Source organism: Pseudomonas cichorii, from assembly GCF_015471405.1.
Lineage (GTDB): Bacteria > Pseudomonadota > Gammaproteobacteria > Pseudomonadales > Pseudomonadaceae > Aquipseudomonas > Aquipseudomonas serbiensis.
The window spans coordinates 1-112,752 of the sequence record NZ_BLVZ01000011.1; the positions used below are offsets into that span (position 1 = coordinate 1).

The window sequence follows — 112,752 nt, forward strand, 5'->3', positions numbered from 1 at the left end:
TGACGGTTTGCAGGTACAGCAGGGTTTTCGGGTTGGCTGTGTCAATGAACAGCCTGAGCGGGTCGTTGCCCAGGTGCTCGGCCCATGTCTGGAAATCCGCCTGGGTGTCGCGGACCTGTTGCAGCAGGGCTTCGCTGATGGGCAGGTTGTCTTGCAGATAGGTACGTGCGCCCTTGAGGTCGACTTCACGGCGCCATTTCTCGCGGTCCTTCCAGGCTTGCAGCTCTTCCTGGGACGGGTATCGGCCATAACGGGTATGCAGCATCTGGCGCATGTCTGCGCTCTTGAACAGGTCCATCGTGCCCAGCGAACCGCCCGGCCCGTTGCCGTGCATGGTCAGCATCTCCTCCAGGTCCATCTGATCGAAATAAGCTTCTCTGTCGCTCAGAAACTGTTGGGTGCTGGCGCTGTTGCCACGTATCCAGGAGGGCTGGTATTTGGGGTCGCCATTGGCCCCGCAAAGCGCGGTTACGGTCTGAGCCATTTGCAGCTTATGTTCGTGTTCCTGTTGCCAGTTCTGATACGCGGCCTGATCCCCCGCCAGTTGCATGCCCAGGTCGTTGAACACGCCCAGCGGATCGTCGAGGGCGACCAGCAGCGAGCTGCATCTGTCCGGGACATTGCCCAGCCAGTACACATCGGCCCCGAGCGGGGTAAAGACCGACTTCGCCGCTTGATCGGGCTCGGCTGTCGGAATGGATGAGTCAGCGAAGCGTTTGTCCTCGACCACGTAATTCTTGTCGATATCGGCGACGGCCGTGGCGAGCGTCATCAGTGGCAACGTACCCGGCTCGTTCAGGGTGGCGCAGAAGTTGGCCAGGTCCAGGGGCTTCATCCACAGTGCGCGGCTGTCGGCGTGTGAGCGCATGTGTTCGCAGATTCGCCAGGTCCATTGCACCGGGGAAAAAGCCAGATGCAGGCGGTTCCTGCGAGGGTAAAGCAGGTAAGGGTTGCCCTCTCCATCGCCGCTGCGAACGTCACGCCCCAGATGGGCCTCCGTCCAGACGATGCGCGTCAGGCAGGCATCGGACGCCGAAACGCTGTACTCATGAAACGTCCCTGCCGTTTCGTCGAACACATAGACATACCCGTCGTAGAGCTGACGCAAGGTGTAGCTGCGGGTCTTGAGTCGTGGCAGTGGGCTCCACTGGCCACGGGCGGGCAAGGGCTTGAGCTGTGCGGGTTCGACATCGTAGCGCGAACGGTCCAGGGCATAGCGCACCGGGACAATGGCGATATCCGCCGTCTTGAGCGAACAGGCACAGGTGGCAGAAGACGGAGACTTGTCGAAGCGCGCCCCACGCCGTTCTTGCAGGGTGCCGTGTTTCTTAGTCATAGGACGCACCGTTGCGTGCGTCTTCAGCGGATACCTGAAAATGAAGAGTAATGAAGCGAGGAGCCTGGTAAACGAGCATGAACATCCCTTGTTCCCTGATGGTTGCCGAGCGACTTCGCTCGGACGTGGGAACGGTCTGTATCAAGAGTCATGCCTGTTAATTTTTCTATATAACAATCAATAACTTAAAATTAAAACCCTTAAAAACTGGTTGTTTTTCATACAAAAATCCCGAAAAAGTGCGCAAGCCCGTGCGCACCTGCGCAATATCTTGCGCAGCTGGTCGAAAAGCCCTGTTCATAAGGCTTGGAGGGGGTTTCAGGGGTGTTTTATCAAGGATGGGGTGCGCAAAAATTTGCGCACATAAAAAAGGGCCGATAAATCGGCCCGAATAACCCCACTCGATAAATCTGAAAATCAGCGGTTCGGTTGTGGCGTCAGGCGCAGGTAAGGCGTGACGGCCTTGTAGCCTTTAGGAAAGCGTTCCTTGATCTCGGCTTCGTCCTTGATGGACGGCACGATCACTACATCATCACCATCGACCCAGTTGGCTGGTGTAGCGACCTTGTAGTTGTCGGTCAGTTGCAGGGAGTCAATGACCCGCAGGATCTCGTGGAAATTACGCCCGGTGCTGGCCGGATAGGTAATGGTCAGGCGTACTTTCTTGTTCGGATCGATCACGAACAGGGAGCGCACGGTCAGCGTGTCGCTGGCATTGGGGTGGATCAGGTCGTACAGATCGGAAACCTTGCGATCGGCATCGGCCAGGATCGGGAAATTGACCAGCGTGTTTTGCGTGGTGTTGATGTCGTCGATCCATTTGATATGGGAATCGACCGGGTCCACCGACAAGGCAATTGCCTTGACACCGCGCTTGGCAAACTCGTCTTTCAATTTGGCAGTGAAACCCAACTCGGTGGTGCAGACCGGCGTGAAATCGGCCGGGTGAGAGAACAACACGCCCCAGCTATTGCCCAGCCATTCATGGAAACGGATACGGCCTTCACTGGAATCCTGTTCAAAGTCAGGGGCGATATCGCCAAGTCGCAGTGTCATGGTGTTGCTCCTTGTTCGGTCGGGTGTTCATTGAGTTATGGCCCTACTGTGCACCGCCTGCTAAAAAATTAAAAAGAATGGATATCGATTTGGTTAGACCTGAAAGGAATATTAAATTTCAGGCAAAAAGAACCCCGCCGAAGCGGGGTTCCTTTTCAACTGACCGGGCTTATTTGAAAGCGTAGGTGTAGTTGAAGATCAGACGAGTCTGGTCGGCATCACTTGCACCGTTCAGGCCTTCATCCGCACGGTAGGTACCGTGGCGCACGGTAGTACCGAAGCCTTTCAACGGACCGCTCTGGATCACGTAGTCGATACGCATGTCGCGTTCCCACTCCGAGTACTCATGGCCAAAGGAAGAGGTATTGCGAGCACCTTTGACGTCCTCACCACGAAGGTAGGCAACAGCAGCTTTCAGACCAGGAATACCCACTTTGGCGAAGTCATACGAGTATTGACCGAAAGTGGTGTTCTCACCGGCACGGTTGAACTGGTTAATCATCGAGTCAGTGAACAGGTAGAAGCTGGAGCCACCGTTACCTTCTGGACGACCACGACCATCCACAACGTTGCCTTGGTTCAGGTTGACAAAACCACCGTCGTCACCGACTTGTTGGTGACCGACCAGGAACGCATGACCACCCAAGGTGTAGGTGAACATTGCAGACCAGGTCTTGTTGTCGACTTCGCCAACGTTCTTGGCATAACCGTTGTTGTTGTTGAAGGCATAACCCGCTACGTTCTTGCTGTTATTGCCATCAGCGCTGCTGTTGAAATAACGCAGGTCAGTCTTGAAGGACTGGTCAGGAGCGATTTGGTAAACATGTACCAGACCCAGGAAATGCTGCTTGTAGAAGTTTTCCAGGTTAGCGAAGTAGTACTGCAGGGTCAGGTCTTTGGTGGCTTTCCAGTCGCCACCGGCGAAACGGAACTCGTTGCTGTCACGAGTAGCGCCAAATACTGACAAACCGGTGGAGTTGCTGGAAGCACGACCAGCGGAACCGGTCAGTTGACCGCCAGTCAAGGTGAAGTTGTCCAGATCCTTGGAAGTAACGATACCGCCTTCAAAGGTCTGAGGCAGCAAACGACCGTCGTTGGAAACCAGGATTGGCAGGTTTGGTGCCAGAGCATTACCGACTTTCAGTTCGGTTTTCGAGAAGCGGACCTTGGCGTTGGCACCACCGCGACTCCAGGAACTGACCGAATCACCGTCAGTATCCATGGGGAAGAAGCTGTTCTGGGTAGTAGCGGTCTTGTTCTGGATACCGCCACCCAGATGCACACCCACCAGAGCCTGAACGTCCAGACCGAAACCAACGGTGCCTTCGGTGTAACCCGAGATGAAATCGAACTTCAGACCGGTAGCGGTTTCACGCTGGTCAGTAACGTTACGGCCTTCACGCAGGTCGTTGTTGAAGTACATGGTACGAGAACTAACGGACGCCTTGCTGTCTTCAATGAAACCTGCTGCGCCGGCCTGCTGAGCCAATACACCAAAGGTTACGGCCAGGGCCAGTGTGGACTTCTTCATTGCTACGCTCCTCGTGAATCTAATTTTTTTAATCCATGGTGCCGAGCAAGGCTCTGACCCATGTATTCGCGTTAAGCGACAGGCCCGACCAGAGGTCAATGGTGACTGTGCGCCTCGAGACTCAAATGACTAGACCGCGTTGTCACTGGTGCAAGGTAGTGAAAATCCGATAAATCCAAAAGCAATTATTCGTAACGCTTTTAGACTGATTTGATATATGTCACAACGCATTTCAACCAGGACGCACAGGAGTGTATCCATCAAATAAGCTAATTCCCAAAAAATATTTTTCGACCATTCGTCAGATCGTTTAGTTTTCAGCTACCGGACAACCGGATCTCGACTCTCCAGTCACGAAATCCCAACCGGAAAACCCGCACAATGAAGATAAAATCCCTTACAAAACGGTTACTTGCGAATCAACTAGCAGTAATTATGACAATTGCCACCACCTTGACACTTTCTGTGCCAGCACACGCAAAAGAAACTTTGCGAATCGGCTTTCAGAAGTCCTCAACGCTCATTTCGGTGCTCAAAAGCCAGGGTACGCTGGAGCGTGAACTGAACAAAAAGGGCATTTCGGTGTCATGGCATGAGTTTCCCAGTGGCTTGCCTTTGCTCGAATCACTGAACGTGGGGAATGTCGACTTGAGCGCCGATGTCGCCGATACGGTCCCGGTCTTTGCTCAGGCGGCGGGAGCGCGGCTGACGTATTTCGCTCAGGAAGCCTCTTCTCCATCAGCCCAGGCGATTGTCGTGCGCAGCGATTCGACGTTCAAAACCCTGGCCGATCTCAAGGGCAAGAAAATCGCGGTCACCAAAGCCGCTGGCAGCCATTACCTGTTGATTGCCGCCTTGAACAAGGCCGGCCTGAAGTTCACCGATATTGATCCCGCCTACCTCACACCAGCCGATGGCCGCGCCGCCTTCGAGAACGGCAAGGTGGACGCCTGGGTCACCTGGGAACCCTTCCTCAGCAGCGTACAGCGCCAGTTGCCTACCCGCACCCTGGCCGACGGCACTGACCTGGCCAGCTACAAACGCTATTACCTGACCACCACGCCCTATGCCAATAGCAACCCGGAAGTCCTGAAGGTGGTGTTCGCCGAACTCAAGAAAACCGGCGAATGGGTCAAAGCCCACCCGAACGAAGCCGCAAGGATTCTGAGCCCGCTGTGGGGCAGCCTGGATATCGCGACCGTAGAAGCAGCCAATAAGCGGCGCAGCTATGAGGTGCAAGCGGTACAAGCCGACCAGCTCGATGAGCAACAGAGCATTGCCGATGCATTCCTGGCAGCGGGGCTGCTGCCCAAGGCCGTGGACGCCAAGGATGTGCAGGTGTGGAAGCCTTGAAGCCGTAATGCGCAATCTGTGTAAAAGATCGCCGCCTGCGTAGGAGCGAATTTATTCGCGATGCATTTCGCGAATGAATTCGCTCCTACGGTCGGGAACAGTCTCGTTTTCGGCTCATAAGCTAATTCAAAAAAGTTATTTATTTCTAAATTCTTAGATCATTTACGCTCCGCAATCAGCCAGTACCCGGCCCGCCTGATTCGGAGCTTCACCATGAAACTGCACTTCTCCCTGCGCCTTTTGGCGGCCTTGTCTCTGACAGGCGCGTCTTTCCTCACCCAGGCTGCCGACTTCACTGTGGCTTACCAGACCACCGTCGATCCCGCCAAGGTCGCTCAGGCAGATAACGCCTATGAGAAAGCCACCAACTCGAAGATCGAATGGCGCAAGTTCGAGAACGGTGCAGACGTCATCACCGCCATCGCGTCGGGCGATGTACAGATCGGCTATCTCGGTTCAAGCCCCCTGACCGCCGCAGCCACTCGCAAACTGCCGGTTGAAACCTTCCTGATCGCCACCCAGATCGGCGCGGCGGAAGCGCTGGTGGCCCGCAATGGCTCGGGCATCAATACGCCACAAGACCTGATCGGCAAGAAAGTCGCCGTGCCGTTCGTTTCCACAGGCCACTACAGCCTGCTGGCAGCGCTCAAGCACTGGAACATCGACCCGGCCAAGGTCACCATCCTGAACCTGGCGCCACCCGCCATTGCCGCTGCCTGGAAACGTGGGGATATCGACGCGACTTACGTCTGGGACCCGGCACTGGGCGTTGCCAAGGAAACCGGCAAGGTGCTGATCACCTCCGGCGAGCTGGCCCAGGCCGGTGCTCCGACCTTCGACGCCTGGATCGTGCGCAAGGACTTCGCGGCCAAGAACCCGCAACTGGTCAGTGCCTTTGCCAAAGTGACGCTCGATGCCTACGCCAGCTACCGTCAGGACCCGAGTGCCTGGATCGCCAATACCGGCAATATCGAAAAACTGAGCAAGCTGTCCGGTGCCAAGACAACTGATATTCCTGCGCTGCTGCAAGGCAACGTTTATCCATTGGCCGTCGACCAGAAAGCTCTGCTGGGCGCACCGACCATCGAGGCTATCACCAAGACCGCTGCCTTCCTGAAAGAACAAGGCAAGGTCGATGCGGTACTGCCTGATTACTCGGCCTACACCAGCGCCAAGTTCATTCCCCAATAATCCACCTGATCGAGAATGAGGCAACAGCCATGGCTCTATTGCAACTGGAGCGTATAAGCGCACAGTACCCCGGCGCGGCAGAGCCTGTGCTGGCGGATATCAACCTGAGCCTGGGGCCGCAGCAATTGCTGGTTGCCCTTGGCCCGTCCGGCAGTGGCAAGACCTCATTGCTCAATCTGATCGCAGGCTTCGTCCAGCCCAGTGCCGGGCGCATCACGCTCGACGGCATTGCTGTAGAAGGCCCGAGTGCAGAGCGCGGCGTGGTGTTTCAGGACGATGCATTGCTGCCTTGGCAGAATGTGCTGGCCAACGTTGCGTTCGGACTTGAGCTGGCAGGTGTCTCCCGAACCGAACGCGAAGCGAAAGCACGGGAAATGCTGGCACTGGTGGATCTGGCCGGTTTCGAGCAACGCCGCATCTGGCAATTGTCGGGCGGCCAGAAACAACGTGTCGGCCTGGCCCGAGCGCTGGCAGCCAACCCTCGGGTGCTGCTGATGGACGAACCCTTCGGTGCCCTCGATGCTTTCACCCGCGAACAGATGCAAGAACTGTTGCTGCAAGTCTGGAGACGCACCGCCAAACCGGTGTTCCTGATTACCCACGACATCGAAGAAGCCGTCTTCCTGGCAACCGACCTGATCCTGCTGGCCCCCAATCCCGGCCATATTGCCGAACGCCTGCAACTGGACTTCGGACAACGCTACAGCGCCGGTGAGTCCGCACGAGCGATCAAGTCCGATCCACGCTTTATCGAAACCCGCGAACACGTACTGGCCAGCGTCTTTTCCCAGCGCAACCTCGCACGGGAGCAGCGCGCATGAGCAGCTATGAACTAGAGAGTCCGGCCAAGACCGGCACAAAGAAAACACCGCGTACGCCACTGCAATTGAAGTTGAGCACCCGCACCATCAGTGTTCTGACGCTGTCGATCCTGTTGGGTCTGTGGTGGGTAGTGACCGCAGCGCAATGGATCGAGCCGTTGTTCCTGCCACCGCCCTCTGACGTTCTCCAGAAAGGCTGGCTGCTGTTGACCACAGGCTATATGGACTCAAACCTCTGGCAGCATCTGGGCGCCAGCCTGCAACGTATCGGCCTGGCATTGGGAGCAGCCATCCTCAGCGCTATCCCGGTAGGCATCGCCATTGGACATAACAGGATCGCCCGAGGCATCTTCGATCCGCTGATCGAGTTCTATCGCCCTATTCCACCACTGGCTTATCTGCCGCTGATCGTTATCTGGTGCGGCATCGGCGAGTTCTCCAAGGTCCTGCTGATCTATCTGGCCATTTTCGCGCCCATCGCCATTGCCACGGCAACCGGCGTACGCACCGTGGACCCGGCCAAACTGCGAGCCGCACAATCTCTGGGAGCCACACGCTGGCAGTTGATCCGCCATGTGATCTTGCCCAGCGCCTTGCCGGACATTCTGACCGGCATACGGATCGGGCTCGGTGTGGGCTGGTCGACGCTGGTCGCGGCCGAACTTATCGCAGCCACCAGCGGGCTTGGCTTCATGGTGCAGTCGGCCGCGCAGTTTCTGGTGACGGATATTGTGATCCTGGGGATTCTGGTGATTGCCGTCATCGCCTTTGCCATGGAACTGGGCCTGCGTGCGCTGCAACGCAAACTGGTGCCCTGGCATGGGCAGAATCACTGACCTGCGCAGCAATACGGCATCGCCTTCGCTTTTCGCACTATTTCGGTGCGCAATTAGCCTGCAAAGAAAGGAAAGGACACTGCTAATGAAGAGGCCTGCAAGACCTGGAAAAATTTCCTGCACCCTCTGGAGCCCATTCTCAAAAGGGTTTCAGACGAAAAAAACTGTTTTTTAAAGTTTCGGCTCAAAGTCTCTCAAAACTGGCACGCACTCTGCATTAGGTTATACATCACCAGTTTTGGGGACCTTGGTACAGGCAGGCCGGGGATTCCCCTCTTTTATTCCTCCCGGAGACTGACCTCCAGTCTCCAGCGCCCGTCCACCTCTGCAGTGCGCCAGTCGCCATGCAGTGGACGGGCCGCCAGGAGAGTCAGCACCAAATCCTTCCCGTTTCGCTCAAGCTTCCAGCGCGCAACCTTGTTGTCGATGCGCAACTGACCATTCCATGGCCGCCCCCAGGACTCGAAACGCAGGACGACTGTTCCGTCGACATGATCGCCCTGAATCTGCGGCTGTTCGTTGAACCAGAGCGCCAGCCCCGTGGGCAACTCCTCGATCTGCTCCAGTTCCAGAGGCGCAGGTTGCTGCAGACGACCGATTATCATCCCGATGGTAAAGCCGACAATCGCCATCGAACCAAGAACTCTTGGCCATAGCTTCGGCCTGGGGTCCTCTTCGGGGGTAGAATGCATCCCGTCCCTTCGTTCGGAGCCGTGCATGTTTCACGTCATCCTTTTTCAACCAGAAATTCCGCCGAATACCGGCAATGTGATCAGGCTATGCGCCAACAGTGGCTGCACCCTGCATTTGATCGAGCCCCTGGGCTTTGAGCTGGACGACAAGCGCCTGCGCAGGGCCGGCCTCGATTATCACGAGTATGCCACGCTGCAAACCCATGCCGACCTGTCCACATGCCTGGAAAAGATCGGTAACCCGCGGCTGTTCGCTTTTACGACCAAAGGCTCGCGCCCGTTCCACGACGTCAGTTTTGAAAAGGGCGATGCCTTCCTGTTCGGCCCGGAAAGTCGTGGCCTGCCAGCCGATATTCTCGACTCACTGACCACAGAGCAAAGATTGCGCCTTCCCATGCGCGAAGGGTGCCGCAGCCTGAACCTGTCAAACACCGTCGCCGTCGCCGTTTATGAGGCCTGGCGCCAGCACGGGTTTGCCTGAGAATTCATACGGGTAGGAGCGAATTCATTCGCGAGAGGCCTGTACATCCGAAGAAAATGTATCGGCCTCAATGACGTCTCGCGAATAAATTCGCTCCTACAACAAATCAGACCGCATCCCTCGGCAGCATCAACCCCAGCGGCAAACGCACTCTTGCTTCAAGCCCGCCACCGGAACGGTTTCTCAGTTCGACATTACCGCCATGCATCGCGGCGATCCGCTTGACGATTGCCAGCCCAAGGCCAGTGCCTTTGCCACTGCGCGCCCGGTCACCACGAATGAACGGATTGAAGATGATGTCCAGCTCCGAAGGATCGATACCTGCCCCCCGGTCCAGCACACTCAGCACGACATAAGGAGCACTCGTATCGCCGGAAACATAAGCGGCGACTTCGATTCCGTTGCCAGCGTGGTGCATGGCGTTGCCGATAAGGTTGGTCAACAGGCGCTTCATTGAAACCCGGCGCAGCGGGAAAGGCGGAATCGGTTCAAGACACAGGCGGATGTGCTCATCCGGATGATTGAACGGCGCGACCACTTCACGCACCAGATCACTGAGGTCGACCTCTTCGATTTCCTCGTCGCGCCCATCGCGGATAAAGGCCAGGAACTGATCGAGAATGGCGTCCATGTCCTCGATATCGCGCACCATGCCTTCGGTGAATTCATTCTCGTCGCTCATCAGTTCCAGCGACAGACGCAGGCGGGTCAGAGGCGTGCGCAAGTCATGGGAAACCCCCGCCAGCATCAACTCACGCTCCTGTCCGGCCTGTTCGACATCCTCGGCCATCTGGTTGAAGGCTCGATAAACCTCGGTCATTTCACTGGGCGTATCGCTGACCGGCAACCGCACACTGCGCCCCTGCCCCAACTGGCGGGCTGCAAAAACCAGCCGTTTGAGCGGCTGATTGAGCTGTCGTACGAAAATCCAGGCCGATGCGGTGGACAACAGCCCGATGGCCAGGAACCAGCCCAACACGTTCCAGATCTTCTGCCCGCGCAGTGGATGCGGGTAAAGCGGCACTTTCAGCCAGCCATCCCCGAGGCTCGGCGCCCGAACCCAGAGAGCAGGAGGTGCATGAACCCGCAAACGCACTTCGGTATCGGCCCCAAGCTCTGCCTGCATCTGGCGCTGATAGATTTCGCTATAAGGCCAATGCTGCTCGCCTTCAGGTACGCCGCCACCAACCACACGAATCAGGCCGGCAGCTTCGGCAATCGCTTCACGGTCGTTTTCATTCGCGGCCCAATAGGCGCGCAAGGTCAAGGCGACGCCATGGCTGTACTGCCTGTCGACCAGCACGTCTTCGTTCATCAGCAGGTAGACCAGCGTCAGCGCCTTGGAAAACAGCACGACAATAAGCACCAGCCAGAGGGTGCGTGAGAAAAAGCTTTGCGGAAACCAGAGCGGAGTCTTCATAACTGCAGCTATACACTTTGCAGGGCGAGCCGGGCTCGCAAGTTTGCGGATCGTGGTCCAGGCCATGGTACGAACGCGAAAACCAAAACGTCGATAGCCCGTTCAGGCTATCGACGCAAGTGGCAAGGACTTCAGTGCTCTGCGCTGGCAATCGACCTGTCAGCGGTTCCCGGCTCCATCCGGAACGAACACATAACCCACGCCCCAGACAGTCTGGATATAGCGTGGCTTGGACGGGTCCGGCTCGATCAGGCGACGCAGACGGGAAATCTGCACATCGATGGAGCGCTCCAGAGCATCCCATTCGCGGCCACGGGCCAGATTCATCAGTTTGTCGCGGGTCAGCGGCTCGCGAGCATGCATGACCAGCGCCTTGAGTACGGCAAACTCACCGGTGGTGAGCATATGCACTTCATCGCCGCGCTTGAGTTCACGGGTTGCCAGGGAAAGCACGTAGTCACCGAAGCTGACAGACTCGTCTTCGCTGCCTGGTGCGCCGGGCACAGGTGCTGCCTGACGACGCAGGACCGCCTTGACGCGGGCCATCAGTTCGTCCGGGTTGAAAGGCTTGGCCAGATAATCGTCTGCGCCCAGCTCCAGCCCCTTGATACGGCTCTGCTCATCGCCTTTGGCAGTGAGCATGATGATCGGCACCTGATTGTTGGCTGCACGCAAACGACGGCAAGCAGACAGGCCGTCTTCTCCGGGCAACATCAAGTCCAGAACCACAAGGTTGAAAACCTCGCGGGACAATAAACGGTCCATTTGTTCGACGTTTGCCACCGCACGGGCACGATAGCCCTTGCTGGTGAAAAAACGCTCTAACAGGCTGCTCAACCCCGGATCGTCATCGACGATCAGGATTTTTTCGCCTTCAGCATTTTGTGCAGTGCTGCTCATCGGATGCTCCTTTGATCTCGGGGCGCATTATGGCGTAGCTGCGGTGATGCGCACCGTGTGCATTGTTAGCAGATTTTACTGGGGCCGACATGAATGAGTGATTCTGCTGAGCAAAACTGCTCGCATGGACCGGCCAATCCCCTAATTGGAGTTCGCCGGGTATAATGCGCGGCCCTCAAAGTCAGGCTGTGCCGGACTATGGCGGTTCGCCGGTATTGTTACAAGGCCGGCGAGCGAAGGGCAGGCAAGACAGTTTTTTGTAAAGAATCCAGTTTTTTGCTCACAACTCCAGGTGGTCTTATGGACAGCATCAACAGCCGCATCGCCGAAGAACTGGGCGTGCGCCCTCAACAGGTCGCAGCGGCCGTAGCACTATTGGATGAAGGCTCGACCGTGCCTTTCATCTCACGCTACCGCAAGGAAGTGACCGGCAGCCTTGATGACACGCAATTGCGCCATCTGGAAGAGCGTCTGCGTTATCTGCGCGAGCTCGACGAGCGTCGCGTCAGCATCCTTGCCAGTATCGAAGAGCAAGGCAAGCTGACCCCGGAGCTGGCCCGCGACATCAATCTTGCCGACACCAAGACACGCCTCGAAGACTTGTACCTGCCTTATAAGCAGAAGCGCCGCACCAAAGGCCAGATCGCACTTGAGGCGGGCCTGGGCGAGTTGGCGGACGGTCTTTTCAACGACCCGTCCCTGACACCGGAAACCGAAGCCGCACGTTTCGTCGATGCCGAGAAAGGCGTGGCCGACGTGAAGGCTGCGCTGGAAGGCGCCAAGTACATCCTGATGGAGCGCTTCGCCGAAGACGCCACGCTGCTGGACAAACTGCGCAGCTTCCTCATGCAGGAAGCCGTGATCAGTGCCCGCGTAGTGCCCGGCAAGGAAGAGGAAGGCGCCAAGTTCCGCGACTACTTCGAGCACGACGAGCCGCTCAAGAGCATGCCGTCGCACCGCGCCCTGGCGATTTTCCGTGGCCGCAACGAAGGTTTCCTCAGCTCTGCGCTGAAAGTCGGTGAAGAGTTGCCAGGCACCCTGCACCCGTGCGAACTGATGATCGGCGAACGTTTCGGCCTGCAGAACCAGAACCGCCCTGCCGACAAGTGGCTGGCCGAAGTCGTGCGCTGGACCTGGAAGGTCAAGCTCTACAGCCATCTGGAAACCGACCTGCTGGGCGAACTGCGCGACAGCGCAGAAACCGAAGCGATCAACGTATTCGCCCACAACCTGCACGACCTGCTGCTGGCCGCTCCGGCCGGCCCGCGCGCCACACTGGGTCTCGACCCGGGCCTGCGCACCGGTTGCAAGGTGGCGGTGGTCGATGCCACCGGCAAGCTGCTCGACTACGCCACCGTCTACCCTCACGTGCCTAAAAACCAGTGGGATCAGACCATCGCTGTGCTGGCCGCGCTCTGCGCCAAGCATTCGGTAGACCTGATCGCCATCGGCAACGGCACTGCCAGCCGCGAAACCGACAAGCTGGCTGCCGAGCTGATCAAAAAATATCCAGCAATGAAAATGACCAAGGTCATGGTGTCCGAGGCTGGCGCTTCGGTGTACTCGGCTTCCGAGCTTGCAGCCAAGGAGTTCCCGGATCTGGACGTTTCGATCCGTGGTGCCGTCTCCATTGCCCGTCGCCTGCAAGACCCGCTGGCCGAACTGGTGAAGATCGACCCGAAATCCATCGGTGTCGGCCAGTACCAGCACGACGTCTCGCAACTGAAACTGGCCCGTGGCCTGGATGCAGTGGTCGAAGACTGCGTGAACGCCGTCGGCGTCGACGTGAACACCGCTTCGGTAGCCTTGCTGGCGCGTATTTCGGGCCTGAACACCACGCTGGCGCAAAATATCGTTGCCCACCGTGATGCAAATGGTGCCTTCAAGACCCGTGCATCGCTGAAAAAAGTAAGCCGTCTGGGTGAAAAGACCTACGAACAGGCTGCCGGCTTCCTGCGCGTCATGAATGGCGAAAACCCGCTGGACTCGTCTGCCGTTCACCCGGAAGCCTACCCGCTGGTACAGCGTATTGCGGCTGAAACCGATCGTGATATTCGCTCGCTGATCGGCGATGCCAGCTTCCTGAAACGCCTGGACCCGAAGAAATTCACCGACGAAACCTTCGGTCTGCCCACCGTAACCGACATTCTGCAAGAGCTGGAAAAACCGGGCCGCGACCCGCGTCCGGAGTTCAAGACTGCCGAGTTCCAGGACGGCGTCGAAGACCTCAAGGACCTGCAACTGGGCATGATCCTCGAAGGCGTGGTCACCAACGTCACCAACTTCGGTGCTTTCGTCGATATCGGCGTGCATCAGGATGGTCTGGTGCATATCTCGGCGCTGTCCGAGAAGTTCATCAAGGACCCGCGTGAAGCCGTCAAGGCTGGCGACGTCGTGAAGGTCAAGGTCATGGAAGTCGACATTCCGCGCAAACGTGTCGGTCTGTCGATGCGCATGAGCGATACGCCAGGGGAGAAAATCGACGGTGCCCGTGGCCCGCGTCCGGGTTCTGCGCCGCGCCAGCAAAGCAGTGCGCCACGCAAGGAAACCGCAACGGCGGCTCCGGCCAATAACGCCATGGCATCACTGTTCGCCAATGCCAAACAGTTGAAGAAGCGTTGATGGATATCCCTGAAGATCTGACCCATAGCGCCTACTTCAAGATGCTCGGCTGCGAGCTGCGGCGTCTGGATAAAGGTGTCGCCGAGGTCGCGTTGCCACTGGAGGCGCACCTGCGCAACCGTGGCAACGTGATGCACGGCGGGGCGATTTTCAGCCTGGTGGATATCGGCATGGGGCTGGCGTGTTCCAGCTCCCATGGTTTCGACCAGCGCAGCGTCACCATCGAATGCAAGATCAACTATGTACGCGGCGTATCCGAAGGCGAGGTGTTGTGCATCGCCAAGGTCCTGCATGCAGGCCGCCGCACGCTGGTCGTCGAAGCCGAAGTGGTCCAGGACGACAAACTGGTCGCCAAGGCGCAAGGCACCTTTGCGGTCATCTAAACTTTTACGAAAGTGTGATGAAAGCAATCACTTGCTAGCTCTATAGAGCCGATTTGGGGTAATTTCGGCACCATTAGCGTGGTGTCGGACCCATTTTGACGGTACGACAAAGAGCCGTGATCGTGAGCAGGCGTCAAAGACCCAACCAGGCGACAACGCCAGTTCCTTTCTTCACCCTTGTAGACCGTTCTGTCCACCCCCATATTGGGGCGACCGATGCGTGAAGGAATCCACCTTGAGCGAATTTCTCAACCGCCGCCTGGCTCTTCTTGGCGAGCGTAACAACCTCTCTCTGCTGGAGCAGTGCCTGCACGGTATCGAGCGCGAATGCCTGCGCGTTACCGGCCAGGCACGCCTGGCACAGACACCCCACCCGCAATCGCTGGGTGCAGCACTGACCAATGGCCTGATCACGACCGACTATTCCGAATCGCTCCTGGAGTTCATCACTCCAGCCCTGACGGACCCGGCACAGACCCTCGACAGCCTGGACAAGATTCATCGCTTCGCCTACAGCAAGCTGAACGACGAATTCCTCTGGAGCCCGTCGATGCCGTGCCCGCTGCCGGCCGAAGAAGAGATTCCGATTGCCTATTACGGCACGTCGAACATCGGCAAGCTCAAGTACGTGTATCGCAAGGGTCTGGCGCTGCGTTATGGCAAGACCATGCAGTGCATTGCAGGGATTCATTACAACTTCTCGCTGCCGGAAGATGTCTGGGCACTGCTCAAGCAGACCGAAGACTTCGCAGGCGACGCACGGGACTATCAGTCGCACTCCTACATTGCGCTGATCCGTAACTTCCGTCGTTACAGCTGGTTGCTGATGTACCTGTTCGGAGCCTCGCCGGCACTCGACGCCGGTTTCCTGCGGGGCCGCGCTCACCAGCTGGAACATTTCGACGCCGATACGCTGTATCTGCCGTATGCAACCAGCCTGCGCATGAGCGACCTGGGTTATCAGAGCAAGGCCCAAGCCGACCTGACGCCGTGCTACAACGATCTGGTGAGCTACACCGACAGCCTGCGCAAAGCGGTGGCAACACCTTACGCGCCGTATGTAGAAACCGGCACCCATGATCAGAATGGCGAGTGGGTACAGCTCAACACCAACGTGTTGCAGATCGAAAACGAGTACTACTCCAATATTCGCCCCAAGCGCGTGACATATTCGGGCGAACGCCCTATCCAGGCGCTGGTGGCCCGTGGCGTGCAGTACGTCGAGGTTCGTTGCCTGGACATCAACCCGTTCCTGCCGACCGGCATCAACCTGGAGCAGGCTCGCTTCATCGATGCGTTCATTCTGTTCTGCGCCCTTGAAGAAAGCCCGCAACTGGCCAGCCACGAATGCTCCAACGCAGGCTCGAACTTCCTGTCCGTGGTCAAGGAAGGTCGTCGTCCGGGCCTGACGCTGCAACGCAACAATTCGAGCATCGAGCTGAAAGCCTGGGCGACCGAGCTTCTGGAGAAAATCACTCCATTGGCTCAACTGCTGGACAAGGCGCAGGGCAACGACGAGCACATCAGATCGATTGCGGCCCAACAGGCCAAGGTCGACGATTCGTCTCTGACACCATCTGCACAAGTACTAGCCAGCATGAGAGCCCATGAAGAAGGCTTCACGGCTTTCTCGTTCCGCCAGAGCCAGAAACATGCCGACTACTTCCGCAACTATCCGCTGAGCGCTGAAGATCAGGCGCAGTTCGAGTCGCTGGCGAAAGCTTCGATTGCGGAACAGGCAGAGCTGGAAGAAACCGAAGAAGTCGTGGACTTCGACACCTTCGTGGGCGCGTATCAGGCGAGCATTCTGTCGATCAGCAACTGATGACAGGAACATCACAACACCGTAGGAGCGGATTTATCCGCGAGACATCACCGAAGGCGATGGATAGTCTTCAGACCTCTCGCGAATGAATTCGCTCCTACGCAGGTGGGGTTAAATCGCCTTCTCGAAGATTTTCGAGTTGCGCTGATAGTTATAGAGCGACGCCCGTGCGCTGGGCAGACGATCAACGCTGCTCGGCTCAAAGCCTCGCTCGCGGAACCAGTGTGCGGTGCGGGTGGTGAGTACGAACAAGGTCTTCAGGCCCAACGCCCTGGCACGGTTCTCGATGCGTTCCAGCAACTCATCCCCGCGCCCGCCATGGCGATACTCGGGATTGACCGCCAGACACGCCAGCTCACCGGCCTCGGAGTCCGCAATCGGGTAAAGCGCCGCACAGGCAATGATCAAACCTTCGCGCTCGACCACACTGAACTGCTGGATCTCGCGCTCCAGCACTTCCCGTGAACGACGAACCAGAATCCCCTGCTCTTCCAGCGGCGTGATCAGGTCCATCAGGCCGCCTACGTCTTCGATCGCCGCCTCACGCACCAGCTCGAACTGCTCTTGCGCAACCAGCGTACCGCCACCATCACGGGTGAACAGCTCGTTCAACAGCGCGCCATCTTCGGCATAGCTGACGATATGGCTGCGGCCTACACCGCCACGACAAGCCTCGGCGGCGGCATCCAGCAATTCAGCCTGATAGTTGCTGCCCAAACGCAACAGATGCGCAGGCACCTGCTGTGGACGCAGTTCACGTACCAGACGGCCCTGCTCATCCAGCAAGCCTGTTTCGGCACCGAACAGCAGCAGTTTGTCGGCTCCAAGGTCGATGGCAGCACGGGTCGCGACGTCTTCGCAGGCCAGATTGAAGATCTCGCCCGTCGGTGAATAACCCAGTGGCGACAGCAGTACGATATGGCGCTCATCCAGCAGGCGATTGATACCTTTGCGGTCAACGCGGCGAACTTCGCCGGTGTGCTGATAATCGACGCCTTCAAGCACGCCGATAGGCCGTGCAGTGACAACGTTGCCGCTGGTCACCCGCAACCGCGAGCCCTGCATCGGCGAAGCCGCCATGTCCATGGACAGACGCGCTTCGATGGAAATACGAAGTTGACCCACCGCATCGATCACGCATTCCAGCGTTTCGGCATCCGTGATGCGCATGTCGCGGTGGAAGCGCGGTGTCAGGCCGCGCTGGGCCAGGCGACTTTCGATCTGCGGACGCGAGCCATGGACCAGCACCAGCCGCACGCCCAGGCTGTGCAACAGCACCAGGTCGTGGACGATATTGCCGAAATTGGGGTGCGCAACACCATCGCCGGGCAGCATGACGACAAAAGTGCAATCGCGGTGAGCATTGATATAAGGAGATGCGTGACGAAGCCAGTTAACGTAATCGGGCATAACCGAAAGAGCCTGTAAAAGAATGGACGAAAGACAGAAACACGCACAACGCTGTGGTGGTTATCGTCGGAACAGGCTTGGCAACACGCGCAATCTCCTTCTCTATCGGGTTCTGTCTGGCCCGTTTATTGGGGGCTCAGGCAATAATGCTGGATCAACTGACGTAACAGAAGCACTGTAGGCTCCAGGCGTGACATTTCAAGGTATTCGCCCGGCTGATGCGCACAAGCGATGTCGCCCGGGCCTAGAACCAGTGTTTCGCAGCCAAGGCGCTGAAGATAAGGCGCTTCGGTGCCAAATGCTACTGCTGCCGCCGTATGACCTGTCAGACGTTCTGCAATGCGCACCAGTTCCGCATCCGCCGCCTGCTCGAACGGCGCACACTCCGGGAACAGGGGCGCGTAATCGATCTGCACCTGATGCAGTTCGGCCAGCGGTTGCAGCTTTTGCCGGATAGCGGCCCGCAGGGCGTCCGGGTCCATGCCGGGCAAAGGACGAAGATCGAACTCCAGCGAGCATTGCCCGCAAATCCGGTTCGGATTATCGCCACCATGGATGCAGCCGAAGTTCATCGTCGGTTGCGGCACGCTGAACTGCGGGTTGCGGAATTCACTCTGCCATTGCTGACGCAGGCCCTTGAGTTCGCTGATCGCATCATGCATGGCTTCCAGCGCGCTGTGCCCAAGGCTTGGGTCCGAAGAGTGGCCGCTGCGCCCGAGAATCTCGATACGCTCCATCATCACGCCCTTGTGCAGGCGAATCGGCTTGAGCCCGGTCGGCTCGCCAATGACCGCTGCACGCCCCAATGGACGACCGGCCTCAGCCAGAGCTCGCGCTCCAGCCATGGAGCTTTCTTCATCGCAGGTGGCGAGAATCAACAGCGGCTGCTTGAACGGCTGATCGAGCAAACCGCGTACGGCTTCGATAACCAGCGCGAAAAAACCTTTCATGTCGCAACTGCCCAGCCCGACCCAGCGGCCATCGACCTCGGTCAGTTTCAGCGGGTCGGTTTTCCACAGCGCCTCATCGAACGGCACGGTATCACTGTGCCCGGCCAGCACCAGTCCGCCAGGACCTGAGCCATAAGTCGCCAGAAGATTGAATTTGCCCGGCGAGACTTGCTGGATATCACAGGCAAAACCCAGATCGCCCAGCCAACCCGCCAGCAGATCGATCACCGCACGGTTGGATTGGTCCAGAGATGGCTGGGTGCAACTCACCGAAGGCACGGCAATCAACGCAGCGAACTGATCTTTCATGGACGGCAAGGGCATGTATGCTTCCTGTAATCGGGACGGAACACGGACCATCATAGGGCCATAACACCTGCGGAATAAACCGTTGCAGGCCATGTCCTGTACACTGCCGCCCTCAGCAGCCGTCAATCATTGGCTGCGCTCCCGTTATCAGCATCAGCGTTTGGACTCCCCGGCCATGCAAAAAGAAACAGAAATCAAACTCCGCGTCAGCCGCGAGACCCTCGTTGCACTGCGCGAGCACCCCTTGTTGAAGAAGCGCAACAAAAGTGGCTGGGAGCGTATCGATCTGTCGAACCAGTATTTCGACACACCGGAGCGTGATCTGGCCAAGGCCAAGGTCGCGCTGCGCATTCGTCGCGATGGTGACCGGATCATCCAGACCTTGAAGACTCGTGGGCAAAGCGTGGCAGGCCTGTCGGAGCGCAACGAATTCAACTGGGACCTGCCCAAGGCCAAGCTGGATCTGAAGAAGCTCGAAGGCGACTGCTGGCCCGAGCAACTGGCGGATCTGGACAAGAAAACCATCAAACCACTGTTCACCACTGATTTCGTTCGTGAAAAAGCGGAAATTTCCTGGGGCCGCGGCAAGAGCAAGGTCGTGATCGAGGCGGCTCTGGATCTGGGTCAAGTGGTGCTCGGAAAGCAAAAGGAAGAAATCTGCGAGCTGGAGCTGGAATTGCGCGAAGGCGAATCTGCCGCGCTGCTGGAGCTGGCCGCAGAACTGGCCGCCACTCTGCCGCTGATGCCCTGTGATATCAGCAAGGCCGAACGCGGCGAACGCCTGTTCAATGCCGACAGCTATTCCCTGAGCCTGCCTGCGCCAAAGCTGGGCGCCGAAACGCCACTGGACGACGCCTATGCGGCACTGGCCTGGTATCTGCTGGGCAGCAGCCAGCGTCTGGCCGAGCAATATCGTTTCAATGGTCATTGGCGCCTGCTGCAAGAGTGGGTCGACCTGCTGGCCGAGTTGCGTTCACTGACCAGCAGCCTCGGACAAGCCGCACCACGCGCCTCGACCGCTCAATTGCGTACCGCACTGGATGCCCTGCTGGAAGACTGGCGCCCGCTGGTGCAAGCCGGCCAGGAAGATGAAGACGTACGCGGCGCGGCTCACGAGCAGTTCCTCGAAGAGCTGCAGGACACCCGTTGGGGCGAGTTCTCGCTGAATACTTCGCGCTGGCTGCTGAACCGCAGCTGGACTGTCGAGCGTAACAACCGCGGCAACCGCCAGGGCGCGGCGCTATTGGCAAGCTGGCTGCCACGCCTGCTCGCCGACGAGGCGACTGCCCTGCAACTGGGCCGCTACCAGCAGCAACCCGAAGACCTGGCCGAGCAATTGCCACGTATCGAACGCATCCAGGCCTGGCTGCACTGGGCACGCGGCGCGCTGGACCTGCCGGAGCTGGATCGTCTGTATGGCGAGTTGAACAAGCTGGAGCAACTGGCTCACCAGAACATCAGTGATGAAGTCCTCGATGCTCGCGTGCAACAGGCGCTGACCGTATTCCAGAGCCGCGCCTGGAAACTCCTGCTGCGTATGTAATGCATCATTTTCGCGAATGAATTCGCTCCTACGGGTGTAGGAGCGGATTTATCCGCGAATGCCTCTACCGTAAAAGCGGCAGGCTGGTCGTGGACTTGATCTCGGATAACGCCACGGTCGAGTTCACTTCCTGAATCCCCGGCACCATCGACAGTTTTTCAAAGAAAAACCGCTCATACGCCTCGATATCCGGCGTCACGATACGCAGCAGGAAATCCACCGACCCCATCAGCACGTAGCACTCCAGCACCTCCGGGAAACCGCGAATCGAATCGGTGAACTCGGTGAAATTGGAGCGCCCGTGGGCATTGAGTTTGACCTCGGCAAATATCTGCGTATCAAGGCCGATCTTTTTGCGATCCAGCAATGTCACCTGACGCCGTATCACACCTTCATCCTTCAGCCGCTGAATACGTCGCCAGCAGGGCGACTGCGACAAACCCACCTGCTCCGCAACCTGGGCACTGGAGAGCGAGGCATCCTCTTGCAGCAATGCCAGTATCTTGCGGTCGTAAGCATCCAGCTCAACTTGCATAAACAATCCCTTTAAAATCCATATTACGCATTAACAATTCCAAAAAATCGTAAACCTATTGATCATAGACCAGAAATTTCCGTTTCGGCGTGCAAGAATTTCTCCACTCAATACAGGAGAGGCCAGTATGCCCAACCTTGAAGCCGTTGCAGCCCCCGAAATGCGTCCGGACACATGGTCACCCGCCAATTTTTCCTGCTGCGCGCGCTATCAGGTTCTGGCCGAAGCCGAACCGGCTTTGCTGTGTCAGGTCCTGAATCTGTTTGCGATGCAATACCTGACGCCGCAGAACATCATTGTTTCACGCCAGGATCAAATGCTGGCCATTGATCTGCTGGTCGACGGGTTAAGCTGGCATCGGGCTCAGGTGATTGGCGAAAAAATGCGCAATCTGATCGATGTATATTCGGTCGAACTGGAGCAAATACACGCCACAGAGGCCTCTCATCAGCGTGTAGCACTGGCCGCAGGCTGAATTGTCTCGCAAAGATTCGCAATTCCCGGTCGCATAGAGGGCTCAACACTGGCACGCTTGAGGACTATTCTTGCTCATCGTCTGATGATGAATTGCCCCAAGGAGCGCGCATGGCAGTCCTCGCCCCATCGTCACAGGATCGCTGGCTCGATCTGAACGATCTTCTACGTGATCTGGTCGCCCAAGGCGTCCTCACCCAGATCGACGCAGAAACAGCACTCACCCAGCGCCGTAGCGCGGCGAATATCCAGCTCCATCCGCTGGAGTTCATTGCGTCCCAACAGTTCGATGACCTCAAGCGTCCCGGCAAGAAACTCGATCTGGAAACCCTGACCCACTGGCTGGCGCAGCAATGCGATCAGCCGTACATGCGTATCGATCCACTGAAAATCAATGTCGCGGCGGTTACGCCCCTGATGTCTTACGCCTTTGCCCAGCGCCACAAGATCCTGGCAGTGGCCGTGGATCGCGAGTCCGTAACCATCGCCAGCGCGCAGCCTTATGTTCGCGCCTGGGAAGAGGACCTGGCCCATGTACTGAAACTCTCAATCAAGCGCGTGGTGGCCAACCCGGTCGATATCCAGCGCGTGACAGTGGAGTTCTTCAGGCTGGCGAAGTCTGTCAGCGGGGCCACTTCAACCGATCAAAAAATAAGCAACATGGGCAACTTCGAGCAGTTGCTCAAGCTGGGTGCCAGCGATCAGGAGCCCGATGCCAACGACGCGCATATCGTCAATATCGTCGACTGGTTATTCCAGTACGCTTTCCAGCAACGCGCCAGCGATATCCATATCGAACCGCGCCGCGAGCAAGGCACCGTACGTTTTCGTATCGACGGCGTGCTGCATAACGTCTACCAGTTCCCGTCGCAGGTCACCATGGCGGTGGTCAGCCGCCTGAAAAGCCTGGGCCGGATGAACGTCGCGGAAAAGCGCAAACCTCAGGACGGCAGGGTCAAGACCACAACGCCCGATGGCGGCGAAGTGGAATTGCGGCTCTCGACCCTGCCCACCGCGTTCGGCGAAAAGATGGTAATGCGGATCTTCGACCCCGAGGTGCTGCTCAAGGAGTTCGATCAACTGGGTTTCTCCAGCGATGACTTGCGTCGCTGGCAGGGCATGACCAGCCAGCCCAACGGCATCATTCTGGTGACAGGCCCGACCGGTTCGGGCAAGACCACCACGCTCTACACAACGCTCAAGAAGCTGGCGACTTCAGAGGTCAACCTCTGCACCATCGAAGACCCTATCGAGATGGTGGAGCCAGCCTTCAACCAGATGCAGGTCCAGCACAATATCGACCTGACATTCGCAAGCGGCGTGCGGGCCTTGATGCGACAGGACCCGGATATCATCATGATCGGCGAGATTCGCGACCTGGAAACCGCAGAAATGGCGATTCAGGCTGCTTTGACAGGCCACCTGGTACTCTCGACCCTGCACACCAACGATGCACCCAGCGCCATCAGCCGCATGCTTGAACTCGGCGTGCCGCATTACCTGCTCAAGGCAACCATCCTTGGCGTAATGGCTCAACGCTTGGTACGTACGCTGTGCCCGCACTGCAAGGCTCCGATCAACCTGAACGAAACCGACTGGCAGACCCTGACCCGCCCCTGGCAAGCCCCGGTGCCGAGCGGCGCGCATCAGGCCGTGGGCTGCGTGGAATGTCGTGAAACAGGTTACCGTGGACGCGCCGGTGTCTACGAGATCATGCTTATGTCCGACAGCGTCAAAGCCTTGATCAGCGCCGACCTGGACCTGACCGCCATGCGCCGGCAGGCCTTCAAGGAGGGCATGCGCAGCCTGCGATTGTCCGGCGCGCAAAAAGTCTCGGCAGGACTGACGACACTGGAGGAAGTGCTGCGGGTCACGCCACAGAGCGAGCAGCGCTAGAAAAACGAACTCAACATCAGAAATCGACAGGGAAAGGTTATGCAAATCGGCAGTGTAGTTCTGTTATTCGTCGGCTTGGCAGTTGCTATTGTCTTCATGGGCTTCAAGGTTGTACCGCAGGGCTTCCAGTGGACGGTTGAGCGCTTTGGCCGTTACACGACCACGCTGAAACCGGGTCTTAATATCATTGTGCCCGTGATGGACCGTATCGGGCACAAGATCAACGTCATGGAAAGCGTGCTGGATATTCCACCTCAGGAAGTCATCACCGCCGACAACGCCACCGTGCAGATCGATGCCGTATGTTTCTTTCAGGTGGTCAACACGGCACAGGCCGCCTATGAGGTGAACAACCTCGAACACGCCATCCGCAACCTGCTGCAAACCAACATCCGTACCGTGCTCGGCTCCATGGAGCTGGATGCGATGCTCAGTCAGCGTGACAACATCAACGAGCGCCTGCTGCGCACGGTCGATGAAGCCACCGCGCCCTGGGGCATCAAGATCACCCGTATCGAAATCAAGGACATCAGCCCGCCAGCAGACCTGATGGCGGCGATGTCCGGCCAGATGAAGGCCGAACGGATCAAGCGTGCGCAAATCCTTGAAGCCGAAGGCTTGCGCGCCTCTGCGATTCTTACCGCTGAGGGCAAGAAGCAGGCGCAGATCCTGGAAGCCGAGGGTGGTCGTCAGGCCGCATTTCTGGAGGATGAAGCACGCGAACGTCAGGCCGAAGCTGAAGCGCGGGCTACCCAGGTGGTGTCCGAAGCAATTGCCGGCGGAAACGTACAGGCCATCAACTACTTCGTCGCTCAGAAGTACGTCGAGACACTGGGCAAACTGGCATCTGCCAATAACAGCAAAGTCATCCTGATGCCGCTGGAAGCCAGCCAGGTGATCGGTGCGGTGGGCGGTATCGGAGAAATCGTCAAAGCCACCTTCAACAACCCGAAAGCCTGAGGCAAGGACGATGAATTTCCTGCAAAACCTGTCGGCCTGGGACTGGCTTGGGCTGGGCACGGTGCTGTTGATATTCGAGGTGTTCGGTGCAGGTGGGTATCTGCTATGGATCGGTATTGCGGCGGCATCGGTCGGCGTCCTGACTTTCGTCATGCCCGAGATGCCGTGGGCCTTGCAGTTTCTGCTCTTTGCCCTGTTTTCCGTGCTGACTGCCGCCTATTGGTGGCATCGGCAACGCAGCGTGGCCCGCCCATCGGATCAGCCAGGGCTGAACATGCGCGGACAGGAACTGATAGGTCGCACCTTCACCGTCCAGACCGCGATTGTCGATGGAAGGGGCAAGATCAAGGCGGCTGACAGCGTCTGGATCGTGACAGGACCGGACGCGCCGGAGGGCAGTCTGGTAAAGGTCATTGGTCAGGACGGTGTGATCCTGAAGGTCGAGGCCCTCGACTTAAATTGAACTCATGTGCTGCTCCGGCTATCCAACCCCTCAGAACAACCACAGTCGGAGTACACCATGCGTCTCAAACTTGCTGTCATCACATGTGCCTTACTGTCACTTCCGGTCGGTTCAGCGATGGCCGACGGTTTCTGGCGTAACGTGATTTCGTCCGGTGCTACCACCGGCTCGACTTACCTGACCTTCAAGGATCACAAGCTGATCGTCGCCGCACAGGATGACGCCGGCAGCTTCGTCGCCAGCGATGGTGGTATCCGCGGGCCATTCCTTGAAGCCGCTATCCAGCAGGTGCGCAAGGACAACCCGGGGCTGAATGCCACCGACATGGAACTGGCCAACGCGATCCTCGCCAAGAACCTGGTTGCAGAAAACCAGTAATAGGCGCCCATGAAAAATGCCGCTCGTTCGAGCGGCATTCTTTTGCCCTTCGGTTACTCGCCGATGGCGCTTTTGTAACCTGCGGCATCCAGCAGTTTTGCCAGATCAGCGGTGGCATCGGACGGCTGGAGCTTGAAGATCCAGGCTTCGTACGGAGTGCTGTTCAGCAGTTCCGGAGCATCGGCCAATGCTTCGTTGACCCCGATGACTTCGCCAGCGACAGGCGAGTAGATATCGGAGGCAGCCTTGACCGACTCGACCACGCCAGCGGCGTCAGTGGCGGCGAAAACCTTGCCCACTTCCGGCAGTTCGACGAAAACCACGTCACCCAGCGCTTCCTGAGCATGGTCGGAGATACCAACGGTTACCGTACCGTCTGCTTCCAGACGCGCCCATTCGTGACTTTCGGCGAAACGCAGTTCGGCGGGAATATTGCTCATTTAGTCATCCTCTACATCGAGTCAGCGGAAAACCCGCCAGATAGGTTAGATCAGGGTTTTGCCATGACGTACAAACGCTGGCTGCACCACACGCACCGGATACCATTTGCCGCGGATTTCCACCTCGGCCCGGTCGGCAGTCGCCATCGGAACACGCGCCAGAGCAATCGACTTGCTTAGCGTAGGAGAGAAACTACCACTGGTGATCTCTCCTTCGCCAATTTCTGCGACACGCACGACCTGACGCGCCCGCAACACGCCGCGCTCTTCAAGCACCAGCCCGACCAGTTTCGAGGCTACACCTGCCGCACGCTCGCTCTCCAGTGCATCGCGGCCGATGAAGTCGCGCTCTGCTGGCTCCCAGGCGATGGTCCAGCCCATGTTCGAGACCAGCGGCGAAGCATTTTCGTCGATGTCCTGACCATAAAGATTCATGCCAGCCTCAAGACGCAATGTATCGCGCGCGCCCAGACCGATAGGGGAAATGCCAGCGCCGACCAGATCATTGAAAAAGCCGGGAGCCTGCTCGGCCGGCACGATGATTTCCAGGCCATCCTCGCCGGTATAACCGGTACGGGCAATGAACCAGTCACCGTCATCACGGACTTCAAAAGGCTTGAGCTGATGAATGATCTCGGCACGTGCGCTGGACACCAGTTCGGCAATCCGGCTTCTGGCACGCGGCCCTTGAATCGCCAGCATTGCCAGCCCGGTGCGCTCGACCAGTTGCACGTCGAAACCGGTCAGGTGCGATTGCATCCAGGCCAGGTCCTTGGCACCGGTGGCCGCATTGACCACCAGGCGATAACCACTGGCGGTGAGGTAGACAATCATGTCATCGACGATGCCGCCACGGGCATCGAGCATGGCACCGTACAACGCACGTCCCGGACTTTGCAGCCGTTCTACATCGTTGGCCAGCAGGTAACGCAACCAGGCCTTGGCCTGACTGCCCATGACATCGATCACATGCATGTGAGAGACGTCGAACACTCCGCAATCGCGGCGTACCTGATGGTGCTCCTCAACTTGCGATCCGTAATGCAACGGCATGTCCCAGCCACCAAAATCGACCATCTTCGCGCCAAGCGCGAGGTGCAGGTCAAAGAGTGGGGTACGCTGTCCCATGGGTTTCTCCTTCCGGGCGTGGCGAAGGTGCGGACCGGCAGATCAAAGGCAGCCCCTCGTGGCTAGAGGTTTGCAGCAAATGACAGCAAGCCGAACGGTCTGACAGACCGCACCGATTGCGGCGCATTGTAGCCGCATGGGGAGTGACTAACCAATCTGCCGCGCCGAGCGCCGGATCAACCCGATCACGGGCAACAACCCGACCAGTACCAGCGTCAGCGCGGGCAGTGCAGCACGCGCCCACTCGCCCTCGCTGGTCATCTCAAAGATGCGCACGGCAAGGGTGTCCCAGCCAAACGGGCGCATGAGCAACGTGGCGGGCATCTCTTTGAGCACGTCGACAAAGACCAATAACGCCGCGCTCAGTGCGCCCGGAATCAGGAGCGGCAGATACACTTTGAAAAACAACTTTGGCCCACTGACCCCAAGACTGCGGGCTGCCTCCGGCAACGAAGGCCGGATGCGTGACAGGCTGTTTTCCAGCGGCCCATAGGCCACCGCAATGAAGCGCACCAGATAAGCCAGCACCAGAGCCGACAGGCTGCCCAGCAGCAGAGGCTTGCCAGCGCCACCAAGCCAGCCGGAGAGTGGAATCACCAACTCCCGGTCCAGATAACTGAATGCCAGCATGATCGACACGGCCAGGACCGAACCGGGCAGCGCATACCCGAGATTGGCCAGGCTCACGCCGGAGCGAATCACCGGGGTTGGCGCCATGCGTCGGGCAAAGACCAGGATCAGCGCCACACAGACAGTTATAAGCGCAGCGATGCCACCCAGATACAGCGTATGCAGGATCAGGCCGGTATAACGTTCATCCAGATCGAAACGACCTCGCTGCCAGACCCAGACGATCAATTGCAGCATGGGCACGGCAAACGCACAGATAAAGACCAGCCCACACCAGCCAGTGGCCGCCAGCGCTTTCAGCCCACGCAAGTGATAGAGCGCCTTGCCTCGGGGCCGCTCGTTGGTCGCACGACTGGCGCCCCGTGCCCGACGCTCGCCATACAGCACGACCATGACCGCCAGCAGTAACAGACTGGCCAGTTGCGCCGCACTGGAAAGGCTGAAGAAGCCGTACCAGGTCTTGTAGATGGCCGTGGTGAAAGTATCGAAGTTGAACACCGACACAGCACCGAAGTCCGCCAGGGTTTCCATCAGTGCCAGTGCCACGCCGGCTCCGATTGCCGGGCGCGCCATGGGCAGCGCCACTCGCCAGAAGGCCTGCAAAGGCGTTTGCCCCAGCACGCGGGCAGCTTCCATCAAACCTTTGCCTTGTGCCAGGAACGCCGTGCGAGCCAGCAGATAGACGTAGGGATAGAACACCAGCACCAGAACGATGATCACCCCGCCCGTGGAACGCACACGCGGCAAACGCAGGCCGTTGCCAAACCATTCACGCATCAGGGTTTGCACGGGGCCGGAGAAATCCAGCAGGCCGACAAAGACAAACGCGAGCACATAAGCCGGAATCGCGAACGGCAGCATCAAGGCCCAGTCCAGCCAGCGTCTGCCGGGAAACTCACAAAGGCTGGTCAGCCACGCCAGACTGACGCCCAGCACCGTCACACCGACGCCGACGCCCAGTACCAGAATCAGCGTGTTGCTCAGCAGGCGAACCATCTGGGTTTCAAGCAGATGCGACCAGATCTCCCGGTCGATGGTTTCCCAGGACAGCAACAGCACGCTCAGCGGCAACAGCACCAAAGCGGCGATGGCAAAAACAAGGGGATACCAGCGGCGTTGGGCGGGATGGGCCAAGGGGGATTCTCAAAAAACATGGAGAACCCCGTAGGAGCGAATTCATTCGCGAATGAATTCGCTCCTACGGGGGGTGGCGGGTATTAAATCAATTCCAGCCAGCACGATCCATCATGCGAATCGCTTCGGCCTGACGCTTGCCCGCCACTTCGACCGGAATCGTATCGGCCTTGAACGCGCCCCAGCTCGCAACCTCTGCCGATGGCGCGACTTTCGGGTTGGCCGGAAACTCCTGGTTAGTGCCGGAGAAGATGGTTTGTGCCTCTGGCCCGGTCATCCACTCAACCAAAGCCTTGGCAGCCTCAGGGTGCGGTGCATGTCTGGTCAGACCGATGCCCGACAGGTTGACGTGTACGCCGCGGTCCGACTGGTTCGGCCAGAACAGCTTCACTGCCAGGTCCGGGTTTTCCTTGTGCAGACGTCCGTAGTAATAGCTGTTGACGATGCCGACGTCGCATTGCCCGGCATTGATTGCCTCAAGCACCGCGATGTCATCGGAGAACACATCGGTGGACAGGTTGTTGACCCAGCCCTTGAGAATCTTCTCGGATGCTTCAGCGCCGTGGGTTTCGATCAGGGTCGCCGTCAGGGACTGGTTATAGACTTTCTTGGCCGTGCGCAGGCACAGACGCCCTTCCCAGTTCTTGTCCGCCAGAGCTTCATAAGTGCTCAGCTCGGCGGGCTTTACCCGGTCCGTCGAGTAGGCGATGGTCCGCGCGCGCAGGCTGAGGCCAGTCCAGGCATGGCTGGAAGAACGATATTGGGGCGGGATATTGGCGTCGATCACAGGCGACGTGAACGGCTGGAGAATGCCCATCTGCTCGGCCTGCCAAAGGTTACCGGCGTCTACGGTCAGCAACAGGTCAGCCGTGGCGTTCTCGCCTTCGGCCTTGATGCGCTGCATCAGCGGGGCTTCCTTGTCGGTGATGAACTTGATCTTCACCCCGGTCTTGGCCGTGTAGGCATCGAAGACAGGCTTGATCAGCTCATCGATACGCGATGAGTACACCACGACCTCATCGGCAGCCTGGGCGGTGCTGCCGAGCACGGTCAGTGTCAAAGCAGCCAGAAGACGCTTGCTAGCCTGCATGGGAGTCTCTCGCGTTCGAAAAATGAGGCGAAATGGTAGTTAATCCCATTTTCGATCACAATCGAACAGCCACCCGAGGCGTTACCAGATGTTTCAAGCCACTGTAGGAACGAATTCATTCGCGAAGGTTTCCGTGAAGGTTTCGCGAATGAATCTGCTCCTACAGGCGTGCAAGCTCAGGGAGTTCACCGGACAATCCCAAGGCTTCACGCACGAACATGGCCTTGGCTTCCGGCATCTTGTTGACCACTTTCAAGCCGGTGTTGCGCAACCAGCGCAGCGGCAGCGGGTTGGCCTGGAACAGGCGCTCGAAACCTTCCATGGCCGCCATCAGTGACAGGTTGTGCGGCATTCGGCGGCGCTCGTAACGACCGAGCACACGGACATCGGCCAGTCGCTCACCACGCTCAGCGGCATGCAGCAACACTTCGGCCAGTACGGCAGCATCGAGAAAGCCCAGGTTCACACCCTGACCGGCCAAAGGGTGAATGGTGTGTGCGGCATCGCCAATCAGTGCCAGCCCCGGCGCGACATAGCGCTTGGCGTGACGCTGACGCAACGGAACACATACTCGCGGGTCGGCCGTCAGCATTTGTCCCAGACGGCCCTCGAAAGCCCGCTCCAGTTCGCGACAGAAGGTTTCGTCATCCAGCGCCATCAGGCGCTCGGCTTCCAGCGGAGTCACCGACCAGACGATGGAACACCAGTGCTCGCCCTCTCGCTCCAGCGGCAGGAACGCCAGAGGGCCATCGTCGGTAAAACGCTGCCAGGCTGTCTTGCGATGAGAGTCTGCCGTACGCACGCTGGTGACGATGGCGTGATGCAGATAATCCCACTCGCGGGTCGGAGTACCTGTCAGGCGGCGTACAGCCGAATTGGCGCCATCGGCAGCGATGACCAGCGGCGCACGCAACTGACGGCCATCGGCCAGTGTCAGCAGCCAGTCGTCGCCGGAGTGACGCATGTGCTCCAGACGGGCATTGCCCAGCAAACCGATATCGCTGTCGTGCAGGCGCTCAAGCAAGGCGTCCTGCACCACGCGGTTCTCGACGATATGACCCAGCACTTCGGCATGCACGCTGGATGCGGAAAAGTGGATCTCGCCGGTGCCGCTGCCATCCCACACATGCATCTGCCCATAAGGGCTGATACGACGGGCGGCGATGCCTTCCCAGACACCAAGGCGCTGCAGAATCCGCTGGCTGGCAGCCGAGAGGGCACTGACGCGAGGCTCAAAGGCCGATTGCGTATCGAACGGCTTGACGCTCAGAGGGCCGCCATCGAGCACGACGACATCCAGGCCGCTGCCCTGCAAGGCCAATGCAAGGGCGCTGCCGACCATTCCGGCTCCGACAATCAGCACATCTGCGCGGGTTTCCATGCTTAGATCGTTCTCGCTTGCGGCCTGGGCCGTGTTTTAAAAGTCCGTGCGTCACACATCGGATCGAGTACCCAGGCCCATGGCCTGACGGGCGAACCAGCGTTTGGCGGGCGGCAGCAGATCCAGCCCCAGCAACCCCAGGTTGCGACCTGCCGTGACCACCGGCTGCGTACTGCCAAACAGGCGGGTCACCTTGTCGGAAAAACCCACGGTAAGCTGTTGATCGAGGCGCTGACTTTCACGATAGGCCAGCAAGGTCGCCAGATCACCCGGCGACTTGTCGCTTTCAAGCAGCGCCTCGGCCAAGGCATCGGCATCGCGCAACGACAGGTTGAAACCCTGCCCGGCAATCGGATGCAGACTATGGGCTGCATTGCCCAGCACGACCAGATGCGAGCGAACCTGCTCTTCGGCTTCCACCAGAGAAAGCGGATACACATGTCGCGTGCCGACCTGACGCAAGGTGCCCAGGCGGTAACCGAATACATTTTGCAGTTCACTGAGGAAGCTGCGGTCATCCAGAGCGGCAAGGCGTTGCGTGTCGTTGCCATTGCGCGTCCAGACCAGCGCGCAGCGGTTCTCCGGCAATGGCAGCAGGGCCATGGGCCCCTCGTCCGTGAAGCGCTCGAACGCCTGCCCGCAATGGGCTTCGCTCGGGGTGATATTGGCGATCAATGCGCTCTGATTGTAAGAGCGCTCCCGCACACCGATCCCCAACTGTTCGCGCAGGCTGGAGCGGCCGCCGTCAGCCAGCACAGCCAGATCGCATTCCAGTTCGGTTTCATCATTCAATGTCAGTCGATAGCCATCGGCCAACGCCTGCATGCGCGAGACTTCGGCAGGCACGCGCCACGTGACGACTTCACGGTCCAGGCCCGCCCACAGGCATTGGCCAAGCCAGGCGTTTTCCACCACGTATCCCAGCGCTGGCACACCTTCTTCCATTGCGGCCAGACGGGTCGCGCCGAAGCGTCCGCGGTCGGACACCTGAATCTGCATGATGGGCTCGGCACGCCGGCTGATCTGCTGCCACAGGCCAAGGCGCTCATAGATGCGCCGCGCCCCGAACGAGAGGGCCGAAGAACGTGCGTCGTAGCTGGGCTGATAGGTATCGCCCGGCGCAAAAGGCTCGATCAATACGATCTTCCAGCCACGCGCCTTGGCTCCCGCCTGCAACGCCAGAGCCAGGCTGGCACCTACCAGACCGCCACCGACGATGGCCAGATTGAAGCGGCTCATGCGGCTTGAGTCCTTGCGGCAGCCATCAAGACTTCGATTTCAGCGACAGTCTTGGGCACGCCGCCAGAAAGAATTTCGCACCCCTTCTTGGTCACCACTACGTCATCCTCGATTCGCACACCAATACCTCGCCATTTTTTCGCGACGTTCTGATTGTCGGGAGAGACATAAATCCCCGGCTCCACCGTCAGCGCCATGCCGACTTCCAGCACGCGCCATTCGCCGCCGACCTTGTATTCGCCGACGTCATGCACGTCCATGCCCAGCCAGTGCCCGGCACGATGCATATAGAACGCCTTGTAGGCTTCGCTCTCGATCAATTCGTCCACGTCGCCCTGCAACAAGCCCAGTTCGACCAGCCCGCCAGTAATAACCCTGACCGTCGCTTCATGAGCCTGGTTCCAGTGTTTGCCGGGGCCGATGGCAGCGAACGCGGCTTCCTGAGACTTGAGCACCAGTTCATAGATCGCCTTCTGCTCTGCCGAGAACGTGCCGCTGACCGGAAAGGTGCGGGTGATGTCGCTGGCATAGCAGTCGATCTCGCAACCGGCGTCAATCAACACCAGATCCCCGTCCTTGAGCGGCGCGTCGTTCTGTTGATAGTGCAGGATGCAGGCATTGCGGCCCGAGGCGACGATGGACCCGTAGGCCGGCATCCTTGCCCCGCCCTTGCGAAACTCGTAATCCAGCTCGGCTTCCAGGCTGAACTCATATAGCCCCGCACGGCTGGCCTGCATCGCCCGGATATGGGCGCGTGCAGAAATCTGTGCGGCCTCACGCATGACCTTCACTTCCGCTGCCGATTTATACAGGCGCATGTCGTGAAGCAGATGATCCAGCGCAACGAACTCGTTCGGCGGCTGCGCACCCAGGTGCGCCTTGGAGCGAATGGTGTTGATCCACTCCATCAGATGCCGGTCGAACTCAGGGTTGCTGCCCATGGCCGAGTAAACCCGCTCGCGCCCCTCGATCAGGCCCGGCAGGATGTCGTCGATATCGTTGATCGGGAACGCATCGTCGGCACCGAAATCACGAATGGCGCCTTCCTGGCCTGCACGCAGGCCATCCCACAACTCGCGCTCCGGGTTGCGTTCACGACAGAACAGCACGTACTCGCCATATTCACGCCCCGGAATCAGCACCACCACCGCTTCCGGCTCGGGAAAGCCGCTCAGGTACTGGAAATCGCTGTCCTGCCGGTAGACATGCTCGACATCACGATTGCGAATCGCGACAGCCGCTGCCGGAAGAATGGCGATGCTGTTGGGCACCATCTGGGCCATCAGGGCCTTGCGTCGGCGTGCGTATTCGGACTTCGGAATATTGATCATGGGCAGACGGGGTCCCTTGGTGGAGCTAGCCGGTCAGGACTCTTGAAGCCCTGACACAGCGCGCCGTGATGAACAATCAGTGCAGGGAAGGCTTGGGCTGTGGCGCAACGGCCTTGCTGCATTCGGTGAACAGCAGCAGTGGTGCGACACGCAGGTACTCCATGACTTCCATATAGTCGCTTTCGCCGTCTTCGGATTCTTCCAGTGCATCCTGGACCTGAGCGATGGCAGCCAAGTCCTGTAACACTTCAGTGGCCTCGATGCTCAACACCGCATCTCCGACTGCCAGACCAAAGCCCGACAGGAAACCCTGGCACCATTGACCCAGTGCGGCCGCACGTTCGGTCAGCGGCTCGTCATCGCCAGGCAGCAACAGCACGACGGTCATGTCATCGCCGGTCAACTCGCCCTTGACCATCTCCTGCAAGCCGATCAATGCCTGACGAACGTTGTCCTCAGGCTCGGTCTCCAGCAGTACGGAAGCATCGGCAAACCAGCCTTCGCTATCGAAGCCGGCACCGGCGCAACTGCGCCCCAGCAACAGGCCGTGCAGCTCGGCAGGGGAAACAGGATGACCACTGGTATTGAGCAGAGTGGCAAATGCTTTGTACGGGGAATTCTGAATGGGCATGGGCAGCTAGTCGCCAAACGGCGCAATGTCTAGAATGAAGGCCTTGTATCCTAGACTATCCGCGCAACAAGATCATCAACGCGGCGGTTAGAGGCAGTGGCGTTAACCGACTCCGTGCCATTCATCAGAAAGTACTCAGTGGAAAACAATGGAAGACACCGATCTGCAAGCCCTGATGAACCGGCTGGAATTGCTGCTCAAACACACAGAGCAACTTAAAAGCCAAAATGCACTCCTACTAGCTCAGGAAAAATCCTGGCGCGAGGAACGCGCCCACCTCATTGAAAAGAACGAAATCGCCCGGCAGAAGGTCGAGTCCATGATTTCGCGCCTCAAGGCCCTGGAGCAAGACTCATGAGTAATGGCAACAGCGTTACCGTTCAAATCCTCGACAAGGAATACTCGATCATTTGCCCTCAGGAAGAGCGCACCAACCTGGTCAGCGCCGCCCGCTACCTGGATGGCAAGATGCGTGAAATCCGCAGCAGCGGGAAAGTGATTGGCGCAGACCGCATTGCCGTCATGGCCGCCCTGAACATCACTCACGACCTGCTGCACAAACAGAATCTGCCTGACGTGCAAACCAGCGGTTCGACCCGCGAACACGTCCGCGACCTGCTGGAAAGAGTCGATCTGGCACTGTCCACAGAAACCCCGACAACACCCGATTCACCACGCAGCTGATTATTTCCGGACGTTTCTGTATACTTGCGCCGCTCCCTGGAGTGCTTGCCAGTCGGTCATGTCCCTGAGCCGATACGCACAACCACGGGGGTTGCACGTTGGGGTTGGTGTGCATGTCCGCTCGACGGAAAGCCTTAAAACCTCCTGCAATCTCCACCTTGAACTTTCGGGTTCAAGGGCTAAACCGACAGCGGTTCGTCGGGGAGTCCACATTCAATTCATTGCCGGTTCTGCTGCCGGCAGTGACGATCCTGTCTCTGGTTTCAACCTCACGGATCAGCCTGCATGATCTTGCACTTATGATCAGCACATCGTCGCTCACACGCACACAACTGCGCCGCCAGCTACGCAAGGCGCGTCGTGCATTGAGCCGCAGCCAGCAACGCGAAGCCGCCCACGGCCTCTATCGCCAACTGGCGCAACACCCACTGTTTCGTCGCGCCCGGCATGTCTCGCTGTATCTGCCCATGGACGGCGAGATCGACCCACGCCTTTTGCTACGCGCTGCCCAACGCCGGGGCAAGGCGACTTACTTGCCGGTGCTCAACGCATGGCCGCGTACCAGAATGGTTTTCCAGCGCGTGCGTCCCGGCGAGAAATTCATACCCAACCGTTTTCGCATCCCGGAGCCGCGTATCAACCGCGCACGGCAGCGCAATATCTGGGCACTGGATCTGATCCTGATGCCCTTGGTCGGGTTCGATGACGAAGGCGGACGCCTCGGGATGGGTGGCGGCTTCTACGACCGAAGCCTGGCCTATCTGGCGCGCAGAAAAACCTGGAAAAAACCGGTACTGCTGGGCATGGCCCATGAATGCCAGAAGGTCGAACGACTCGCACAGGCAAGCTGGGACGTACCGCTGCAAGGCACGGTATCGGACAGACGCTGGTATCTGGCACAGCAGGAATCGGGAAAGTGACGCGGCGGGAGCTACAGGCATAGCCCCCGGAAAAGAAGGATGCTTACAACCTCAATGCCGGCCGGGCACTTTCTGTTGCTGCTGAGTGATCTCGACAGGAGCATCCACCTTGTTGGTCCACAAGCTCTGCGCATAACCGGTAGTCACGATACCCAAGCCGAACAATGCAACTAAAACCCACAGTAAATCCGGCTTGCGTTTCATTGACTGCCCTCCTTCGGCAAATCAAAGCGCTGCCAACAGCCGCTTCTGTACAGGCTGTGTAACAGCAGGGTGCTTAAAAAAGCGGCATTTTGCGATAACGTGAACCAGTACGCAAATAGTGGCGCCAACCGACTGTCGGTTTGTCATAAAAACATCCCGATGTTGTGCATTTCCATGGAGAACACCCAATGGCCTATTGGCTGATGAAATCAGAGCCCGACGAACTTTCGATCAGTGACTTGCAACGCCTCGTCAAAACCCGCTGGGATGGCGTGCGCAACTATCAGGCCCGCAACTTCCTGCGCAGCATGGCGGTGGGGGATGAGTTCTTTTTCTATCACTCCAGTTGCCCGGAGCCGGGCATTGCCGGAGTTGGCAGGATTATCGAAGCGGCTTACCCGGACCCGACAGCCCTTGAGCCGCAAAGCCATTACTTCGATGCCAAGGCAAGCGCCGAGAAAAACCCCTGGAGCGCAGTCGATGTAGCCTTCGTGGACATATTCCCGAAAGTGCTGGGGCTGGGTTATCTGAAACAACAAGCGGCGTTTGAGCAACTGCCTCTCGTGCAGAAAGGCAGTCGACTCTCGGTCATGCCCGTGACCGCCGAACAGTGGTCGGCGATCCTGGCACTGCGCTGAAAAGCGTTACTGAACGATGAAGTTGTTAAACAGCAAGTCTTCAACGATCGGCTTGCCCTCTTCGCTGGTCATCACTTGCTGGACCTGCTTGAGCGCTTCCTGACGAATCTTTTCCTTCGCATCGGCGCTGCTCATGGAGTCGACAGTCTGCTGGGTAAACAGGGCAACCAGCAGATTACGGATCAGCGGGTCATTGCGCTTGACCGCAGCCTGAGCCTCGGCACCGGTAACGCGCAGGGCGATATCGGCCTTGTAGACGCGCAACTTCGGCCCGCCATCAAGAGCGTAGTTACCCACAAACGGAGGCGTCAGGGAAACATAAGCCGCCTTGGGCTCGCCCTCGCCTTCTTTGGCTTCTTCCTGCGCCAGGGCAGGCAGCGACAAGGCCAACAACATCAAGATCCACGCTTTCACAGTCCACTCCTTAATACGGGTTGCCGCGTAGGTTACAGCTTATACACGCTTATAAGGCCGGGCCATGCTCATTGACCCGAAAACCTGCATATCCGACCTTATCGGCCATTACTGGAAAAGGAATAGTCCGATGAAAGCACTGCTTTGCAAAGCCTTCGGTCCTGCCGACACCCTGGTACTGGAAAACGTCGCCAGCCCCGTCATCAAAAAGAACGAAATCCTGCTCGATGTAAAGGCTGCCGGGGTCAACTTTCCAGACACGCTGATCATCGAAGGCAAATACCAGTTCAAGCCGCCCTTCCCTTTTTCACCTGGCGGCGAAGCAGCGGGAATCATCTCGCAGGTCGGTGAAAAGATAACCCACCTCAAACCCGGCGACCGGGTCATGGCGCTGACCGGCTGGGGCAGCTTCGCCGAACAGGTTGCCGTGCCGGGCTACAACGTACTGCCGATCCCGCAAGCCATGGACTTCAACACCGCCGCCGCATTCAGCATGACCTACGGCACCTCCATGCACGCCCTCAAACAACGCGCCAACCTGCAACCCGGCGAAACCCTGCTGGTGCTCGGAGCCTCCGGCGGCGTGGGCCTGGCCGCCGTGGAAATCGGCAAAGCCCTGGGTGCCCGCGTCATCGCTGCCGCCAGCACTGCCGAAAAACTCGAAGTGGCCAGAAACGCCGGTGCCGACGAACTCATCAACTACAGCGAAACCAGCCTCAAGGACGAAGTAAAACGCCTGACCGCAGGCAACGGCGTCGATGTCATCTACGACCCGGTCGGCGGCGACCTCTTCGATCAGGCCGTACGCGCCATCGCCTGGAACGGCCGCCTGCTGGTCGTCGGCTTCGCCAGCGGCCGCATCCCCGAACTGCCCGTAAACCTCGCGCTATTAAAGGGTGCATCAGTAGTCGGCGTGTTCTGGGGCTCCTTCGCGCAAAGACAACCTCAAGACAATGCCGCGAACTTCAAGCAATTGTTTGATTGGTATACAGAAGGAAAGTTGAAACCGCTGGTATCGCAGGTTTACCCGCTGGAAAGAGGTGCAGAGGCGATTGACGTGCTGGGGAAAAGAAGTGCGGTGGGGAAAGTGGTGGTGGCGGTTGGTTGAAATGAAATTAAAACCTGGGTCGCCGCAAGGGCGGCTCAGCGTGTGACTTTTAAAGTCAGAAAGTCTCTGCGGCCTTAACAGGCAAGCTAGTACACGCATTAAAACAACTAAAATCCTCAACACAAAAATAAATATTTACCGCAAAACTCTATCACTCAGAGAGTCTGACAGACGCTTCTGACACACCAAATTAATAACAATAAATCATTTTCACACAACAACTATTTACCTCATTACCTGATAACTACTGAGTAACTTCTCACCATACAGCAAAGGAGAAACTGTATGAGTGACCAAGAAGGAAAGAATATTTGGGTAACTTCGGGGAAGGATGCCGATAAGCACAATCGCCCTTTTGACCCCACCGGCAACCCCTATGGCAGAGGCGGTGGGCATAGTAGTGGTAGCGGCTGGAGCACTGGCTTCGGGCCGGGCAGCGGGAGCATCGGCGGCATTGGGGGCGGTTTCGGTGGCAATAGTCGTAAAAGAGCCAGAAAGCGCGCAAAGGCCATTGCGCAACACAGAGCCAACCTACAGGCCCAGGCTCAACAGCAGGCGGCAGCCCAAGCCCAAGCTGAACAGCAGGCACGTGCTCAGGCTCACGCGCAAGCACAAGCCGCAGAACAAGCACGCGCTCAAGCGGCAGCCGCTCAGGCGTATCGACAAACAATCAGCGACTTCATCCAGACTCAACAAACAGTCAGGTCTGATCTTGATCAACGCTACAACCAGACCGCACCGGGGCTGCCCACCGCGCTACTAGGTGAGATTCAATCTGACCTTGAACCACTGGCGGATAACCCGACCCACCAACCGTTAGCGGACCTGATCCTTCAGGAAAAATCCCGGATCAACTACCTGCTGGCCCGCAAACAGGCGGAGCTGGAGCAACGCAACCTCAAAACGCTGGCGCATGGCGAGGCGCTGTCAGCCACCACACCTGAGCAGTATCGCCACTACCTGGAATCCCGCAGCCAAGGCGATCAGCAGCGTGCTCAACAGGCCCATCAGGCCTGGACGGATGCCGTGAGCAATGCGCATGAAGCCAGGTTGCTCGCTGAGTCGGTGGCTTTTCTGGAGCAGCGCTCTACGGAGTTGTCCGAGCGTCACGCCCGGATGTCGCAAGCCCGTCAGAACAATGCTCCATCGCCACGGGCTGGTGCCGAGCGTTTGTGGTCGGCAATCGCCGCATCGAACACGTCCGGCAGTTTGCCCACCCCTGCCGAAGGGCTGGAAAAGGCCGGACAGATCGCTAAAGAGATATTCATCAAAACGGCAATCAGTCGGTTGAAGTTGAGCCCTGGCGTTGCCTTGGCGCTGTACTCGCCCACGTTAGGCAACGCCGAACTCACACCCACCGTAGTTGCAAGCCCGGCCTCACAACTCAATCTGCCGTCACAGGTGGATATGGAATACGTTGCCAGCGTCAACGGCAGCATTGATGTTCCACACCGATTGGTCATGGAGGACGACGGCCAACAATCGGTTGCCAAGTGGGTGGTGGCAGACGGCGTAAAAATCGGCACTAAAGTTCGTGTCCGAAATTTCACATACAACGCTCAGAACAATACCTACGAATTTATTCGTGACGGCGATACCCAGCCAGCACTGGTCTGGACTCCAATTGAACAACCGGCAGATAGCTCCACCCGTTTTCCAGGCCAGAAACCGGCCTTGCCGGTTGACCCGGGAGTGGATGTATCGCCACAAGGCACCCGCGTTGACGAACTGCCTAGCTTCGTCAATGACGACCCTGACGATTACATCCTGGTATTCCCGCCAGGCTCCGGCCTGCCGGACACCTACCTGCTTTTCAAGGACCCGCGGACTATTCCGGGAGTCGCAACAGGATACGGAAAACCGGTAACAGGCATCTGGCTAGGCGAAAACACGCGTGCGCAAGGGGCTCCCATTCCTTCGCATATTGCGGATCAGTTGAGGGGTAGACAGTTCAGTAGTTTTGGCAGATTACGAGCAGAAATCTGGAAGGCGATAGCCAGTGACCCAGAGCTTCAGGAACAATTTACACCATACAACCTTGCGCTGATGAAGTCCGGACGTGCTCCACGACCAAAGCTGGCTGATCAAGTGGGAGGACGGAAAGTTTTTGAGATCCATCATGTGCATGAAATAGCGAACGGCGGGGGTGTTTACGACATTGATAACTTGAGAGTACTTCCTCCCAGACAGCACATCGAACATCACAGGAAATTGCAATGAACCTCAAAAGAAAACTGGAAAATTACACAGAGCAAGAGTTTCTAGACCTTATCAACGAGTTCACCAACCCTAGAAACCTGCCCGGAGAAGAATTTGAAAGACACACGGATCTCTTATTGGACCACTTTATAGAAATAACGGAGCACCCTGACGGCTCAGATTTGATTTATTACGCAGAAGTTCCCACCAATCAGGGCATTCTGGAAACAGTAAAAAGATGGCGTGCTCAGAATGGAAAACCGGGATTCAAATCACCCGACAACCACCATGATCAACCACATCATTAATACAACCTTTTTAACAAGAGAGAACTTCATGGAAGAGTTTCAACACCAACTTCATAAACTGCCTGACTTTCTGCAAAAAGAGCTGGCTGGTCAAGTCGGCAACACAACCGGCATGGCACCCTCTCAGGTGGTTGCGCGTTATCGCGTGAGTGCCGAACATCTTGCGGCGAGCAAACTTGCAGTGATTGCCCCCCAAGACCTCAGTGATGCCAAGCTGTACTTGGGCCATATGCCGCACACCAAGGAGTCTATAGAGAGTCAAGTTGCGCACCAGAACGCAGGAATGACGTGGATAGGGTTCACAATGAACATCTACAACGCTCACATCGCACTGGAATCCAATCGTTTTCTGGCCGAGTTCGCACAGCGCATTGCGCCAGTTGCAGGCCGCTTGGTCGAGCAAGAGCAACTGCAAGCTCAACACCTGGCAGCCGAGGCCGCTCGCCTCCAGGCACAGCGCGTTGCTGAAGAAGCAGCTCGGATAAAGGCTGAAGAAGAGGCTCGTGAGCTGGCCAAGCGTCAGATCGAAGAAGCAAAGCAGGCTGCGCTGGCACTTGCACGCAGCCAGGTCGAGGAGGCTGCACGAACGCTGGCCGCACGTCAGGCGCAAAGTGAAACGGCCGAGAACCCACCGCAGGTTGCCACTCAATCAGTCGCGTGGGTTCCAGGACCAGAAGCCAGTCAGCAGATCAAGTTGGCGCTGAGCAGCCTTGGAGCAAGTATTGAGGTTGCAATCATGGCGTTTCATGAGGCGATGCAGCCACATGCGGACTTGTCCGACGATGTCCACTTCGATGAAATTCTCAGGATGAGCCAAGCCGCCGCTTGACGCCCACCCAGAACAGGCTTCGCGAATAAATTCGCTCCTACGCAGACCGTAGGAGCGAATTTATTCGCGAAAAATACAAACACCCCACGCTACAAACTCCGCCGGACATTCTCCGGCAGATAATCCACATACTTTCTGTCGGGATTTTTTCGACAGTTTTCCAGAATGCCCGGAGTCGCGTTAATAAACTCCATGACCAGCGCCTCCCGCGCATCGGCTGAAAGAAACTGCTGTATGACATGCCCACTTGAAAGGTAGTGCTCCGTTCGGGTCAAGATATCCGCCTTATAAGACGAACCCTTTTCCCGCCAGTTTTCATCTCTTTCTTTAATAAGCTGACGGCATGACACCTTCTTTAACTCGACATTGGCGGTAAGCGACGGTCCTTTATGCGGCCGCCCTAAATAGCTGTATGTGACCTTCACCACTTCGCCCTCAGGATTGGGGCCTGACGGCGTCCAGGGCTCGAAACGCCATTGCTCTATAGCCCGCTTGGTTGCAGCGACGAATCTTGGCTCGGTCGAATCAAGTACCTCAAGGAATCGAACCCCGCCATCGGCCTGAATAAAGATCCGTACGACAACATCGCCTTTTACACGTGAACCGCGCAGCTCTTCTGGATACTCGATATCCGGCATAAACAATGGCACCGGGTATGAGTCCGCAGCTTTTGCACAGCCCGCAAACAAAAAACCTGTAAACAACAACGCACCCAGCCCATGAGGTTTTCTCGACATTCACAGCGCTCCTTGCAAGACGCTGGGTACATAGTCGGTCTGTGTCAAACCACTCAACAGACTCTTGATGGAAACGGGAAGGTAGTCCCCATAGCTGTGCTCTGGATTAAGCCGGCAGCGTTTCACAATCTCTGGTATCGATTGCCCCAACTGCTCAAGCAAGACTTTTCGCTCATCTTCACTGCGTAAAAGAGCGGCATAGCTGCTGAACAGGAACTGACCGGTGTACCAGAACACGTCGACTTTATTCAAAGGCTCCTCCGGGAAGTCCCTTGTTTGCGTATCGACTTCGTTATTCACATAAGCACAGCGGATATTGCTCAGGCCGACATCAATTTCATCATTGAAGTGCCTGCTTCCGTGAGAGCCAAAAATGACAGGGACCATAATGCTGACTTGCGAAGGCGCGCCAATGGCTCCGATCCATGGGCGATAACGCCATTGGGCCAAGGTCCACACAGCGGCTTCAGTCAGTTCTGGATGCCCGCTTTCTATAGCCCGAACGTCCTGCACATTGCCGCTGGAAGTCACCACCAGCTGGACTCGCACCTTTCCGGTGTATCGGCTCCTGATCAAGGCTGGCGGGTACTCGGGCCTGGGCGTAAACAACGGGACCAGCAAGGCATCGGCAGACTGCACCGACAGCGGCAGCAAAAGAACCAAAACAAACACGAAAAGCTTCATCCATAACCTCTACAAACCGCGATATGAACGCCTGCATGGCGTAGCGATCGCGATAGTAGAAGCCTCCCTCAGGGCGCATAAGGACACGAAATCCCATTGCCGCGTAGGACCAATCCCAAACAAATCAGGCAGCGCAAACCAAAATCCGATGTTCACAAAAGAACACGAACAGCCTCACATTTCCTACTGAACTTTCAGAAAAAGCACTGCTTTTTTCTGTAACGAAAATGTAATATTCGCATTCGCAAAAAATAAAAACCCGGAGCGTCTGCATGTTTGCGTTTTTCCGTCCTGCCAAGCACCTGGCACCCATACCCGAAGAAAAGGTCGATAGCACTTACCGTCGTCTGCGCTGGCAGATCTTCGCCGGTATTTTCATCGGTTATGCCGGTTACTACCTGCTGCGCAAGAACTTCTCCCTGGCGATGCCTTACCTGATTGAGGAAGGCTACACACGCGGGCAACTGGGGGTGGCGATGTCGGCCATTGCGATTGCTTACGGCCTGTCGAAGTTCTTGATGGGACTGATTTCGGACCGGTCCAACCCACGCTATTTCCTGCCGTTCGGGTTGCTGGTGTCGGCCGGGGTGATGTTCATTTTCGGTTTCGCGCCCTGGGCGACGTCCAGTGTCACAATCATGTTTGTGCTGCTGTTCATAAACGGCTGGGCACAAGGCATGGGTTGGCCACCGAGCGGGCGGACGATGGTGCACTGGTGGTCGCAGAAAGAACGCGGCGGTGTGGTTTCGGTCTGGAACGTGGCGCATAACGTGGGTGGAGGCCTGATCGGCCCGCTGTTTCTGCTGGGCATGGGCTGGACCAACGACTGGCACGCGGCATTCTATGTGCCGGCAGCCGTAGCCTTGCTGGTAGCGGTATTCGCTTTCGCGACCATGCGCGACACGCCGCAGTCGGTCGGTCTTCCACCGATCGAGCACTACAAGAACGACTACCCGGAAGGCTACGATGCCAGCCATGAAGAAGAATTCAGCGCCAAGGAAATCTTCGTCAAGTACGTGCTGCGCAACAAACTGCTGTGGTACATCGCCCTGGCTAACGTGTTCGTCTATCTGCTGCGCTATGGCGTGCTGGACTGGGCGCCAACCTACCTGAAAGAAGCCAAGCACTTCACGGTCGACAAGACTTCGTGGGCCTATTTCCTGTACGAGTGGGCGGGTATTCCGGGCACGCTGCTGTGTGGCTGGATGTCGGACAAGATCTTCAAGGGCAACCGTGGCCTGACCGGCATGGTGTTCATGTTCCTGGTGACCATCGCAACGCTGGTGTACTGGCTGAACCCGGAAGGCAACCCGACCGTCGACATGATCGCTCTGGTTTCCATCGGCTTCCTGATCTACGGTCCGGTGATGCTGATCGGCCTGCAAGCGCTGGAGCTGGCTCCCAAGAAGGCTGCCGGTACTGCGGCAGGTTTCACGGGGCTGTTCGGTTATCTGGGCGGCTCGGTCGCAGCAAGTGCGGCGATGGGTTACACCGTTGACCACTTCGGCTGGGATGGCGGTTTCGTGCTGCTGATCGGTGCCTGCATCCTGGCGATGGCGTTCCTTGCGCCAACACTACGTCACAAGCAGGTTGCCAGCACGTCCCGGGAAGCTTGAGTCAAAGTGCAACCGGGTTAGACCGGCAACGCTTCAGCCGCGCCTCCAGATTCAGGTCTGGCATGGCGTGGCTACGCAGGGCGTTGGCGGTCTGCTCCACGTAATCGCGGGTGGTGCCATACCGTCCGCTCGCGCTGGCCAGCACCTGGCTCAGCACACTGTCCGGCAGGTTGCCCGCGTAACTGGGCAGATGCCGCTCCAGCACAAATCCCAAAGCCTGTACCTGGGTGCCATCTTCAAGACGGCAGCTCAGCCAGTGCGGTCGATAAGAGGGATAAGGCATCTCGCGCTTCCAGAGCGCAAACAGGGACTCTTCAAGGCATTCATCCGGCAAGCGATAGGCGAACCCCGTGCAGGAGCCGCCACGATCCAGACCGAATACCAGGCCGGGCACTTCGGGTGTGCCCCGATGCTCGTGGGACCACAGATACAAACCGCGATGGTAGCCGTGAACGCGCGCGCGCTGACGCTCGACGGCCTTGCATTCAGGACGCCAGATCAGCGAGCCATAGGCGAACAGCCAGACAGGGCCGCCCTTGTGGCGCCGCATGGTGGCATTCATCGATGCAAGCAATTGCTCACGGGTCAGTTGCGGGCCAAGATCGATTACTGGCGGATATTTCAGACCAAGGCCGTCATGTACGGCCGCCGCCAATTCATTGATTGGATTGTCCATTTGCCTCCCTGACAGCCTGGCTGTCAGTCATAACCGAGCCCTGAGGACCCGCTCATGGATAAGCGGCGCCAAGGTATCGTGGTGCGGGTCTTGCTGCAGGCCGGGGCCTGTGTTGCGAAAAAGCATACGATGATGTTTTTCATCGCTATAAGCTATAAGCGAATGAAAAAAATTGCAATCCGGTTACAAGGCCGCCAGTCAGAAGCTATGCGCGAGGCGCGTAGGCAAAAACGTCAGCACGCATCTGATGAGCGTCCATTCCGGCACCCACCAAGGCATCGAGGGTCGCGTAGATCATGGCGGGCGAGCCGCTGCCATAGACATGGATCGAGGACAGATCGCTGATGTCATCGCGGACCGCTTCATGCAACATCCCACAGCGCCCTTCCCAACCACAAAGGTCGCTGACGACCTTGTGCAGGAACAGGTTGGGCAGCGTTGCCCACTCGTCCCAATGCTGGATTTCGTAAAAATCCTCGGGACGGCGCACGCCCCAGTACAGATGCACCGGATGGCTGAAGCCCTTGGCGCGGCAATGCTCGATCAGGCTGCTCATCTGCGCCATGCCCGTGCCAGCCGCGATCAGTACCAGCGGACCATCGGGCAGGTCGGCAAGATGGGTATCGCCAAAAGGTAGCTCGACCCGCGCCATGGCATTGCGTTGAAGCTGTTCGATCAGCGTGCGGGCACTGGCCTCACGGACCAGCACATGCAATTCCAGGTCACGCCCCTTGTGAGGCGCCGAAGCCAGCGAGAAGGCGGATTTTTCGCCGTTCTCGCGCTCGAGCATCAGGTATTGCCCGGCGTGATAGCGGGGCAGCTTGCCAGCTGGAGCCCTCAGGCCGACCCGCCAGACATCGCCGCCCACTTCAACGCACTCGCTGAGCTGGCAGGCAAACGTGCGCACCGGCAACTGGCCAAGGGGCAGTACCGCATCCCACAGCACTTCGCAGGTTTCCAGCGGCTCTGCCAGACAAGTATAGATTTCACCGTGGGTCAGCTCATCACTGGCCTGTTTCACGCGCCCCTGCACCAGCAGCGCCGAGCAGACATGACAATTACCGTTGCGGCAGCTCTGGGGGCATTCATAGCCCAGGCGCTGTGCAGCATCGAGAATCCGCTCGCCCGGCAGGGTTTCCAGCACTGCACCCGACGGCTGCAACGTTACACGCATCAATCTATTCCCAGTTGATTCCAGATTTCATCGACCCGACGTGTCGTCGCCTCGTCCTTGACGATAGCCCGGCCCCACTCACGTGTGGTTTCACCCGGCCATTTATGCGTTGCATCCAGCCCCATCTTGGAACCCAGACCAGAAACCGGTGAAGCGAAATCCAGGTAATCGATCGGCGTATTTTCGATCATAACCGTGTCGCGCTTGGGGTCCATGCGCGTGGTGATGGCCCAGATCACGTCGTTCCAGTCACGAGCATTGATGTCGTCGTCGGTGACAATAACGAACTTGGTGTACATGAACTGTCGCAGGAACGACCAGACACCCAGCATCACGCGCTTGGCATGGCCCGGGTACTGTTTTTTGATGGTCACGACGGCCATGCGATAGGAACAGCCTTCGGGCGGCAGGTAGAAGTCGACGATTTCCGGGAACTGCTTTTGCAGGATCGGCACGAACACTTCGTTCAGCGCCACGCCCAGAATCGCCGGTTCATCCGGCGGACGGCCCGTGTAGGTGCTGTGGTAGATCGGCTTGATGCGATGGGTGATGCGCTCGACGGTGAACACCGGGAAGCTGTCCACTTCGTTGTAATAACCGGTGTGGTCGCCATAAGGACCTTCATCGGCCATTTCACCGGGATGAATCACACCCTCAAGGACGATTTCGGCACTGGAAGGCACTTGCAGGTTGTTGCCACGGCACTTGATCAGTTCGGTGCGAGTGCCGCGCAGCAGGCCTGCAAACGCATATTCGGACAGGCTGTCAGGCACAGGCGTCACGGCACCCAGAATGGTCGCCGGGTCCGCGCCCAGGGCAACGGCTACGGGGAACGGCTCGCCGGGATGCTTGATGCACCACTCCTTGAAGTCCAACGCACCGCCACGATGGCTGAGCCAGCGCATGATGACCTTGTTACGCCCGATCACCTGCTGGCGATAGATGCCCAGGTTCTGGCGTTCCTTGTTCGGCCCACGAGTGACCGTCAGACCCCAGGTGATCAGCGGAGCGACATCGCCGGGCCAGCAGGTCTGGACGGGCAGCATGTTCAGGTCGACGTCATCGCCTTCGATGACGATCTCCTGGCACGGCGCATCCTTGACCACCTTGGGGGCCATGGAGATGACTTTCTTGAAGATAGGCAGCTTTGACCAGGCATCCTTCAGGCCTTTGGGCGGCTCCGGCTCCTTGAGGAAGGCCAGCAACTTGCCGATTTCCCGCAGCTCGTCGACGGATTCGGCGCCCATGCCCATGGCGACACGCTCCGGCGTTCCGAACAGGTTGCCCAACACCGGGATGTCAAAACCGACCGGCTTTTCAAACAGCAGGGCCGGGCCTTTGGCGCGCAGCGTACGGTCGCAGATTTCAGTCATTTCCAGCACAGGGGAAATGGGCATCTGAATGCGTTTCAACTCTCCGCGCTGCTCAAGCTGCTGCACGAAATCCCTTAGGTCCTTGAACTTCATTAACCTGGCCACTTATTCAAATAGGTGCACATCGTACCTGCTCTGCAGATTCGTGGCAGCCATGAGCAGGCACAGGAGTGAATTTATTCTGGAAAGCGGGACAGGCCAAAGACGTGAATGTCATTCGTGGGAAGCAGCTTGCTGGCGACTTCCTCGTACAGCCGCAGAATATCTGCCGGTTTCAGGCCTTTTTCGCCAGCAAGCTGCCTCCCACAAGTTTTTTGTGCCTTAACTGATCAGCACTACTTCCCCAGACGACCATCAAAAAAAATGGCGCCCCGAAGGACGCCATTTTCTGTTCAACCTGTCAGTTACTTGCGTTTCATCGACAGGAAGAATTCATCGTTGGTCTTGGTCTGCTTGAGCTTGTCGACCAGGAACTCGATGGCAGCGACTTCATCCATAGGATGCAGCAGCTTGCGCAGGATCCACATGCGTTGCAGTTCATCGTCAGCAGTCAACAGCTCTTCACGGCGGGTGCCGGAGCGGTTGATGTTGATGGCCGGGAACACACGCTTCTCTGCGATCTTGCGATCCAGAGGCAGCTCCATGTTGCCCGTACCCTTGAACTCTTCGTAGATCACTTCGTCCATCTTCGAGCCGGTTTCAACCAGCGCGGTGGCGATGATGGTCAGCGAGCCGCCTTCTTCAATGTTACGCGCAGCACCGAAGAAACGCTTTGGCTTCTCCAGGGCGTGAGCATCGACACCACCGGTCAGTACCTTGCCGGAGCTTGGGATCACGGTGTTGTAGGCGCGGGCCAGACGAGTGATGGAGTCGAGCAGGATCACGACGTCCTTCTTGTGCTCGACCAGACGCTTGGCCTTCTCGATCACCATTTCAGCAACCTGCACGTGGCGGGTTGGTGGCTCGTCGAACGTGGAAGCAACCACTTCGCCGCGTACGGTACGCTGCATTTCGGTCACTTCTTCAGGACGCTCGTCGATCAGCAGAACGATCAGATGAACTTCCGGGTTGTTGCGAGTGATGTTCGACGCGATGTTCTGCAACATGATGGTCTTGCCCGCTTTCGGCGGCGCAACGATCAGACCACGCTGGCCTTTACCGATTGGAGCACACAGATCGATCACGCGACCGGTCAGGTCTTCGGTGGAACCGTTACCGGCTTCCATCTTCATGCGTACGTTCGGGAACAGCGGCGTCAGGTTCTCGAACAGAATCTTGTTCTTGGCGTTTTCCGGACGATCGAAGTTGATCGTGTCGACCTTGAGCAGGGCGAAATAACGCTCGCCTTCTTTCGGCGGGCGGATCTTGCCAACGATGGTGTCGCCGGTACGCAGGTTGAAACGACGGATCTGGCTAGGCGAGACATAGATATCGTCCGGGCCTGCGAGATAGGAAGCATCCGCGGAGCGTAGGAAGCCGAAGCCGTCCTGGAGGATCTCCAGCACGCCATCACCAGAAATTTCCTCGCCGCTTTTGGCGTGCTTTTTCAGCAGGGAGAAAATCACATCCTGCTTGCGCGAACGGGCCATATTTTCTATGCCCATCTGTTCGGCCATTTCGAGCAGATCGGTAATCGGCTTTTGCTTGAGTTCAGTCAGGTTCATATGGGAATGACGTAATCATGTATGGAGGGAAATTAAGCTTTTGGCTTAATGAGGCCGCGCCGCAGAGAAGGCGACAGGATCGCGTACTAAATCGAAAGGAGAGCGTCGGCGACGGCTTGCAGGGGGCAATGGAGAATCCATTGCGGGGCCGAATGTACCACTTGATTTTCCAGGCGTCTAGTACGACGCCAGAAAAAACCCCGCTATTCGCGGGGCTTTAGATACATCAAAGATGGGCGTCGAGGAAAGCAGCCAGTTGCGACTTCGACAAGGCGCCTACCTTGGTGGCTTCGACGTTACCGTCCTTGAACAGCATCAGGGTCGGGATACCACGCACGCCATGCTTGCCCGGGGTATCCGGATTCGAATCGATGTTCAGTTTGGCGATGGTCAGACGGCCTTCGTAGGTGCTGGCGATTTCGTCCAGAACCGGGGCAATCATCTTGCACGGGCCACACCACTCAGCCCAGTAGTCAACAAGCACAGGGCCCGCAGCCTTGAGGACATCGGCTTCGAAGCTGGCGTCGGTGACGTGTTTGATCAGGTCGCTACTCATGGAGTTCTCCGAGGTCGTAGGCTAAAAACGACGCTCATCATAGCGGGCCTGATGCCATTCAGGAAGCCGAGGATCATTGAGTCTGGCTATCGGAACCCATGAATATGGTTATAGCCCCGCATTTAGCTGGCGGGTGAAACGAAGACGATACCCGTGCGCAATGCAGCACCACGGATATGTTCCTGCATGGCTTTTTGCGCCGGACCGGAAGCATGCCGGGAAAGGGCCCGCAAAATCTTGCGATGTTCCTGCCAGGTTTCCATGACTCTTCCTGCACGAATGAAAGGCATTTTCTGACTTTCGAGGAAGATATCGGCACCTGCGGTCACAATTCCCAACATGGCCTGATTGCCACTGGCGACCAGAATGTGGCGGTGGAACTCGAAGTCCAGCCTGGACGCCGCCTCGAAATCCCCGGCGCGCAACTCCAGGCGCATGGCTTCGACATTGTCTTCCAGTACGTCCCGCTCGTCGGCGGTCAGGGTGACAGCGGCCAGACCAGCGGCAAAGCCTTCCAGCGCATAACGCAGTTGAAACGTATCCGCTGGAGAAACCCGGGCATCGAAAGGCCAGGAAAAACCGGCCGTGCGCTGTTCTGGTTCAGAAATCGACTGAATGAAAACCCCTTTGCCCGGCTGCACACTGACAATTCCCAAGGCACTCAGCGATGACAAGGCCTCGCGCAACGAGGCTCGACTGACGCCCAGCAAAACCGCCAGATCCCGCTGCGAGGGCAGGCTGTCGCCAGGTTTGTAGCCTTGCTCGGCAATCAGTTTGCGGATTGCTCGAAGAGCCGATTCAGGTACTGCGAGTGAGTTTTGCGGCATCACTGTTCAGGCCAGTCAGTCCAGTAAAAACCCCTTTTATCGCCATCTTCATCATCCGGCAAGCGACGCCCAGCGCTGGGGCGGCGTGGCTTTCAGGCGCGCCAAAGCAGGGCACCCGACAAACCAACTGTTCAGACCAGTAAGACCAAATTCGGCCCGAAAAGCCCGAGTTATGGCACAAACAGAATGACTGGCATGAGCTGTGCACTACGGGACAAGCCAACATCTTTCGTTCCGTTCGGAGATTTCCCATGACCAAGCGTTACAGCGCACTGCTTACTGCCTTGTTTGCCAGCCTGATGCTGAGCCAGACCCCTGCCCATGCCAACGGTCTGGATGACGTAGTAGCGCGCGGCACCTTGAAAGTCGCTGTACCTCAGGACTTCCCTCCGTTTGGTTCGGTCGGCCCGGACATGAAACCACGCGGCCTGGATATCGACACCGCACAACTGCTGGCCGACAGACTGAAAGTCAAACTTGAGCTGACGCCGGTCAACAGCACCAACCGCATTCCCTTCCTGACCACTGGCAAGGTCGATCTGGTGATCTCCAGCCTCGGCAAGAACCCGGATCGCGAGAAGGTCATCGATTTCTCCCGCGCCTATGCACCTTTCTATCTGGCGGTGTTCGGCCCACCTGATGCCCCGATCAAAGACATCAATGACCTCAAGGGCAAGACCATCAGCGTGACCCGTGGCGCTATCGAAGATATCGAACTGACCGCTGTCGCTCCCGAAGGCGCAACCATCAAGCGATTCGAAGACAACAACTCGACCATCGCCGCCTACCTGGCTGGCCAGACTGACCTGATCGCCAGCGGCAACGTGGTGATGGTCGCCATCAGCGAGCGCAACCCGAAACGCATCCCGGCCCTGAAAGTGAAGCTCAAGGATTCGCCGGTCTATGTCGGCGTGAACAAGGGCCAGCCGGAGCTGCTGGGCAAGGTCAACGAAATCCTCAACGCTGCCAAGGCTGACGGTTCGCTGGAAAAAGCTTCCGTGACCTGGCTCAAGCAGCCGCTGCCAGCCGATCTTTGATCACTGCGTTCTGATCACAGGATCCGCCAATGGCTTATCAATTCGACTTTACACCGGTCCTGCAAAGCGCTGATCTCTTGCTGCGCGGGGCCTTGTTCACGCTGGAACTGACTGCCATTGGCACGTTGCTCGGGGTTAGCCTGGGCATCGTTGGCGCAGTCGTGAGGGCCTGGAAGATCCAGCCGTTCGCCACGATCTTCGGCATCTATGTCGAGCTGATCCGTAATACCCCGTTTCTGGTCCAGCTGTTTTTCATCTTCTTCGGCCTGCCATCGCTTGGCATGCAGATTTCGGAGTGGCAGGCAGCCATTCTGGCGATGGTCATCAACCTCGGTGCCTATTCGACGGAAATCATCCGTGCCGGCATTCAGGCGATCCCCAAGGGTCAACTGGAAGCCGCCGCGGCACTGGCCATGAACCGCTACGAAGCGTTTCGTTACGTGGTGCTCGCACCCGCGCTGAGCAAGGTCTGGCCGGCACTGAGCAGCCAGATCATCATCGTGATGCTCGGGTCGTCGGTCTGCTCGCAGATCGCCACCGAAGAGCTGAGTTTTTTCGCCAACTTCCTCCAGTCGCGTAACTTCCGTGCCTTCGAGACCTACATCGTTACCACGCTGGTTTACTTGTGCATGGCGTTGCTGATCCGGCAATTGCTGGCCTGGATCGGACGTCGCTACATATCGAGGAGCCGCTGATGGATTTCACCCTTTGGGACATCCTGCGCAACCTGCTGACCGGCCTGCAATGGACAGTGGCCCTCTCGCTGGTAGCCTTTATCGGCGGCGGCCTGATCGGCCTGCTGGTGATGGGCATGCGCATCTCGGACAAAACCGGGCCACGGGTCGCAGCCACTCTTTATATAGAACTGTTCCAGGGCACGCCGCTGCTGATGCAGTTGTTTCTGGTGTTCTTCGGCGTTGCGCTCATGGGCGTGGATATTTCCCCATGGGCCGCTGCAGCTCTGGCTTTGACGCTGTTCACCAGTGCCTACCTGGCCGAGATCTGGCGCGGCTGCGTCGAATCGATTTCAAAGGGCCAGTGGGAAGCTTCCGCCAGCCTGGCGATGACACCCCTTGAACAGATGCGTTATGTGATCCTGCCGCAGGCACTGCGCATCGCCGTGGCGCCGACGGTCGGTTTCTCGGTGCAAGTGGTCAAAGGCACTGCCGTGACCTCGATCATCGGCTTCACCGAACTGACCAAGACCGGCAGCATGCTGGCCAACGCTACGTTTGAACCCTTCATGGTCTACGGCTTCGTTGCCCTGGGCTACTTCATCCTTTGCTACCCCTTGTCGCTCTGTGCGCGCCATCTGGAAAGGAGACTGCATGCCTCTGCTTAGAATTTCCGCCCTGCATAAATACTACGGCGACCATCACGTACTCAAAGGCATCGACCTTTCTGTCGAAGAAGGCCAGGTCGTGGCGATCATCGGCCGTAGTGGCTCGGGCAAGAGCACGCTGCTGCGCACGCTCAACGGGCTGGAGTCGATCAACGATGGCGTGATCGAAGTCGATGGCGAATACCTGGACGCAGCCCGCGCAGACTTGCGCACGCTGCGACAGAAGGTCGGCATGGTGTTCCAGCAGTTCAACCTGTTTCCGCACCTGAGCGTTGGCGAAAACGTCATGCTCGCGCCTCAGGTCGTGCAAAAGGTGCCCAAGGCCGAAGCCGCAAAGCTGGCCAGACAAATGCTGGAACGGGTCGGGCTGGGCGAGAAGTTCGATGCCTTCCCTGATCGTCTTTCCGGCGGTCAGCAGCAACGTGTAGCCATCGCACGGGCACTGGCGATGTCGCCCAAGGTACTGCTGTGCGATGAGATCACCTCGGCTCTGGACCCGGAGCTGGTCAACGAAGTCCTCAGCGTCGTGCGCCAGCTGGCTGCCGACGGCATGACCCTGATCATGGTGACCCACGAAATGCGCTTCGCCCGTGAAGTGGGTGACAAGCTGGTCTTCATGCACCAGGGCAAGGTGCATGAGGTGGGCGACCCGAAAGAACTGTTCGCCAACCCGAAGACCCCGGAACTGGCAAATTTCATCGGCTCGGTGGAGCACGCCTGATCCAGCCATTGTTAAAGGGCTTTGCAGGAGCGGATTTATCCTGGCAGCAGTCGCAGATTTGCGAGCGCTTCGCACTCGATCGCGGATAAATCCGCTCCTACAGAATGCTTGATGGGAGCAACATCCAGCCGATGTACCGCTTTCCCGGATAAATCCGGCCCCACAGAGCGGTTACCGTGTCTATACATTGGCGGCAGGCATGGATCGTGGCACGATGGCGCGGTTATCGAACGAGATTTTGATCATGCCGCACTCCAAAGCCAAGAATCTTTCCCTGATCGCAGCGATCGACCTGGGCTCAAACAGCTTTCATATGGTCGTTGCCAAGGCGAATCAGGGCGAGATCCGCATACTTGAGCGCCTGGGTGAAAAGGTTCAGCTTGCGGCGGGTATCAATGACGAACGCCAGCTCAATGAAGAGTCCATGCAGCGCGGGCTCGATTGCCTCAAGCGCTTCGCCCAACTGATCAACGGCCTGCCATTGGGTGCCGTGCGTATCGTCGGCACCAATGCCTTGCGTGAAGCACGCAACCGCAACGAATTCATTCATCGCGCCGAAAAAATCCTGGGGCACCCCGTAGAAGTCATTTCCGGTCGCGAAGAGGCGCGTCTTATCTATCTCGGCGTATCTCACACTCTGGCCGATACCCCCGGCAAGCGTCTGGTGGCCGATATCGGCGGTGGCAGTACCGAGTTCATCATTGGCCAGCGTTTCGAGCCTCTGCTGCGCGAAAGCCTGCAAATGGGCTGCGTGAGCTTCACCCAGCGTTACTTCAAGGACGGCAAGGTCACGCCAGCTCGCTATGCCCAGGCGTACACCGCTGCACGCCTTGAGATCATGAGCATCGAACACGCCCTGCACCGCCTGAAATGGGATGAAGCCATCGGTTCGTCCGGCACCATTCGGGCTATCGGCCTGGCGCTCAAGGCTAACGGTTACGGTTCGGGCGAGGTCAACGCCGAAGGGTTGGCATGGCTCAAGCGCAAACTGTTCAAGCTGGGCGATATCGAGAAAATCGACTTTGACGGCATCAAGCCCGACCGTCGTGCAATCTTCCCGGCAGGCCTGGCGATTCTGGAAGCAATCTTCGACGCTCTGGAACTCAAGCGCATGGACCATTGCGAAGGTGCCCTGCGCGAAGGCGTGCTGTATGACCTGCTGGGGCGCCATCACCATGAAGACGTGCGTGAGCGTACGCTCGGCTCGCTGATGGACCGCTACCACGTCGATCTGGAACAGGCTGCCCGTGTAGAACGCAAGGCACTGCATGCCCTGGAGCAAGTCGCAGAAGCCTGGGACCTGGAAGATGAAATCTATGCGGAGCTGCTGAGCTGGGCCGCCAAGGTGCATGAAGTGGGGCTCGACATCGCCCACTATCACTACCACAAGCACGGCGCCTACCTGATCGAGCACTCTGATCTGGCCGGATTCTCACGCGAAGACCAGCAAATGCTCGCGCTGCTGGTGCGCGGTCATCGTCGCAATATTCCAAAGGACAAGTTCGCCGAGTTCGGCGATGAAGGCATCAAGCTGATTCGCCTGTGCGTGCTGCTGCGCTTTGCGATTCTGTTCCATCACATTCGTGGCACCCAGGAGATGCCACGTGTGATCTTGCGCGCCGACGGTCCGAACCTGGATGCTGAGTTCCCGGACGGCTGGCTGGAAAACAACCAGTTGACTCAGGCCGACTTCGCGCTGGAAGCGGAGTGGCTGACCCGAGTCGGTATCGTCTTTACTGCACGCTGAGTACCGGAATGCTCAGGCGCTCAAGCAGAGTCGCCTGGGCGCTTCGAGCGTTCTGGTTGCCGGTCGGCGTGCTGCGCACGTAACGCCCGTCAGGCTGCAACAGCCAGCTGTGAGTGTTGTCGGTCAGATAACTCTCCAGCTCCTTCTTCACTCGCAGGATCAACTTCTTGCCATCCACCGGGAAGCAGGTCTCGACACGCTTGTCGAGGTTGCGCTCCATCCAGTCGGCACTGGACAGGAACATCTGCTCGTCGCCGCCATTGAGGAAGTAGTAGACCCGCGTGTGCTCAAGGAAGCGACCGATGATCGAGCGCACCTGAATGTTGTGCGAGACACCAGCAATCCCCGGACGCAGGCAGCACATGCCACGCACCACCAGATCGATGCGAACGCCTGACTGACTGGCCTTGTAGAGCGCACGGATGATTTTCGGGTCGGTCAACGAGTTGAACTTGGCGATGATGTGCGCAGGCTTGCCGTCGAGCGCAAATTGCGTCTCGCGGGCAATCATGTCGAGCATGCCTTTCTTGAGCGTGAACGGCGCATGCAGCAGCTTCTTCATGCGCAGGATCTTGCCCATGCCGATCAACTGACTGAACAGCTTGCCGACGTCTTCGCACAAGGCATCGTCGGAGGTCAGCAGGCTGTAGTCGGTGTACAGACGGGCATTGGCCGCGTGGTAGTTACCGGTGCCCAAGTGCGCATAACGCACGATTTCACCGGCCTCGCGACGCAGGATCAGCATCATCTTGGAGTGGGTCTTGAAGCCGACCACACCATAGATCACCACCGCACCGGCCGCTTGCAGACGGCTGGCCAGTTGCAGGTTGGACTCTTCGTCGAAGCGGGCACGCAATTCGATCACCGCCGTGACTTCCTTGCCGTTACGCGCCGCATCGACCAGCGCATCAACGATTTCCGAGTTCGCGCCGCTACGGTACAGCGTTTGCCGCACGGCCAGCACATGCGGGTCTTTGGCGGCCTGACGCAGCATGTCGACAACCGGCGTGAAGGACTCGAAAGGGTGCAGCAACAGGATGTCCTGCTTGCTGACCACGCTGAAAATGTTCTCGCTGTTCTGCAGCAGCTTGGGAATCGCTGGCGTGAACGGCGGGTATTGCAGCTCCGGGTGGCTGTCCAGGCCGGTAATGCTGAACAGGCGCGTGAGGTTTACCGGGCCATTGACCTGATACAACTCCGACTCGGTCAGGTTGAACTGCTTGAGCAGGTAATCCGACAGATGCTTGGGACAGGTGTCCGCCACTTCCAGACGCACCGCATCGCCGTAACGACGCGAGAACAGCTCGCCGCGAAGGGCGCGCGCCAGGTCTTCCACATCTTCGGAGTCCAGCGCCAGGTCGGCGTTACGGGTCAGACGGAACTGGTAGCAGCCCTTGACCTTCATGCCCTGGAACAGGTCATCGGCATGAGCATGGATCATGGAGGACAGGAACACGTAGTTGTCGCCTACCCCGCCCACATCTTCCGGCACCTTGATAATGCGCGGCAGCAGACGCGGAGCCGGGATGATCGCAAGGCCCGAGTCGCGACCAAAGGCATCGATACCCTCCAGTTCAACGATGAAGTTCAGGCTCTTGTTGACCAGCAACGGGAACGGGTGCGTCGGGTCCAGGCCGATCGGGGTGATGATCGGCGCGATTTCATCGCGGAAATAGCGACGGACCCACGTCTTGAGCTTGGTCGTCCAGTAACGGCGACGAATGAACCGGACCTGATGTTTTTCCAGCTCCGGCAACAGAATGTCGTTGAGGATCGCGTATTGACGATCAACATGGCCATGAACCAGTTCACTGATGCGGGCCAATGCCTGATGCGGTTGCAGGCCATCGGCGCCCGCCTGTTCGCGTGCGAACGTGATCTGTTTCTTGAGGCCCGCGACACGAATCTCGAAGAACTCATCGAGGTTGCTGGAAAAGATCAGCAGAAACTTCAGCCGCTCCAGCAACGGATAGGACTCATCCAGAGCCTGTTCCAATACCCGGATGTTGAACTGCAACTGCGACAGCTCACGGTGGATATACAGGCTGCTATCGTCCAGATTCGGGATAGCAATGGCCGGCGCCACAGCAGCAGGCGCCTCAATGGCGGCTATAACTTCAGTTTCAGGCTCAACCACTGGCGTAGCCTCCTGAACATCGACTTCAACAGTGGCTTCGGTGAGTCCTTCGGTATTCATGAATGTTCCTGTGAGGCTATTGCCCTTTTAACAGTTGAGCGGCACGGACGGCGAAGTAAGTAAGAATGCCATCAGCACCCGCGCGTTTGAAGGCCGTAAGGGATTCGAGAATCACCCCCTCACTCAGCCAGCCATTCTGGATCGCAGCCATATGCATCGCATATTCGCCGCTCACCTGATAGACAAAAGTCGGGACCTTGAACTCATCCTTGACCCGATAAAGGATGTCCAGATAAGGCATGCCCGGTTTGACCATCACCATGTCCGCGCCTTCAGCCAGGTCGGCGGCCACTTCATGCAATGCTTCGTTACTGTTGGCCGGGTCCATCTGATAGGACGCCTTGTTGGCCTTGCCCAGGTTCAGTGAAGAACCTACCGCATCGCGGAACGGACCGTAATAGGCGCTGGCATATTTTGCCGAATAAGCCATGATCCGAACGTTGATGTGCCCGGCAAGTTCCAGCGCTTCACGAATGGCCTGGATGCGGCCATCCATCATGTCCGAAGGCGCGACCACCTGAGCACCGGCCTCGGCATGGGACAGCGCCTGCTTGACCAGTGCATCGACGGTGATGTCGTTCTGCACATAGCCTTCTTCATCAATGATGCCGTCCTGACCGTGGGTAGTGAACGGGTCCAACGCCACATCGGTGATCACACCCAACTCCGGAAAGCGGTCACGCAATGCGCGGGTCGCACGCTGGGCGATACCGTCCGGGTTCCAGGCTTCAGCGCCATCCAGGGATTTTTTCTCAAGCGGCGTCACCGGGAACAATGCAAGCGCCGGAATTCCCAGGGCAACCCAGCCTTCGGCTTCCTGAAGCAACAGATCGATACTCAGGCGCTCGACGCCCGGCATCGAGGCAACAGCTTCACGACGGTTTTCGCCATCGAGCACAAATACGGGAAGAATCAGGTCATCGACGGTCACTACGTTTTCGCGAACCAGTCGACGAGAAAAGTCGTCGCGACGATTACGACGCAGGCGAGTGAGAGGAAACAGGCGGTTTGCGGGGGTAAAGCTCACGGCGAGACTCCTGTAGCCCGCATACGCGGGCAAGCGCGACAGTTATAAGCCGCCATTATGACCAATGTGTGACAGTCATAGTGTGACCTGCGACCGGGGGCCGCAGAAAAGGCCTACAACGAGGATGGACTATTGTGGTTGTAGGAATCTTTAACGTCGAGACACATATCGACACTTTCATGATTGTCTTCGGCGAGTTAGGCTGCGCGTTCATTTCGCCAGCATCCAGACAATGCTCCAGAATTTCTTGAATGATTTCGGCTACTTTGCCCTCTTCCTGGGAACCTTCTTTGAAGGCGAGACCATCTTGGTTCTTGCCGGATTCCTGGCGTTCCGCGGATACATGGACCTCAACGTGGTCATCCTCGTGGCTTTCTGCGGAAGCTACGCGGGCGATCAGCTCTGGTACTACATGGGGCGCAGGCACGGCCGCAAACTGCTTGCACGCAAGCCACGATGGCAGCTCATGGGCGACAAGGCACTGAGGCTGGTACGCAAACACCCGGACATCTGGGTGCTGAGCTTCCGCTTCGTCTACGGCCTGCGAACGGTCATGCCCGTGGCCATCGGCATGTCCGGCTATCCGCCTTTGCGTTATCTGGTGCTCAACGGCATCGGTGCCGCGATCTGGGCTGCGGCCCTGGGCTCGGCGGCTTACCATTTCGGTGCCGTGATGGAAGGCCTGCTGGGCAACATCAAGAAGTACGAGCTTTGGGTCCTGGGTGGCCTGCTCCTGCTCGGCCTGGCCCTGTGGCTGCGCCGCCGCATCAAGAACGCCCGCATCGCCCGCCAGGAAAAACTGTGCTGTGCGTCGGCATCGGCGTCTGATGTAGAAGTCGAAGCGCCGGTCGACCTTCAGAAGAAGACAGACGGCCAATAATCTCCCTTCGCGAATAAATTCGCTCCTACCGTAGGAGCGAATTTATTCGCGAACCGCCATCAAGCCTTGAAACGGCTACGCCCGTACAACACCACAATCGCCAGCAACGCAACGGCCTGAGCGCTGAGCGAATACGCATCGGCGTGAATGCCCAGCCAGTCGAACTCGAAGAAAGGCACCGGACGTGTACCGAAGATGCCGGCTTCCTGAAGTGCCTTGACGCCATGCCCGGCGAATACCACCGACAATGCACACAGCAGCGCAGCGTTGATACCGAAGAACAATGACAACGGCAGTTTTGCCGAACCGCGCAAGATCACCCACGCCAGACCGACAAGCAGCACCAGCGCAGTGGCACCGCCGGCCAATACCGCGTTGTGCCCGGCAGGTCCTGCCTGTAGCCACAGGGTTTCGTAGAACAGAATGACCTCGAACAGTTCTCGATAAACCGAGAAGAACGCCAACACTGCGAAACCAAAACGCCCGCCGCCACCGACCAGACTGCTTTTGACATAGTCCTGCCAGGCCGCGGCATGGCGACGGTCATGCATCCAGACGCCGAGCCACAGCACCATGACGCTGGCGAACAACGCCGTCGCGCCTTCCAGCAGTTCACGCTGGGCCCCGCTGACATCGATGACATAAGCCGCCAATGCCCATGTCGCCAGACCGGCCAACAGCGCCAACCCCCAACCCGCATTGACACTACGCACCGCCGATTGCTGCCCGGTGTTGCGCAGGAACGCCAGGATCGCAGCCAATACCAGAATCGCTTCCAGCCCTTCACGCAACAGAATCAGCAGGCCGGAGATGTAGCTCAGGGAGACACTCAGGCCATCGCTGCCCAGCAGGGCTGCGGACTCCTTGAGTTTGGCCTTGGCGGCCTCCAGTTTCTGGGCCGCCTGAGCCAGCGGCAGGCCGTCCTGCAATGACTGCCGATAAGCCATCAAGGCTTTTTCAGTGTCCTTGCGCACAGTGGCGTCGACGTTATCCAGCGAACTTTCAACCAGCTCGAAACCTTCCAGATAAGCCGCAACCGACAGGTCGTAAGCCTGTTCATGATCGCCAGCGCTGTACGCTGCCAGACTCTTGTCCAGCGTCGTACTGGTGTAATCGAGCAGTTGTGCCGGGCCACGCTGGACCTGCGGCGGTTGCGCACGCTGGGCACGGAATGTCGCGGCGGCTTCAGGGCCTTCGGCGGCGCTGACTTCCGCTGGCGTCTGACGAGCCAGATCCGCCAGATTGAAGGTCTTGGCGGGCGTGCTCACCGGCTGCGCACTGAAGCTGGCAATGTAGGTTGCGATATCCCAGCGCTGGCGGTCATCCAGTTGGTCGGCAAACGCTGGCATATCGGTGCCAGTGATCCCGAGCCCCAGGGTGTTGTAGATATCGTAAAGACTCAGGCGATCCAGCCGGGCTGCATCGCGCAGATTGGCAGGCGCAGGTGTCAGGCCAATGCCGGCCGGGCCATCGCCTGCACCGGTGTCGCCATGGCAGACCGAGCAGTTCTGCGCATACAGCGGCGCACCGCGAGCAGGGTCAGGTGTAATGATCGGTGCCTGACTGATTTCATAGGCAACCGCCAGCCTTGCCCCCAATTGTCGGGCCTGGCGGGCTACAAACGCGCCGTCTTGCCGCTTGATCACCGCCTCTTTCAGCGCGGCGACGCCCTGCTCCAGCGCATCGCGCTCGGCACGCTGCGGCAAGGCAACGATCAAGCCCTGCAACGCGCCGAGAAACTCGACCTGCTCCTGGTATTCAGGCTCATCAACGACCTTGCCATCCGCTACGGTGGCTGGATAGTCAGCACCAATGTAGTCAAGCAGATGCAGCGCCTGGGCAGCGCCATCGGCAGGGTCGGCCAGCAGACCGAAACTGCACAGCGCAAGCAGTGGCAGTAACAACCAGGCCATGAAACGGGAACGCGGGGGCATGAATAAATCTCGACAGGAATGCAATGCGCTGCATTGTTCCCTTCCATCCGCCCCGACTCAATACTCGGCCCCCATATTTGTGACAAAACATTACTAAAAGTCTGACGCAAGGTCACTGAGCCTCGGAAGCTCATGACAAGCCTGGGCAACGCAATGGTGAGCCGCCTGAAGCAATCACAGCCAATGCCATCAAAATGACATTGCCACTCCAAAAACCAAGCCTATAATCGCCCGGCTTTTTCCTGTTGATGGAAGAGACAAATACTCATGCAGCGCTTGTGCTGCTTGTCCAAATGGACTTACGTAGCCGCCTCCAAACCGTTTGGCCGGCTATCGATTTCTGGAAATCATCACCATGCCCTCCCGCTTCCTGACCGCACTAGCGCTGGTCGCCTCTGTCCACCTGGCAGGCTGCTCCGTCTTCCGTAGCTATGACTCGGAACTGAAGGAAACCAATCAGCAACTGGCCAGCGGCAATGTCGATGCAGCCCTCGGCACACTGGAAAAAAACAACAAAGGCGAAGACAAAGACCTGCTCTATTACTTCGAGAAAGGTGAGTTGCTGCGCTCCAAAGGTGATTTCGCCGGTAGCCAGGCTGCCTGGCGTACAGCCGATCAGGTCGTGTTCAAGTGGGAAGAATCGGTCAAGTTCGATACCGAAAAATACCTCGCCCAGTTCGGCAGCTTCCTGGTCAACGACAAGGTGCGTCGCTACGAAGGCTATGACTATGAAAAGGTCATGCTGACCACCCAGATGGCACTCAATCTGCTGGGCCAGAACGATTTCGACGGTGCCCGTACCGAAATCAAGAAGACTCACGAGCGTGAAGCCGTGATTGCCGACCTGCGCGACAAGGAATACCTCAAGAGCGAGCAGGCAGCCGAAAACAAGGGCATGAAAACCCAGTTCAAGGATCTGAAAGGCTACCCTGTCGAGTCACTGGACGCGCCAGAAGTCGTCGCCCTCAAGAACAGCTACCAGAGTGCGTTCAGTCATTATCTGGCCGGCTTTGTCTATGAAGCACTGGGGGAAAAAGACCTGGCAGCACCGGGCTATCGCAAGGCGGCAGAACTGCGTCCGAACACCCCGCTGCTGGAAAAATCCCTGGCCGATCTTGACGCGGCCGCCAGCAAGGATGGCAACAGCGAAGTACTGATCGTGATCCAGAGCGGCTTTGCTCCGGCCCGCGACTCGGTGAGCATCCCGTTGCCGCTGCCGATCAGCGGCAATCTGGTCATTACGCCGCTATCGTTCCCGGTCATCAAACCGGACACCGGAACCCCGGTCTTCAACCAGATAACCCTGGACGGCCAGCCGCTCAACCTGACGCTGCTCAACAGCACCACTGACATGTCGCGACGCGCCCTGCGCGACGACATGCCGGGCATCATTCTGCGCACCACCCTTCGCGCCATTACCCGTGGTGTCGCGCAAAAGCAGATCAACGACGTCAACCCGCTGGCCGGGCTGGCAGTCGGTATCGCTTCGGCCATCACCGAAGGCGCCGACACCCGCACCTGGCGCACCTTGCCGGACAACACTCTCGTGGCGCGACTGCGTCTGACTCAAGGCATGCATCAGGTCATACTGCCTGGCACGCTGGGCGGTACCCACTTGCAGGTCAAGGTCGATCAGCGCTATCAGGTCGTCACCCTGCGCGCCCTGGGCAATCAGGTATTCGCCAACAGCCTCGCGGCCCAGGTCACTCCGACGAATGTCCCGCAAGCCCTTGCTGTCAAACAACCCTGAACGGAGATACCCCATGCGTATCAAGATTTTCGGCGCGCTGGCGCTGGCCCTGCTAGCAGGCTGCGCAACCCCGCCACCTCCCGCTCCGGGCAGCGCAGCCAGTAAAGTGGTGGCTCTGGGCGACATTAAAAGCATTGAAGTCGGTGCCATGCGCGTGGCTCGGGAAAATGGCTTCCTGACCGTCAAGGCTCAGTTGACCAACACCAGCAGCCGTAACAAGACGATGTATTACCGCTTCGCCTGGCTGGGTAACGATGGCTTTCCTGTGGCGGACGAAGAAGCCTGGAAAAGCCTGATGCTGTATGGCTCGCAAAGCACCACACTGCCGGCTATCGCTCCAAATCCGCGGGCAACCGATTTCCGCATTGAAATCAACACGCCTTGATCCGCTCCCTATTTCGCTCAGATCAGAAGAGTCCACACATGCTGTTTACACGTATTTGCTCCATCGCCGTCCTGGCCGTTCTGGCCAGCGGTTGCGCCAATAACTCTCCGGTTCTTGGCAGCAAGAACATCAGCTACGGAGACACCAAGGCTGTCGAAACAATTACCAATGAGTTCGGCTCCACCGACCTGCAAATGATTGCCGAGAGCATGACCCGCTCACTGGCACAGTCCGGCATCCTGCAAGGTCGTCCGGTGGTTCAGGTCTACGACGTGAAGAACAAGACCAGCGAGTACATCGACACTCGCGAAATCACCACCTCCATCAAGACCCAACTGATGAAAAGTGGCGTAGCCCGTTTCGCCAGCGACAACACCGAAATGCAGAGCCAGGTCGATCAGCTCAAGCTGCAGAACCAGAGCGGCCTGTACAAGCAGAACACTGTCGCCAAGACCGGCAACATGATCGCGGCCAAATATCGCCTGGAAGGCTCGATCAGCTCCATCGTCAAGCGCAGCAACGATTACAAGGACGTCTTCTATAAATTCAGCCTGCAACTGATCGATGTCGAAAGCGGCCTGGCAGAGTGGATGGACGAGAAAGAAATCCGCAAGACCACGGAGCGTTAAGTGATGCGTGCATGGATTGGCATTATCGGCCTGGCCTGCGCCTTCTCGGCGCAGGCGGCCCCAAAGATCGCAGTGACAGGTATGGCCTATCAGGAACGTGTGGAGCAATACATCCACACCGTTTCGGCACACAGCAACTCGAAAGCCACTTACTACAGCGAAAGCGGCTCGTCGAGCTATGAAGAGTACGAAGCCCGCACCAGCTACATCGAACAGAGCGAGTTGCAGAAATTCAGCGGCGACATCAAGGGCGAGATCCTGAAGTCCGGGCTGTTCCAGCTGGTGCAGGGCACGCCCTACAAGACCGGCTCGAAAGAGGATGTCTACGACGTCATAGCACGCATCAAGAGCGGCCACTTCAAAGGCGCGGACTACGTATTGTTCGGCACATTGTCGGACATCGACTTCCGTCAGGACGTGGGCGAGATAGCCAACACCAACAGCTACTCGGCCATTATGGGCCTGACCGTAGTCGGTGATTTCAGCCTGATCAACACCCGTACCTATGAAATAACCTCGGCCTTTACCGCCATGGGCGAAAGCCAGGACACCAAGCTGGTCAACAGCCGGGACGTCAAGATTTCCCTGAACCGGGGTCGTGTGGTGCGTGATGCCTCAAAATCGATTGGTGTCGATGTAGCGCGTCAGTTGCGTGAGCAATTGCGCGGTGAAGTGGAATACACCGGCCAGCCGATACAGCAGAACCTGCCGAGAGACGAAGCGCCACGTATTTTGCGTTAAGGGCGGTAAGTGGAAAGCTGCAAGCCTCAAGCCTCAAGCCTCAAGCCTCAAGCCTTTGACTTGTAGCTTGTAGCTTGTAGCTTGTAGCTTGTAGCTTGTAGCTTGTAGCTTTCAGCTTGCTACTTTCAGGCCGTCCCGCGATGAAGCGTCGCCAGAAAGCCCGCCGCCCCTACAAACAGGCTGGCGAAGGTGCGGTTCAGGCGGCGTTGTTGTTTCGGCGTTTTCAGCAGGCGCAACACGCGGGAAGCAAGCCCGGTGTAACCGGCCATGACCACCGAATCCACAACAACCATGGTCACCGCGATGATCATGTACTGGGCCAGCAACGGTTCGGCAGGGTTGATGAACTGCGGCAAGATCGCCAGCATGAACACCAGTGCCTTGGGGTTGCTGATATTGACCAGAAAGCCACGAAACACCAGGCTCAGCGGCTGACCCACAGGACGAACCGTCGACTCATCGGACAAATCCCCAGGCAACGCCCGCCATTGCTTGATACCCAGGTAAACCAGATAGGCCACGCCAAACCATTTGATCAGGTTGAATGCCAGCTCGGAGGCAGCCAATACGGCGCCCAGGCCCGCAGCGACAATCGCGATCTGCGCCACCAGTGCAATCTGCAGGCCCAGCGCATTCCAGTAGCCGCGCCAGAAACCGTATCGCAGGCCGCAGGACATCGACGCAATGGCGCCAGCCCCCGGAGACAGGCTGATAATCCAGCAAGCGGCAAAAAAAGCCAGCCACGTTTCAAGCGCCATCACACACCTCAAGCTAATCCGTCAGGCGCTAAATTAGTCTTTAGCGCATGAAGTAGCCAGAGAAAAACTTAGAAAAGCGCGTGCTCAGCGAGGACTGGCAGGGCGCGGCAGGTCCACCGCCGCGAAGCGCTCCCATTGTCGGGTGTCGATCACATCGGCAGTGTCCAGCAACCAGCGCAATACCCGCATCGCAAGCTGCTGCTCAAGTGAGGCATAACGCGCCTGACCGGCCAGATTATGCTGCTCGTGGGGATCGCTGGGGCGATGATAAAGCTCGCCAGGCTCATACAGCCGCCATACGTAAGTCCATTCACGATTGCGCAGCGCAACGACCTTGCCCACCAGTTCCGGCCGATCATGCTGCAACTGGCTCTTGATGTCGTAAGGGAAAGGCCCGCGCTCCAGCAGGTCGGCCTCTTCGATACGAAAACCACCTTCACTGAATGCTTCATCACGATGCGTGGCCGCCGGATCGTACAGACAGGCCGAGAAACTGCGTCCGAAGTGAGCATGCCCGGCACTCACTCCAGCCAGGTCCAATAGCGTCGGGAACACGTCGATCAGCTCAACCAGTGCATCGCTGCGCTCGCCGCCAGCAAGGCCGGGACCGGCAACGATCAGCGGCGTACGCACCAGACATTCATCAACACCTGCTGGCCATTTTTCCACCAGCCCGAAGTCCCCCAGATATTCGCCGTGATCGGAGAAAAAGGTGACAAATGTATTGTCGGCACCGGTACTGGCTTGCAGCCCGTCGAGCAGCCGTCCGACATGGCTGTCGAGTCGCGAAATCATGCCGTAGTAGACCCCGCGAATCTCTCGCCACTGCTCCTCGGTCAGACGATCCCAGCCATGCCGCCGGGCGAGTTCGGCATAGAAGCCTGCTCGCGGGCCAGTGGCATGACGCGGCACCTCAACCGCTTCACGCGGGTATTGCGAAAACCAGGGTTGTTCCACGGCAAACGGCGGATGCGGAAAGATCAACGGGATATACAGCACCCAGGGTTTCGCGGGTGCGCCGTTCAGCCATTGCTCGGCAGTGCGGATCGTGGCCTCGTCAAAATCGACGACATCGCCAGGACGCTCGCCACGATAGTGAGCACGGGCCATCTCATCACGTTCCTGACCGTGATTCTTGCCCATGAAATCGGCAAGGCTGCTCAGTGCCGGATCGGCAAAACCGTGCTCGTCGAGTGACAGCTCGGCTGCTCCGGCAGCGAAGGTATCGCCCCGTGCGCCGGCATGGACCACGTGATAACCGCTTTCCTTGAAGCTGCGCAGAAAGTTGGGCTCCTGCTGGCCGAGCAGATACTGCAAGGAGCGATGGCCATTGACGTGGGGATAGCGCCCGGACAGAAACGACACCCGCGACGGCGAACAGACGCTGTGCTGGGTGAACGCCTCGCTGAAGCGCACACCACGCCCGGCGAGACGATCCAGGTGCGGAGTCTGCACCGGGCTGCGCGGGTTGAAACCCGGCAGGCAATCGACCCGCAACTGGTCTGCGACTATGACGATAAAGTTCGGCAGGCTCATCAGAAATCCTTGCGCACCTGCACGCCAAAGTAACGCTCGTCATCACGCGGCACCATGCGGGTAATGCCGCCAGTACTGGACGTCAGCAACGTGGCATAGGAGCGGTCAGCCAGATTGCGGCCCAGCAAGGCCACGCGCCAGCCCTGGTTGTAATCGGCCAGTGCCACGCTGGCATTCCAGATGCCATAAGAGCCCTGGCGGGTGTCGAGGTTCTGATCGAGGCTGTACTGCACTTCGCTCTGCCAGCTGTAATCGCTGCTCAGCTCCAGATCCAGACCGTTCTGCAGAGGAATGCTGTAGTCGGCGCGCACGTAACTTTTCCAGTCAGGCGCAAACGGCAAGGGCTTGCCGTTGACGTTGCAACTGGCCGCAGCCGCAGGCGGGCACTGGAAATCTTCGATGCGGGCCTGGGTATAAGCCAGCGCACCACTGAGTTTCAATTGCTGGGTGGCTTGCAGTGCCAGGTCCAGTTCAGCACCCTCGCTGCGAACGGAACCGGCATTGATCAGCCGAGTCACCGGCGAACCACCCACCTGGTCGAAAAAGTTGGCCTGATAGTTATCGAAATCACTACGGAATATCGCCAGGTTGGCGGTCAGGCGACGATCCAGCGCCGTGCTTTTCAGGCCGATCTCGTAGTTGTTCGAGGTTTCCGGATCAAGCGCCTCGGTGTCCAGATCGTACATCTGGAAATAGACGTTATAGGCCGGCCCTTTGTAGCCCCGCGAATAGGTGACGTAACCCGTGAGGTTTTCGTTGAAGTCGTGTTGCAGGCCCAATCGACCAGATACCCCGCTATCGCTGTGTGAACCGGACGAAGCGAAAGAAGGACGCATTGCCCGCAAGGTCAGCGGCGAAGTGGAAACCCGCTGGTGGTCGTACTCCACTTCGTCGCGAGTCAGGCGCAGGCCGATAATGGCACGCCAGTCATCCGTGAAATTCAAGGTGCTTTCGCCGAACAGCGCATAGCTGTCGTTGGTAGCGCTGAACTTGCCAGTGGCCGATTGCGCATTGCCCAGAGTGACCAGCCTCCTCAGATAGTCCTCTTTCGATTCGCCGTGATAGAGGTAGACCCCGGCGACATACTCGAAGAACTGCCCGGTGGGCGAAGCCAGCCGCAATTCCTGGCTGAACTGGTCGTAATCGACCTGACCGGTATCGTGCAATGCATCGACAGGCAGACCGGCGAGTCGGTCCTGATCCTGAGACTGATCGTTGTCCCAGCCGCGCCAGGCAGTGATCGACGTCAATGTATAAGCGCCCAGCGACCAGTCCAGTTGTGCCGACAGGCCTTTGTGGGTGTCCTCGGCATGAGTCCGGAAATCGTTCTGCACGTCGCGGTTGGTCGAGGTGGCCCGACCAGGTGCGAAGGATGTCGCGAAACTGCTGGTAGCCTGGTAAGGAACACCGTTTGGCACGGTATTCCTGGCTTCGGTGTAATCACCGATCAGGGTGACCCGCAGATTCTCGGAGGGGTCGAGCTGCAACTTGCCGCGCAGCCCTTTGGTACCGTAGCCATTGACGCTGTCGCCGTTGTAGTCGTTGCGTACATTGCCGTCGTAATCGGCCCACAAGGTACTCAGGGATGCCTTGACCGTATCGGTCAGCGCACCGCCCAGACCAAAGCGCAGGCGTTGTTCGTTGCCCTTGCCGAAAAACGAGTAATCGGCATAACCGCGTGTCTTTTCAGGGATGTCACGGCTGACCACGTTCAACACACCAGCCGAAGCGTTACGACCGAACAGCGTGCCCTGAGGGCCACGCAGCACTTCGATGCGCTCCACTTCCATCAAGTCCAGGGTTGATTGACCGGGACGGCCATACACCACGCCATCGATCACGGTCGATACGCTGGGTTCGACACCCGGCGAAGTGGAGATGGTGCCAACGCCGCGTACAAACAGCGAAGTGTCCTTGCTCGACGCCGCAGTCCGGAAATTGAGGGTCGGGACCTGCTGCACAATGCTCGCCACACTGTTGCGGTTTTCTCGTTCGAGTTGTTCGCCATCGACCACGGAGACCGCAACCGGCACTTTCTGCAGGCTCGACTCGCGGCGTGTGGCCGTAACCGTAACGGCTTTCAGAGCAGTATCGGCCTGTTCTGCCTCAGGCTGGCTGGAGGACGCCGCCTGTGCCGGAGAAAACAGCGGCAGCAAGGTCAGTGCTGCAAGTGGGAGCAGGGAAAAAGGAGGCTTCATTGTTAAGGCTCATGCTAAGGCGTCGGCGAAACCTCCTGGGTGGTGGTAGCGGAGCGTGTTGCCCGGACGCGGCTAAGGTTATGCGTTTTTGATCTTTCCGCCCTGGCTCAAGGCCACCGGATAATGCCGGCCTGCACGTTGGGCGGTAGCCAGCGATGCGGGGCTGTTGTAGCAAGAGGCATCGGCAGCGGGAAATTCATTAATCGCATCACAGGCATGACTCAAAGGTCTGACCCATGGATTTACGCCAGCTTCGCCATTTCCTGGCCTTGGCCAACCACCTGAACTTCACCCGTGCAGCCGAAACCGCCTGCATCACTCAATCCGCTTTCAGCCGCAGCATTCAGGGGCTGGAAAACGAACTGGGTGGCCCGTTGGTAGAACGTGGCAGCCGTGGCGTGGTACTGACCGCCAAAGGCGAAGCATTGCGTGGACGTGCGACTCGCCTGCTGGCTGAGGCCAGTAACCTGCGTGACGAGATGGCCGCCGATGAGTCTTGCCCAGGCACCAGCCGCTTGAGTGTGGGGGTTGGCCCGCTGGTCTCGGCCCACCTGTTGCCTCAGGCACTGGCCAGCTTCGTCGGCGTGTTCCCGCAAACCGTCATGGAAGTGCGCGTGGACAAGCCGTCCAGCCTGCTGACGATGCTCGATGAAGGGCTGATCAGTTTTCTGGTGGCAGACCTGCGGCATATGGATATCGACACCCGCTATCTGGCCAGACCATTGCGCTTCCGGCGTTTCGGGTTGTTCTGTCGGGCCGGCCACCCGCTACTCGGCCATCCCGCCCCACACTTCCGGCAACTGGTGGATTACCCCCGTGCAGCCGCCATGCTGCCGCTGGAGCTACGCGGTCTGCTTCAGGAGCAATGGGGTTCAAAAGGACCGGCGCTGAATCTGGAAACCCAGTACAACGACCTGCTGCCCAAACTGGTGGCGTCGTCCGACAGCATCGGTGTCGCACAACTGGAGGTCATAGAATCCCTGACCGCCTCGGGCGCGTTCCAGCGCCTGCGCTGCCTCGATGAGCCGCTGTTGCTGCGCGATGGCGGCGCCTGCTTTGTCATCGTGCAGCGCGCCGATCAGCCTTTGAGCAACGAAGCCCGCTGCATGATCGAAACGCTGCTGGATATCGACGACTCCGGCAGCAGCGCCGCAGCCCGGCCAACTTACGAAGTGGCGCGTCAACTGGCGCTGTAGAAATCAGGGCTGCGCCTTGCCTTGAGCATCGTAGCGCGGCCATGGCGATGCGCCGTGACGAGCGATGGACTGCTCGACAAAACGCGGCTCAAGCCATTGGGTAACATCGAACTGCCGACGAACAAGGCGCAACTCATGGGCCTGGCGCAGGCTCTCTTCCAGGCTTGCCGTCAGAAAGCTGTCCAGCCGTGGCGAGGAGCGAAAACGCAGATCCGCGCCTTTGCTTTCTTCCTTCGCCAGCGCCACCGGAATGCCGCTGGCCTGCTCCTGACCCACCAGATATTGCTGGTAACCGACTGGCTCGGACAGGCTGCCAGCAATATCCACCAGCACATCGACCAGTGTCTGCGTGGCCTGCGGGTAACGGTCGATAAAGTCCTGAGTGGCCAGCGTGGTGCCCTGAACAGTGGCGTGTGGCGACAGTGTCTGAGTACTCAGGGGAATGGCCATGCCCTTGTCCCGCAAACTCAGTACGTTGAAATTCGACCAGGTCGCATCGACCTGGCCAGCCAGCAGTGCCGCCGCCGCGGCACTCCAGTCCAGGCTGGTGATTTTCAGGTCCTGCTCGCGCAAACCGGCCTCCGCCAGCAGGCGACCAAACGACAGTTGATCGGCTGTGCCGCGATAGAGAGCGATCCGTTTGCCTTTCAGGTCTTCGACTCGCGCAATGTTTGCCTCGGGGCGGCTGGCCAAGAACATATTGCTGCCACGCGACCCCATCAACACACGAGTCTTCAAGCCACCGGAACGACCGATAATCGCGGCCAGATCACCAAGGCCGACCACATCCAGTTGGCCATTGGCCAAAGCCTCGTTGATTGCCGGGCCTGCGCCACGGAAAAAGTGCCATTCGATGCGCGTACCGCGACTGGCGAAAGCCTCTTCCAACTGGTGCTGACGCTGGGCAATACCCAGCGCTCCTGGCGCGTAGGGTTTATTACGGGTACTCAAATCCGGCACGCCGATGCGAATCACTTCAGGAGCTTCTTCGGCCTGCACGGTTGCGATGCTCAGCCAAGCGCTCATCAACAGTAACAAGGAGGCACTCAGGGCTCGCGATACGAAGCTCATGGCTGGATTCCATTCAACGGGTTGGCGGCTTGCGGACGCTGCTCTTCGAGCACGGCGGCGCGACGTACCCGACGAATCGCCGGGAAATAGTCCGAAACGGCAAGGTGCTGGGTGCTGCGATTATCCCAGATTGCCGCACAACCGGCCTGCCAGCGCCAGCGGACCTGAAAGGCAGGGTTTTCCAGATGCTGGAACAGCAGATCCAGAATGGCCCGCGATTCATGCGAGGAAAGCCCGACGATATGTGAGGTAAAGGCACGATTGATGAACAGCGAAGGCCGCCCGGAAACCGGATGACGGCGCACGACCGGGTGGCGCGTGGGTGGCGGCAGCCTGAGCAGGTTGTCGAGTATGCCCGGCTGCTCCAGCTTGCTTGCATAGTCGAACGCGGGGAAAACACTATGAATCGCTTCCAGCCTGTCCAATAACCCGCGCAGCGGTTCGGACAATGCCTGATAGGCGGCTTCGGTATCGACCCATAGCGTGTCGCCGCCCACCTCGGGAATGGTTTCGGCATGCAGCACGCCGTATTTCAACGGACGTTCGGCAAAGGTCACGTCGGCATGCCAGGTATCGTTGGCACCCTTGCGCGATTCGTCGTAGTTGAAAACCACGAGTTCCTGAGTGTCGGCGTGCGCCTGAAAGGTCGGATGCACATGCAGCTCACCGAGCCGCGCAGCGAAGTCGCGCTGCTGCAGGGCTGTCCATTGCTGATGTGGGAAGAACAATACCTTGTGACGCACCAGAGCCGCTTCGACCAGCGCCAGTTGCCGGTCATCCAGGGCTTGCAGCTGGATGCCATCGACCCGCGCGCCCAACAAGGGGTTGAGCCGTGTGATGTGGCCCTGAAGATCGTCTTGAATAACCGCAGGCTGCATGTTTCACCCTCTCGAATCCAAACAGAGGGTCACGACTCTAGGCAGGCAAGGCCATGAACGACCAATGCATTGCAGGTCTGGAAGTCATGCAGTGGCTGAATGCAGGTTCGGTGGCGAATTCATTCGCGAATGAATTCGCTCCTACGCTGCCGAGCCTGCCGCTATTTCGCTTCGCCGGTCGGCCTCTCGGCAATCACCTGTGGCAATACATCGCTGCCACGCCAGCGGCGAACCGCTTTCTGGAAGAACTGGCTGTTCGGCACCTGCACCAGTGCGCCGCCTGTCTCAGGCATTTCGATCAGGGTGGTGAACATCAGGTTGATGGCAACAACCCGGCCTTTGACGCCCGGTTTGTCCAGCGTCTCGACCAGCTCAACCACATCGCCGATGCGGAAAGGGCCGATGGTGAAGATCAGGATCGCGCAGAGCAGGTTTGAGAGCACGCTCCACATGGCGAAGAACGCGACGGCCGCAACCGCGACAAAGCCTGACAGCGCAGTCCACAGCACAGTGGCGGAAACACCGAGCCGGCCCAGCACGAAGACAAACGCGCTGCCCATGATCAACCAGCGCAAACCGCCACGGACCGGCACCAGAAGTTCAGGTGGCAGCGGGTAGCGTTCGCCCAGCCCGGTCAGAAAACGGCCTATCAAGCGCTGCAACACGTAACCCGCCAGCAGGATCAACAGGATCTGTATGCCCAGCCAGAGCGGTTCGATCCAGTAGGCCGTCAGCGGCAACCCGAAAAATTCCATCAGCCCCTCACTTCAATTACGACAACGCTTCCAGCTCGGCCTGCATCGACTCAAGCAGTTCCAGCGCTTCCATCCAGGCCTCTTCCAGTTCGGACTCTCGCGTCTTCATCCTGGCCTGCTCAGCCAGCAGATCGCGCAGCTTGTCCTTGTTGGCAGCCTCGTAGTTGGTGCTGTCAGCCAGAGCTTCTTCGACCTTGGCCAGTTTCTCGTGCAAGGTTCCCAGTTCACGCTCAAGCTTGTCGGCTTCGCGTTTGTGGGGAGCCAGTTGCTGACGCAAGGCTGCTGCCTGCTGACGCTGGGCTTTCTTGTCGGTCTTGTCGGCGTTGACCGGCGTGTTGCTGACCGGCGCATTACGCAGGCGGTAATCGGCCAGCCAACGCGTGTAGTCATCCAGGTCGCCATCGAACTCCTGAACCCGGCCATCGGCGACCAGCAGGAAATCATCGGTGGTGCTCTTGAGCAAATGCCGGTCGTGGGAAACCACCAGCACCGCGCCACTGAACTCCTGCAAGGCCATGGTCAGCGCCAGGCGCATTTCCAGGTCCAGGTGGTTGGTCGGTTCGTCGAGCAGCAACAGGTTAGGTTTTTCCCAGGCAATCAGGGCCAGCGCCAGACGCGCCTTTTCACCACCGGAGAAGTTCACCACCGGCTCGTCCAGACGAGCGCCACGGAAGTCGAAGCCACCCAGGAAGTCGCGCAACGTCTGTTCACGCTCGGTCGGTGCCAGACGCTGCAAGTGCAGCAAGGGGTTGGCCTTGGCATCCAGAGAGTCGAGCTGATGCTGGGCAAAATAGCCAACCGTCAGGTTCTCGCCACGCACCAGACGGCCACCCAACGGCTCAAGCTCACCGGCGAGGTTCTTGATCAGTGTCGATTTACCCGCGCCGTTAGGCCCCAGCAAACCGATGCGGGCACCGGGCGTCAGTTGCAGTTTGACCTTCTCCAGGATGGTCTTTTCGCCATAGCCCAGACGTGCTTCGGACAGGTCCAGCAACGGGCTGGAGATTTTGTCGGATTCACGGAAAACGAAGTTGAACGGCGAGTCCACATGCGCGGCGGACAGCTCTTCCATGCGCTCAAGGGCCTTGATCCGGCTCTGCGCCTGACGGGCCTTGGTGGCCTGAGCCTTGAAGCGCGCGATGTATTTTTCCATGTGCGCACGTTGCGCCTGCTGCTTCTCGTAGGCCTGTTGCTGCTGGGCCAGACGTTCGGCACGGGCGCGCTCGAAGGCGCTGTAACCACCGCGATAAAGCGTGATCTTGCGTTGCTCGACGTGGGCGATGTGATCGACCACCGCGTCGAGGAAATCACGGTCGTGGGAAATCAGCAGCAAGGTGCCGGGATAGCTCTTGAGCCAGTCTTCCAACCACAGAATGGCGTCGAGGTCCAAGTGGTTGGTCGGCTCATCGAGCAGCAGCAGATCCGAAGGGCACATCAGGGCTTGCGCCAGGTTCAGGCGCATCCGCCAGCCACCGGAGAAACTGCCGACCTGACGCTCCATCTGCTCGTTGGTGAACCCCAGGCCCGCCAGCAATTTGCGCGCACGGGCATCGGCGGTGTAACCATCGGCGCTGTCGAGTTCGGCATGCAGACGCGCCTGGGCAGCACCGTCCTGGGCCGCTTCGGCTTCAGCGAGCTGACGCTGAACCTCGCGCAGACGCAGGTCGCCGTCCAGGACATAATCAACACCCAGACGCTCAAGGGTATCGACCTCCTGACGCATGTGCGCAATGCGCCAATCGGCAGGCAGCAGACAATCACCGGAGTCAGGCGTCAACTCACCACGCAACAAGGCGAAGAGGCTGGATTTGCCGGCGCCGTTGGCACCGATCAGGCCGGCTTTCTGGCCGGCGTGCAGGGTCAGCTCGGCGTCTTCTAGCAGACGTTGCGGACCACGCTGTAAGGTAAGGCTTTGAAGTCGAATCATAATGGCGGCGGAGTCTACCAGCTTCGTCTCAAACAGGTAGCTCACTATGCCTTCTGACCTTTGGAGTTTCACCCTCGATTTCTATGCCAGGCCCGGTGTCGAGCAAGCATGCTTGCGCCTGCAAACCAACGGGGCCAATGTCTGCATGGTGCTTTGTGGTGTCTGGCTGGGCAAACGTGGCGTGAAATGTGATGCGCAGCGATTACAGGAAATCGGACAGTTGGCGACGCCATGGCACGATGAAGTGGTGCGCCCTCTCAGAGAATTACGTACGCAATGGCGTAACGCGGCACAAACCGATGCATCGCTGGGCGCATTGCGCGAGCGAGTGAAAACACTGGAGCTGGAAGCCGAGCAGCAGTTGCTCGTGAGATTGCAGGCACTGACACAGGACTGGTCAGTTGAGGAAGCAGATGACTTGCAGAGCTGGCTGGACGGATTATCCGCAGAGGCAGCCGGCAAGAACCGCGACGCGCTGCATGTGCTGCGCGTCGCGGCGGACCAGCCTTAGGACCCGCTGGTTGGCGTGACGCTATTGGCGGTCGATGGCGCTGGCGCTGCTGGAGCCGGTGTTGCTGCGGCGGCTGGAGCAGGCTTGGCTGCCGGAGCTGGCGTTGCCGGTTTCGCGGCGGCTGCTTTTACCGCCGGCTTGGCAGCAGGTTTGGCTGCTGGTTTTGCGGCGGGCTTGGCTGCCGGTTTGGCTGCGGCCTTGGCTGGCGCTTTAGCCGCTGGTTTTGCCGCACTGCTCGCAGCAGGTTTGGCCGCTGCTGCCGGGGCTTTGGTCGCCGCTGGCTTGGCAGCAGGTTTGGCAACCGGCTTGGCGGCCGTTTTTGCAGCGGCTGGTTTGGCCGCAGCGGTTTTGGCCACAGCTTTCACTGGAGCCTTGGCGGCTGCCGGTTTTGCAGCAACCGGCTTGGCCGCAGTTGGAGCTTTCGCGGCTGCTGGCTTGGCAGCAGATGCAGCTTTGGCAGCGGGTTTGGCCGCAGGCTTGGTTGCAGCTTTGACTGGAGCCTTGGCGGCAGGTGCCTTGGCCACAGTTTTCCTGGCGGCAGCCGGAGCCTTCGCAGGTGCAGCAGGCTTGGCCTCACGCGAGGTCAGAACCTTGCTGACGGCTTCCTTGACACGACCAACACCCTGGGCAAGTTTAAGGCTCTCTTGAGCGTCGCGCTTGAGTTGCAGAATGTAGGTGCGGGTTTCGGTCTGGCGATCCTTGAGTGCGTCGAGCAAGTCTTCAAGTTCTGCAACGGCACTCTTGGCCTTGGTCTGCGCCTTTGCCTTGCCGGCAGCAGCAGCGTCCTGCAACTTGGTGCGAGACTTGTGCAGTTTTTCCTGTGCTTTACCGCGTTGTTTTTCAAGCTTGGCGAGCAGTTTCTCGGCATCAGCCAAGGCTTGAGAGCAGGCGTCTTCCAGATGTTCGAGCAAGCTGCTCGAAAGATGTTGGAGCAGATGCAATGGAGTGTTTACTGGCTTCTTTTTGGCCGACATGACTTACCTCCTGGCTGACGAAATTGCGGCCCATACTAGACCTCTGTCCGAAGCGCCGCTAGGGCATCTTGACAGCTTCAGATGCACCCTGTTGCATACGACAACAAATGATTAACGCAACTGTTGCAGGAGCAATACGAAATTCACTTGCCCAGAGCCATCACCGCAAGCCCTTGCACTGGCATAATCGCTGACTTCCCAGGCCGGAGAGCATTCATGTCGCGCTACCTGTTAACGTCGTTGTTCCTCTTGATTCCCCTGGCACACGCCGGCGAAACCACTCCGGCGAAGGACTCCCACGACCTTGCTTACAGCCTGGGCGCAAGCCTGGGTGAGCGTCTGCATCAGGAGGTCCCGGACCTTGACCTGACAGCGCTGGTGGAAGGTTTGAAGCAGGCCTATCAAGGAAAGCCTCTGGCGCTCAAGCAAGAACGTATTGATCAGGTTCTCAGAGAACATGACGCCGCATTGGCGCAAGCCGAAGCTTCAGGCACCGATTCACAGAGCGAAGCAGCCCTGAGCGCGGAGCGTCGCTTCATGGACAGCGAAAAAGCCAAGCCCGGCGTGAAGACGCTGGCCGACGGTATTCTGATGACCGAGCTGACACCCGGGACGGGGCCAAAACCTGAAGCCAATGGCCGGGTGGAAGTCCGCTATGTCGGCCGCTTGCCCGACGGCACGATCTTCGATCAGAGCACGCAGCCGCAGTGGTTTCGACTCGACAGCGTAATCAGTGGCTGGACCACGGCCCTGCAAGGCATGCCCGTGGGCGCGAAATGGCGTCTGGTGATTCCTTCTGCGCAGGCATATGGCGCAGAAGGCGCAGGCGATCTGATCGACCCGTTCACGCCGCTGGTCTTTGAAATCGAGCTGGTCGCCGTTTCGCAGTAACGGCAGAGACAGAAATGCGAAAGGGTGCGAACGCACCCTTGGCAATACACATTCCCCCGAAAACGACAGGAGCAGGTCAGGCCTGAGAGGCCGCCTCTTCCTTGTGGGAGTTGTGCAGGACTTCGATCAGGCAGTCTTCAAGCTCGAAGCGCTCATGCAACAGACCACCCAGCTTCTTGAACTCGTTGGCAAAGACTACACCATCCGAGCAATCGCCTTTTTCACAGTGATCGTTGAAAGTCAGAGCAAGCTTGGTGATACCTTCCAGACGCGGATAGATCGTATCGGCCAGTTCAAGCCCGCGCTCATCGTTGAACGCCTGGGCTTCGCTGTTCAGTTGCTCATAGATCTCGAAATGACCGGCTGAAACGTAGTCGACCAGAATTTCACAAAACTTCAGCAGTGCCCCACGATCCGCGGCCAGCAACTCTGGCGTATCGCCGAGAGCGTCATAGGCTCGAACCAATTCATGGCGGTCCTGCAACCAGCGGTCAATCAGCAGATTGACACCGCCCCAGCGTTCCTGAGCATTACGACAACTTTCCAGCATGATGTTCTCTCTTCCCTTAAGGGGCATGCGGTCCTGTGCTGGCCTTACAGTATCGCAAGAACCTAGCCTGATGAAAGCGTCAGGACAGCATACTCCCAATGACGCGTGCGGCTCAGATTATGCCCGCACGCCAAGGCCATCAAGGTACGCAGGAGAGAAAGTTCATACAAGCGTTTAATACCCTCTGCCACCACCCGTGGACATCCAGCGATGTAACCCACTGAAAATTGGATACAACGCCAGCAAGCTCAGGATCACAAAAGCCAGCAGGCTCCACTCGGGAAGGGTGATACCGAACAGGGACCAATTGATTTCGGCGCATAGATAAGTGTCGTTACGCAGCCGTTCACCCACGCCCTCGAGCGACAGTGCATTGATCACATATTCATGTCGGCCAATGATGGAGCCCAACTCTTCGGCAGATGCCGTTTGCAGCCATATCTGAACCCCCGCCACCAGGACGCCGGTCAGCGACAGCAACAGCAGGGCCAGGCAATAACGGCGCCAACCGGTTTCCTGCGGACAATGAACAGCCGCCACCAGACAAAGCAGGCCACACGCGACAATGATGGTTCGCTGCAAGAGGCAAAGGATGCAGGGGAGCAAGCCGAACGCACGCTGCAAGTAGATGGTGGTACCGATGATCAGTGCACTTGCGATGAATGCCAGGAAGAACAAGGAACGGGTGCGGGCCAGATACATGGCTAATCCGTAACGATATGACGAAGACAGTTACGGTAGAGGAAAGCACGCAACGCTTTCAAGGCGACAAAGTACAGACGTTTCGCTGTTTACAGTGGAAATAAAACACCAGAGAAAGAAGATTCTTTACTGATCACTGTAGGAGCAATCCAAGCCACTGCGAAAGAAAACCAAGCGGCTTGAATTGACCATGTTTTTCAGGCTGAAAGCCCTGAAGCAGGGCTTTCATGGCGCTGGATTCAGTTGCTGCTCAATGCCGGAAGCGGACGCGCCAGAAAACGCTCATCAAGCATTCCCAGACCTTCCTGGAACAGTTGATTGCTGCGATCGGTATCGCCCATCTGTGCCAGCAGCCGTGCCAGTTCGGCACAGGTTTCGGGATTGCGCTGCAACCGCAGGCTGCTTTCCAGATAATCACGGGCCTTGCCCCACAGACGGGATTGCAGACATATACGCCCCAGGCTCAGCAACAGGCTCGGGTCATCGGGATGATGCTTGAGCCAGCCTTCGGCAGCCTGCAACTGTTTCGATTCGTCACCGCCGCGCACCAGACCGTAAAGCCTGGCCAAGTGGCTGTTGTAGTCCTTCTTGAGCGCAGTGCGCAGCACTTCTTCGGCCTGGGCCTCGGCACCCAGACGACGCAACTGCTCGGCATAAGCCAGCACCAGTTGCGGCTCCTGTCGTTGTGCGGAGGTCAGGCCTTTCCAGGCTTTTTCCAGTGAAGGCAGGCCGGTCGGCTCGCCGTCACCTTCCTCGCGATACGCGGCCAGGGTGAGGTTCTCACCCCAGGCGCGGCGCTCCAGTTCAGCCAGTTCCCTGGGCGGCAGCACCTTGTCCTTGCGCAACTCGGGCATCAGCCGGATCAGATCGGACCAATCGCCCCGCTGCTGATAAAGGCGTTGTAACTGGCGCAGCACCTGCGGATTGTGTGGATGACGTTCATGCATCGCCTGAAGGGTGCTCAACGCCCCGTCGGTATCGCCCCGGTCCTGTTGCAGTTGCGCATGACTCAAGGCAATTGCCAGCTCCGCCTGCGGCTGACGCTCAAGCGCACGCTCCAGCAGGTTGTCACTTTCATCGTAGCGACCCTGCTCGTTGGCAGCACGCGCTGCACCCAGGTAGTAGAGCAGCGGCTGGGGATCAGACTCGGCAGCGCGATGCAGATGACGCTGCGCGCTGGCCCAGCGGCCTTCGGCAAGATCCATCTGCCCCTGCTCGATTGCCAGTTGCACCCGACGGCTGCGGTTACGACGTGACCATGGATTGACCACGCCCCCGGATGTCGTGAGCAGCGTGATCAGTAACCGGGCAATGAAGACCAGCAGCAAAAGCGCCACGAACAGGCCAAGAGTCGCCCACAGACTCGATTCATAGCGGAAGTTCTGATAGGCGATCAATACGTAGCCGGAGTGTTCGGCAATGGCGATGCCGATCAGCGCTGCAATAGCGACGGCAATGAACAGCAGCAGGTAGGCGCGCTTCATGGGCTGATCCCCCGAACCTCGGCAGGCTGGCTTGATGCATGACGACGCTCAAGGTAGGCCTGGACTGCGCTCAGGCTCTGCGCCAGATCCGGCGTCACCACCGAAACAGGCTCTTTGATCAGGGTATCCAGACGTTCGCCGATCACCTTGCTCTGCGGCTCATCCTGATTGAAATTGGCCAGCAGGACGCCTTTGGCTTCCAGCAGAGCCTGGGTATACACCTTCGGCTCGCCATTGAGTGCAGCCCATTGCGCCTGCTCCAGCGCCAGGCTCAGTGCCAGACGGACCTGCGCCAGACTCTGGCCGGCCAGTACCGGACGAATGTCCTTGTCGGCGTTGAAGTCGATACGGAAGTAATGGGAAATGTGATTCCACCAGCGGGACCAGTAACTGTCGTCGTTCTTGTCCGTGGCCAGCCCCAACAGCGGCTCGCCTTTATCTTCGTATTCGGGCGCCAGACGGTTGAGCTGCACCGACTGGTCGCGCAACGCCGCCAGTTGCAGGAACAGCCCCGTGCGATCCGGCTGCTCGATACTGCGCAATGCCGCCAGGCTCTTGGCCAATTGTTCACGGGCAGCAAACGAACCCGGATCATCCTGCTCACGCAGGATCTCATCGGCTCCCTGCACCAGCGCCTGGGCACTGTTGATATCCTGCAACGCCGACAGGCGCAGGCTGGCAAGGCGCAGCAGATGCTCGGCCTCAGCCAGACGCCAGTCCTTGCGGCTGGCACCCAGCACGGTTTCCAGACGCTGGCTCAGGCGCTGCTGATCACCCTGCAATTGCGCGACCAGACGACGGCTGTCTTCCAGTTGGTCTGCAGGAGGAAACTGAGCAAGACGGGCGCTCAATTGCTGGTCATTCTGGGTCAGGGCCAGGGTCTGCTCGGCAATGTTTTCAACCTGTCCTCGCTGCTGCAAGTGACCGGCCTGCAACATGCGCAGTTGCCATACCCCCCAACCGGCGACGGCAACGCCTGCAACACCAAGCAGCAAGGCCAGGATCACCAGACCGTTGCTGCGATTACCCGGACGCAAGGGGCGCACTGGATCGGGTGTGGATGTCGATGTTTTCAACACCGATTCTTCATCTTTTGGCAAGGCTGTTTCGCTCACGTATCCATCCTTTGCATTTGGGCGTAGTAGCGTAAACGACAACTCGTCGATCAATACGCCTTGACGACAGGCTGAGGCTGATCCTGCAACGCTGCCAGCAATGCCGCGGCGTTGGCGCCACGACAATCAACCACGTTTTGAGCCCCGGCGGCACGCGCCATTTCGGCGACCCGGGGGCTCGGTACAAACAAAGGCAACACGGCCAGTTTCGGCCACGCATTGCCTGCTAACTGGAGCAGATGTTCAAAACCCTGCCCACTGCTGACCACCAGCCCGTTCAAGCGTTCCGATTCGACGCGCTGAGAAAGGGTCGAAGGCGGGTACTGTGGCAGAAAACGACGATACAACGGCAGGTAGTCGACACTAACACCTTGCTCGCGCAGACGCTCAGCCAATAGCTCGCGCCCTTCATCACCGCGCATGATCAGCACACGGCTGCCCGGGATGTCGATAGCCTCCTGCAATTTGGGCAGCTCAAGCAAGGCCTCGCTGTCATCCCCATGCTCGGGCCAGCTCACACCGATCAAACCATAGTCCAGCAGAATCTGCCCTGTCGCCGCGCCCACACTGAACCAGGGCTGGATGAAGGGTTGCGGCCAGATTTCATCGATCAGTTCCAGCCCAAGCCGGGCGGCGGGCTTGCTGACGACAATCACAGCGCTATAGAGAGGCAGGTCGAAAATCATCGAGCGTTGCGCAGGTGTTATCGGCAACGGCTCGATTTCAAGCAAAGGCAGACTGCTGCTGAACACGCCGGTCTCGGCCAGGGCCTTGGCCAGTGCTGCCGACTCTTCGGCGGGACGGGTCAGCAACAGACGCCAGGTACTCATTCTTCTCGAGCCTCGCCATAGACAGCCTGAAGAATCTTGCCCGCCCCCTGGGCCAACAAGTCTTCGGCAACCTGGATACCCAACGCCTGAGCCGATGTCTGCGGGGCGCGCGCCTCGGCATGCAGCAACAGGCCGCCTGACGGATCACCCACCAGACCGCGCAACCATACCTGATCGCCTTCCAGCACGGCGTAGCAGGCGATAGGCACCTGACAACCACCGTTGAGGTGCTTGTTCAGCGCACGCTCGGCAATCACGCGCACGGCGGTGTCGCCATGATGCAGCGGCGCAAGCAATGCGTGAATTTCAGTATCGGCGCTGCGGCACTCGATCCCGACGGCGCCCTGCCCTCCGGCAGGCAGGCTGTCATCGACGCTGATGGCCGAGGTGATTCGGTCTTCAAAGCCCAGACGGATCAGGCCGGCAGCCGCAAGAATGATCGCGTCGTACTCTCCGGCATCCAGCTTGGCCAGCCGAGTATTGACGTTACCGCGCAGAAACCGGATTTCCAGGTCTGGACGACGTGTCAGCAACTGAGCCTGACGCCGCAGGCTGGAAGTGCCCACGATGCTGCCAGCAGGAAGCTGCTCCAGACTGCTGAACGTATTGGAAACAAACGCATCACGCGGGTCTTCGCGCTCGCAGATGCAGAACAGTCCGAGGCCTTCGGGGAAATCCATCGGCACATCTTTCATCGAGTGCACGGCGATATCGGCTTCGTTTTCCAGAAGAGCCGTTTCCAGTTCCTTGACGAACAGGCCTTTGCCGCCGATTTTCGACAACGGGGAGTCGAGCAACTTGTCGCCACGGCTGACCATAGGCACCAGAGTCACGATCAACCCCGGATGAGCCTGCTCAAGCCGGGCTTTGACATATTCGGCCTGCCAGAGGGCCAGCGCACTTTTACGGGTGGCAATGCGGATTTCGCGAGAGGACATGAATCAATCCGTGCTTGATAGATGCGACGGATAATAACAGCACAACCTGAACGACTTCAGCGCTGACTCAAAAAGTAAAAACGGCTTCATGACCCGGATCAACGAAACGACAGTGGCTAAAGCGCGACCCGCCTGAAATCGGGGCCTCCACAACGGCAACTCTCTGTGGACAGGAACCGGCTCGACATCCTGCAAGCCTTCCGGCGAGCGCAGCCACTTTTTCGTACCTAAAGCTGTTGCATCATCTTGCGCACCCCGGCGACATGCCGGCGGCTGACGATCAAGGCGTCGCCATTGAGCCCCTTGAGGAACAACTGGAAATGCCCCAGCGGCGTGCGCTGCAAACGCTCGATCCGCTCCCGTGCCACCAGCGCATTGCGATGGATACGCACGAATCGATCACCGAACTCGTCTTCCAGTGCCTTGAGCGGCTCATCCAGCAGTACTTCGCCGCCTTCATGACGCAGGGTGACGTACTTGTGGTCGGCAATGAAGAAGATCACCTGATCCAGCGGGATCAGTTCAATGCCTTTGCGGGTTCGCGCACTGATATGACTGCGCGGACCGTTGCCACTTTCGGCAGCCGGGCGGGTCATCGCTGCCAACTGCACACGATTGGGTCGCTCGGCTTTTCTCAGTGCCTCGAGAAGATTCTCGGGGCGGACAGGTTTGACCAGATAACCGACCGCACTGACCTGAAAGGCATCCAGTGCAAATTCGTCGTGCGCAGTACAAAAGACAACTGCGGGCGGAGTTTCACGCTCGCACAGTTTCGCCGCGACCTGAAGACCGTCGAGACCCGGCATGCGGATATCGAGCAGCACGACATCTGGCTTGAGGTTTTCAATCAGCGCCAAAGCTTCTTCGCCATTGGTAGCGCTGGGTTCAAGTACCCTGTAACCCTCGATTTCACCGACCAATCGGCTCAGTCGCTCGCGGGCCAGGGGTTCGTCATCAACGATCAGGACATTCATATTGCTCTGGCTTCCTGCGTGAGTCTCGCACAAGGATAGCGTAGACAGGTGTAGTGACGACCGTCACGGCGCTCCACGCTCAGACTGGCGTGCGGGCCAAAAAGTGCCGTAATGCGTGCACCTATATTCAACAGGGCCTGTTGAGTACCGTTGGAAGTCTGCCGTGTGGCAACTTCTTCATAGGGATTGCTGACACACAATATGAACTCCCCCCCTTCATAGTCTGCCTCGACTGTGACTATGCCCCCTTCGATACGCGGGGCAATGCCATAGATCAAAGCGTTTTCCAGCAATGGCTGCAAGGTCAACTGGGGAATAGGCAAATCATCAGGAATTGCGCTCACCCTCCAATCCAACTGTAGACGCTCGCCGAGACGATATTGCTCAATCGACAAATATCGTTTCGCCAACGCCAGCTCCTCATGCCATGTCACCAGCGTTCCGGGCTTGGCAAGGCTGGCCCGAAACAGGTCCGACAGATCCAGAACGGCCTGCTCGGCCTTGACCGGATTACTGGCCACCAGGCTGGCAATACTGTTGAGCGTGTTGAACAGAAAATGCGGACGAATCCGTGCCTGAAGCGATTCGATCCTGGCCTGTAGCTCACCCTGCTGTTGCTTGCGCCACTGACTCTGCAAATAAAAATAGCGCAACATCAGCGCCGACATGATCAACGCGATCAACGAATAGCGGATATAGCGCTCAACCATGCTGCCCGGCGAGATCCTGCCGGTCAGTTGGCAGACATCCGTCACCGCCGCACACAACAAGGTTAGCCCGACTACCAGCAAACAGCTGAGAATACCGGCAAGGCCTGCGGGCAGGCGTGCCAGCCAAGGACGCAACGCGCACAGCAAGGCCGCCGACAACAAGACGATCCATTGCACGAACATGGACATCAGCGCCAGACAGACCCAGTCGAACGCCGGGCGCATGGGCTCAAGCAGCACCATGACCAGCACCAGCAACTCGGCCAGTACGACGAGCACCAGCAAGGTCTGCGGCAGGCACAGTTCGGGCAGGAAAAAGTCTTTGCCGGGATCGGTTTTGACTTTGGGATTCAAAGGGTCTTTTCGCATAGGCTCAGTCTCAGCCCTGGCATCGTCAGCGGCAAGCCATCCGAGAATAAAAAAGCAACAACCTGTTATCATCACCAGCGCCCTTGTGCCAAGAACCGGGCACGCCACTTTCAGCAGAGCAACGAGCGAATCTCCATGAGCACCGACAAGACCAACCAGTCCTGGGGCGGCCGTTTCAGTGAGCCCGTCGACGCCTTCGTCGCGCGCTTCACCGCTTCCGTCACCTTTGATCAACGCCTGTATCGTCACGACATCATGGGCTCCATCGCCCACGCAACGATGCTTGCCCATGTCGGCGTACTGACCGAAGCCGAACGCGATACCATCATCGATGGCCTGAAAACCATCCAGAGCGAGATCGAAGCAGGCAGTTTCGAGTGGCGCGTCGACCTGGAAGACGTGCACATGAACATCGAAGCGCGTCTGACCGACCGCATCGGCATCACCGGCAAGAAGCTGCACACCGGCCGTAGCCGCAACGATCAGGTCGCCACCGATATCCGCCTGTGGCTGCGTGACGAAATCGACCTGATCCTGAGCGAAATCACCCGCCTGCAAAAAGGGCTGCTGGAACAGGCCGAGCGTGAAGCCGAAACCATCATGCCGGGCTTCACTCACCTGCAGACCGCCCAGCCAGTGACGTTCGGTCACCACATGCTGGCCTGGTTCGAGATGCTCAGCCGTGACTACGAGCGCCTGGTCGACTGCCGCAAGCGCCTGAACCGCATGCCACTGGGCAGCGCCGCGCTGGCGGGCACCACGTACCCGATCGACCGCGAACTGACCTGCAAGCTGCTGGGTTTCGACGCTGTAGGCGGCAACTCGCTGGACGGCGTCTCGGATCGCGACTTCGCCATCGAGTTCTGTTCTGCCGCTTCGGTTGCGATGATGCACCTGTCGCGTTTCTCCGAAGAGCTGGTGCTCTGGACCAGTGCCCAGTTCCAGTTCATCGACCTTCCGGACCGCTTCTGCACGGGCAGTTCGATCATGCCGCAGAAGAAGAACCCGGACGTCCCGGAGCTGGTTCGCGGCAAGAGCGGCCGCGTGTTCGGCGCACTGATGGGCTTGCTGACCCTGATGAAAGGCCAGCCGCTGGCCTACAACAAGGACAATCAGGAAGACAAGGAGCCGCTGTTCGACGCAGCCGACACCTTGCGCGACTCCCTGCGCGCCTTCGCCGACATGATCCCGGCCATCAAGCCAAAGCACGCCATCATGCGTGAAGCCGCGCTGCGGGGTTTCTCCACTGCCACCGACCTGGCCGACTATCTGGTGCGTCGCGGCCTGCCATTCCGCGACTGCCACGAAATCGTGGGCCATGCCGTGAAGTACGGTGTGGAAACCGGCAAGGATCTGGCAGAAATGAGCCTGGAAGAGCTGCGTAAATTCAGCGATCAGATCGAACAGGACGTGTTCGCCGTGCTGACGCTGGAAGGCTCGGTCAATGCACGTAACCACATCGGCGGTACAGCTCCGGAGCAAGTCCGGGCAGCCGTGGGTCGTGGTCAGGCGCTGTTGGCCAGCCGTTAAAAAGGGTCGCCGTCGCGGCCAGGCCTGCCGGGCCGCGACGGGGCAAGACGGTATCTACCCGGCTTTACGCGCCACCGCCTGCACACGCGCCAGGAATGCTGGCCATTCAGCGTCCCTGTCGGCCGCTACCCGCTGCACATTCGGATTGAGCGCCAGACGCTCAAGCAGGGCACGCGCCCCCGGCATATCCCGCAACAGATCCATCCCGAACAACTTCTCTGCGACTTGCTGGGCAAGGTCGACGCTGTAAAGAAAATACAGATCCGCCAGGGTGAACTTCTCGCCTGCTACATAGGGTGCAAAACGAGCACGCTGGGCCAGGGCCTGGAATCCCTTGAGCAGGTCCCGGCGCGCCTTGGCCTTGATGTCTTCAGGGGTGGGCCGGCAACCGAAGAGGGCTTCGACGTAACACAACCGCGCTGGCAACTCGATATACAGCTCGATTTCCTTGGCGATGGTCCATACCTGGGCACGAGAGAACGGGTCCTCGGGGAGTAGCGCCCGGCCGGGTTGGGTTTCCTCGATGTAGCGCAGGATGACATCAGTCTCACTGATGAAACCCTGTCCGGTTTCCAGTATCGGCACCTTGCCTCGGGCACTGATCGCCAGTACCTCGGGATTCTGGCATCCATGCAGCGCAACCATTTCAAAGGGTAACTGCTTCTCCAGCAGAGCCAGCTTGACCATATTGAAATAATTGCTTGCGGCAAAACCATAAAGCTTCAACACGTCGGCCTCCTTGACCATTAAGTTGTTTGTGGCGGTACTTTTATATATTTTTCCAACTGTGTCAGTGGGTTAAGCACTCCTCACACAACTTAAAGACGGTTCTGACAGGCAGGCTTCACCGAAGCCGACACGGGCAAAAGAATCCAGTTAAACTGCCAGCCTTCACTGAGGACTTACCATGACCGACCCAATCGATAACGATGAAGAAGAGTTCACCGCATCGACTCTGATCGAAGCGATTGAAAACCAGATCGAGGCAGATAACCCGCCAGCCGCCAAGGCCACCTACAACAAGCTGACCCTGGTCGGTTATGAGCGTGAAGACATTCTTGAGCTGATGGCGCATGTACTGGCAATCGAGATCGATGCCATGCTCGAAGAAGACCGGCCATTCAATACCCAATGGTATGAAACCGCCTTGCGCGCCTTGCCGGAACTGCCGCCAGAGGCCTGACTTCGATATTCCTGCAAGAGATATGCTGCAAAGACTCCAGCCTCTGGCTACACTGCAAAAGCCCCTCTGCCACTCAACACCCTGGGGCTTTCCTGCAAGCTGGCGTTAACGGTCATACAGAACCGACGTGTCACACAGCCTTGTCGATTCTGTAACCCTCACGACCCAGCCAACTACAAAAAGTCTGGAGTCCTTATGTCGTATACCCCTGAGCTGGTTGCCGAACTGGAAATCCTCGCACTGTTCAACCTGGGCAACACCCAGGAAGGCCTCAAAGTCCACCATGTAGCAGCCCCGACAGCCATTGCGGCTGCAAAAAGACTCTTTGCAAAAGGCCTCACCACCCAAGTCGATGGTGGCTATCTGACGAGCCTCGGTCTTGAAGCTGCCGAGCATGCCCAATCGCTGCTGACCATCCTGAACGTCTCCGAAGAGGCGGCCTGAAAAGACGCCGGGCCTGCCAGTGCAAACAAAAAGGTGCAGCAGGCCCTCCATTTATGGGAATGTACGCCGATAGAAAACCGGCGCCAGAATAATAACCCGACCGTTCATGTATCCTCTCGGCTGTAGTCTTCTTCGCCATCTGCTGACCACTTCAACGCCTGCGCAGGCCAGATGCTTGAGTTGCGATGACGCGAAATCTTGAAATTCGTCCCGACCTGGATGAGGGTATCGACCGCAAGGTACTCAGCCAGTTACGTAACCGCTTCCTGACTCTCAATGACGGGCGGTATGCGCGCGCCATGGAAGGGCTCTCGACTCGTCAACAGAGTGTCCTGACGCTGTTGCCCCTGTGCTTTCACGTCAATCACCCCTTGCTTCCGGGCTATGTTTCCAGCAGCACGCCAGCGGGCGTTTCCCATTACGAACCCGATGCCCAGGCACTGGCAGAAGCTCAGCGGCTGACCCGTTCCTTTTCCTATAAAGCCCGCCACGGCAATCCGCCCCAGCCCATTCATGGCCTGTTCCTGATGGGCAGCCTCGGAACGCTGGCGCAGGCCGAGCAAAGCGATATGGACGTCTGGGTCTGCCACGACTCGGAGCTTGCACCAGAAGCCATCGCCGAACTGCGCAAGAAGTGCCAGGCGCTGGAAACCTGGGCTGCGTCCATGGGTGCAGAAGCGCACTTCTTTCTGATCGACCCGCAACGTTTCCGGGTCGGGGATCGCGACACCCAGCTCAGTTCCGACGATTGCGGCACAAGCCAGCACTATCTCTTGCTGGATGAGTTCTACCGCACCGCCATCTGGCTCGCCGGTCGCACGCCCATGTGGTGGCTGGTGCCGGTCTATGAAGAAGAACGCTACGCCGAGTACACCCACACGCTGCTGTCCAAGCGCTTCATCCGCGCCGACGAAGTACTCGACCTTGGCCCCATGACCCATATTCCACCGGGGGAATTCATCGGGGCGGGGCTTTGGCAACTGTTCAAAGGCATCGAATCGCCCTACAAGTCCGTCCTCAAGCTGTTACTGATCGAGGTCTACTCCAGCGAGCACCCAAGCGTTCAGTGCCTGAGCCTGCGCTTCAAACAGGCCGTATTCGCCAACCAGCTGGATCTGGACGAACTTGATCCTTACATGGTCGTGTACCAGAGGATCGAAGAGCACTTGCAGGCCCGCAACGAAGCGGAACGCCTGGAGCTGGTACGTCGCAGCCTGTACCTGAAGGTCAACAAGAAGCTCACTGGCCCGGCCCGTCAGCGCAGCAATAGCTGGCAGCGATTGCTGCTGGAGCGCCTGACCAGGGAATGGGGCTGGGATGAGCGCCAACTGGCGCTGCTCGACAGCCGCAGCCAGTGGAAAGTCCGCCAGGTGGCCCATGAACGCCGGTCACTGGTCAACGAACTGAATTACAGCTATCGCTTCCTGGTGCAGTTCGCACGTACGCAAAACGCGCCAAACGCCATTACTGCCCGTGACGTCAGCGTGCTGGGCCGACGCTTGTATGCTGCGTTTGAGCGCAAGGCAGGCAAGGTCGAGTTCATCAACCCCGGCATCGCACCCGATCTGGCGGAAGACACCCTGACCCTGGTAAACGCCCCCAACAAGCGCGAACCGGGGAAAAACCAGTGGGCCTTGTACAACGGCAACCTTGGGGCACAGGAATGGCAAAGCTTCTCGCCCATCAAGCGCAGCCGGGAATTGCTTGAACTACTGACCTGGTGCCATCGCAACGGCGTGATCGACACCACCACCCGCCTGGCCTTGCACCCTGGCGCCAGCGACCTGAGCGAGCTTGAACTGTTCAACCTGCTGGGAGCCCTGCAACAGACAATCCCCTTGCCACTGAACGAAGTCAGCGACGAGCACCTGCTCAAACCCAGTGTGCCCAACGAGATACTCCTGCTGGTGAACGTGGGCGTCGATCCGCTCAGGCACCATCGTGACCTGAATATCCTGATGACGACCGAGCGTACCGACTCGCTCAGTTATGCTGGCGTGCGGGAGAATCTGGTGCTGACGCTGGACCAGATCACCCTCAACAGCTGGAACGAAACACTGGTCAGCCGCTACGACGGGCCTTACGCCTTGCTCGACTGCATGAGCGAGCTGCTCAGCAATCTGCCCGAGGGCGAGGCCCAGCCGCGCATACGTGTGCGCTGTTTCTGCCACAACCGTGCGCCGGCCATTGCGCAGCGGGTCGAGGAACTGATCAATACCGCGCAGTTGCTGCTCGCCAGAGGCCTGAACCATCGCTACCTGATTCAAGTGCAGCAGCAGTATCACGTACTGAAGATGATTCCCGGTCAAGTGGGCCATGTAGTGGTCAACAGCCTGTCAGGGCTGTTCAATTATCTGGGCGAAGAGTCACCGCGCTACAGCCCGTTGCATCTGGACCCGCAAGCCCTGGACGATCACGACCTGGCGCTGATCCTGCCCTATGGGCAGCCGGAGTGCATTCAGGTGTTCTATCGGGTCAACGAACCGGACGCCGACCTCTATGTGCTCGACGAACACAACGCGCTCTGGCACCAGCGCTTGCCGTATCACGACGAACAGAGCCTTTTGCTGCCCTTGCAGCGCTTCTTCCATTCACTGGTTTACCGGCGCGGCGCATCGCTGCCACTGGATAACCCGGCAGAACCTGTCTTGCTGGACATGCTTTATTACCAGGTATTGCCGTCCGGCGCAGGCCGCGCCCGGCGCATCGAACCCCGCACCGCGCCGACCGCTGCGGACAAGCCGTTCTATGACGTGCAGGCGATTATCGAAGAGACCTCACCGGGCCAGATGAACGTCACGCTGTATTGCGACAACAGCGAGTTTTCCGAACTGGAACATGGCGACCAGCTGTTTGCCGTGGTAGCCCAGCAGATCCTCGAACGCCGCCGCGAACCGCAACGCTACCGCTGCTACATCACCGACCTCGACCTCTCCGGCCTGCTGGATGACGGCCACGGGCAAAGCATCCTGTTCCTGCGCCACAAGGCAGAGCTGGAAAAGGCCCTGAATGAGGAAATGGAGAAGAGCAGTAGGTAAGCTGCAAGCTGCAAGTCAAAAGCTTGAGGCTTACAGCTTAAAACTTACAGCTTCCCCTACAAATACTCCCCTGCCGCCTCCGGCTGATATTCCACCGCCAGCAGGGTGAGTTTGAGTGTTTTGCCGCCCGGAGCGGGCCAGTCGATGTGTTGGCCGACCTGCAAGCCCAGCAGGGCCGAGCCTATGGGCGCCAGTACAGAAACCGTGCCTTCGGCACCCGCGTCCTGCGGGTAGACCAGCTTGAGGTGATAATCCTTGCCACTGCCCTCTTCACGGCAATGCACACGCGAGTTCATGGTGACCAACCCGGCAGGCACTTCATCGTGACCGACGATCTGTTCGGCGCGGTCCAGTTCGGCCTGCAAGGCCTCGATGCCGGGGCTGGACACCGTCTGACTATCGATAAGGCGCTCAAGGCGCTGTACATCGAGCCGGGTGAGGATGATGGAAGGTGTGGTGTTCATGGTTCAGGCAGTCTCCTTTCTTCTGCGCAACAAAAGCAAAACCCCGCCGATACGGCGGGGTTTTGACAAGCCCCTCTATCTAGAGAAGCAGGTTCTGACATTAACATCAGCCAATAAATACACAACCCGACGGGGCGTTAACCCGCGATGCGGTTTTCCTGGGCAAGCTCTCTGCGCTGATCGGCATCAAGGCGAATCTGACGCCGGCGCTCGTCATCGGCCGAACGCCATTCACGAATGTCTTCTACATGACGAAAACAGCCCAGACAGACTTTTTGCTCATCAAGCCGACACAGGCTGACACATGGTGAAGGCACGGCCGGGCTGACGTTGCTGTACAGCGGCTTGGGTGGTCGTGCGGGTGCGGTGTTATCGGTCACGGTCAGATCTCGTCGAAATCCAGCTCGACGCCAGCCTGCTCCTGAGTGATGCGTACCAGCATCTCGCTCAGCAACTCGTCGCTGCTGTCGCACACCCAACGGCTGGTTTCTTCGTCGTAGTCAAAATGAAAGCCGCCCGAGCGCGCTGCCAGCCAGAGCTGACGCAATGGCTCCTGGCGGCTGAAAATGAGCTGAGTGCCGTTCTCGAACTTTACGGTCAGTACGCCAGCAGAGTTTTCAAGGTCCAGGTCCAGATCGCTCTCGTCGAAAATGTCTTCCAGCGCTTGCTGGGTAGCATCCACCAGATCGTGAAAGCGGGCTTCGGTCAAACTCATTACGGGAACCTCGAAAAAATATCTGCTTATGGCACAGGGTCGCAAGATACGGACGCCGCACGGCAAATGCAAAACATACCCGCCAGACGCGCCCTGCAGCAGCTCATATGTAACGATAACGTCAAAGGCCCGCCGGACGGGTGGGCACCTGCATAGGCAAGCCGCCGGGTGGCCGGTATACTCGGGCGCAATTAATGCTTTTACAAAGGATTTCGCCATGAAGCGCCTGATCTCTTCGCTTGCTGCGCTCGTCGCGGTCGCTTGTCTTGTCACTGCGTGCGGCCAGAAAGGCCCGCTCTACCTGCCTGATGACACCAAATCATCCGACGAACAAGCCAAATCGCAATCGCACAAGCATCTTTAAGGGAATTACATGGACGCCTTCAACTACCGCGACGGTGAGCTGTTCGCGGAAGGAGTAGCATTGTCTGCCATTGCCGAGCGTTTCGGCACGCCGACCTATGTCTACTCCCGCGCTCACATCGAAGCGCAATACCGTGCCTACGCCGACGCCCTGAGCGGCATGCCGCATCTGGTGTGCTTCGCCGTAAAAGCCAACTCCAACCTGGGCGTACTCAATGTCCTGGCGCGTCTGGGCGCCGGTTTCGACATCGTGTCCCGTGGCGAACTGGAGCGTGTGCTGGCAGCCGGTGGCAAAGCCGAAAAGATCGTATTCTCCGGCGTCGGCAAGACCCGAGACGACATGCGCCGCGCCCTTGAAGTCGGCGTGCATTGCTTCAACGTCGAGTCCACTGACGAACTCGAACGCCTGCAAGTCGTGGCTGCCGAGCTGAATGTCCGTGCGCCGATCTCCCTGCGCGTCAACCCGGACGTGGATGCAGGCACTCACCCGTACATTTCCACGGGCCTCAAAGAGAACAAGTTCGGCATCGCCATCGCGGACGCCGAAGACGTCTACGTTCGCGCCTCGCAGTTGCCGAACCTCGAAGTGCTGGGTGTCGACTGCCATATCGGCTCGCAACTGACCACTCTGGAACCCTTCATCGATGCACTGGATCGCTTGCTCGATCTGGTGGATCGTCTTGGCGACTGCGGCATTCACTTGCGTCACATCGACCTGGGCGGCGGCCTGGGCGTTCGTTATCGCGATGAAGAGCCACCGCTGGCGGCTGACTACATCAAGGCCGTGCGCGAGCGCCTTGCCGGGCGTGACCTGGGGCTGATGTTCGAGCCGGGCCGCTTCATCGTGGCCAATGCGGGCGTGTTGCTGACTCAGGTCGAGTACCTCAAGCACACCGAGCACAAGGACTTCGCCATCGTCGATGCGGCCATGAACGACCTGATTCGCCCGGCGCTGTATCAGGCCTGGATGGATGTCACTGCCGTGCGCCCACGCGATGGCGCAGCACGTACCTATGACATCGTCGGCCCGATCTGCGAAACCGGTGATTTTCTGGCCAAGAGCCGCGAACTGGCTCTGGCTGAAGGCGATTTGCTGGCTGTTCACTCGGCCGGCGCCTATGGTTTTGTCATGAGCTCGAACTACAACACGCGCGGCCGTACTGCCGAAGTGTTGGTCGATGGTTCACAAGCCTTTGAAGTGCGCCGTCGCGAAACCGTGACCGAGCTGTTCGCTGGCGAAAGCCTGCTGCCGGAGTAAACCCATGCTGCTGCGTTTTACCAAGATGCATGGGCTGGGTAATGACTTCATGGTCCTGGACCTGGTGAGTCAGCACGCTCATATCTTGCCCAAGCACGCCAAACAATGGGGCGACCGCCACACCGGCATCGGTTTCGACCAGTTGCTGATCGTCGAAGCGCCCAGCAATCCGGACGTGGATTTCCGTTATCGGATCTTCAACTCCGATGGCTCCGAAGTGGAGCAGTGCGGCAACGGTGCCCGCTGCTTCGCCCGCTTCGTGCTGGACAAGCGCCTGACAGCCAAACGCCAGATCCGTGTCGAGACCAAGAGCGGCATCATCGAGCTGGATGTCCGCAACGACGGGCAGATCAGTGTCGACATGGGGCCGCCACGCCTGACCCCGCAAGAGATTCCGTTCACGGCTCCTGCCCAGGCGCTGAGCTACGACGTCGATGTCGACGGGCAGAACGTCGAGCTGGCCGCTGTTTCCATGGGCAACCCCCATGCGGTCCTGCGGGTGGACGACATCAACGGTGCGCCGGTGCATGAACTGGGTCCGAAGATCGAACATCACCCGCGCTTCCCGGCACGGGTCAATGTGGGCTTTCTTCACGTCATCGATCGCCAGCGTGCGCAACTGCGCGTCTGGGAGCGCGGCGCAGGGGAAACCCAGGCCTGCGGCACCGGCGCTTGCGCTGCGGCCGTCGCAGCCATCAGCCAGGGATGGATGGATTCACCTCTGTTGATCGACTTGCCCGGCGGGCGCTTGTCCATCGAGTGGGCAGGCCCTGGGCATCCTGTCATGATGACTGGCCCGGCAGTACGGGTTTACGAAGGCCAAGTTCGTCTATGAGTGAGCAAATGCGATGACCGATCAGCCTCCGGCTTCAACCAGCAACACCAGCGAATCGCCTGCCGATAGCGCAGTGCCAAACCTTGAAGCAGAGGCGGTTATCGCTTTCCTGCTCAAACAACCGGACTTCTTCGCCGAACACGACGAGTTACTGGTGTCGATGCGTATCCCTCACCAGCGCGGCGATACTGTCTCGCTGGTCGAGCGTCAGCTCAAATTGCTGCGTGAACGCAATATCGAAATGCGTCATCGACTCTCGCAGTTGATGGATGTTGCCCGCGACAACGATCGTCTGTTCGAGAAAACCCGGCGCCTCAACCTCGCCATGATGGACGCCACCAGCCTGGATGAACTCATCATTGCGGTGGAAGACAGCCTGCGTCAGGAGTTCAAGGTGCCTTTTGTCAGCCTTGTCCTGTTCAGTGACAACCCCATGCCGGTCGGCCGTTGGGTAAGCAGTGCCGACGCACAGAAAGCCATTGGCGGCCTGATTGGCGAGAAAACAGTGTGCGGCGCATTGCGCGAGCATGAACTGACCTTCCTGTTCGGCGACGAACAAAGCAAGGAAGTGGGCTCCACCGCAATCGTGACCCTGAATCATCTGGGCCTGCACGGTGTACTCGCCATCGGCAGCCGCGACCCACAGCACTATAAAAGCTCGGTCGGCACCCTGTTCCTCAGCTATATCGCTGACGTGCTGAGCCGCTTGCTGCCACGCTTCACTCACTCGCTACGCTCGGTTCGCTAGGCATGGAACAGCATCTGGACGCCTACTGCACTCACCTGCGCAGTGAGCGTCAGGTGTCGCCCCATACGCTGGAAGCCTACCGGCGCGACTTGAACAAAGTCCTCGAATTCAGCAAGAAAGCCAATATCTCAAGCTGGGTGGACCTGGATATCCAGCACCTGCGCAGCTTCATTGCCCGCCAGCATCAGCAAGGCCAGTCCTCACGCAGCCTGGCGCGCATGCTGTCGGCAGTGCGTGGGCTCTATAAATATCTGTGCCGCGAAGGCCTGTGCGAGCACGACCCCGCCAATGGTCTTGCGCCTCCCAAAGGCGAGCGGCGACTGCCCAAGACCCTCGACACCGACCGCACCGCGCAACTTCTCGATGGCGCAGTCGAGGATGATTTTCTGGCTCATCGCGATCAGGCCATCCTTGAACTGCTGTATTCCTCAGGGCTGCGACTGTCGGAGCTTACGAGCCTGAACCTCGACCAGTTGGACCTGAGCGACGGACTGGTCCAGGTGCTCGGCAAAGGCAGCAAGACGCGCGTGCTTCCGGTGGGCAGCAAAGCCCGTCAGGCACTGGAAACCTGGCTGCCCCTGCGCGCCCTGGCCAACCCGCAGGACGACGCAGTATTCGTCAGCCAGCAAGGCAAACGCCTTGGCCCACGAGCGATCCAGAAGCGGGTCAAGACCGCCGGAGAACGAGAGCTGGGACAAAACCTGCACCCGCACATGCTGCGTCACTCATTTGCGAGCCATCTGCTGGAGTCCTCGCAGGACCTGCGCGCCGTGCAGGAACTGCTCGGCCATGCCGACATCAAGACCACACAAATCTATACCCACCTGGACTTTCAACATCTGGCCAGCGTGTACGACAGCGCCCACCCCCGCGCCAGACGCAAAGGATCTGCCGATGATTAAGCTCATTACTTTCGATCTCGATGACACGTTATGGGACACGGCCCCGGCCATCGCCAGTGCCGAAACGGTACTGCGCAACTGGCTGGGCGAGCATGCGCCCAGGCTCGGACCATTGCCGATCGAACACTTGTGGGAAATCCGCTCACGCCTGGTCGAAGCCGAGCCGACCCTCAAGCACCGCATCAGCGCCCTGAGACGACGGGTACTGTTTCATGCCCTGCAAGACGCAGGATACGGCTCCTGCGAAGCACAGGACCTGGCCGAAAAGAGTTTTGAAGTGTTCCTGCATGCCCGGCATCAGGTGCAGATATTCCCAGAGGTGCAACCGACCCTGGAAATCCTCGCCAAGACCTTCACCCTGGGCGTCATTACCAACGGCAATGCCGATGTGCGTCGCCTGGGTCTGGCGGACTACTTCACCTTCGCGCTATGCGCCGAAGACCTGGGCATCGGCAAACCCGATCCCGCGCCGTTTCTGGAAGCGCTCAAACGTGGCAACAGCGACGCCAGCAACGCCGTCCATATCGGCGACCACCCCAGCGACGATATAGAAGGCGCGCAGCGCGCCGGCATGCGAGCCATCTGGTACAACCCGCAAGGCAAGACCTGGGAAGCCGACAGACTGCCCGATGCAGAGATTGACAACCTGAACCAGTTGCCCGAGATCCTGAAGCGACTGTAGCGAATTAATTCGCTCCTACAAAACCATCGCCCAAGAAAAAGCCCGCAGCGACAGCGGGCTTTTTCTCATACAGTCATTGCCCCCTTAGATAGGGCGGCTACCGTATTTGTTGTCTGGCTTCTTGGGCGGATCGGCGACCACATTGGCCTCCACTTCCTGCACCTTGCCACCACGAGCGAGGAATTCTTCCATCGCACGGGCCAGAGCATCACGCTCTTTGTTCTTGGCTTCTACGCTGGGCAGCTCATCGACCGAAACAGCAGCCTTGGACTTGCCCTTGGCAGGTGTAGCCGAGACTTCAGCACCATCATCAGAGTCGGCAGCGTCGTCTTCAGGAGCAGCAGCAAGCTCCTCGCCGTCTTCCTCACCTTCCAGATCGTCTACCAGATCGTCGTTATCGTTGTCGTCGTCGCTCATGTTCTACCTCATGACTTGCGAAAGCAGATTAGTTATAGCCCAACAGCCTCAAAAATCGAAGGCTGTCGGAAAAAATTCAACAACCACTGAAAACAGTGGTCATGTCCATTCACCCTGAAGGGTTGCAAGAACATTGCGAGCACCGCCAACCTCTCGATGCTCACCCAAATAAACACCTTGCCAGGTGCCCAACGCCAATCGCCCAGCCGTTACCGGTAAAACCAACTGGCAGCCTAACAAACTGGCCTTGAAATGCGCCGGCAAATCGTCAGGACCTTCGTCGTTATGTTCATATCCGTCAGTACCCTCTGGGACCAGACGGCTGAAAAAGCGCTCGAAATCACGACGTACCGCCGGGTCGGCATTCTCGTTGACGGTCAACGAGGCCGAGGTATGTTGCAGCCACAAATGCAGCAATCCGACTCGACAACCACGCAGCTCAGGCAAGCCTGCCAGTATCTCGTCCGTCACCAGATGAAACCCGCGAGGCCTTGCCCGGAGGGTGATTCTGGATTGATGCCACATACCGTTCTCCGCACGTTCGGCGCGCATTCTAACTCGACTGAGAAAAAAGCAAAGCGCGCAATAAACAAGCTGATCCACAAGTTAACGATCATGCCCATGACAGCATTAAGGCCACTGCCACGACAAGCCGCAATCATCGCTAACGACACAGACAATGGAAGCTCTAATGCGCGGATGGTTCACAAAGTCAGGATAAAAAAAATGCCCGGGGAGACCGGGCATTTTTCTGCAGCTACGGTTGATTACAAGTTGTAGCCACGCTCGTTGTGTTGCGCAAGGTCCAGACCCACGGACTCTTCTTCGTCAGTCACACGCAGACCGATGACAACGTCCAGCACCTTGAGGATGATGTAGGTCACGATTGCGGTGTAGATGACGGTGAAGGCTACGCCCTTGAACTGAATCCAGACTTGAGCGCCGATGTCGGTCACAGTACCGAAACCGCCCAGCGCAGGAGCAGCGAACACGCCAGTCAGGATCGCGCCGACGATACCGCCGACACCGTGAACGCCGAATGCATCCAGGGAGTCATCGTAGCCCAGCTTGCGTTTCAGGCTGGTAGCGCAGAAGAAGCAGATCACGCCAGAGGCCAGACCGATGATCAGGGCACCCATCGGGCCGGCAGTACCGGCAGCCGGAGTGATGGCAACCAGACCGGCAACCACACCCGAAGCGATACCCAGAGCACTTGGCTTGCCGTGAGTCAGCCACTCGGCGAACATCCAGCCCAGAGCAGCAGCAGCGGTAGCGATCTGGGTAACCAGCATGGCCATACCGGCAGTGCCGTTTGCAGCAGCAGCGGAACCGGCGTTGAAGCCGAACCAGCCGATCCACAGCATGGCAGCACCGATCAGGGTGTAACCCAGGTTGTGCGGAGCCATCGGAGTGGTCGGGAAGCCTTTACGCTTGCCCAGCACCAGACAGGCAACCAGACCAGCCACACCGGCGTTGATGTGCACGACCGTGCCGCCAGCGAAGTCCAGAACGCCCCAGTCCCACATCAGGCCACCGACGCCGCCCCAGACCATATGGGCGATTGGCGCGTAGACCAGAGTGAACCAGATACCCATGAAGATCAGCATCGCGGAGAACTTCATGCGTTCTGCGAAAGCACCGACAATCAGGGCCGGAGTGATGATGGCGAAGGTCATCTGGAAGGTGACGAACACTGCTTCAGGGAACAGGGCCGCAGAACCGGTGATGCTGGAAGGCGTGATGCCCGCCAGGAACGCCTTGCCCAGACCGCCGAAGAAGGAGTTGAAGTTGACGACGCCAGCTTCCATACCAGTAGTGTCGAACGCAAGGCTGTAGCCGTAAACGACCCACAGGATGCTGATCAGACCAGTGATAGCGAAGCACTGCATCATCACGGAAAGAATGTTTTTGGAGCGGACCATGCCGCCGTAGAACAAGGCAAGACCCGGAATGGTCATGAACAGTACCAGAGCGGTAGCTGTCAGCATCCAGGCTGTGTCACCTGAGTTGAGAACAGGGGCTGCCACTTCGTCTGCCGCCATGGCAAGGCCAGGGGTTACGAGGGACAACAGGGCTCCTAGCCCTGCGAATTGACGCAGAGTCATATTGTTTACTCCTGGGGCGTGGGGTTTGGCGGCTTAAATGGCGTCGGTATCGGTTTCGCCGGTACGGATGCGTATAGCCTGTTCCAGATTCACAACAAAAATTTTGCCGTCCCCGATCTTGCCGGTGTTGGCAGCCTTGGTGATGGCCTCGATGACACGATCCAGATCCTTGTCATCGATAGCGACGTCGATCTTCACTTTTGGAAGGAAGTCGACTACGTATTCAGCACCGCGATACAGCTCGGTGTGTCCCTTTTGGCGACCGAAACCTTTTACCTCGGTAACAGTGATGCCCTGCACGCCGATTTCGGACAGCGACTCGCGCACGTCGTCCAACTTGAACGGCTTGATGATGGCAGTGACTAGCTTCATGAAAACTTTCTCCCGAATTGGTGGACTTGCCCCAGGAAAACAAACCCGACTCAAGTCTAAGCGCAGTGCCTGGCTTTGTAACGTGTCGGCCGCCGGTTAAAGGCCAGACCAACTCCAGAAAACCGCTTCTGACGAAACACATCCCCGCTCCGCCTGCCGCACTGCATTCGTCACAGCGACTGCATCAGTGCATGGGTCACAAGCCATTAAGCAGAAAGCTTGCCATCTCCTGAATATTCATCAAATACAGGGCCTTGAGCACTTTTTCAGCCGTGAAAACCCTATCGGCCACCGAACAACGCACAACTACAGTGCACTCGTGCACGCCCCGACGCTCAATAACTGTGCATCGCCAATGCACTGAAAATGACTATAGACGCTGCGTGCTACACTGCCGCCCATCTGATTCAGGAAAAACATCATGCTCGCGCCCAAAGCTTTCCTCGACGCCCTGAGCGGCCACGCCTCCCGCCTGTTCAACGGCGAAACCCCACTGCCACGCAACGAATTCGAGACCCAGTTCAAGGCCCTGCTGCAAAGCGGCTTCAGCAAACTGGATCTGGTCAGCCGCGAAGAGTTCGACAGCCAGATGGCCGTCCTTGCCCGCACGCGGGCTCGCCTTGAGGCGCTGGAGGCCAAGGTGGCGCAGATGGAAGAAAAGATCGGGGCCAGCGGCCGGGACGACTGACGTCTGGAGCGATAAGAAGGGATGCATGGCAACGTTTCAATTTCACGATGACCTTGACGGCGCCAAGGCTCATTCAGCGACCCTGGCGCTGCACAGGCTGGAATTCGGGCATCGTGGCTTCCTTCCACAGCCAGACGACCTGACGGGAACGGTCACATTTATTCGCTATGGCAATAAGTGCTACGCCGTCACCGCCAAGCATGTAGTGGATTCTCTTGCTCGCAAGGCAGCCGAGAGCTATCAACCCCTTCGTTACTTCTGCCCGGTAAACAAGGGGCTGACGATCAAAGGCCCATTTATATCTGCGCCGCTGGACTTCGCGAATAATCAGCCCGATATCGCTATAACTCCAATCGACGAAGCTTATGTCCTGAGTATTGGTAAACGGCCATTCGTGATCCCGGAACATGATCCTGTCTGGCCCCTGCCTTACGCCATGGCAACAGGATTCCCGACTGCCGAAAAAAGGGATGTGTCAGACAAGTCAGGCAACACCAATCTGAGCATGGGTTTTGTAAGAGCCATCGCAGAAGGCAATGGCGCTGATGGCAAGCATCACAGCGTTACCTTTTACAGCGATCTCGACGCACTGCCTCCCATTACAAAGCTGAGTGGCATGAGCGGAGGGCCGGTGTTCTGGTCGGACACCGAACGTTATGGCCTCGTCGGCTTTGTAAAAGAAGCACTGGAACAGGATGGCGGAGAAGTGACCAGCGACACACCCAAGGTCCACTTCGTGGTGCAAAGAGCCGATAGCTTCATTCTGCGTGAATGGATTGATCACGTAGAACGAAACTGGCCTCGTGAAAGAGAAAAGCAGGAAGCCCGGGAAGACCTTTTTTTCAAGGAAACAGAAGAGAAGAGCCAGCGTAACCTGCAGGAGTTTCTCAGGCGTTCACGCCTGAATATCGCCTATCGCGAATGGCGCGCCAGACTGAAACCGGGTGATCGATCGCCACGCAAAAGAAACTACGAGCAATACTTTCCCGATTGGTTTTGAAAGTCAGAGCAAGGGATTGATCAAAGCTATCCGGCAAAACCCACCACCTGAATAAAAACAGCCCAACCGCCGAGCAGAATCCAGAAAACTGCAAAAATCCAGGGCGTACGCATCGAAAAGAGCAGCGCCTTGCGATACCCCTTGTGCGTCGATTCATGTTCATTGAACAGCGGCGATTCGTCATACGCTATTCCCATGATAGGCTCACTGCGCAGCAACTCGCTTTGCTTGTAATGCCAATGATCGATGATGTCATAAGCCGCACGAATCCCCGGCCAGGCATTCAACGAACTCAACGCCCCCAACAACGCCAGAAACGGCGGCACAAACATCGTGAACAGCTTGCCCCACTCCGGATTGAGGTTTGCCATACAAGAAGCGAAAGCGATCACCAGAAAGGATTGCGCGGTCAGATAGGCATCCGTTCGGTTGGCCAGAATGGTGGTTTCGTACTGGATCTCCTTTCGGTAGAAATCCAGACGGTCCTTCGGGGAGCCGAACATCTTGGCATCGTGTTCGGTGGCGTTGGAGGTTGTGTCTGTGGTTTGGGAAGTCAGAATTCTTGGCAAGAGCGGTGGTCTCCATGCGGGTTGCCTTGAATGGAGAGTGACCTGTGTGGGGGGTGGGTGTTCAGAAGAATTTACGGGGGGAGTAAATGCTATCGTGATTACACGGCTTCTACCGCGCGCCGGGCTCAGCACATGCAGAGGATCTTCTGCTGGCGTGGTCCAGAAATGGAACCGACCGCTGTCAATCTCATCTATGATTGTGCGATTGCCTTTTAAGGGCGGATGATTGGCGTGATGAGGCAAAGCTATACAGATGTATTTGCAATAGTTTTGCCAAAAATCAGTTGGAGATGGAGTTCGATGAAAATCATCCCTACAATAAGGGCGTTTTTTGGATTTCTCAATATCAAAATGATATCATTAATTCCAAAATGTCACTCTGACTACGCTCATTGAGGAGCGTCAGCCGAATTATTCAAAGGAAGGATCATAGAATGTGGTTCAAGATGCTACTTAGGGCTTTGCTCCCTACCTTTGCCCCCATACCCGAGAAGCGCTCTATTGAAGCAGATGCTGTCGTGGCGCATAAAATTGTTCGTTCCTATGCTCGGGGCAATGTGAATCTGCAGCGCGGCCGATACATGACGGCAGACAAACTCGAAGCTCGCAAGCGCCAGCTCGCTCTCCATTCGTTCTGAGAAAGCTTACATCGTGACAAACTTGTCCCTTCCTGATGTGCAGGAGTTGGATCAGCGCGCACACGCCCATGAATTGGTGCGCCTATTCCAACTCGCCGAGAACAAGATCAAGCTGGTCGAAAACCTCAATGGCGAGCTGTCCATTCCCGCGATAAATGAGCTGCGCTACGCTGGCTATCACATGGCCCAGTATTTGGCAGGAACCGGGGAAGCTCCTGAAACGCAGCTAAGCAAAGCTGAAAATCACTGTAAACGAGCCATCTATGATGCCGTAGAAGCGGGGATCATCAACCAATTAGAGCTGATCAAGAAATTCCAAAATGACTTCGCAGGTGTAGCCATCAAGGATGTCATTCCGCACTACTCGGACCTCCGTAAACGAATCAAAGCTGCGCAGAAGCTGCTCTCTAAATCCAAGGAAGAAAAGCAGAAACGAGCTGACTACTATGAAGAATGCTCAGCGCACCTCGAAAATCTTCGCATTACGTACGAGGAGCTTGAAGACAACCGCGATGATCTAGTAAGGCAGTTGACCAAGACCAATCGAGAGGTGCGTAACTATTTCATGATGGGAGCTACGCTGCTCGTCTGCACTGTGGCCATGATCTACGCAATGCTGGGTTACCATAAACCATTAGCCGAGCCGACTATTGCACTGCAACCCCCCCCAGCGCCGGCTGAGGTAGCAAAGCCATAGAACCGCTACGTGTAGAATGACAGGTTTTGGGCGAGCCTAAGCGTGGAGCGTTGACGCTTGCTCAATTACCACTCATGAAAAACACGCCCAGGAAAACCTACTCCCCCGACACAAACAGTAGAAGTTCCCTTCTAGCCCCCCAAAAAACCTGTCTATCCTTCAACACACCGCAGGAAGCGGCTCTCGTCATCAAGGAAGATCATGTCTCTCGCCATCGTCCACAGCCGCGCCCAGGTTGGCGTGGAAGCACCTGCCGTTACGGTCGAAGCCCATCTGGCCAACGGCCTGCCAACCCTGACGCTGGTCGGTTTGCCGGAAGGCGCGGTCAAGGAAAGCAAGGATCGGGTGCGTAGCGCCATTCTCAATTCGGGGCTGGATTTTCCGGCGCGGCGGATCACGCTCAATCTCGCTCCGGCTGATTTGCCGAAAGACGGTGGCCGCTTTGATCTGGCCATTGCGCTGGGGTTGCTGGGTGCAAGCGGGCAGTTGCCGTTGCTGGCGTTGCAGGATGTGGAGTGTCTGGGCGAGCTGGCGTTGTCGGGGGCGATTCGGCCGGTTCAGGGTGTTTTGCCTGCTGCGCTGGCGGCTCGGGCGGCAGAGCGGACGCTGATCATTCCGGCGGCGAATGCTGAAGAAGCGTGTCTGGCTTCAGGGTTGCGGGTCATTGCGGTGAATCATTTGCTGGAACTGGTCGCGCATTTCAATGGGCGCACGCCTATTCAGCCTTATCAGAGCAGCGGGCTTTTGCATCAGCCCAAGCCTTACCCGGATTTGAGCGAAGTTCAGGGCCAGACCGCCGCCAAGCGCGCCTTGGTGGTGGCGGCGGCCGGGGCGCACAACCTGCTTTTCAGTGGCCCGCCGGGCACGGGCAAAACCTTGCTCGCCAGCCGATTGCCGGGGCTGTTGCCGCCGCTGGATGAGTACGAAGCGCTGGAGGTGGCGGCGATTCAATCGGTGGCCAGTCAGGTGCCGCTGAGCAGTTGGCCGCAGCGCCCTTTCAGGCAACCTCATCACTCGGCGTCAGGACCTGCGTTGGTTGGCGGTGGCAGTCGCCCTCAACCTGGCGAGATAACATTGGCTCATCACGGAGTTTTATTTTTAGATGAATTACCCGAATTCGACCGCCGCGTGCTGGAGGTTTTGCGCGAGCCGCTGGAGTCTGGCCATATCGTGATTTCCCGGGCGCGGGATCGGGTGCGGTTCCCGGCACGCTTTCAACTGGTCGCAGCCATGAACCCTTGCCCGTGCGGTTATATGGGTGAGCCCACCGGACGGTGCCGCTGTTCGACCGAGCAGATCCAGCGTTATCGCAACAAGCTGTCCGGGCCGTTGCTGGACCGGATTGATCTACACCTGACTGTCGCCCGCGAAGCCACTGCCCTCAACCCGACACCACAAATCGGCGACGACACTGCCAGCGCCGCCGCGCTGGTTGCAAAAGCCCGTGACCGCCAGCAAAAGCGTCAGGGCTGCGCCAATGCTTTTCTCGATTTGCCTGGGCTGCGTGAGCACTGTGCATTGTCGGCGGCAGACGAAACCTGGCTGGAAACGGCCTGCGAGCGGCTGACTCTCTCGTTGCGGGCCGCACACCGGCTGCTGAAAGTGGCGAGAACCCTGGCGGATCTGGAGCAGGAAGATGCGATTGATCGTCGCCATCTGGCCGAAGCGTTGCAGTATCGGCCTGCGAGTAATTGAGATCGGTTTCTATGGCAGTTGTGTGCGGGAGACTTTCGGGTCTGCCGGTCGCTCCTTACCGGTTCGCCAACCTACATACAGCTGCCGCCTTATCGTTGGACGACAAAAAGCGGTGAAGCCATTGAAGCCTTCAAGGACTGCCTTGCGAACTTGATCGTCATCTCGGCCCCCGTGCTATTGACGATCGGTCCGAGATAGCTAAAAACACACCTGATACACAAGTTTCAGGATGCGATGTTCTTCTTTATATAGGCCTTTCTCATTCTATCCAGCCTATCGAGGAGCGTAGGTGGCTGTTTTCCCTGAAGCCTTTCTTTTTTAACTATTTCGACTTGCTTATGGGAGGCATACGACATGAGAAGCCAAGTGAGGCCCGTGATTAAAAATATCCACTTACCTGAGTCCAATACATTTGCCATACCCCAATCAGCGATCAAGTGATCCACGCTGTAGAAGAACTCAAACTCAATCAGAAATCTTAGTAGAAAGGCCGAAAAATAAAAAACAAAAAACGGCGCCGTTACTTTCTTGAACAATCGCATTGTCAAAAAGACGAAAACCCAGTTTCTACGAAGGTAGGCCCAGAGAAAAAAAGCCCCAAAAACCAATGGAATCATAGAGATAAGTAGAACCCCTATCGTCTCAGCGATCCAATTCATGAATCGAGTGATGAGTTCATTCAACCATGCCCAGCCAAAAAAATTGAACGTCCAAGGAAAAGCAAAAACCCTCTTTATCCAGTCAGACAACATAGCCCATGCGATAAAAAAAACAACAGGGAAAATAGCGAACAACAGCGACACCAGCGTACTGCTCAACGCTTTGCGTGCAGCCCCCTGATCGAATGTTTTCAAGTAAGCAACGAACAGTCTTTTTAACAACTTAAGCACTCCTTGGTTTATGTATCCTGTTTATCCATACAAATAGACAAGGCCTACCTTATCGGCACACTCTCCGCCCAGCTTGAGATTTTAATATGCGCTCCATAGAAAAAAACCCGACAGTTGGAGTAATCCAACTGCCGGGGCATCACCGTCATGCTGAAGGGGTCGCTTACGCGCTTTCAGAAATCAACGGAAGCGATCAACCTCTTGGCGCAATTCAGACGCCAGGGAGTTGAGTTCTTCTGCGGTGATTGCCAGGTTGGACACCACTTCGCGTTGTTCGCTGTTGGCCATGGCGATGCTTTGCAGGTTGCTGCTCAGCATGGTGGCGGTGCTGCTTTGCTCTTGCGTGGCCGTGGTGATCGCTGCGAACTGGTGGCCGGCGGAGCGGCTTTGTTCGTCGATCTGGGCCAGTGCAGCCGCAACCTTGGCGTTACGCGACAGGCCGTCCTGCATCAGGACGTTGCCCTGCTGCATGGTGCTGATGGCGTTGCCGGTTTCTTGCTGGATGCTGGCGATCATGCCGGAGATTTCGTCAGTGGCCTGACGGGTACGCGAAGCCAGGCTGCGAACCTCATCGGCTACCACGGCAAAGCCGCGGCCTTGTTCACCGGCACGGGCCGCTTCGATGGCTGCGTTGAGTGCCAGCAGGTTGGTCTGGTCGGCAATCGAGGTAATCACGCCGACGATGCTGCCGATTTCCTGGGAACGCTGCCCCAGTGTGTCGATCACGGTCGCAGTGCTGTTCAACGACGTTGCGATCTGTTGCAGCGCAGAAGACGCTTCGTCCATGGAGGTACGACCGATGCGGGTCTGTTGCGCGTTTTCCTGCGCCAGACGCTCGGTGTTCTTCATGTTGTCGGCAATATTCAGAGAGGTAGCGCTGAACTCTTCGACCGCGCCAGCCATGCTGGTGATTTCGCCGGACTGCTGCTCCATGCCTTCATAAGCGCCTCCTGACAGACCGGACAATGCATGAGCACGGGTGCTCACTTCCTGGGCTGCGGTACGGATATGAGAAACCATGTTCGACAGGGCTTCGCTCATCTTGTTGAAGCTACCCGCCAGTTGCCCGATCTCGTCGTGGCTGGAAACCTGCAAGCGGACGCTCAGGTCGCCAGAGCCCAGGGCATCGGCCTGACGCACCAGTTCAGACAACGGACGCAATTTGCTGCGCAGCAGCCAGATGGCGCCGCCCACGGAAATCAACATCGCCAGCAGGCTGCCAATGGCCAGCTTGGTGCCTACGCTCCAGGTGACTTCGCTGATCTCGTCACCCGGCATGCTGGCCAGTACGGTCCACGGGCCACCGCTGAAAGGCTGGCCAACGCTGTAGAAATCCTGCACGCCATCGTTCCAGAACAGTCCTTTGCCTGGCTGTTTGACCGCTCCGGCTACGGACTTGGCGGCATCATCAGGCGATTTGGCGCCTGCTGGCGCGACCAGCCACCGGTTTTGCTCGTCCAGCAATGCCAGCGAGCCGGTCTTGCCGATACGGAAGTTTCTGAGGTTCTCGAACTGGGCTTTCTGCGCGTCGGTGTAATCAAAGCCTACGAACAAGGCTGCAATGATCTTGCCGCTGCTGTCGCGAACCGGGCTGTATTGGGTCATGTAGTAGCGTTCGAACAACACTGCCTTGCCCACATACTCCTGACCGGCCATCAGGCGCTCATAGGCCGGGCCTTTGCGATCAAGCACTGTGCCGATGGCGCGAGTGCCGTCCTGCTTGCTCAGGGAGGTGCTGATGCGGACGAAGTCATCGCCACTACGCACGAAAATAGTGGCGACACCCGCCGTCAGACGACGAAACTCGTCGACCTCGGTAAAGTCGTTGTTCAGAGCTGTATCACCCAGATACAAGCCCGGGGTCTGGGTCCCGGCCACGGTGACAGGCTTGTCGGTCTGCAGGCTCAGGCCGCCAGAGAAACGCTTTTCAAACAGCCCGCTCAGGCGCTGCGTGCTGTCACGCAAGGTGCTGTGAAAAGTGTTGAGCTGGTCAGCGAGCAGACGAGCCTCACTGGACATGTGTTCTTCACGGATGACAAGGTTGGCAGCGTCCAGAGATCGCAAGGCGAAAAGAGTACTGCCGCTTATCACCACCGCAAGAATCACAGCCAAAGCAATACCGAGTTGCGAAGCAATCCGGGCACGGGGCTTGGACATAAAGGCTCCAGGCTGAATTATCGGGTTCGCCAACTCCCTGGCCGACCATCCAGCAAATTCTAATAAGATTTGAGATTAAACCGTTTTGAACAAACGGCCCTTCAAGAGTAAGTTCGGCTCACAAGTGAAATACTTGAGTCCGATGTACGGATATTAGCAAACAGATGGCAAATCGCCCAATCACACTAACTATTTAAGTCTTTCGACCTGCGGTAGTTGCATCGCCTGCACTTCGCTTTGCAAAAACTCACTTAACCGCCGCAACCGCTCTAAACCGGGCCTTGTCTTGGGCCAGACCAGATAATAGTTCTCGCCGCTGAACACGGCGGTACGCCAGGGCAAGCTCAAACGGCCCTGTGCGACGTCTTCGGCAACCATCAATAAATCACCCATCGACAGCCCGTAACCCCGGGCGGCCGCGATCATGCCCAGCTCAAGGGTATCGAAAACCTGACCGCCCCTGAGCGAAACCTTGTCGGCCAGCCCCATGCGGTTCAGCCAGGTGCGCCAGTCACGCCGATCCGGCGTCGGGTGCAGCAACTCGATACTCGCCAGCCGCTCGACATCCCACGGCGGATCCTGCAGGAAGGCCGGGGCGCCGACCGGGATCAACAACTCCGGGAACAGCAAAGTCGATTCCCAATCCGGCGGGAAATGCCCACGGCTCAACAGAACTGCACAATCAAAGGGCTCTTGCGAGAAATCCACAGCATCGATATCCATCCAGGCACTGGTCAACTGGACTTCGTTACCCACCTGTAAATGACGAAAACGGCTGAGCCGCGCCAATAGCCAACGCATGGTCAGGGTCGAAGGAGCTTTCATGCGCAAGATGCCTTCTTCAGCCTGTAACGTACTGCATGCACGCTCAAGCGCCTGAAACCCGTCTCGCACGCCAGGCAACAGGGCACGGGCAGCTTCGGTGAGTTGCAGGTTGCGGCCATTACGCTGAAACAGGCGGCAGGAAAAGTGATCTTCAAGCGTACGAATATGGCGACTGACAGCGCTCTGCGTAATCGACAGTTCTTCTGCCGCGCGTGTGAACGAGGTATGCCGAGCGGCCGCTTCAAAAGCACGCAATGCATATAAAGGCGGAAGACTACGAAGCATGTGGATATTTCCAGAGCGGTAAGTCGCTACTGTACGATAAATGTACTCGCATGAGTTTTTCTCATGCTGATGATCGGATTTATCGCTTTGTGCTTGAGCGCTGGAATGCCGAGAATGTGCGCCTGATCAGTAGACGTGAAGTAGAGCCTCCCCATCATGCAACAGCCCGCCCTCAAAGAACTCTGGATCATCCTGCGCCTGGCCGGGCCGTTGATCGCGTCGCAGATGGCGCACATGCTGATGGTCTTCACCGATACCGTGATGATGGGCAAGATCGGCCCCGAAGCCTTGGCCGGTGGCGGTCTGGGCGCTGCCACTTACAGTTTTGTCTCGTTTTTCTGCGTGGGCGTGATGGCGGCAGTCGGCACGCTGGTGTCGATTCGTCACGGAGCAAACGATGCCGAGGGCGCAACACGGCTGACCCAGGCGGGCTTGTGGCTGGCATGGGGCATGGCGCTGGTGGCGGCGTTGCTGCTGTGGAACCTTGAACCGATCCTGCTCAAGCTCGGCCAGGATGAAGTCAACGTTCATATGGCCGCGCAATTCTTGACCACCTTGCCGCTGGCACTTCCCGGCCTGCTCAGCTTCATGGCATTGCGTGGTTTCACCAGCGCCCTGGGACGTGCAGGCCCGGTCATGACCATCAGTCTGGCGGGTGCTGCTGCCAACTTCGCGCTCAATTACATGATGATCCACGGCTGGTTCGGCCTGCCCAACCTCGGCCTGATGGGGATCGGGCTGATCACCGCACTAGTGACCAACTGCATGGCACTCGCGCTGGCCCTGCATATCCGCCGCCACCCTGCTTATGCGGCCTATCCGATTCGCAAAGGGCTGTGGCAGTTGTCACGCAGCCACCTTAAAGAACTCTGGAACCTCGGCCTGCCGATTGGCGGAACCTATGCGGTGGAAGTCGGCTTGTTTACCTTTGCCGCGTTTTGCATGGGAGCCATGGGCAGCACCCAGATGGCTGCGCATCAGATCGCCGTTCAGACCGTGTCCATGGCGTTCATGATTCCGGTGGGGATTTCCTACGCCGTCACCATGCGCATCGGCCAGCATTACGGAGCAGGCAATATATTGATGGCCCGAACAGCCGGGCGGCTGGGTATATCGTTCGGCGGAGCAGTGATGCTGATGTTTGGCTTGCTGTTCTGGCTGGCGCCTCATCAAGTCATCGGTCTGTTTCTCGACCTCAATGATCCGGCGTTCACGGAAATTGTGATTCTGGCGGTAAAACTGTTGGCCATCGCGGCATGGTTCGAGCTGCTGGACGGCATGCAAACCATCGCCATGGGCGCCATTCGCGGGCTAAAGGATGCCAAGACCACCTTTCTTATCGGGCTGGTCTGCTACTGGCTGGTGGCAGCGCCCGCAGCATGGCTGCTGGCCTTTTCAACAGAGCTGGGCGCAGAAGGTGTCTGGTGGGGGCTGGCGTTGGGCCTGTTGTGTTCGGCCGTGGCGCTGACCTATGCGTTCGAGAAAAAGACCGCGCGGTTGATAAAAGTGGAGTCGAAGCGCGAGTCAGAAGGCAGCCTGGATGTCATCCACCCATGACTGACAGCCCTCACATCGCACGCGCGGATGAACTCGTTACCGGCCGATCCAGATAGTCACACAACTCAACCATCGGTAACGGTCGGCTGATGAGGTAACCCTGAACCTGATTGCAACCAAAGCTGCGCAGCAGCGCCAGTTGCTCCTGGTTTTCCACGCCCTCGGCCACCACTTCCAGGTTCAGGTTATGAGCCAGGTTGATCATTGCGTGGACCAGCTTGCGGTTTTCCTCACGCGACTCCATTTCTCCGACAAAGCTTTTGTCGATTTTGAGCAGCTCAATCGGCAGGCTGTTTAGGTGCATGAAGGAAGAAAAGCCGGTGCCGAAGTCATCGAGAGAAAAACGCACGCCCAGGCAACGCAATGCATCCATTATCTGCCGGACCTGATCGCTGCTGCGCATGACCGCCGTTTCGGTCAGCTCGAACTCCAGCCAGTGCGCATCGATTTCATGCTCGGCAATCAGACGGCTGAGGGTCGCCAGAAGCTGGCTGTCCTGAAACTGCCGGAACGACAGGTTGATCGCCATGTGCAGCGGCGCAAAGCCACGCTCGCGCAAGGCCTGCATATCCCGCAGGGCACGGAAAATGACCCAATACCCCAACGGTACAATCATGCCGCTTTGTTCGGCCAAGGGGACGAACTCGCTGGGCAGCAGCAGGCCACGCTTGCTGTGGCGCCAGCGCACCAGTGCTTCAAGGCCGACAACAGCGCCGCTTTCCAGACACAGGCGTGGCTGATAATGCAGTTCAAGCTCATCATTGCGCAGGGCTTTGCGCAGTTCGGCCTCAAGGTCTGCAAGGCTGCGGGCGTTGCGGTTGATGCTTTCGTCGAAAAGATGAAACGTACAGCCTTGAAGGCTCTTGGCCTGGCGCATCGCGATATGGGCATGCCACATCAAGGGGTCAGCACCGGTCTCGACCCGAGAATGAGCGATCCCCAGGCTGCTGCCGATCAA

General features: G+C 58.2%; 111 protein-coding genes, 1 other RNA gene and 1 pseudogene (1 of these 113 only partly in view). 53 read left to right on the plus strand and 60 right to left on the minus strand.

Annotated elements, in window-relative coordinates:
• The 3 genes from JL015_RS17855 to JL015_RS17865 form a co-directional block, all read right to left on the minus strand.
• On the minus strand, positions 1-1,336 hold a 1,336-nt coding region (locus tag JL015_RS17855), incomplete at its 3' end, for a toxin VasX (protein ID WP_374063438.1).
• A gap of 417 nt (positions 1,337-1,753) precedes the next feature.
• The gene (locus tag JL015_RS17860; RefSeq protein ID WP_201001216.1) at positions 1,754-2,392 is read right to left on the minus strand and encodes a peroxiredoxin; all 639 of its coding nucleotides are present in this window, start codon (positions 2,390-2,392) and stop codon (positions 1,754-1,756) included.
• A 169-nt stretch (positions 2,393-2,561) separates the two neighbouring features.
• Entirely contained in the window at positions 2,562-3,923 is a 1,362-nt protein-coding gene (locus JL015_RS17865) for an OprD family porin (RefSeq protein WP_025262390.1), read from the minus strand.
• A 435-nt stretch (positions 3,924-4,358) separates the two neighbouring features.
• Here JL015_RS17865 and JL015_RS17870 point away from each other — a divergent pair, with 435 nt between their 5' ends.
• From JL015_RS17870 to tauC, 4 genes are all read left to right on the plus strand, one after another.
• Positions 4,359-5,276: an aliphatic sulfonate ABC transporter substrate-binding protein gene (locus JL015_RS17870; protein ID WP_074569103.1), complete on the plus strand. Its 918-nt coding sequence runs from the start codon at positions 4,359-4,361 to the stop codon at positions 5,274-5,276.
• A 213-nt stretch (positions 5,277-5,489) separates the two neighbouring features.
• Positions 5,490-6,467, plus strand: a complete 978-nt coding sequence (gene tauA, locus JL015_RS17875; protein WP_201019399.1) for a taurine ABC transporter substrate-binding protein — start codon at positions 5,490-5,492, stop codon at positions 6,465-6,467.
• 29 nt (positions 6,468-6,496) lie between these two features.
• Entirely contained in the window at positions 6,497-7,288 is a 792-nt protein-coding gene (gene tauB / locus JL015_RS17880; protein ID WP_201019400.1) for a taurine ABC transporter ATP-binding subunit, read from the plus strand.
• Positions 7,285-8,124, plus strand: a complete 840-nt coding sequence (gene tauC / locus JL015_RS17885; protein ID WP_122320524.1) for a taurine ABC transporter permease TauC — start codon at positions 7,285-7,287, stop codon at positions 8,122-8,124. Before tauB ends, tauC begins: the two co-directional genes overlap by 4 nt.
• Positions 8,125-8,402: 278 nt before the next feature.
• On the opposite strand, the gene JL015_RS17890 is transcribed toward tauC, so the two are convergent.
• Positions 8,403-8,843, minus strand: a complete 441-nt coding sequence (locus tag JL015_RS17890; RefSeq protein ID WP_095068289.1) for a hypothetical protein — start codon at positions 8,841-8,843, stop codon at positions 8,403-8,405.
• On the opposite strand from JL015_RS17890, the gene trmL reads away from it, so the two are divergent.
• Positions 8,842-9,297, plus strand: coding sequence for a tRNA (uridine(34)/cytosine(34)/5-carboxymethylaminomethyluridine(34)-2'-O)-methyltransferase TrmL (gene trmL / locus JL015_RS17895; protein WP_095068288.1), 456 nt, complete (start codon positions 8,842-8,844; stop codon positions 9,295-9,297). The genes JL015_RS17890 and trmL overlap by 2 nt on opposite strands.
• A gap of 106 nt (positions 9,298-9,403) precedes the next feature.
• Here the strand turns inward: trmL and JL015_RS17900 are convergent, their stop codons facing one another.
• Both JL015_RS17900 and ompR read right to left on the minus strand, forming a co-directional pair.
• Positions 9,404-10,717 carry an ATP-binding protein gene (locus tag JL015_RS17900; protein ID WP_095068287.1) on the minus strand — a complete coding sequence of 438 codons (1,314 nt, stop codon included), beginning with the start codon at positions 10,715-10,717 and terminating at the stop codon, positions 9,404-9,406.
• Positions 10,718-10,876: 159 nt separating this feature from the next.
• A complete protein-coding gene (gene ompR / locus JL015_RS17905; protein WP_025262398.1) occupies positions 10,877-11,617 on the minus strand; it encodes an osmolarity response regulator transcription factor OmpR in 741 nt (246 codons plus the stop codon).
• Positions 11,618-11,917: 300 nt separating this feature from the next.
• Here ompR and JL015_RS17910 point away from each other — a divergent pair, with 300 nt between their 5' ends.
• From JL015_RS17910 to gshA, 3 genes are all read left to right on the plus strand, one after another.
• Positions 11,918-14,239 carry a Tex family protein gene (locus JL015_RS17910; RefSeq protein WP_095068286.1) on the plus strand — a complete coding sequence of 774 codons (2,322 nt, stop codon included), beginning with the start codon at positions 11,918-11,920 and terminating at the stop codon, positions 14,237-14,239.
• Positions 14,239-14,622: a PaaI family thioesterase gene (locus tag JL015_RS17915; protein WP_201001202.1), complete on the plus strand. Its 384-nt coding sequence runs from the start codon at positions 14,239-14,241 to the stop codon at positions 14,620-14,622. The genes JL015_RS17910 and JL015_RS17915 overlap by 1 nt, the downstream gene beginning before the upstream one ends.
• Positions 14,623-14,857: 235 nt before the next feature.
• Positions 14,858-16,447: a glutamate--cysteine ligase gene (gshA, locus tag JL015_RS17920; protein ID WP_201019401.1), complete on the plus strand. Its 1,590-nt coding sequence runs from the start codon at positions 14,858-14,860 to the stop codon at positions 16,445-16,447.
• Positions 16,448-16,558: 111 nt separating this feature from the next.
• Here the strand turns inward: gshA and argA are convergent, their stop codons facing one another.
• Positions 16,559-17,857, minus strand: coding sequence for an amino-acid N-acetyltransferase (gene argA, locus JL015_RS17925; RefSeq protein ID WP_201001200.1), 1,299 nt, complete (start codon positions 17,855-17,857; stop codon positions 16,559-16,561).
• Between the two features lie 125 nt (positions 17,858-17,982).
• Positions 17,983-19,131 carry an acetylornithine deacetylase gene (gene argE / locus JL015_RS17930; RefSeq protein WP_201019402.1) on the minus strand — a complete coding sequence of 383 codons (1,149 nt, stop codon included), beginning with the start codon at positions 19,129-19,131 and terminating at the stop codon, positions 17,983-17,985.
• 160 nt (positions 19,132-19,291) lie between these two features.
• On the opposite strand from argE, the gene JL015_RS17935 reads away from it, so the two are divergent.
• Positions 19,292-20,659 carry a CYTH domain-containing protein gene (locus JL015_RS17935; protein ID WP_201019403.1) on the plus strand — a complete coding sequence of 456 codons (1,368 nt, stop codon included), beginning with the start codon at positions 19,292-19,294 and terminating at the stop codon, positions 20,657-20,659.
• A 64-nt stretch (positions 20,660-20,723) separates the two neighbouring features.
• Here JL015_RS17935 and JL015_RS17940 read toward each other — a convergent pair whose 3' ends face one another.
• Entirely contained in the window at positions 20,724-21,194 is a 471-nt protein-coding gene (locus tag JL015_RS17940; RefSeq protein WP_201001197.1) for an Lrp/AsnC family transcriptional regulator, read from the minus strand.
• Between the two features lie 127 nt (positions 21,195-21,321).
• Here JL015_RS17940 and JL015_RS17945 point away from each other — a divergent pair, with 127 nt between their 5' ends.
• From JL015_RS17945 to JL015_RS17965, 5 genes are all read left to right on the plus strand, one after another.
• A complete protein-coding gene (locus tag JL015_RS17945) occupies positions 21,322-21,669 on the plus strand; it encodes a hypothetical protein (protein ID WP_201019404.1) in 348 nt (115 codons plus the stop codon).
• A gap of 110 nt (positions 21,670-21,779) precedes the next feature.
• Positions 21,780-23,564 carry a GspE/PulE family protein gene (locus tag JL015_RS17950; RefSeq protein WP_201019405.1) on the plus strand — a complete coding sequence of 595 codons (1,785 nt, stop codon included), beginning with the start codon at positions 21,780-21,782 and terminating at the stop codon, positions 23,562-23,564.
• 39 nt (positions 23,565-23,603) lie between these two features.
• On the plus strand, positions 23,604-24,524 hold the full coding sequence (locus tag JL015_RS17955) for an SPFH domain-containing protein (RefSeq protein WP_201019406.1): 921 nt from the start codon (positions 23,604-23,606) through the stop codon (positions 24,522-24,524).
• Positions 24,525-24,534: 10 nt separating this feature from the next.
• On the plus strand, positions 24,535-24,987 hold the full coding sequence (locus JL015_RS17960) for an NfeD family protein (RefSeq protein ID WP_201001191.1): 453 nt from the start codon (positions 24,535-24,537) through the stop codon (positions 24,985-24,987).
• Positions 24,988-25,044: 57 nt separating this feature from the next.
• On the plus strand, positions 25,045-25,365 hold the full coding sequence (locus tag JL015_RS17965) for a DUF2388 domain-containing protein (RefSeq protein ID WP_201001189.1): 321 nt from the start codon (positions 25,045-25,047) through the stop codon (positions 25,363-25,365).
• A gap of 53 nt (positions 25,366-25,418) precedes the next feature.
• On the opposite strand, the gene gcvH is transcribed toward JL015_RS17965, so the two are convergent.
• From gcvH to JL015_RS18005, 8 genes are all read right to left on the minus strand, one after another.
• Complete coding sequence (gcvH, locus tag JL015_RS17970) at positions 25,419-25,805, minus strand: glycine cleavage system protein GcvH (protein ID WP_201019407.1); 387 nt, start codon at positions 25,803-25,805, stop codon at positions 25,419-25,421.
• 45 nt (positions 25,806-25,850) lie between these two features.
• Entirely contained in the window at positions 25,851-26,933 is a 1,083-nt protein-coding gene (gene gcvT / locus JL015_RS17975; RefSeq protein ID WP_201019408.1) for a glycine cleavage system aminomethyltransferase GcvT, read from the minus strand.
• A gap of 147 nt (positions 26,934-27,080) precedes the next feature.
• Positions 27,081-28,697: an ABC transporter permease gene (locus tag JL015_RS17980; RefSeq protein ID WP_201019409.1), complete on the minus strand. Its 1,617-nt coding sequence runs from the start codon at positions 28,695-28,697 to the stop codon at positions 27,081-27,083.
• A gap of 88 nt (positions 28,698-28,785) precedes the next feature.
• Positions 28,786-29,787, minus strand: coding sequence for an extracellular solute-binding protein (locus JL015_RS17985; protein ID WP_201001184.1), 1,002 nt, complete (start codon positions 29,785-29,787; stop codon positions 28,786-28,788).
• Between the two features lie 160 nt (positions 29,788-29,947).
• Positions 29,948-31,168 (minus strand): 2-octaprenyl-3-methyl-6-methoxy-1,4-benzoquinol hydroxylase, encoded by a 1,221-nt coding sequence (locus JL015_RS17990; RefSeq protein WP_201019410.1) that lies wholly within the window; start codon positions 31,166-31,168, stop codon positions 29,948-29,950.
• Between the two features lie 51 nt (positions 31,169-31,219).
• The gene (ubiH, locus tag JL015_RS17995; protein WP_201001182.1) at positions 31,220-32,407 is read right to left on the minus strand and encodes a 2-octaprenyl-6-methoxyphenyl hydroxylase; all 1,188 of its coding nucleotides are present in this window, start codon (positions 32,405-32,407) and stop codon (positions 31,220-31,222) included.
• Positions 32,404-33,738 (minus strand): Xaa-Pro aminopeptidase, encoded by a 1,335-nt coding sequence (pepP, locus tag JL015_RS18000; RefSeq protein ID WP_201019411.1) that lies wholly within the window; start codon positions 33,736-33,738, stop codon positions 32,404-32,406. The genes ubiH and pepP overlap by 4 nt, the downstream gene beginning before the upstream one ends.
• 76 nt (positions 33,739-33,814) lie before the next feature.
• Positions 33,815-34,369, minus strand: coding sequence for a YecA/YgfB family protein (locus tag JL015_RS18005; RefSeq protein ID WP_025258009.1), 555 nt, complete (start codon positions 34,367-34,369; stop codon positions 33,815-33,817).
• A gap of 148 nt (positions 34,370-34,517) precedes the next feature.
• Here JL015_RS18005 and JL015_RS18010 point away from each other — a divergent pair, with 148 nt between their 5' ends.
• From JL015_RS18010 to JL015_RS18025, 4 genes are all read left to right on the plus strand, one after another.
• Positions 34,518-34,727: a TIGR02449 family protein gene (locus tag JL015_RS18010; protein WP_117163697.1), complete on the plus strand. Its 210-nt coding sequence runs from the start codon at positions 34,518-34,520 to the stop codon at positions 34,725-34,727.
• A complete protein-coding gene (locus tag JL015_RS18015; RefSeq protein ID WP_201001180.1) occupies positions 34,724-35,053 on the plus strand; it encodes a cell division protein ZapA in 330 nt (109 codons plus the stop codon). The genes JL015_RS18010 and JL015_RS18015 overlap by 4 nt, the downstream gene beginning before the upstream one ends.
• Before the next feature lie 30 nt (positions 35,054-35,083).
• A non-coding RNA gene (gene ssrS, locus JL015_RS18020) (6S RNA) lies at positions 35,084-35,262 on the plus strand.
• 90 nt (positions 35,263-35,352) lie between these two features.
• On the plus strand, positions 35,353-35,973 hold the full coding sequence (locus JL015_RS18025; protein WP_201019412.1) for a 5-formyltetrahydrofolate cyclo-ligase: 621 nt from the start codon (positions 35,353-35,355) through the stop codon (positions 35,971-35,973).
• A gap of 51 nt (positions 35,974-36,024) precedes the next feature.
• Here JL015_RS18025 and JL015_RS18030 read toward each other — a convergent pair whose 3' ends face one another.
• Complete coding sequence (locus tag JL015_RS18030; protein WP_201001177.1) at positions 36,025-36,177, minus strand: hypothetical protein; 153 nt, start codon at positions 36,175-36,177, stop codon at positions 36,025-36,027.
• A gap of 188 nt (positions 36,178-36,365) precedes the next feature.
• Between JL015_RS18030 and JL015_RS18035 the strand changes: the two genes are divergently transcribed.
• A complete protein-coding gene (locus JL015_RS18035; protein WP_201019413.1) occupies positions 36,366-36,815 on the plus strand; it encodes an EVE domain-containing protein in 450 nt (149 codons plus the stop codon).
• 6 nt (positions 36,816-36,821) lie between these two features.
• Here the strand turns inward: JL015_RS18035 and JL015_RS18040 are convergent, their stop codons facing one another.
• Positions 36,822-37,229: a flagellar basal body-associated protein FliL gene (locus JL015_RS18040; protein ID WP_201001167.1), complete on the minus strand. Its 408-nt coding sequence runs from the start codon at positions 37,227-37,229 to the stop codon at positions 36,822-36,824.
• 130 nt (positions 37,230-37,359) lie between these two features.
• On the opposite strand from JL015_RS18040, the gene JL015_RS18045 reads away from it, so the two are divergent.
• The 4 genes from JL015_RS18045 to JL015_RS18060 all read left to right on the plus strand — a co-directional run bounded on the left by JL015_RS18045 (position 37,360) and on the right by JL015_RS18060 (position 41,673).
• A complete protein-coding gene (locus tag JL015_RS18045) occupies positions 37,360-38,337 on the plus strand; it encodes an NADPH:quinone oxidoreductase family protein (protein WP_201019414.1) in 978 nt (325 codons plus the stop codon).
• 285 nt (positions 38,338-38,622) lie between these two features.
• Positions 38,623-40,557 carry an S-type pyocin domain-containing protein gene (locus tag JL015_RS18050; RefSeq protein ID WP_201019415.1) on the plus strand — a complete coding sequence of 645 codons (1,935 nt, stop codon included), beginning with the start codon at positions 38,623-38,625 and terminating at the stop codon, positions 40,555-40,557.
• A complete protein-coding gene (locus JL015_RS18055) occupies positions 40,554-40,844 on the plus strand; it encodes a bacteriocin immunity protein (RefSeq protein ID WP_201019416.1) in 291 nt (96 codons plus the stop codon). The genes JL015_RS18050 and JL015_RS18055 overlap by 4 nt, the downstream gene beginning before the upstream one ends.
• On the plus strand, positions 40,825-41,673 hold the full coding sequence (locus tag JL015_RS18060) for a hypothetical protein (RefSeq protein WP_201019417.1): 849 nt from the start codon (positions 40,825-40,827) through the stop codon (positions 41,671-41,673). Before JL015_RS18055 ends, JL015_RS18060 begins: the two co-directional genes overlap by 20 nt.
• A gap of 89 nt (positions 41,674-41,762) precedes the next feature.
• Here the strand turns inward: JL015_RS18060 and JL015_RS18065 are convergent, their stop codons facing one another.
• Together JL015_RS18065 and JL015_RS18070 are read right to left on the minus strand one after the other, a co-directional pair.
• Complete coding sequence (locus tag JL015_RS18065) at positions 41,763-42,410, minus strand: energy transducer TonB (RefSeq protein ID WP_201001158.1); 648 nt, start codon at positions 42,408-42,410, stop codon at positions 41,763-41,765.
• Complete coding sequence (locus JL015_RS18070; RefSeq protein WP_201019418.1) at positions 42,411-43,094, minus strand: energy transducer TonB; 684 nt, start codon at positions 43,092-43,094, stop codon at positions 42,411-42,413.
• Between the two features lie 272 nt (positions 43,095-43,366).
• Between JL015_RS18070 and glpT the strand changes: the two genes are divergently transcribed.
• Positions 43,367-44,710: a glycerol-3-phosphate transporter gene (gene glpT, locus JL015_RS18075; protein ID WP_201001154.1), complete on the plus strand. Its 1,344-nt coding sequence runs from the start codon at positions 43,367-43,369 to the stop codon at positions 44,708-44,710.
• A gap of 1 nt (position 44,711) precedes the next feature.
• Here glpT and JL015_RS18080 read toward each other — a convergent pair whose 3' ends face one another.
• The 6 genes from JL015_RS18080 to JL015_RS18105 form a co-directional block, all read right to left on the minus strand.
• A complete protein-coding gene (locus JL015_RS18080; protein ID WP_201019419.1) occupies positions 44,712-45,386 on the minus strand; it encodes a gamma-glutamylcyclotransferase in 675 nt (224 codons plus the stop codon).
• Between the two features lie 205 nt (positions 45,387-45,591).
• Complete coding sequence (locus JL015_RS18085; RefSeq protein ID WP_201019420.1) at positions 45,592-46,560, minus strand: CDP-6-deoxy-delta-3,4-glucoseen reductase; 969 nt, start codon at positions 46,558-46,560, stop codon at positions 45,592-45,594.
• Complete coding sequence (gene ubiD, locus JL015_RS18090; protein WP_198728142.1) at positions 46,560-48,026, minus strand: 4-hydroxy-3-polyprenylbenzoate decarboxylase; 1,467 nt, start codon at positions 48,024-48,026, stop codon at positions 46,560-46,562. The genes JL015_RS18085 and ubiD overlap by 1 nt, the downstream gene beginning before the upstream one ends.
• A gap of 311 nt (positions 48,027-48,337) precedes the next feature.
• On the minus strand, positions 48,338-49,597 hold the full coding sequence (gene rho, locus JL015_RS18095) for a transcription termination factor Rho (protein ID WP_025257997.1): 1,260 nt from the start codon (positions 49,595-49,597) through the stop codon (positions 48,338-48,340).
• 226 nt (positions 49,598-49,823) lie between these two features.
• Positions 49,824-50,153 carry a thioredoxin TrxA gene (trxA, locus tag JL015_RS18100; protein WP_201001146.1) on the minus strand — a complete coding sequence of 110 codons (330 nt, stop codon included), beginning with the start codon at positions 50,151-50,153 and terminating at the stop codon, positions 49,824-49,826.
• A 122-nt stretch (positions 50,154-50,275) separates the two neighbouring features.
• Positions 50,276-50,980, minus strand: coding sequence for a FadR/GntR family transcriptional regulator (locus JL015_RS18105; protein ID WP_201001144.1), 705 nt, complete (start codon positions 50,978-50,980; stop codon positions 50,276-50,278).
• Between the two features lie 251 nt (positions 50,981-51,231).
• On the opposite strand from JL015_RS18105, the gene JL015_RS18110 reads away from it, so the two are divergent.
• From JL015_RS18110 to ppx, 5 genes are all read left to right on the plus strand, one after another.
• Positions 51,232-52,017: a transporter substrate-binding domain-containing protein gene (locus JL015_RS18110; RefSeq protein ID WP_201001142.1), complete on the plus strand. Its 786-nt coding sequence runs from the start codon at positions 51,232-51,234 to the stop codon at positions 52,015-52,017.
• A gap of 29 nt (positions 52,018-52,046) precedes the next feature.
• Positions 52,047-52,712: an amino acid ABC transporter permease gene (locus JL015_RS18115; protein WP_201001141.1), complete on the plus strand. Its 666-nt coding sequence runs from the start codon at positions 52,047-52,049 to the stop codon at positions 52,710-52,712.
• The gene (locus JL015_RS18120) at positions 52,709-53,359 is read left to right on the plus strand and encodes an amino acid ABC transporter permease (protein WP_201019528.1); all 651 of its coding nucleotides are present in this window, start codon (positions 52,709-52,711) and stop codon (positions 53,357-53,359) included. The genes JL015_RS18115 and JL015_RS18120 overlap by 4 nt, the downstream gene beginning before the upstream one ends.
• A complete protein-coding gene (locus JL015_RS18125; RefSeq protein WP_201001140.1) occupies positions 53,346-54,080 on the plus strand; it encodes an amino acid ABC transporter ATP-binding protein in 735 nt (244 codons plus the stop codon). The genes JL015_RS18120 and JL015_RS18125 overlap by 14 nt, the downstream gene beginning before the upstream one ends.
• A 244-nt stretch (positions 54,081-54,324) precedes the next feature.
• The gene (gene ppx / locus JL015_RS18130; RefSeq protein ID WP_201019421.1) at positions 54,325-55,827 is read left to right on the plus strand and encodes an exopolyphosphatase; all 1,503 of its coding nucleotides are present in this window, start codon (positions 54,325-54,327) and stop codon (positions 55,825-55,827) included.
• On the opposite strand, the gene ppk1 is transcribed toward ppx, so the two are convergent.
• Both ppk1 and hemB read right to left on the minus strand, forming a co-directional pair.
• On the minus strand, positions 55,814-58,024 hold the full coding sequence (ppk1, locus tag JL015_RS18135; protein ID WP_201019422.1) for a polyphosphate kinase 1: 2,211 nt from the start codon (positions 58,022-58,024) through the stop codon (positions 55,814-55,816). The genes ppx and ppk1 overlap by 14 nt on opposite strands.
• A 16-nt stretch (positions 58,025-58,040) precedes the next feature.
• Entirely contained in the window at positions 58,041-59,051 is a 1,011-nt protein-coding gene (gene hemB / locus JL015_RS18140) for a porphobilinogen synthase (RefSeq protein ID WP_201001137.1), read from the minus strand.
• Positions 59,052-59,283: 232 nt separating this feature from the next.
• Here hemB and JL015_RS18145 point away from each other — a divergent pair, with 232 nt between their 5' ends.
• Positions 59,284-59,931 (plus strand): DedA family protein, encoded by a 648-nt coding sequence (locus JL015_RS18145; RefSeq protein ID WP_201001136.1) that lies wholly within the window; start codon positions 59,284-59,286, stop codon positions 59,929-59,931.
• A gap of 59 nt (positions 59,932-59,990) precedes the next feature.
• Here JL015_RS18145 and JL015_RS18150 read toward each other — a convergent pair whose 3' ends face one another.
• A complete protein-coding gene (locus JL015_RS18150; RefSeq protein WP_201019423.1) occupies positions 59,991-61,865 on the minus strand; it encodes a cytochrome c/FTR1 family iron permease in 1,875 nt (624 codons plus the stop codon).
• A 355-nt stretch (positions 61,866-62,220) separates the two neighbouring features.
• Here JL015_RS18150 and JL015_RS18155 point away from each other — a divergent pair, with 355 nt between their 5' ends.
• The 4 genes from JL015_RS18155 to JL015_RS18170 are packed head-to-tail and all read left to right on the plus strand — an operon-like array spanning position 62,221 to position 65,370.
• Positions 62,221-63,615, plus strand: coding sequence for a COG3014 family protein (locus tag JL015_RS18155; protein WP_201019424.1), 1,395 nt, complete (start codon positions 62,221-62,223; stop codon positions 63,613-63,615).
• A gap of 13 nt (positions 63,616-63,628) precedes the next feature.
• The gene (locus JL015_RS18160) at positions 63,629-64,000 is read left to right on the plus strand and encodes a YcfL family protein (protein ID WP_201019425.1); all 372 of its coding nucleotides are present in this window, start codon (positions 63,629-63,631) and stop codon (positions 63,998-64,000) included.
• 38 nt (positions 64,001-64,038) lie between these two features.
• Positions 64,039-64,629 carry a penicillin-binding protein activator LpoB gene (gene lpoB, locus JL015_RS18165; RefSeq protein WP_201001128.1) on the plus strand — a complete coding sequence of 197 codons (591 nt, stop codon included), beginning with the start codon at positions 64,039-64,041 and terminating at the stop codon, positions 64,627-64,629.
• Between the two features lie 3 nt (positions 64,630-64,632).
• Positions 64,633-65,370 carry a penicillin-binding protein activator LpoB gene (locus JL015_RS18170; protein ID WP_201019426.1) on the plus strand — a complete coding sequence of 246 codons (738 nt, stop codon included), beginning with the start codon at positions 64,633-64,635 and terminating at the stop codon, positions 65,368-65,370.
• A gap of 125 nt (positions 65,371-65,495) precedes the next feature.
• On the opposite strand, the gene JL015_RS18175 is transcribed toward JL015_RS18170, so the two are convergent.
• From JL015_RS18175 to JL015_RS18185, 3 genes are all read right to left on the minus strand, one after another.
• Positions 65,496-66,128, minus strand: coding sequence for a LysE family transporter (locus JL015_RS18175; protein ID WP_201001124.1), 633 nt, complete (start codon positions 66,126-66,128; stop codon positions 65,496-65,498).
• Positions 66,129-66,212: 84 nt separating this feature from the next.
• Positions 66,213-67,664: a sulfatase-like hydrolase/transferase gene (locus tag JL015_RS18180; protein ID WP_201019427.1), complete on the minus strand. Its 1,452-nt coding sequence runs from the start codon at positions 67,662-67,664 to the stop codon at positions 66,213-66,215.
• Complete coding sequence (locus JL015_RS18185) at positions 67,664-69,862, minus strand: TonB-dependent receptor (protein WP_201019428.1); 2,199 nt, start codon at positions 69,860-69,862, stop codon at positions 67,664-67,666. Before JL015_RS18185 ends, JL015_RS18180 begins: the two co-directional genes overlap by 1 nt.
• 236 nt (positions 69,863-70,098) lie before the next feature.
• On the opposite strand from JL015_RS18185, the gene JL015_RS18190 reads away from it, so the two are divergent.
• Positions 70,099-71,058: a LysR family transcriptional regulator gene (locus JL015_RS18190; RefSeq protein ID WP_201019429.1), complete on the plus strand. Its 960-nt coding sequence runs from the start codon at positions 70,099-70,101 to the stop codon at positions 71,056-71,058.
• A 3-nt stretch (positions 71,059-71,061) separates the two neighbouring features.
• Here the strand turns inward: JL015_RS18190 and JL015_RS18195 are convergent, their stop codons facing one another.
• The 4 genes from JL015_RS18195 to JL015_RS18210 all read right to left on the minus strand — a co-directional run bounded on the left by JL015_RS18195 (position 71,062) and on the right by JL015_RS18210 (position 75,689).
• Positions 71,062-72,129 (minus strand): ABC transporter substrate-binding protein, encoded by a 1,068-nt coding sequence (locus JL015_RS18195; protein ID WP_201019430.1) that lies wholly within the window; start codon positions 72,127-72,129, stop codon positions 71,062-71,064.
• On the minus strand, positions 72,126-73,007 hold the full coding sequence (locus JL015_RS18200; RefSeq protein ID WP_201019431.1) for a TauD/TfdA dioxygenase family protein: 882 nt from the start codon (positions 73,005-73,007) through the stop codon (positions 72,126-72,128). The genes JL015_RS18195 and JL015_RS18200 overlap by 4 nt, the downstream gene beginning before the upstream one ends.
• Positions 73,008-73,168: 161 nt before the next feature.
• Positions 73,169-73,762, minus strand: a complete 594-nt coding sequence (locus JL015_RS18205) for a mechanosensitive ion channel family protein (protein ID WP_201019432.1) — start codon at positions 73,760-73,762, stop codon at positions 73,169-73,171.
• 16 nt (positions 73,763-73,778) lie between these two features.
• Positions 73,779-75,689, minus strand: a complete 1,911-nt coding sequence (locus JL015_RS18210; protein WP_201019433.1) for an ATP-binding cassette domain-containing protein — start codon at positions 75,687-75,689, stop codon at positions 73,779-73,781.
• Positions 75,690-75,735: 46 nt separating this feature from the next.
• On the opposite strand from JL015_RS18210, the gene JL015_RS18215 reads away from it, so the two are divergent.
• Positions 75,736-76,200 carry a TIGR02444 family protein gene (locus JL015_RS18215; protein ID WP_201019434.1) on the plus strand — a complete coding sequence of 155 codons (465 nt, stop codon included), beginning with the start codon at positions 75,736-75,738 and terminating at the stop codon, positions 76,198-76,200.
• Here JL015_RS18215 and JL015_RS18220 read toward each other — a convergent pair.
• Positions 76,197-77,174 (minus strand): AlgP family protein, encoded by a 978-nt coding sequence (locus tag JL015_RS18220; protein ID WP_201019435.1) that lies wholly within the window; start codon positions 77,172-77,174, stop codon positions 76,197-76,199. The genes JL015_RS18215 and JL015_RS18220 overlap by 4 nt on opposite strands.
• Positions 77,175-77,390: 216 nt before the next feature.
• Between JL015_RS18220 and JL015_RS18225 the strand changes: the two genes are divergently transcribed.
• A complete protein-coding gene (locus JL015_RS18225) occupies positions 77,391-78,065 on the plus strand; it encodes an FKBP-type peptidyl-prolyl cis-trans isomerase (protein WP_201019436.1) in 675 nt (224 codons plus the stop codon).
• 76 nt (positions 78,066-78,141) lie between these two features.
• On the opposite strand, the gene rsd is transcribed toward JL015_RS18225, so the two are convergent.
• The 8 genes from rsd to JL015_RS18265 form a co-directional block, all read right to left on the minus strand.
• Complete coding sequence (gene rsd / locus JL015_RS18230; RefSeq protein WP_201001118.1) at positions 78,142-78,615, minus strand: sigma D regulator; 474 nt, start codon at positions 78,613-78,615, stop codon at positions 78,142-78,144.
• Between the two features lie 174 nt (positions 78,616-78,789).
• Positions 78,790-79,317, minus strand: coding sequence for a disulfide bond formation protein B (locus JL015_RS18235; RefSeq protein ID WP_201019437.1), 528 nt, complete (start codon positions 79,315-79,317; stop codon positions 78,790-78,792).
• A gap of 239 nt (positions 79,318-79,556) precedes the next feature.
• Positions 79,557-80,801 carry a heme biosynthesis protein HemY gene (locus JL015_RS18240; protein ID WP_201019438.1) on the minus strand — a complete coding sequence of 415 codons (1,245 nt, stop codon included), beginning with the start codon at positions 80,799-80,801 and terminating at the stop codon, positions 79,557-79,559.
• The gene (locus JL015_RS18245; protein ID WP_201019439.1) at positions 80,798-81,916 is read right to left on the minus strand and encodes a uroporphyrinogen-III C-methyltransferase; all 1,119 of its coding nucleotides are present in this window, start codon (positions 81,914-81,916) and stop codon (positions 80,798-80,800) included. The genes JL015_RS18240 and JL015_RS18245 overlap by 4 nt, the downstream gene beginning before the upstream one ends.
• A 50-nt stretch (positions 81,917-81,966) precedes the next feature.
• Positions 81,967-82,746, minus strand: coding sequence for a uroporphyrinogen-III synthase (locus tag JL015_RS18250; protein WP_201001111.1), 780 nt, complete (start codon positions 82,744-82,746; stop codon positions 81,967-81,969).
• The gene (gene hemC, locus JL015_RS18255) at positions 82,743-83,684 is read right to left on the minus strand and encodes a hydroxymethylbilane synthase (protein ID WP_201001109.1); all 942 of its coding nucleotides are present in this window, start codon (positions 83,682-83,684) and stop codon (positions 82,743-82,745) included. Before hemC ends, JL015_RS18250 begins: the two co-directional genes overlap by 4 nt.
• A 227-nt stretch (positions 83,685-83,911) precedes the next feature.
• Positions 83,912-84,658: a LytR/AlgR family response regulator transcription factor gene (locus JL015_RS18260; protein WP_201001108.1), complete on the minus strand. Its 747-nt coding sequence runs from the start codon at positions 84,656-84,658 to the stop codon at positions 83,912-83,914.
• Positions 84,655-85,737: a sensor histidine kinase gene (locus JL015_RS18265; RefSeq protein WP_201019440.1), complete on the minus strand. Its 1,083-nt coding sequence runs from the start codon at positions 85,735-85,737 to the stop codon at positions 84,655-84,657. The genes JL015_RS18260 and JL015_RS18265 overlap by 4 nt, the downstream gene beginning before the upstream one ends.
• A gap of 135 nt (positions 85,738-85,872) precedes the next feature.
• Between JL015_RS18265 and argH the strand changes: the two genes are divergently transcribed.
• On the plus strand, positions 85,873-87,267 hold the full coding sequence (gene argH, locus JL015_RS18270) for an argininosuccinate lyase (RefSeq protein WP_201001106.1): 1,395 nt from the start codon (positions 85,873-85,875) through the stop codon (positions 87,265-87,267).
• 54 nt (positions 87,268-87,321) lie between these two features.
• Here argH and JL015_RS18275 read toward each other — a convergent pair whose 3' ends face one another.
• Positions 87,322-87,996 carry a glutathione S-transferase family protein gene (locus JL015_RS18275; RefSeq protein WP_201019441.1) on the minus strand — a complete coding sequence of 225 codons (675 nt, stop codon included), beginning with the start codon at positions 87,994-87,996 and terminating at the stop codon, positions 87,322-87,324.
• 178 nt (positions 87,997-88,174) lie between these two features.
• Between JL015_RS18275 and JL015_RS18280 the strand changes: the two genes are divergently transcribed.
• From JL015_RS18280 to JL015_RS18290, 3 genes are all read left to right on the plus strand, one after another.
• Positions 88,175-88,450, plus strand: a complete 276-nt coding sequence (locus JL015_RS18280) for a hypothetical protein (protein WP_025257965.1) — start codon at positions 88,175-88,177, stop codon at positions 88,448-88,450.
• 195 nt (positions 88,451-88,645) lie between these two features.
• Positions 88,646-88,894: a TIGR02647 family protein gene (locus JL015_RS18285; protein ID WP_201001104.1), complete on the plus strand. Its 249-nt coding sequence runs from the start codon at positions 88,646-88,648 to the stop codon at positions 88,892-88,894.
• Between the two features lie 185 nt (positions 88,895-89,079).
• Positions 89,080-91,932, plus strand: a complete 2,853-nt coding sequence (locus tag JL015_RS18290; protein WP_201019442.1) for a class I adenylate cyclase — start codon at positions 89,080-89,082, stop codon at positions 91,930-91,932.
• Positions 91,933-91,988: 56 nt separating this feature from the next.
• On the opposite strand, the gene rnk is transcribed toward JL015_RS18290, so the two are convergent.
• The 3 genes from rnk to cyaY form a co-directional block, all read right to left on the minus strand.
• Positions 91,989-92,396: a nucleoside diphosphate kinase regulator gene (gene rnk / locus JL015_RS18295; protein ID WP_201001102.1), complete on the minus strand. Its 408-nt coding sequence runs from the start codon at positions 92,394-92,396 to the stop codon at positions 91,989-91,991.
• Between the two features lie 137 nt (positions 92,397-92,533).
• The gene (locus JL015_RS18300; protein ID WP_201001100.1) at positions 92,534-92,776 is read right to left on the minus strand and encodes a DUF1289 domain-containing protein; all 243 of its coding nucleotides are present in this window, start codon (positions 92,774-92,776) and stop codon (positions 92,534-92,536) included.
• Positions 92,777-92,778: 2 nt separating this feature from the next.
• A complete protein-coding gene (gene cyaY / locus JL015_RS18305) occupies positions 92,779-93,111 on the minus strand; it encodes an iron donor protein CyaY (RefSeq protein ID WP_025257960.1) in 333 nt (110 codons plus the stop codon).
• Between the two features lie 217 nt (positions 93,112-93,328).
• On the opposite strand from cyaY, the gene lptM reads away from it, so the two are divergent.
• The 6 genes from lptM to JL015_RS18335 are packed head-to-tail and all read left to right on the plus strand — an operon-like array spanning position 93,329 to position 97,899.
• A complete protein-coding gene (gene lptM / locus JL015_RS18310) occupies positions 93,329-93,475 on the plus strand; it encodes an LPS translocon maturation chaperone LptM (RefSeq protein WP_038399723.1) in 147 nt (48 codons plus the stop codon).
• A 9-nt stretch (positions 93,476-93,484) separates the two neighbouring features.
• Entirely contained in the window at positions 93,485-94,732 is a 1,248-nt protein-coding gene (lysA, locus tag JL015_RS18315; RefSeq protein ID WP_201019443.1) for a diaminopimelate decarboxylase, read from the plus strand.
• A gap of 4 nt (positions 94,733-94,736) precedes the next feature.
• Positions 94,737-95,567, plus strand: a complete 831-nt coding sequence (dapF, locus tag JL015_RS18320) for a diaminopimelate epimerase (protein ID WP_201019444.1) — start codon at positions 94,737-94,739, stop codon at positions 95,565-95,567.
• A gap of 13 nt (positions 95,568-95,580) precedes the next feature.
• Positions 95,581-96,315, plus strand: coding sequence for a DUF484 family protein (locus JL015_RS18325; RefSeq protein WP_201001092.1), 735 nt, complete (start codon positions 95,581-95,583; stop codon positions 96,313-96,315).
• A 2-nt stretch (positions 96,316-96,317) separates the two neighbouring features.
• Positions 96,318-97,217, plus strand: a complete 900-nt coding sequence (gene xerC / locus JL015_RS18330; RefSeq protein ID WP_201001090.1) for a tyrosine recombinase XerC — start codon at positions 96,318-96,320, stop codon at positions 97,215-97,217.
• Positions 97,210-97,899 carry an HAD family hydrolase gene (locus JL015_RS18335; protein WP_201019445.1) on the plus strand — a complete coding sequence of 230 codons (690 nt, stop codon included), beginning with the start codon at positions 97,210-97,212 and terminating at the stop codon, positions 97,897-97,899. The genes xerC and JL015_RS18335 overlap by 8 nt, the downstream gene beginning before the upstream one ends.
• An 84-nt stretch (positions 97,900-97,983) precedes the next feature.
• On the opposite strand, the gene sutA is transcribed toward JL015_RS18335, so the two are convergent.
• The 4 genes from sutA to glnK form a co-directional block, all read right to left on the minus strand.
• Entirely contained in the window at positions 97,984-98,316 is a 333-nt protein-coding gene (gene sutA, locus JL015_RS18340; RefSeq protein WP_025257954.1) for a transcriptional regulator SutA, read from the minus strand.
• A 99-nt stretch (positions 98,317-98,415) separates the two neighbouring features.
• A complete protein-coding gene (locus tag JL015_RS18345) occupies positions 98,416-98,841 on the minus strand; it encodes a secondary thiamine-phosphate synthase enzyme YjbQ (protein ID WP_201001086.1) in 426 nt (141 codons plus the stop codon).
• A gap of 242 nt (positions 98,842-99,083) precedes the next feature.
• Positions 99,084-100,421, minus strand: coding sequence for an ammonium transporter (locus tag JL015_RS18350; protein ID WP_198729352.1), 1,338 nt, complete (start codon positions 100,419-100,421; stop codon positions 99,084-99,086).
• A 33-nt stretch (positions 100,422-100,454) separates the two neighbouring features.
• The gene (glnK, locus tag JL015_RS18355; protein ID WP_002555808.1) at positions 100,455-100,793 is read right to left on the minus strand and encodes a P-II family nitrogen regulator; all 339 of its coding nucleotides are present in this window, start codon (positions 100,791-100,793) and stop codon (positions 100,455-100,457) included.
• Between the two features lie 421 nt (positions 100,794-101,214).
• On the opposite strand from glnK, the gene JL015_RS18360 reads away from it, so the two are divergent.
• Together JL015_RS18360 and JL015_RS18365 are read left to right on the plus strand one after the other, a co-directional pair.
• Positions 101,215-101,481 carry an accessory factor UbiK family protein gene (locus JL015_RS18360; protein WP_201019446.1) on the plus strand — a complete coding sequence of 89 codons (267 nt, stop codon included), beginning with the start codon at positions 101,215-101,217 and terminating at the stop codon, positions 101,479-101,481.
• 25 nt (positions 101,482-101,506) lie between these two features.
• Positions 101,507-102,481, plus strand: coding sequence for a hypothetical protein (locus tag JL015_RS18365; protein ID WP_201019447.1), 975 nt, complete (start codon positions 101,507-101,509; stop codon positions 102,479-102,481).
• Positions 102,482-102,507: 26 nt separating this feature from the next.
• Here the strand turns inward: JL015_RS18365 and JL015_RS18370 are convergent, their stop codons facing one another.
• Positions 102,508-103,050, minus strand: coding sequence for a hypothetical protein (locus JL015_RS18370; protein WP_201019448.1), 543 nt, complete (start codon positions 103,048-103,050; stop codon positions 102,508-102,510).
• Between the two features lie 434 nt (positions 103,051-103,484).
• Here JL015_RS18370 and JL015_RS18375 point away from each other — a divergent pair, with 434 nt between their 5' ends.
• The 3 genes from JL015_RS18375 to JL015_RS18385 all read left to right on the plus strand — a co-directional run bounded on the left by JL015_RS18375 (position 103,485) and on the right by JL015_RS18385 (position 106,080).
• The gene (locus JL015_RS18375; RefSeq protein ID WP_201019449.1) at positions 103,485-103,688 is read left to right on the plus strand and encodes a hypothetical protein; all 204 of its coding nucleotides are present in this window, start codon (positions 103,485-103,487) and stop codon (positions 103,686-103,688) included.
• Between the two features lie 13 nt (positions 103,689-103,701).
• On the plus strand, positions 103,702-104,385 hold the full coding sequence (locus JL015_RS18380) for a hypothetical protein (RefSeq protein ID WP_201019450.1): 684 nt from the start codon (positions 103,702-103,704) through the stop codon (positions 104,383-104,385).
• 201 nt (positions 104,386-104,586) lie between these two features.
• On the plus strand, positions 104,587-106,080 hold the full coding sequence (locus JL015_RS18385) for a YifB family Mg chelatase-like AAA ATPase (protein ID WP_201019451.1): 1,494 nt from the start codon (positions 104,587-104,589) through the stop codon (positions 106,078-106,080).
• Positions 106,081-106,304: 224 nt separating this feature from the next.
• Here the strand turns inward: JL015_RS18385 and JL015_RS18390 are convergent, their stop codons facing one another.
• The 4 genes and pseudogenes from JL015_RS18390 to JL015_RS18400 form a co-directional block, all read right to left on the minus strand.
• Complete coding sequence (locus JL015_RS18390; protein WP_201019452.1) at positions 106,305-106,961, minus strand: hypothetical protein; 657 nt, start codon at positions 106,959-106,961, stop codon at positions 106,305-106,307.
• Between the two features lie 189 nt (positions 106,962-107,150).
• Entirely contained in the window at positions 107,151-108,011 is an 861-nt protein-coding gene (locus JL015_RS28125) for a methyl-accepting chemotaxis protein (protein WP_371874962.1), read from the minus strand.
• Positions 108,006-109,127 (minus strand): annotated as a pseudogene (locus tag JL015_RS28130) (Cache 3/Cache 2 fusion domain-containing protein); the annotation flags it as partial. The pseudogene JL015_RS28130 and the gene JL015_RS28125, both read right to left, overlap by 6 nt.
• Positions 109,128-109,316: 189 nt before the next feature.
• Positions 109,317-110,237 carry a LysR substrate-binding domain-containing protein gene (locus JL015_RS18400; RefSeq protein WP_201001075.1) on the minus strand — a complete coding sequence of 307 codons (921 nt, stop codon included), beginning with the start codon at positions 110,235-110,237 and terminating at the stop codon, positions 109,317-109,319.
• A 156-nt stretch (positions 110,238-110,393) separates the two neighbouring features.
• On the opposite strand from JL015_RS18400, the gene JL015_RS18405 reads away from it, so the two are divergent.
• Positions 110,394-111,794: a NorM family multidrug efflux MATE transporter gene (locus JL015_RS18405; protein WP_201019454.1), complete on the plus strand. Its 1,401-nt coding sequence runs from the start codon at positions 110,394-110,396 to the stop codon at positions 111,792-111,794.
• Positions 111,795-111,804: 10 nt separating this feature from the next.
• Here the strand turns inward: JL015_RS18405 and JL015_RS18410 are convergent, their stop codons facing one another.
• Positions 111,805-112,752, minus strand: the 3' portion of a protein-coding gene (locus JL015_RS18410; protein ID WP_201019455.1) for a putative bifunctional diguanylate cyclase/phosphodiesterase. It continues 714 nt past the right edge of the window; only the last 948 of its 1,662 coding nucleotides appear in the window; its start codon lies off the right edge, out of view — the gene reads right to left on this strand; the stop codon is at positions 111,805-111,807.

What these genes read in the sequence shown, in the direction of transcription:
- gcvT (WP_201019408.1), bottom strand. Translation starts at nt 26,933, where the DNA reads ATGGGACAGCGTACCCCACTCTTTGACCTGCACCTCGCGCTTGGCGCG.
- JL015_RS18070 (WP_201019418.1), bottom strand. Translation starts at nt 43,094, where the DNA reads ATGAAGCTTTTCGTGTTTGTTTTGGTTCTTTTGCTGCCGCTGTCGGTG.
- JL015_RS18060 (WP_201019417.1), top strand. Translation starts at nt 40,825, where the DNA reads ATGATCAACCACATCATTAATACAACCTTTTTAACAAGAGAGAACTTC.
- JL015_RS17985 (WP_201001184.1), bottom strand. Translation starts at nt 29,787, where the DNA reads ATGCAGGCTAGCAAGCGTCTTCTGGCTGCTTTGACACTGACCGTGCTC.
- JL015_RS17940 (WP_201001197.1), bottom strand. Translation starts at nt 21,194, where the DNA reads ATGCAAGTTGAGCTGGATGCTTACGACCGCAAGATACTGGCATTGCTG.
- JL015_RS18345 (WP_201001086.1), bottom strand. Translation starts at nt 98,841, where the DNA reads ATGTGGCATCAATCCAGAATCACCCTCCGGGCAAGGCCTCGCGGGTTT.
- JL015_RS17860 (WP_201001216.1), bottom strand. Translation starts at nt 2,392, where the DNA reads ATGACACTGCGACTTGGCGATATCGCCCCTGACTTTGAACAGGATTCC.
- sutA (WP_025257954.1), bottom strand. Translation starts at nt 98,316, where the DNA reads ATGAGCGACGACGACAACGATAACGACGATCTGGTAGACGATCTGGAA.
- JL015_RS17910 (WP_095068286.1), top strand. Translation starts at nt 11,918, where the DNA reads ATGGACAGCATCAACAGCCGCATCGCCGAAGAACTGGGCGTGCGCCCT.
- tauA (WP_201019399.1), top strand. Translation starts at nt 5,490, where the DNA reads ATGAAACTGCACTTCTCCCTGCGCCTTTTGGCGGCCTTGTCTCTGACA.
- JL015_RS18010 (WP_117163697.1), top strand. Translation starts at nt 34,518, where the DNA reads ATGGAAGACACCGATCTGCAAGCCCTGATGAACCGGCTGGAATTGCTG.
- JL015_RS17935 (WP_201019403.1), top strand. Translation starts at nt 19,292, where the DNA reads ATGCAAAAAGAAACAGAAATCAAACTCCGCGTCAGCCGCGAGACCCTC.
- JL015_RS18110 (WP_201001142.1), top strand. Translation starts at nt 51,232, where the DNA reads ATGACCAAGCGTTACAGCGCACTGCTTACTGCCTTGTTTGCCAGCCTG.
- JL015_RS18185 (WP_201019428.1), bottom strand. Translation starts at nt 69,862, where the DNA reads ATGAAGCCTCCTTTTTCCCTGCTCCCACTTGCAGCACTGACCTTGCTG.
- JL015_RS17865 (WP_025262390.1), bottom strand. Translation starts at nt 3,923, where the DNA reads ATGAAGAAGTCCACACTGGCCCTGGCCGTAACCTTTGGTGTATTGGCT.
- JL015_RS18375 (WP_201019449.1), top strand. Translation starts at nt 103,485, where the DNA reads ATGTGGTTCAAGATGCTACTTAGGGCTTTGCTCCCTACCTTTGCCCCC.
- JL015_RS18335 (WP_201019445.1), top strand. Translation starts at nt 97,210, where the DNA reads ATGATTAAGCTCATTACTTTCGATCTCGATGACACGTTATGGGACACG.
- argE (WP_201019402.1), bottom strand. Translation starts at nt 19,131, where the DNA reads ATGCCCTTGCCGTCCATGAAAGATCAGTTCGCTGCGTTGATTGCCGTG.
- JL015_RS18240 (WP_201019438.1), bottom strand. Translation starts at nt 80,801, where the DNA reads ATGAAGCGCGCCTACCTGCTGCTGTTCATTGCCGTCGCTATTGCAGCG.
- JL015_RS18205 (WP_201019432.1), bottom strand. Translation starts at nt 73,762, where the DNA reads ATGGAATTTTTCGGGTTGCCGCTGACGGCCTACTGGATCGAACCGCTC.
- JL015_RS18145 (WP_201001136.1), top strand. Translation starts at nt 59,284, where the DNA reads ATGCTCCAGAATTTCTTGAATGATTTCGGCTACTTTGCCCTCTTCCTG.
- dapF (WP_201019444.1), top strand. Translation starts at nt 94,737, where the DNA reads ATGCTGCTGCGTTTTACCAAGATGCATGGGCTGGGTAATGACTTCATG.
- JL015_RS18365 (WP_201019447.1), top strand. Translation starts at nt 101,507, where the DNA reads ATGGCAACGTTTCAATTTCACGATGACCTTGACGGCGCCAAGGCTCAT.
- JL015_RS18150 (WP_201019423.1), bottom strand. Translation starts at nt 61,865, where the DNA reads ATGCCCCCGCGTTCCCGTTTCATGGCCTGGTTGTTACTGCCACTGCTT.
- JL015_RS18325 (WP_201001092.1), top strand. Translation starts at nt 95,581, where the DNA reads ATGACCGATCAGCCTCCGGCTTCAACCAGCAACACCAGCGAATCGCCT.
- tauB (WP_201019400.1), top strand. Translation starts at nt 6,497, where the DNA reads ATGGCTCTATTGCAACTGGAGCGTATAAGCGCACAGTACCCCGGCGCG.
- JL015_RS18250 (WP_201001111.1), bottom strand. Translation starts at nt 82,746, where the DNA reads ATGAGTACCTGGCGTCTGTTGCTGACCCGTCCCGCCGAAGAGTCGGCA.
- JL015_RS18385 (WP_201019451.1), top strand. Translation starts at nt 104,587, where the DNA reads ATGTCTCTCGCCATCGTCCACAGCCGCGCCCAGGTTGGCGTGGAAGCA.
- JL015_RS18025 (WP_201019412.1), top strand. Translation starts at nt 35,353, where the DNA reads ATGATCAGCACATCGTCGCTCACACGCACACAACTGCGCCGCCAGCTA.
- JL015_RS18015 (WP_201001180.1), top strand. Translation starts at nt 34,724, where the DNA reads ATGAGTAATGGCAACAGCGTTACCGTTCAAATCCTCGACAAGGAATAC.
- JL015_RS18220 (WP_201019435.1), bottom strand. Translation starts at nt 77,174, where the DNA reads ATGTCGGCCAAAAAGAAGCCAGTAAACACTCCATTGCATCTGCTCCAA.
- lptM (WP_038399723.1), top strand. Translation starts at nt 93,329, where the DNA reads ATGAAGCGCCTGATCTCTTCGCTTGCTGCGCTCGTCGCGGTCGCTTGT.
- JL015_RS18030 (WP_201001177.1), bottom strand. Translation starts at nt 36,177, where the DNA reads ATGAAACGCAAGCCGGATTTACTGTGGGTTTTAGTTGCATTGTTCGGC.
- argA (WP_201001200.1), bottom strand. Translation starts at nt 17,857, where the DNA reads ATGCCCGATTACGTTAACTGGCTTCGTCACGCATCTCCTTATATCAAT.
- JL015_RS18155 (WP_201019424.1), top strand. Translation starts at nt 62,221, where the DNA reads ATGCCCTCCCGCTTCCTGACCGCACTAGCGCTGGTCGCCTCTGTCCAC.
- lysA (WP_201019443.1), top strand. Translation starts at nt 93,485, where the DNA reads ATGGACGCCTTCAACTACCGCGACGGTGAGCTGTTCGCGGAAGGAGTA.
- JL015_RS18005 (WP_025258009.1), bottom strand. Translation starts at nt 34,369, where the DNA reads ATGCCCATTCAGAATTCCCCGTACAAAGCATTTGCCACTCTGCTCAAT.
- ppk1 (WP_201019422.1), bottom strand. Translation starts at nt 58,024, where the DNA reads ATGAATACCGAAGGACTCACCGAAGCCACTGTTGAAGTCGATGTTCAG.
- JL015_RS18265 (WP_201019440.1), bottom strand. Translation starts at nt 85,737, where the DNA reads ATGCGAAAAGACCCTTTGAATCCCAAAGTCAAAACCGATCCCGGCAAA.
- JL015_RS18160 (WP_201019425.1), top strand. Translation starts at nt 63,629, where the DNA reads ATGCGTATCAAGATTTTCGGCGCGCTGGCGCTGGCCCTGCTAGCAGGC.
- JL015_RS18200 (WP_201019431.1), bottom strand. Translation starts at nt 73,007, where the DNA reads ATGCAGCCTGCGGTTATTCAAGACGATCTTCAGGGCCACATCACACGG.
- xerC (WP_201001090.1), top strand. Translation starts at nt 96,318, where the DNA reads ATGGAACAGCATCTGGACGCCTACTGCACTCACCTGCGCAGTGAGCGT.
- JL015_RS18105 (WP_201001144.1), bottom strand. Translation starts at nt 50,980, where the DNA reads ATGCCGCAAAACTCACTCGCAGTACCTGAATCGGCTCTTCGAGCAATC.
- JL015_RS18360 (WP_201019446.1), top strand. Translation starts at nt 101,215, where the DNA reads ATGCTCGCGCCCAAAGCTTTCCTCGACGCCCTGAGCGGCCACGCCTCC.
- lpoB (WP_201001128.1), top strand. Translation starts at nt 64,039, where the DNA reads ATGCTGTTTACACGTATTTGCTCCATCGCCGTCCTGGCCGTTCTGGCC.
- JL015_RS17990 (WP_201019410.1), bottom strand. Translation starts at nt 31,168, where the DNA reads ATGGAAACCCGCGCAGATGTGCTGATTGTCGGAGCCGGAATGGTCGGC.
- JL015_RS17900 (WP_095068287.1), bottom strand. Translation starts at nt 10,717, where the DNA reads ATGAAGACTCCGCTCTGGTTTCCGCAAAGCTTTTTCTCACGCACCCTC.
- JL015_RS18350 (WP_198729352.1), bottom strand. Translation starts at nt 100,421, where the DNA reads ATGACTCTGCGTCAATTCGCAGGGCTAGGAGCCCTGTTGTCCCTCGTA.
- JL015_RS17915 (WP_201001202.1), top strand. Translation starts at nt 14,239, where the DNA reads ATGGATATCCCTGAAGATCTGACCCATAGCGCCTACTTCAAGATGCTC.
- hemC (WP_201001109.1), bottom strand. Translation starts at nt 83,684, where the DNA reads ATGTCCTCTCGCGAAATCCGCATTGCCACCCGTAAAAGTGCGCTGGCC.
- JL015_RS18080 (WP_201019419.1), bottom strand. Translation starts at nt 45,386, where the DNA reads ATGGACAATCCAATCAATGAATTGGCGGCGGCCGTACATGACGGCCTT.
- JL015_RS17965 (WP_201001189.1), top strand. Translation starts at nt 25,045, where the DNA reads ATGCGTCTCAAACTTGCTGTCATCACATGTGCCTTACTGTCACTTCCG.
- pepP (WP_201019411.1), bottom strand. Translation starts at nt 33,738, where the DNA reads ATGATCAATATTCCGAAGTCCGAATACGCACGCCGACGCAAGGCCCTG.
- JL015_RS18170 (WP_201019426.1), top strand. Translation starts at nt 64,633, where the DNA reads ATGCGTGCATGGATTGGCATTATCGGCCTGGCCTGCGCCTTCTCGGCG.
- JL015_RS18210 (WP_201019433.1), bottom strand. Translation starts at nt 75,689, where the DNA reads ATGATTCGACTTCAAAGCCTTACCTTACAGCGTGGTCCGCAACGTCTG.
- rho (WP_025257997.1), bottom strand. Translation starts at nt 49,597, where the DNA reads ATGAACCTGACTGAACTCAAGCAAAAGCCGATTACCGATCTGCTCGAA.
- JL015_RS18050 (WP_201019415.1), top strand. Translation starts at nt 38,623, where the DNA reads ATGAGTGACCAAGAAGGAAAGAATATTTGGGTAACTTCGGGGAAGGAT.
- glpT (WP_201001154.1), top strand. Translation starts at nt 43,367, where the DNA reads ATGTTTGCGTTTTTCCGTCCTGCCAAGCACCTGGCACCCATACCCGAA.
- ppx (WP_201019421.1), top strand. Translation starts at nt 54,325, where the DNA reads ATGCCGCACTCCAAAGCCAAGAATCTTTCCCTGATCGCAGCGATCGAC.
- cyaY (WP_025257960.1), bottom strand. Translation starts at nt 93,111, where the DNA reads ATGAGTTTGACCGAAGCCCGCTTTCACGATCTGGTGGATGCTACCCAG.
- JL015_RS28125 (WP_371874962.1), bottom strand. Translation starts at nt 108,011, where the DNA reads ATGAGCGAAGCCCTGTCGAACATGGTTTCTCATATCCGTACCGCAGCC.
- JL015_RS17870 (WP_074569103.1), top strand. Translation starts at nt 4,359, where the DNA reads ATGACAATTGCCACCACCTTGACACTTTCTGTGCCAGCACACGCAAAA.
- trmL (WP_095068288.1), top strand. Translation starts at nt 8,842, where the DNA reads ATGTTTCACGTCATCCTTTTTCAACCAGAAATTCCGCCGAATACCGGC.
- JL015_RS18065 (WP_201001158.1), bottom strand. Translation starts at nt 42,410, where the DNA reads ATGTCGAGAAAACCTCATGGGCTGGGTGCGTTGTTGTTTACAGGTTTT.
- ompR (WP_025262398.1), bottom strand. Translation starts at nt 11,617, where the DNA reads ATGAGCAGCACTGCACAAAATGCTGAAGGCGAAAAAATCCTGATCGTC.
- JL015_RS18405 (WP_201019454.1), top strand. Translation starts at nt 110,394, where the DNA reads ATGCAACAGCCCGCCCTCAAAGAACTCTGGATCATCCTGCGCCTGGCC.
- JL015_RS18180 (WP_201019427.1), bottom strand. Translation starts at nt 67,664, where the DNA reads ATGAGCCTGCCGAACTTTATCGTCATAGTCGCAGACCAGTTGCGGGTC.
- ubiD (WP_198728142.1), bottom strand. Translation starts at nt 48,026, where the DNA reads ATGAAGTTCAAGGACCTAAGGGATTTCGTGCAGCAGCTTGAGCAGCGC.
- JL015_RS18115 (WP_201001141.1), top strand. Translation starts at nt 52,047, where the DNA reads ATGGCTTATCAATTCGACTTTACACCGGTCCTGCAAAGCGCTGATCTC.
- rsd (WP_201001118.1), bottom strand. Translation starts at nt 78,615, where the DNA reads ATGCTGGAAAGTTGTCGTAATGCTCAGGAACGCTGGGGCGGTGTCAAT.
- JL015_RS18215 (WP_201019434.1), top strand. Translation starts at nt 75,736, where the DNA reads ATGCCTTCTGACCTTTGGAGTTTCACCCTCGATTTCTATGCCAGGCCC.
- JL015_RS18280 (WP_025257965.1), top strand. Translation starts at nt 88,175, where the DNA reads ATGACCGACCCAATCGATAACGATGAAGAAGAGTTCACCGCATCGACT.
- JL015_RS18235 (WP_201019437.1), bottom strand. Translation starts at nt 79,317, where the DNA reads ATGTATCTGGCCCGCACCCGTTCCTTGTTCTTCCTGGCATTCATCGCA.
- JL015_RS18190 (WP_201019429.1), top strand. Translation starts at nt 70,099, where the DNA reads ATGGATTTACGCCAGCTTCGCCATTTCCTGGCCTTGGCCAACCACCTG.
- JL015_RS18055 (WP_201019416.1), top strand. Translation starts at nt 40,554, where the DNA reads ATGAACCTCAAAAGAAAACTGGAAAATTACACAGAGCAAGAGTTTCTA.
- JL015_RS17890 (WP_095068289.1), bottom strand. Translation starts at nt 8,843, where the DNA reads ATGCACGGCTCCGAACGAAGGGACGGGATGCATTCTACCCCCGAAGAG.
- JL015_RS17945 (WP_201019404.1), top strand. Translation starts at nt 21,322, where the DNA reads ATGCCCAACCTTGAAGCCGTTGCAGCCCCCGAAATGCGTCCGGACACA.
- JL015_RS17960 (WP_201001191.1), top strand. Translation starts at nt 24,535, where the DNA reads ATGAATTTCCTGCAAAACCTGTCGGCCTGGGACTGGCTTGGGCTGGGC.
- JL015_RS18045 (WP_201019414.1), top strand. Translation starts at nt 37,360, where the DNA reads ATGAAAGCACTGCTTTGCAAAGCCTTCGGTCCTGCCGACACCCTGGTA.
- JL015_RS18260 (WP_201001108.1), bottom strand. Translation starts at nt 84,658, where the DNA reads ATGAATGTCCTGATCGTTGATGACGAACCCCTGGCCCGCGAGCGACTG.
- JL015_RS17955 (WP_201019406.1), top strand. Translation starts at nt 23,604, where the DNA reads ATGCAAATCGGCAGTGTAGTTCTGTTATTCGTCGGCTTGGCAGTTGCT.
- ubiH (WP_201001182.1), bottom strand. Translation starts at nt 32,407, where the DNA reads ATGAGCCGCTTCAATCTGGCCATCGTCGGTGGCGGTCTGGTAGGTGCC.
- glnK (WP_002555808.1), bottom strand. Translation starts at nt 100,793, where the DNA reads ATGAAGCTAGTCACTGCCATCATCAAGCCGTTCAAGTTGGACGACGTG.
- gcvH (WP_201019407.1), bottom strand. Translation starts at nt 25,805, where the DNA reads ATGAGCAATATTCCCGCCGAACTGCGTTTCGCCGAAAGTCACGAATGG.
- JL015_RS17950 (WP_201019405.1), top strand. Translation starts at nt 21,780, where the DNA reads ATGGCAGTCCTCGCCCCATCGTCACAGGATCGCTGGCTCGATCTGAAC.
- rnk (WP_201001102.1), bottom strand. Translation starts at nt 92,396, where the DNA reads ATGAACACCACACCTTCCATCATCCTCACCCGGCTCGATGTACAGCGC.
- JL015_RS18225 (WP_201019436.1), top strand. Translation starts at nt 77,391, where the DNA reads ATGTCGCGCTACCTGTTAACGTCGTTGTTCCTCTTGATTCCCCTGGCA.
- JL015_RS18035 (WP_201019413.1), top strand. Translation starts at nt 36,366, where the DNA reads ATGGCCTATTGGCTGATGAAATCAGAGCCCGACGAACTTTCGATCAGT.
- JL015_RS18285 (WP_201001104.1), top strand. Translation starts at nt 88,646, where the DNA reads ATGTCGTATACCCCTGAGCTGGTTGCCGAACTGGAAATCCTCGCACTG.
- JL015_RS18400 (WP_201001075.1), bottom strand. Translation starts at nt 110,237, where the DNA reads ATGCTTCGTAGTCTTCCGCCTTTATATGCATTGCGTGCTTTTGAAGCG.
- tauC (WP_122320524.1), top strand. Translation starts at nt 7,285, where the DNA reads ATGAGCAGCTATGAACTAGAGAGTCCGGCCAAGACCGGCACAAAGAAA.
- JL015_RS18125 (WP_201001140.1), top strand. Translation starts at nt 53,346, where the DNA reads ATGCCTCTGCTTAGAATTTCCGCCCTGCATAAATACTACGGCGACCAT.
- JL015_RS18195 (WP_201019430.1), bottom strand. Translation starts at nt 72,129, where the DNA reads ATGAGCTTCGTATCGCGAGCCCTGAGTGCCTCCTTGTTACTGTTGATG.
- JL015_RS18175 (WP_201001124.1), bottom strand. Translation starts at nt 66,128, where the DNA reads ATGGCGCTTGAAACGTGGCTGGCTTTTTTTGCCGCTTGCTGGATTATC.
- JL015_RS18290 (WP_201019442.1), top strand. Translation starts at nt 89,080, where the DNA reads ATGACGCGAAATCTTGAAATTCGTCCCGACCTGGATGAGGGTATCGAC.
- trxA (WP_201001146.1), bottom strand. Translation starts at nt 50,153, where the DNA reads ATGAGTAGCGACCTGATCAAACACGTCACCGACGCCAGCTTCGAAGCC.
- argH (WP_201001106.1), top strand. Translation starts at nt 85,873, where the DNA reads ATGAGCACCGACAAGACCAACCAGTCCTGGGGCGGCCGTTTCAGTGAG.
- JL015_RS18085 (WP_201019420.1), bottom strand. Translation starts at nt 46,560, where the DNA reads ATGCGTGTAACGTTGCAGCCGTCGGGTGCAGTGCTGGAAACCCTGCCG.